Annotated in this window: 62 protein-coding genes and 1 pseudogene (2 of these 63 cut by a window edge); 20 read left to right on the plus strand and 43 right to left on the minus strand. The window is 71.7% G+C overall.

Annotation, left to right across the window (positions count from 1 at the left end; translation table 11 throughout):
• The 6 genes in view from BT341_RS34450 to BT341_RS46200 are tightly spaced (at most 51 nt apart) and all read right to left on the minus strand, a layout consistent with a single transcriptional unit that may run on beyond the window.
• Positions 1-3419 carry the 5' portion of a type I polyketide synthase gene (locus BT341_RS34450; RefSeq protein WP_425426500.1) on the minus strand. Its footprint begins 1105 nt before the window's first position, so 3419 of the gene's 4524 nt are visible here — the first part of the coding sequence; its start codon is at positions 3417-3419; its stop codon lies off the left edge, out of view.
• A 14-nt stretch (positions 3420-3433) separates the two neighbouring features.
• Positions 3434-19267 carry a type I polyketide synthase gene (locus BT341_RS46180; RefSeq protein ID WP_245805218.1) on the minus strand — a complete coding sequence of 5278 codons (15834 nt, stop codon included), beginning with the start codon at positions 19265-19267 and terminating at the stop codon, positions 3434-3436.
• Between the two features lie 51 nt (positions 19268-19318).
• Positions 19319-20956 carry a beta-ketoacyl reductase gene (locus BT341_RS44800; protein ID WP_072480216.1) on the minus strand — a complete coding sequence of 546 codons (1638 nt, stop codon included), beginning with the start codon at positions 20954-20956 and terminating at the stop codon, positions 19319-19321.
• Positions 20953-33204, minus strand: a complete 12252-nt coding sequence (locus tag BT341_RS47015; protein ID WP_425426502.1) for an SDR family NAD(P)-dependent oxidoreductase — start codon at positions 33202-33204, stop codon at positions 20953-20955. Before BT341_RS47015 ends, BT341_RS44800 begins: the two co-directional genes overlap by 4 nt.
• Before the next feature lie 41 nt (positions 33205-33245).
• Positions 33246-39689, minus strand: coding sequence for an SDR family NAD(P)-dependent oxidoreductase (locus tag BT341_RS34520; RefSeq protein WP_425426437.1), 6444 nt, complete (start codon positions 39687-39689; stop codon positions 33246-33248).
• Positions 39584-51535: a type I polyketide synthase gene (locus BT341_RS46200; protein ID WP_218177801.1), complete on the minus strand. Its 11952-nt coding sequence runs from the start codon at positions 51533-51535 to the stop codon at positions 39584-39586. Before BT341_RS46200 ends, BT341_RS34520 begins: the two co-directional genes overlap by 106 nt.
• 480 nt (positions 51536-52015) lie before the next feature.
• Here BT341_RS46200 and BT341_RS34535 point away from each other — a divergent pair, with 480 nt between their 5' ends.
• Both BT341_RS34535 and BT341_RS34540 read left to right on the plus strand, forming a co-directional pair.
• On the plus strand, positions 52016-53995 hold the full coding sequence (locus tag BT341_RS34535; RefSeq protein WP_084743101.1) for a sensor histidine kinase: 1980 nt from the start codon (positions 52016-52018) through the stop codon (positions 53993-53995).
• Positions 53996-54193: 198 nt separating this feature from the next.
• On the plus strand, positions 54194-55396 hold the full coding sequence (locus BT341_RS34540) for a macrolide family glycosyltransferase (RefSeq protein WP_177328966.1): 1203 nt from the start codon (positions 54194-54196) through the stop codon (positions 55394-55396).
• Between the two features lie 156 nt (positions 55397-55552).
• Here BT341_RS34540 and BT341_RS34545 read toward each other — a convergent pair whose 3' ends face one another.
• Positions 55553-56749: a glycosyltransferase gene (locus BT341_RS34545; protein ID WP_084743103.1), complete on the minus strand. Its 1197-nt coding sequence runs from the start codon at positions 56747-56749 to the stop codon at positions 55553-55555.
• A 47-nt stretch (positions 56750-56796) separates the two neighbouring features.
• Positions 56797-58170: a glycosyltransferase gene (locus BT341_RS34550; protein ID WP_072480220.1), complete on the minus strand. Its 1374-nt coding sequence runs from the start codon at positions 58168-58170 to the stop codon at positions 56797-56799.
• 167 nt (positions 58171-58337) lie between these two features.
• Here BT341_RS34550 and BT341_RS34555 point away from each other — a divergent pair, with 167 nt between their 5' ends.
• The gene (locus BT341_RS34555) at positions 58338-58994 is read left to right on the plus strand and encodes a response regulator (RefSeq protein ID WP_072480221.1); all 657 of its coding nucleotides are present in this window, start codon (positions 58338-58340) and stop codon (positions 58992-58994) included.
• Positions 58995-59042: 48 nt separating this feature from the next.
• Here BT341_RS34555 and BT341_RS34560 read toward each other — a convergent pair whose 3' ends face one another.
• On the minus strand, positions 59043-61844 hold the full coding sequence (locus BT341_RS34560; RefSeq protein WP_143168747.1) for a beta-glucosidase family protein: 2802 nt from the start codon (positions 61842-61844) through the stop codon (positions 59043-59045).
• Here BT341_RS34560 and BT341_RS34565 point away from each other — a divergent pair.
• From BT341_RS34565 to BT341_RS34580, 4 genes are all read left to right on the plus strand, one after another.
• On the plus strand, positions 61797-62837 hold the full coding sequence (locus BT341_RS34565; protein WP_143168748.1) for an ABC transporter ATP-binding protein: 1041 nt from the start codon (positions 61797-61799) through the stop codon (positions 62835-62837). The genes BT341_RS34560 and BT341_RS34565 overlap by 48 nt on opposite strands.
• Before the next feature lie 44 nt (positions 62838-62881).
• Complete coding sequence (locus BT341_RS34570; protein WP_177328967.1) at positions 62882-63625, plus strand: ABC transporter permease; 744 nt, start codon at positions 62882-62884, stop codon at positions 63623-63625.
• A gap of 1162 nt (positions 63626-64787) precedes the next feature.
• The gene (locus BT341_RS34575) at positions 64788-65252 is read left to right on the plus strand and encodes a hypothetical protein (RefSeq protein WP_143168749.1); all 465 of its coding nucleotides are present in this window, start codon (positions 64788-64790) and stop codon (positions 65250-65252) included.
• A 229-nt stretch (positions 65253-65481) separates the two neighbouring features.
• Entirely contained in the window at positions 65482-66231 is a 750-nt protein-coding gene (locus BT341_RS34580) for a VC0807 family protein (RefSeq protein WP_072480226.1), read from the plus strand.
• Positions 66232-66687: 456 nt separating this feature from the next.
• Here the strand turns inward: BT341_RS34580 and BT341_RS34585 are convergent, their stop codons facing one another.
• Entirely contained in the window at positions 66688-69411 is a 2724-nt protein-coding gene (locus BT341_RS34585; protein WP_084743104.1) for an AAA family ATPase, read from the minus strand.
• A 488-nt stretch (positions 69412-69899) separates the two neighbouring features.
• Here BT341_RS34585 and BT341_RS34590 point away from each other — a divergent pair, with 488 nt between their 5' ends.
• Positions 69900-70664, plus strand: a complete 765-nt coding sequence (locus BT341_RS34590) for a thioesterase II family protein (protein WP_072480228.1) — start codon at positions 69900-69902, stop codon at positions 70662-70664.
• A gap of 149 nt (positions 70665-70813) precedes the next feature.
• On the plus strand, positions 70814-71023 hold the full coding sequence (locus BT341_RS34595) for a DUF5988 family protein (RefSeq protein ID WP_072480229.1): 210 nt from the start codon (positions 70814-70816) through the stop codon (positions 71021-71023).
• A 68-nt stretch (positions 71024-71091) separates the two neighbouring features.
• Here the strand turns inward: BT341_RS34595 and BT341_RS44865 are convergent, their stop codons facing one another.
• Together BT341_RS44865 and BT341_RS34600 are read right to left on the minus strand one after the other, a co-directional pair.
• Positions 71092-71400 carry a hypothetical protein gene (locus BT341_RS44865; RefSeq protein ID WP_143168750.1) on the minus strand — a complete coding sequence of 103 codons (309 nt, stop codon included), beginning with the start codon at positions 71398-71400 and terminating at the stop codon, positions 71092-71094.
• Between the two features lie 486 nt (positions 71401-71886).
• The gene (locus tag BT341_RS34600; RefSeq protein WP_072480230.1) at positions 71887-72642 is read right to left on the minus strand and encodes a DUF2637 domain-containing protein; all 756 of its coding nucleotides are present in this window, start codon (positions 72640-72642) and stop codon (positions 71887-71889) included.
• Between the two features lie 1037 nt (positions 72643-73679).
• Between BT341_RS34600 and BT341_RS47510 the strand changes: the two genes are divergently transcribed.
• Together BT341_RS47510 and BT341_RS44875 are read left to right on the plus strand one after the other, a co-directional pair.
• Positions 73680-74441 carry a PxKF domain-containing protein gene (locus BT341_RS47510; protein WP_143168751.1) on the plus strand — a complete coding sequence of 254 codons (762 nt, stop codon included), beginning with the start codon at positions 73680-73682 and terminating at the stop codon, positions 74439-74441.
• A gap of 831 nt (positions 74442-75272) precedes the next feature.
• Positions 75273-76826: a putative adhesin gene (locus BT341_RS44875; protein ID WP_143168752.1), complete on the plus strand. Its 1554-nt coding sequence runs from the start codon at positions 75273-75275 to the stop codon at positions 76824-76826.
• Positions 76827-77409: 583 nt separating this feature from the next.
• On the opposite strand, the gene BT341_RS47035 is transcribed toward BT341_RS44875, so the two are convergent.
• The gene (locus BT341_RS47035; protein ID WP_245805219.1) at positions 77410-78030 is read right to left on the minus strand and encodes a type IV secretory system conjugative DNA transfer family protein; all 621 of its coding nucleotides are present in this window, start codon (positions 78028-78030) and stop codon (positions 77410-77412) included.
• A gap of 122 nt (positions 78031-78152) precedes the next feature.
• Positions 78153-78764, minus strand: coding sequence for a type IV secretory system conjugative DNA transfer family protein (locus tag BT341_RS47040; protein WP_245805220.1), 612 nt, complete (start codon positions 78762-78764; stop codon positions 78153-78155).
• A 761-nt stretch (positions 78765-79525) separates the two neighbouring features.
• On the opposite strand from BT341_RS47040, the pseudogene BT341_RS34620 reads away from it, so the two are divergent.
• The 4 genes and pseudogenes from BT341_RS34620 to BT341_RS34635 all read left to right on the plus strand — a co-directional run.
• Positions 79526-79921, plus strand: a pseudogene (locus BT341_RS34620) (histone-like nucleoid-structuring protein Lsr2); the annotation flags it as partial.
• 153 nt (positions 79922-80074) lie between these two features.
• Positions 80075-80362, plus strand: coding sequence for a hypothetical protein (locus tag BT341_RS34625; protein ID WP_072480233.1), 288 nt, complete (start codon positions 80075-80077; stop codon positions 80360-80362).
• A gap of 2 nt (positions 80363-80364) precedes the next feature.
• Positions 80365-81354 carry a hypothetical protein gene (locus BT341_RS45705; RefSeq protein WP_072480234.1) on the plus strand — a complete coding sequence of 330 codons (990 nt, stop codon included), beginning with the start codon at positions 80365-80367 and terminating at the stop codon, positions 81352-81354.
• The gene (locus tag BT341_RS34635) at positions 81347-81916 is read left to right on the plus strand and encodes a DUF3558 family protein (RefSeq protein ID WP_072480235.1); all 570 of its coding nucleotides are present in this window, start codon (positions 81347-81349) and stop codon (positions 81914-81916) included. The genes BT341_RS45705 and BT341_RS34635 overlap by 8 nt, the downstream gene beginning before the upstream one ends.
• A 4-nt stretch (positions 81917-81920) precedes the next feature.
• On the opposite strand, the gene BT341_RS34640 is transcribed toward BT341_RS34635, so the two are convergent.
• From BT341_RS34640 to BT341_RS47045, 5 genes are all read right to left on the minus strand, one after another.
• On the minus strand, positions 81921-82619 hold the full coding sequence (locus BT341_RS34640) for an ESX secretion-associated protein EspG (RefSeq protein WP_072480236.1): 699 nt from the start codon (positions 82617-82619) through the stop codon (positions 81921-81923).
• 64 nt (positions 82620-82683) lie between these two features.
• On the minus strand, positions 82684-83979 hold the full coding sequence (locus BT341_RS34645; RefSeq protein ID WP_072482344.1) for a hypothetical protein: 1296 nt from the start codon (positions 83977-83979) through the stop codon (positions 82684-82686).
• Positions 83979-84620: a DUF3558 domain-containing protein gene (locus BT341_RS34650; RefSeq protein WP_072480237.1), complete on the minus strand. Its 642-nt coding sequence runs from the start codon at positions 84618-84620 to the stop codon at positions 83979-83981. Before BT341_RS34650 ends, BT341_RS34645 begins: the two co-directional genes overlap by 1 nt.
• A complete protein-coding gene (locus BT341_RS34655) occupies positions 84617-85048 on the minus strand; it encodes a hypothetical protein (RefSeq protein ID WP_072480238.1) in 432 nt (143 codons plus the stop codon). The genes BT341_RS34650 and BT341_RS34655 overlap by 4 nt, the downstream gene beginning before the upstream one ends.
• Positions 85049-85456: 408 nt before the next feature.
• Complete coding sequence (locus BT341_RS47045; RefSeq protein ID WP_245805221.1) at positions 85457-85606, minus strand: hypothetical protein; 150 nt, start codon at positions 85604-85606, stop codon at positions 85457-85459.
• Between the two features lie 108 nt (positions 85607-85714).
• Here BT341_RS47045 and BT341_RS47050 point away from each other — a divergent pair, with 108 nt between their 5' ends.
• On the plus strand, positions 85715-85909 hold the full coding sequence (locus BT341_RS47050) for a hypothetical protein (protein ID WP_245805222.1): 195 nt from the start codon (positions 85715-85717) through the stop codon (positions 85907-85909).
• 97 nt (positions 85910-86006) lie between these two features.
• On the opposite strand, the gene BT341_RS34665 is transcribed toward BT341_RS47050, so the two are convergent.
• From BT341_RS34665 to BT341_RS47055, 5 genes are all read right to left on the minus strand, one after another.
• A complete protein-coding gene (locus BT341_RS34665) occupies positions 86007-86453 on the minus strand; it encodes a MarR family winged helix-turn-helix transcriptional regulator (RefSeq protein WP_072480239.1) in 447 nt (148 codons plus the stop codon).
• A gap of 11 nt (positions 86454-86464) precedes the next feature.
• Complete coding sequence (locus BT341_RS34670; RefSeq protein ID WP_218177802.1) at positions 86465-86773, minus strand: putative quinol monooxygenase; 309 nt, start codon at positions 86771-86773, stop codon at positions 86465-86467.
• Between the two features lie 708 nt (positions 86774-87481).
• Positions 87482-88510 (minus strand): hypothetical protein, encoded by a 1029-nt coding sequence (locus tag BT341_RS34675; RefSeq protein WP_245805223.1) that lies wholly within the window; start codon positions 88508-88510, stop codon positions 87482-87484.
• 10 nt (positions 88511-88520) lie between these two features.
• Entirely contained in the window at positions 88521-89075 is a 555-nt protein-coding gene (locus BT341_RS34680) for an RNA polymerase sigma factor (protein ID WP_072480241.1), read from the minus strand.
• A gap of 504 nt (positions 89076-89579) precedes the next feature.
• The gene (locus BT341_RS47055; RefSeq protein ID WP_342750270.1) at positions 89580-89759 is read right to left on the minus strand and encodes an alpha/beta hydrolase fold domain-containing protein; all 180 of its coding nucleotides are present in this window, start codon (positions 89757-89759) and stop codon (positions 89580-89582) included.
• 564 nt (positions 89760-90323) lie between these two features.
• Between BT341_RS47055 and BT341_RS34695 the strand changes: the two genes are divergently transcribed.
• Positions 90324-90869, plus strand: a complete 546-nt coding sequence (locus BT341_RS34695; protein ID WP_072480242.1) for a dihydrofolate reductase family protein — start codon at positions 90324-90326, stop codon at positions 90867-90869.
• A gap of 225 nt (positions 90870-91094) precedes the next feature.
• On the opposite strand, the gene BT341_RS34700 is transcribed toward BT341_RS34695, so the two are convergent.
• The 11 genes from BT341_RS34700 to BT341_RS34755 form a co-directional block, all read right to left on the minus strand.
• Positions 91095-91895, minus strand: a complete 801-nt coding sequence (locus tag BT341_RS34700) for an SDR family oxidoreductase (protein ID WP_072480243.1) — start codon at positions 91893-91895, stop codon at positions 91095-91097.
• Positions 91892-92500: an acetate--CoA ligase family protein gene (locus BT341_RS44880; RefSeq protein WP_143168753.1), complete on the minus strand. Its 609-nt coding sequence runs from the start codon at positions 92498-92500 to the stop codon at positions 91892-91894. The genes BT341_RS34700 and BT341_RS44880 overlap by 4 nt, the downstream gene beginning before the upstream one ends.
• Before the next feature lie 51 nt (positions 92501-92551).
• A complete protein-coding gene (locus BT341_RS34715) occupies positions 92552-93478 on the minus strand; it encodes a LysR family transcriptional regulator (RefSeq protein ID WP_143168754.1) in 927 nt (308 codons plus the stop codon).
• 48 nt (positions 93479-93526) lie between these two features.
• On the minus strand, positions 93527-94852 hold the full coding sequence (locus BT341_RS34720) for a phenylacetate--CoA ligase family protein (protein WP_072480245.1): 1326 nt from the start codon (positions 94850-94852) through the stop codon (positions 93527-93529).
• Positions 94853-94875: 23 nt separating this feature from the next.
• Positions 94876-96024 (minus strand): CaiB/BaiF CoA transferase family protein, encoded by a 1149-nt coding sequence (locus tag BT341_RS34725; protein ID WP_072480246.1) that lies wholly within the window; start codon positions 96022-96024, stop codon positions 94876-94878.
• Complete coding sequence (locus BT341_RS34730; protein ID WP_072480247.1) at positions 96014-97222, minus strand: CaiB/BaiF CoA transferase family protein; 1209 nt, start codon at positions 97220-97222, stop codon at positions 96014-96016. Before BT341_RS34730 ends, BT341_RS34725 begins: the two co-directional genes overlap by 11 nt.
• A 1-nt stretch (position 97223) precedes the next feature.
• Positions 97224-97622: a Zn-ribbon domain-containing OB-fold protein gene (locus BT341_RS34735; RefSeq protein WP_072480248.1), complete on the minus strand. Its 399-nt coding sequence runs from the start codon at positions 97620-97622 to the stop codon at positions 97224-97226.
• Entirely contained in the window at positions 97622-98839 is a 1218-nt protein-coding gene (locus BT341_RS34740; RefSeq protein WP_072480249.1) for a thiolase family protein, read from the minus strand. Before BT341_RS34740 ends, BT341_RS34735 begins: the two co-directional genes overlap by 1 nt.
• Complete coding sequence (locus BT341_RS34745) at positions 98836-99330, minus strand: MaoC family dehydratase (protein ID WP_072480250.1); 495 nt, start codon at positions 99328-99330, stop codon at positions 98836-98838. Before BT341_RS34745 ends, BT341_RS34740 begins: the two co-directional genes overlap by 4 nt.
• 20 nt (positions 99331-99350) lie before the next feature.
• Positions 99351-100502, minus strand: coding sequence for an acyl-CoA dehydrogenase family protein (locus BT341_RS34750; RefSeq protein ID WP_072480251.1), 1152 nt, complete (start codon positions 100500-100502; stop codon positions 99351-99353).
• A 99-nt stretch (positions 100503-100601) separates the two neighbouring features.
• Positions 100602-101765, minus strand: coding sequence for a CaiB/BaiF CoA transferase family protein (locus tag BT341_RS34755; protein WP_072480252.1), 1164 nt, complete (start codon positions 101763-101765; stop codon positions 100602-100604).
• A 153-nt stretch (positions 101766-101918) separates the two neighbouring features.
• Between BT341_RS34755 and BT341_RS34760 the strand changes: the two genes are divergently transcribed.
• Positions 101919-103250 carry an MFS transporter gene (locus BT341_RS34760; RefSeq protein WP_072480253.1) on the plus strand — a complete coding sequence of 444 codons (1332 nt, stop codon included), beginning with the start codon at positions 101919-101921 and terminating at the stop codon, positions 103248-103250.
• A 59-nt stretch (positions 103251-103309) separates the two neighbouring features.
• Here BT341_RS34760 and BT341_RS34765 read toward each other — a convergent pair whose 3' ends face one another.
• Positions 103310-104173, minus strand: a complete 864-nt coding sequence (locus BT341_RS34765; protein ID WP_072480254.1) for a helix-turn-helix domain-containing protein — start codon at positions 104171-104173, stop codon at positions 103310-103312.
• 165 nt (positions 104174-104338) lie between these two features.
• Between BT341_RS34765 and BT341_RS34770 the strand changes: the two genes are divergently transcribed.
• The gene (locus tag BT341_RS34770) at positions 104339-105253 is read left to right on the plus strand and encodes an alpha/beta hydrolase (protein ID WP_072480255.1); all 915 of its coding nucleotides are present in this window, start codon (positions 104339-104341) and stop codon (positions 105251-105253) included.
• A gap of 16 nt (positions 105254-105269) precedes the next feature.
• Entirely contained in the window at positions 105270-106193 is a 924-nt protein-coding gene (locus tag BT341_RS34775) for an alpha/beta hydrolase (RefSeq protein WP_072480256.1), read from the plus strand.
• A gap of 44 nt (positions 106194-106237) precedes the next feature.
• Here the strand turns inward: BT341_RS34775 and BT341_RS34780 are convergent, their stop codons facing one another.
• The 7 genes in view from BT341_RS34780 to BT341_RS34810 are tightly spaced (at most 30 nt apart) and all read right to left on the minus strand, a layout consistent with a single transcriptional unit that may run on beyond the window.
• A complete protein-coding gene (locus tag BT341_RS34780) occupies positions 106238-108166 on the minus strand; it encodes a hydantoinase B/oxoprolinase family protein (protein ID WP_072480257.1) in 1929 nt (642 codons plus the stop codon).
• A complete protein-coding gene (locus BT341_RS34785) occupies positions 108163-110223 on the minus strand; it encodes a hydantoinase/oxoprolinase family protein (RefSeq protein ID WP_245805224.1) in 2061 nt (686 codons plus the stop codon). Before BT341_RS34785 ends, BT341_RS34780 begins: the two co-directional genes overlap by 4 nt.
• Before the next feature lie 10 nt (positions 110224-110233).
• A complete protein-coding gene (locus tag BT341_RS34790) occupies positions 110234-110458 on the minus strand; it encodes a hypothetical protein (RefSeq protein ID WP_084743107.1) in 225 nt (74 codons plus the stop codon).
• Positions 110459-110488: 30 nt separating this feature from the next.
• The gene (locus BT341_RS34795) at positions 110489-112237 is read right to left on the minus strand and encodes a class I adenylate-forming enzyme family protein (protein ID WP_072480258.1); all 1749 of its coding nucleotides are present in this window, start codon (positions 112235-112237) and stop codon (positions 110489-110491) included.
• Entirely contained in the window at positions 112234-113100 is an 867-nt protein-coding gene (locus tag BT341_RS34800; RefSeq protein WP_072480259.1) for an SDR family NAD(P)-dependent oxidoreductase, read from the minus strand. The genes BT341_RS34795 and BT341_RS34800 overlap by 4 nt, the downstream gene beginning before the upstream one ends.
• Before the next feature lie 20 nt (positions 113101-113120).
• On the minus strand, positions 113121-114602 hold the full coding sequence (locus BT341_RS34805; RefSeq protein ID WP_084743108.1) for an aldehyde dehydrogenase family protein: 1482 nt from the start codon (positions 114600-114602) through the stop codon (positions 113121-113123).
• Positions 114599-115343, minus strand: the 3' portion of a protein-coding gene (locus BT341_RS34810; RefSeq protein ID WP_072480260.1) for a CaiB/BaiF CoA transferase family protein. It continues 434 nt past the right edge of the window; only the last 745 of its 1179 coding nucleotides appear in the window; its start codon lies beyond the right edge, outside the window; its stop codon occupies positions 114599-114601. Before BT341_RS34810 ends, BT341_RS34805 begins: the two co-directional genes overlap by 4 nt.

Here is a 115343-nt window from a genome sequence, read left to right on the forward strand (position 1 = left end):
ACGTCGGCCCCGGACAGCTCGGCCCGCAGTTCCTCGGCGCCGGGAGCGTCAGGCCCGCGGCGGCTGAGGAGGAGCAGCCGGGTGGCGCCCCGCGCCACGGCCCACTTCGCCACCTCGGCGCCGAGGGCTCCGGTGCCTCCGGTGATCAGGACGGTCCCGTCCGGGGTCCAGTCGCCGCCCGGTACGCCGCCCAGCCGGGTGAGCCGCCGCCCGCGGACGCCGGATTCGCGCACCACGACCTGGTCTTCGGCGCCGGTGAGCACCCCGGCCAAGCGCGGCCCGGTCCGCTCGTCCAGCTCGGCGGGCACGTCCACCAGCCCGCCCCAGCGGTCGGGCAGCTCGAGGGCGATCGTCCGGCCCAGCCCCCACACCGCCGCCGCGTCCGGGTCGCCGGGCCCGTCGACGGCCATCGCGTCGCGGGTCACCGCCCAGACCCGCGCGGTCACCCCGGCATCGCCGAGCGCCTGCACCGCGGTGGCGGTGTGCACGACGTCGAGGGCCACCAGCACCCCGGCGTAGTCACCCGCCACGGCCTCGGCCAGCTCGGCTCGGTCGGCCCCCGCCGGAACCACGACCTGACGGACGCCGGCACCCGCGTCCGTCAGCGCGGTCGCCAGGTCCGCGGACCCGCCGTCGGAAAGCAGCAGCCACTCCCCGGACAGCTCGGCCGCGCGGTCCGGGACCGGCTGCCACGTCGCCCGGTAGCGCCAGGTGCCCGCCCGAGGGCCGGTGGCCGAGTCCAGCCAGAACCGTTCCCGCTGGAAGGCGTAGGTCGGCAGGTCCACCCGGTTCCGGGCGGTGCCGAGCACTGGTGCCCAGTCCACGGCGACCCCGTGCACGTGCGCCCGCGCCAAGGCCGTGAGCAGCGTGGCGGTGCCGTCACGGTCCGCCAGCTGGGTCGCCGTGACCAGCGCGCCGGCCGCGCCCGGCACGCCGTGGGCCGCCGCGGCCAGCACGCCCTGCGGCCCCACCTCGGCGAACCGGGTCACCCCGTCCGCGGCGGCGACGCCGACCGCGTCGGCGAACCGGACCGTGCCGCGCACCTGGTCCACCCAGTACCCGGCCGAGCACAGTTCGGCGCTCGCGGCCTTCCCGGTGACCGTGGAGACGATCGGCAGCCGCGGTTCGTGGTACTCCACAGTGGACGCGACGGCCGCGAACCCGGCCAGCATCGGGTCCATCCGGTGCGAGTGGAACGCGTGCGACACCTTCAACCGGTTCGTCTTGCGGTCCCCCGCCCACCGGGCGACCGCCTCGACGGCGTCGACGTCCCCGGAGACGACCACGGCTTCGGGGCCGTTGACCGCGGCCACCGACACCCCGGGCAGCTCCGCGACGACCGGGCCGATGTCCTCTTCGGACGCTTGCACGGCGAGCATGGCCCCGCCTTCGGGCAGCGCCTGCATCAACCGGCCCCGCGCGGCCACCAGCACACACGCGTCAGCCAGCGAGAACACCCCGGCCACGTGCGCCGCCGCCAGCTCCCCGATCGAATGTCCGATGAGGACGTCCGGCCGGACACCGAACGACTCCAGCAACCGGAACAACGCCACCTCGACCGCGAACAACCCGGCCTGCGCGAACACCGTCCGGTTCAGCAGCTCGGCATCGGAGCCCCACAGCACGTCCCGCACCGGGGAATCCCACCGGGCACACACCTCGTCGAAGGCCTCGGCGAACACCGGGAACCGCTCGTACAGGTCCCGGCCCATGCCCAGCGCCTGCGAACCCTGTCCGGAGAACAGGAAGGCCGTCTTGCCCGGCCCGGCCGAGCCGGTCAGCACGCTCGCCGCGGAAGCGCCCGAGGCGACCGCCGCCAGGCCGGCCAGCAGCGCGTCCCGGTCGGCACCGACGACGACGGCACGTTCGTCCAGCGCGGCCCGGCCGGTCAGCAGGGAGTGCGCCACGTCGGCCCGGTCGAGCCCCGGCGCGGCCAGCAGCCGCTCGCGCAGCCGGCCGGCCTGCGCCCGCAGCGCGGCCGCCGACCGGGCGGACAGCACCAGCGGCACCGGGCCGGACACGGCGGGCGCGGGCGTCTCGGGCGCCGGGGACGCCGCTTCGAAGACGGCGTGCACGTTGGTGCCGCTGATCCCGAACGAGGACACCGCGGCCCGGCGGGGTTCGCCGGTGTCCGGCCAGTCCGTGGCCTCGGTGAGCAGCCGCACGGTGCCGTCCGGCCAGTCCACCCGGGTGCTCGGCACGTCGGCGTGCAGGGTGCGCGGCAGCACGCCGTGGCGCATCGCCTGCACCACCTTGATCACGCTCGCCACGCCGGCCGCGGCCTGGGTGTGGCCGAGGTTGGACTTGACCGAACCCAGCCACAGCGGGCGCCGCGGGTCGCGGCCCCGGCCGTAGGTGGCGATCAGCGCCTGCGCCTCGATCGGGTCGCCGAGCCGGGTGCCGGTGCCGTGGGCTTCGACCGCGTCGACCTGGTGGGCCGACAGCCGGGCCGCGGCCAGCGCCTGGGTGATCACCCGCTGCTGGGACGGGCCGTTCGGGGCGGTGAGCCCGTTCGACGCGCCGTCGGAGTTCATCGCGGAGCCGCGGAGCACGGCCAGCACCGGGTGTCCGTTGCGCCGCGCGTCGGAGAGCCGTTCGAGCAGCAGAATGCCCGCGCCCTCGGCGAGGCCGAAGCCGTCCGCGCCGTCGCCGAACGCCTTGCACCGGCCGTCCGGCGCGAGCCCGCCCTGCCTGCTGAAGGCGAGGAAGACCGCCGGGGTCGGCATCACGGTGACCCCGCCCGCCAGCGCCAGCGAGCACTCCCGCTGGCGCAGGGCGTGCCGGGCCCAGTGCAGGGCGACCAGCGACGACGAACACGCCGTGTCCACGGTGGCCGTCGGGCCCTCCAGCCCGAAGGTGTAGGCGAGCCGGCCGGACACCACGCTGGTGGCGTTGCCGGTCAGCAGGTGCCCTTCCGCGGTCGCGGCCTCCGTGCGGCGGCCGGTGCCGTACCCGCAGGGCGCGGCCCCGACGAAGACCCCGGTGCGGCTGCCGCGTACCGACATCGGATCGATGCCGGCGTGCTCGAACGCCTCCCACGAGGTTTCGAGCACGAGCCGCTGCTGCGGGTCCATCGTGATCGCCTCGCGCGGGCTGATGCCGAAGAAGCCGGCGTCGAACTCCGCGGCGTCGTGCAGGAAGCCGCCGGCCCGCGAGTAGGTGGTGCCGGGCTTGTCCGGCGCGGCCCCGGGCGCGAGCAGCGCGTCGAGGTCCCAGCCCCGGTCGCCCGGCAGGTCGGTGACGGCGTCACCGCCCGCCGCCACCAGGTCCCACAGGCTGTCCGCCGACGTGATCCCGCCGGGGTACCGGCAGCCGATCCCGATGACGGCGATCGGCTCGGCGTCGCGTTCTTCGAATTCGCGCACCCGCCGGTTGGCTTCGCGCAGTTCGGTGGTGGCCCGCCGGAGGTAGTCGCGCAGGGTGCCGTTGTCCGTCATGAAGACCTGCCCAGTTCGCTGTCGAGCACTTCGAAGAGTTCGTCGTCGCCGGCCAGCTCGAGGTCGTCGCCGGGTGCGCCGTCGCCGGACCGGAGGCCGGTCCAGCCGCGGACGAGTGCGCGCAGCCGCGCGGTGACGCTGTCGGCCGCCAGTTCGTCGGCGGCGACCGCGGCGGCCCCGTCGGCGTCGAGCCCGGCGAGCGTGGCTTCCAGCCGCCCGAGCTCGTCGAGCAGCGCGACCACGGGCCGCGGGGCGCCGCCGTCGCCCAGCAGCTCGTGCAGCCGGGCGGCCACCGCCGCCGAGGTCGGGTAGTCGAAGATCACCGTGGCGGGCAGCCGCAGGCCGGTCGCGGCCGTGAGCCGGTTGCGCAGTTCGACCGCGGTCAGCGAGTCGAAGCCGAGCTCGCTCAGGGCCCGCTCCGGCTCGATCGCGGCGGCGGACTCGTGGGCGAGCACCGTCGCCACGTGGCCGCGCACCAGGTCGAGGAGGAACCGGTCGCGGTCGTCGGCGGGGATCGCCTCGAACCGCTGCGCGAACGACGGCCCGGTCTCCTCGCCCGCGGCCACCACCCGGCGGGGGCCGGCCGGCACCAGTCCGCGCAGCACCGCGGGGACCGCGGCCCGCGACCGCAGGGCGGCGAGGTCGAGGTCGACCGGCACCACGGCCGGTTCGGCGGCGCGCAGCCCGGCGTCGAACAGCGCCAGAGCGTCCTCTGTGGACAGTGGTCGGATGCCGCCGCGCGACAGCCGCGCCCGGTCGGCCCCGGCCAGGTGCCCGGTCATCCCGCTGGCTTCGGCCCACAGTCCCCAGGCCAGCGACGTCGCCGGCAGCCCGTGTGCCCGGCGGTGCCGGGCCAGGGCGTCCAGGAACGCGTTCGCGGCCGCGTAAGCCGGTTGCCCGGCGCTGCCGAAGGTGCCCGCTCCTCCGGAGAATAGGACGAAGGCGGCGACGTCACCACACAGCTCGTGCAGGTTCAGTGCCGCATCGACCTTCGGCCGCAGGACCGCGGTCAGCCGGTCCGGGGTCACCGACTCGAGCACGCCGTCGTCGAGCACCCCGGCCGCGTGGACCACGGCCGAAAGCTCGCGACCGGCGATGACCTGTTCCAGGGCGTCCCGGTCGGCCGCGTCGCAGGCGACGATCTCGGTTCGGGCGCCCAGCAGTTCCAGTTCCTCCCGCAGTTCGTCCGCGCCGGGTGCGTCCGGGCCGCGACGGCTCAGCAGCAGCAGGTCCCGTACCCCGTGCGTGGAGACCAGGTGCCGCGCCAGCAGCGCGCCCAGGGTGCCGATGCCGCCGGTGACCAGGACCGTGCCGTCGGCGAGGCCGGCCGGGATGCGCAGGACGAGCTTGCCGACGTGCTTGGCCTGGCTCATCGTCCGGAAGACGTCCCGCGCCTCGGTGATGTCCCGCACCGAAACCGGCAGCGGCCGCAGCACCCCGCGTTCGAACAGCGCGGTGAGCTCGGAAAGCATCTCGGCCAGCCGGTCGGGGGAGGCCTCGATGAGGTCGAACGCCTCATACCGGACGCCGGGGTACTCCTTGGCGACCAGCTCCGGGTCGCGGACGTCGTTCTTGCCCATCTCGACGAACCGGCCACCCCGCGGCAACAGACGCAGGGACGCATCCACGAACTCACCGGTGAGCGCGTCCAGCACCACATCGACCCCGGCACCACCGGTGGCCGCCAGGAACTCGAACTCGAAGTCCAACGTCCGCGAAGACGCCAGCCGCTCCTCCGCGATCCCCACCGCCGGCCACTTCGCCGGACTCGCCGTCCCGAACACCGTGGCACCCAGGTGCCCGGCGATCTGCACCGCGGCCATGCCCACGCCACCGGCGGCCGCGTGCACCAGCACGGACTCGCCTTCGCGGACGCCGGCCAGGTCGTTCAGCGCGTACCACGCGGTCAGGAACGCCACCGGAACCGAAGCCGCCGTCTCGAACGACCAGCCCGCCGGCAGCACGGCCATCGCCCGCCGGTCCGCCACGGCGACCGGCCCGAGCGCGCCGTTGAACAAGCCGAAGACCCGGTCCCCCGGCGCCAGGTCGGTGACCGCCGCACCGGTCTCCAGGACCACGCCGGCGCCCTCGGCGCCCATCGGCACCGGGTCGGGATACATCCCGAGCCCGATCAGCACGTCCCGGAAGTTCACCCCGACCGCGCGCAGCCCGACCCGGACTTCGTTGTCCCGCAACGGGCGCCCGGCGTCCGGGTGGCCGATTAGGGCCAGGTTCTCCAGCGTCCCCGCCGCGGTGACGTCGAGCCGCCACGGTCCGGCCGGCGGCCGGAGGTCGTCCGGGGCGGTGCGGGCCAGCCGCGGCACGAACACCTCGCCGCCGCGGACGGCCAGCTGGGGTTCGTCGAGCGCGACGACCGACGGCAGCACTTCGGGGAGCACCGCTTCGGCGTCGACGTCCAGCAGCGCCAGCCGGCCGGGGTGCTCGGCCTGCGCCGACCGCAGCAAACCCCAGACGGGCGACTCCGCCACCCCGGCGACCGGGTCGTCCCGGCGGACGCCGACCGCGTCCCGGGTGACGACCAGGAGCCGGGCCCCGGCGGCTTGCTCGGCGGCGAGCCAGTTTTGCACCGTGGTGAGCGTGGCCGTCAGCCCCGCGCGGACCTCGGCCGCCGTCAGGCCGGCTCGCGGTACCTCGGTGACGAGGACGTCGGCCGCGGCTTCGCCGAGCATCGCCCAGGTGCGGCCGCCGGTGCCCGGCTCGACGCGGTGCCACCCGACGGCGAACAGCGAGCCACGGCGCGCCGCGTCGAACCGGGCCGCCGAAACCGGCCGGGAGACCAGGGAATCGATCGTCGCGACCGGGGCGCCCGTGTCGTCGGCGACGGTCAGCGAGATCGCCTCCTCGCCGACCCGCGAGAGCCGCACCCGCAGTGCGGTCGCGCCGATCGCGGTCAACGTGACGCCGCTGAAGGCGAACGGGAGCCGCCCGACGGCCTCGGCCTCGGTGGTTTCCAGCCCGGCCGCGAGCATCGCCTGGAGTGCGGCGTCGAGCAGGGCCGGGTGCAGGCCGAACCCGTCGGTGCGGCCGCCGGCGGGCAGGCGGACGTCGGCGTAGAAGTCGTTGCCGTCCCGCCAGGCCGCGTGGAGGCCGCGGAAGAGCGGCCCGTAGGTGAACCCGAGCCCGGCGAAGCGGCCGTAGACGTCGTCGAGGTCGATCGGGGCCGCGCCGGGCGGGGGCCAGGTTTCCAGCCCGGTGGGTCCGGCGGGGGCGGCGGCCGGGGCGAGCACGCCCGTCGCGTGCCGGGTCCACGGTGCGCCGGGATCCTCGTCCGGCCGGCTGTGGATCGTCAGGCCGCGCCGTCCGGTCTCGTCGTCGGGGTCCACGGTGAGCTGCAGGCGCAGCCCCCCGCTGCCGGGCACCACCAGCGGGGCTTCCAGGGTGAGTTCCTCGACCAGCCCGCAGCCCGCTTCGTCGGCGGCGCGGACAGCCAGCTCGACGAAGCCGGTGCCGGGCAGCAGCACCGAACCGCGGACGGCGTGGTCGGCGAGCCACGGGTGGGTGTCGAGGCCCAGACGGCCGGTGAGCACCAGCTCGCCGGAGCCCGCCACGGTCATCGCGGCGGCCACCAGGGGGTGTTCGGTGGCGGTGAGGCCGAGGCCGTGCGGGTCGCCCGGCTTCGCCGCGGGGGTGTCCGGCCAGAACCGCCGGCGCTGGAAGGGGTAGGTGGGCAGGTCCACCCGCCGGCCCGGGGTCAGCTTCTCCCAGGCCACCGCCACACCGTGGACGAACGCCTGGCCGAACGCGGTGCAGAGCTGCCGCAGGCCGCCGTGGTCGCGGCGGAGCGTCGGCACCACCGCACCGGCGGCTTCGACGTCGTCGAGAGTCTGCTGCACCCCCACGGTCAGCACCGGGTGCGCCGAGCTTTCCACGAACACCGTGTGCCCGGCCGCGATCGCCGCCCGGACCGCGTCCTCGAACCTCACGGTGGCGCGCAGGTTGCGGTACCAGTAGTCCGCGGTCAGTTCAGCCGTGTCGATCTGACCGCCGGTCAGGGTCGAAAAGAAGATCGTGTCCACACTGGACGGACGCACGGGGGCCAGTTCAGCCAGGATCCGGTCGCGAATCGCCTCCACCTGGGGCGAATGGGACGCGTAATCCACCGGGACCCGCCGGGCGCGGACGCCTTCGGCCTCCCAGGCCGCCTGCGCGGCATCCAAAGCCTCGACCTCACCCGACACCACGGTCGCGGACGGTCCGTTCACCGCCGCGACACCCAGCCGCGGATCCAGCCCGGCCTCGACCTCGGCCACCGGCAACGAAACCGACAACATCCCACCGGTCCCCGCCAGCTCGGTGATCGCCTTGGCGCGCAACGCGACCACCCTCGCGCCATCCTCAAGGGACAAGGCACCCGCGACCACCGCGGCGGCGATCTCACCCTGCGAATGACCGATCACCGCAGCAGGCTCCACACCGGCGGCTCGCCACAGCTCCGCCAGGCAGACCATCACCGCCCAGAGCAGCGGCTGCACCACATCGACGCGTTCCAGCACCGCCGGATCGGCCGAACGCGCCACCTCAGTCAGCGACCAGTCCGCAAAGGACGACAGCGCGGTCTCGCACTCGGCCCACCGAGCCGCGAACACCTCCGAAGAATCCAGCAGCTCCACCGCCATCCCGGCCCACTGCGACCCCTGACCCGGGAACACCAGCACCGGGCCGGTGCCGTCGACCACCGCACCCGTCACCACCGCGGGCGACGGCTCGCCGCCGGCCAGTGCCGTCAGGCCGTCGAGGAGTTCGGCCGGTCCGGTGCCGATCACCACGGCGCGCCGGTCCCACGCGGTCCTGGTCGTCGCCAGCGAGAAGGCCACGTCGGCGGCGGGAAGGCCGGCGACGTGCCCGGCCAGCCGCTGGGCCTGCTCCTGCAGCGCGGCCTCCGACTTCGCGGCCACCACCCACGGCGTCACCGGCGCCGCGGCAGGTGCCTCGGCTTCTTCGGCCACCGGGGCTTCTTCGATGATGACGTGGGCGTTCGTGCCGCTCATGCCGAACGACGAGACGCCGGCACGCCGCGGGGTTTCCACCGCGGGCCAAGGCCGTGCCTCGGTCAGCAGCTCGACCGCGCCGGCCGACCAGTCCACTTCGGACGAAGGGGCGCCGACGTGCAGGGTTTTGGGCAGGCGGCCGTTCCGCAGGGCCAGCACCACCTTCATGACGCCGGCCACGCCGGCCGCGCCCTGGGTGTGGCCGATGTTCGACTTCACCGAACCGAGCCACAGCGGCCGATCGCGGTCCTGGCCGTAGGTCGCCAGCAGCGCCTGGGCCTCGATCGGGTCGCCGAGCTTCGTGCCGGTGCCGTGTGCCTCCACGACGTCGACATCCGCACCGGACAGCCGCGCGTTGGCCAGGGCCTGGGTGATCACCCGTTGCTGCGACGGGCCGTTCGGGGCGGTCAGCCCGTTCGACGCACCGTCCTGGTTCACCGCCGAACCCCGCACCACGGCGAGGATGGGGTGCCCGTGGCGCCGCGCCTCGGACAACCGCTCCACCAGCAGCACGCCGACCCCCTCGGCGAGGCCCATGCCGTCCGCCGTGTCGGCGAACGCCTTGCAGCGGCCGTCCTCGGCCAGCCCGCGCTGCCGGGAGAAGGCGATGAACGCGCCCGGACCCGCCATCAGCGCGACCCCGCCGGCCAGCGCCAGCTCGCAGTCGCCGTTGCGCAGGGCCTGCACGGCCAGGTGCAGCGCGACCAGCGATGACGAACACGCCGTGTCGACGGTGACCGCCGGGCCTTCGAGCCCGAGGGTGTAGGAGATCCGGCCGGAGACCACGCTCGACGCGCTGCCGGTCAGCACGTGGCCTTCCGAGCCCGCCGACGACCGGAGCACGGCCTGCCCGTAGTCGCTGATGTTGCTGCCGGTGAACACGCCGATCCGGTCGCCGCGCACCGACGCCGGGTCGATCCCGGCCCGCTCGAGCACCTCCCACGAGACCTCCAGCAGCAGCCGCTGCTGCGGGTCCATGGCCAGCGCCTCGCGCGGCGAGATGCCGAAGAACGCCGGGTCGAACTCGCCCACGCCCTCGACGAAGGCGCCGTGCCGGACGTGGCTCTTGCCCGGCGCGTCCGGGTCCGGGTCGAACAGGCCCGCCAGGTCCCAGCCGCGGTCGGCCGGGAACTCCGTCACGGCGTCCCCTTCGGACTCCAGCAGCCGCCAGAGGTCTTCCGGCGAGGCCACCCCGCCCGGGAACCGGCAGCCCATCGAGACGATGGCGATCGGCTCGTCGTCGGCGGCGATCGTGACGATCTGGGCGGGCGCGTCGGCTTCGGCGCCGAAGACGCGGCCGTGCAGGTAGTTCGCCAGCGCTTCCGGCGTCGGGTAGTCGAACACGGCCGTGGTGGGCAGTTTCAGCCCGGTCGCGGTGGCCAGCCGGTTGCGCAGGTCGACCGCGGTCAGCGAGTCGAACCCGAAGTCGCGGAAGGCCTTGCCCGGCACCACGGCCGCCGCCGAAGCGTGGCCCAGGACGGCCGCGGCCTGCCCCCGCACGGTCTCCAGCACGGATTGCCGCCGTTCGGCCGCGGACAGCCCGGCCAGGGCCCGGCGCAGCTCGGACGGCTCGCCCGCGGCCGGGCCCGGCTCGACCCGGTCGGCGGCGAGGATCTCCGCCGCTTCCGGGACGTCGGCGATCAGCGGCCGCGGCCGGGCCGAGCCGAACGCGGGCACGAACCTGTCCCAGTCGACGTCGGCGAGGGCGATGGACGGCCGGTCGTGGTCGAGTTCGCGGCGCAACGCGCTCATCGCGATCTCGGGGTCGAGGAACGGCAGCCCGCGTTTGCGGACGAGGCTCGGGTCCACGCCCTCGGGGATGGTCGCGCCGGTCCACTCGTTGGCCGCGTGCCAGATGCCCCAGGCGATGGAGCTCGCCGGGAGGCCGCGGGCCCGGCGGTGCTCGGCGAACGCGTCGAGGTAGGCGTTCGCCGCGCCGTACGCGCCGTGGTCGCCGCTGCCCCAGACCCCGGCGATGGAGGAGAACAGCACGAACGCGTCGAGCTCTTCGCCGTCGAGCAGTTCGGCGAGGTGCTGCGCGCCGAGCACCTTGGCCGCCATCACGGCGGAGAACTCGGCGAGCGTCGCGGTTTCGATCGCGCCGATGTCAATCAGGGCGGCCGCGTGGATCACCGCGCGCACCGGGTCGCCCGCCGTGCGCAGCTCGGCCAGGAGCGCGGCCAGCGCGGCCTTGTCCGCGACGTCGCAGCGGACGGCGGTGAGCCGCACGCCGGAGCGGGCCAGTTCGGCGGTGAGTTCGGGGACGCCCGGCGCGTCCGGGCCGCGCCGGCCCGGGAGCACGATGTGGCCGGCGCCCGCGCCGGCGAGCCAGCGCACCACCAGCGGGCCGAGGTCACCGGTGCCGCCGGTGACCAGCACGGTCCCGCGCGGCTGCCAGGTCCGGCCGGGCCGCTCGTCGCCGAGCGGCGCGCGGGTGAGCCGCCGGGTGAACACCCCGGACGGCCGGACGGCCAGCTGGTCTTCGTCGTCCGCCGCGGCCAGCACCGAGGCCAGCCGCTCGGCGGCCCGCTCGTCGATCACTTCGGGAAGGTCGACGAGGCCGCCCCAGCGGGCGGGGTGTTCGAGGGCCACGACCCGGCCGAGCCCCCAGACCTGGGCCTGCAGCGGCCGGGGCAGGTCTTCGCCGTCCGCCACCGCGACCGCGCCGCGGGTGAGGCACCAGAGCCGCGCGGGGACACCGGCGTCGCCGAGCGCCTGGGCCAGCGTGAGCGTGCCGGCGAGCCCGGCCGTCATCGCCGGGTGCTCCGGGTGCGGCGTCTCGTCGGCCGCGAGCAGCGACACGACCCCGGCGACCTCGCGGCCCGGTTCGCCCAGGCGGCGGGCGAGGTCCGCCCGGCCGGTGCCCGGGGCGAGTTCGAGCTCGACGACATCGGCACCGTGGGCGGCGAGCGCCGTGACGACGTCGGCCGGGCGCGCGCCGGCCGGGGTGACGACCAGCCAGGTCCCGGCCAGGCGGTCCGCCGGGCGGGCGAGCGGCTTCCAGGTGATCCGGTAGCGCCAGCGGTCGGCCGTCGCGTGTGCCCGGCGCTGCCGGTGCCAGGCCGAGAGGGCGGGCACGACGGCGCCGAGTTCACCGTCGCCGAGGTGCAGGGCGTCCGCGAGGTCTTCGAGGTCTTCGCGCTCGACGGCGTCCCAGAACCGGGTCTCCACCGAGTCGGCGGCCAGTGCGACCGCGGCCGGCCGGGCCGGCGGCCAGAAGCGTTCGCGCTGGAACGCGTACGTCGGCAGGTCCACCCGGACCGGCCGGGCGTCCGCGAACACCGCCGCCCAGTCGACGGCCACGCCGAGGACGTGCGCTTCGGCGTACGCGGTGAGCACCTGGGTGAGATCGCCGTGCTCGCGGCGCAGCGTGCCCAGTGCGGCGCCGGTGGCCTCCAGCGCGTCCAAGGTCTGCTGGATGCCGACGGTCAGCACGGGGTGGGCCGAAGCCTCGACGAACGTCGTGTGCCCGGCCGCCGCGAGCGCGCGAACGGCCTGCTCGAACCGGACGGTCTCGCGCAGGTTGCGGTACCAGTAGCCGGCGGTCAGCTGCGCGGTGTCGAGCGGCTCGCCGGTCAGCGTCGAGGCGAAGACCGTGCGGACCGGGCGCGGGGTGATCCCCGCGAGGTCGGCGAGGACGCGGTCGCGGATGGCCTCCACCTGGGGCGAGTGCGAGGCGTAGTCCACCGGGATGCGGCGGACGCGGACGCCCTCGGCTTCCCAGCGCGCCTGCGCTTCGTCGAGCGCGGTGACCTCACCCGAGACGACGGTCACCGACGGGCCGTTCACCGCGGCGATGCCCAGCCGCGGGTCCAGCCCGGCTTCGACGTCGGCCACCGGCAACGGCACCGACAGCATCCCGCCCGTACCCGCCAGTTCCGTGATGGCCTTGGCCCGCAACGCGACCACGCGCGCCCCGTCCTCGACGGACAGCGCTCCGGCGACCACCGCGGCGGCGATCTCACCCTGCGAATGCCCGATCACCGCGGCCGGCTCGACACCCGCCGAGCGCCACAACTGGGCCAGGCAGACCATCACCGCCCACAACAGCGGCTGGACGACGTCGACCTGCTCCAGCACGGCCGGATCAGCCGAACGCGCCACCTCCGTCAACGACCAGTCCACAAAAGACTTGAGCGCGGTTTCGCACTCCGCCCACCGAGCCGCGAACACCGCCGAAGAATCCAGCAGCTCCACCGCCATCCCGACCCACTGCGAACCCTGCCCCGGGAAGACCAGCACCGGACCAGCGCCCGGCGAACCGGCCACGCCGGTCACCGCGGCCGGTTCGCCCGCGGCCACGCCGGCCAGCCCGGCGAGGAGGGAGTCGGAGCCGGTGCCGACGACGACCGCCCGGTGCTCCAGGTGCGCCCGGGTGGTGGCCAGCGACCAGGCCACGTCGGCCGGGGCTTCGGTGCGGCCGGCCAGGAACCGGCCGAGCCGGGCGGCCTGGGCGCGCAGGGCTTCCGGCGTCCGGCCCGACACCGTCCACACGACCGGTCCCGGCCGCGGCTCCGGCCGCACGGGGACCACTGCTGCCGGGGCCTGTTCGAGGATCACGTGCGCGTTGGTGCCGCTGATCCCGAACGAGGAGACGCCCGCGCGGCGCGGCCGGCCGGTCTCGGGCCAGTCCCGCGCCTCGGTCAGCACCTCGACCGCACCGGCCGACCAGTCCACGAAGGACGACGGGGTGTCGACGTGCAGCGTCTTCGGCAGCACGCCGTGCCGCATGGCCTGCACCATCTTGATGACGCCGCCGACGCCGGAGGCCGCCTGCGCGTGCCCGATGTTCGACTTGATCGAGCCGAGCAGCAGCGGGTGCGCCCGGTCGCGGCCGTAGGTGGCGAGCAGCGCCTGCGCTTCGATGGGGTCGCCGAGCTTCGTGCCGGTGCCGTGCGCCTCGACCGCGTCGACGTCCTGCGTGCCGAGCCCGGCGTCGGCGAGCGCCGCCCGGATGACCCGTTGCTGGGACAGGCCGTTCGGGGCGGTCAAGCCGTTCGAAGCGCCGTCGGAGTTCACCGCCGAGCCGCGGACGACGGCGAGGATCCGCCGTCCGTTGCGGCGGGCGTCGGACAGCCGCTCGACCAGCAGCAGGCCCACGCCTTCGGAGAACCCGGCGCCGTCGGCCGCGTCCGCGAACGCCTTGCACCGGCCGTCGGGCGCGAGGCCGCCCTGCGCCGCCATCTCGGTGAACAGGCCCGGCGTCGACATCACGGTGACCCCGCCGGCGAGCGCGAGCGAGCATTCCCCCGAACGCAGGGCCTGCGCGGCGAGGTGGAGCGCGACGAGGGACGACGAGCACGCGGTGTCCACGGTGACCGAAGGTCCTTCGAGCCCGAGCACGTAGGAGACGCGGCCGGAGACCACGCTGCCGGAGTTGCCGGTGCCGATGTAGCCCTCGGCGCCCTTGCGCAGCCCGGGCATGAGGGTGGCGTAGTCGTGGTACATGGCGCCCGCGAACACGCCGGTGCGGCTGCCGCGCAACGCCGTCGCGTCGATGCCCGCGTCCTCGACCGCTTCCCACGCCGTCTCGAGCAGGAGCCGTTGCTGCGGGTCCATGGCCAGGGCCTCGCGCGGCGAGATGCCGAAGAACCCGGCGTCGAATTCCGCGGCGTCGTGGAGGAACCCGCTTTCGCGGGCGCCGGACAGCGCCGCCGGGTCCCAGCCGCGGTCGGCGGGGAACGCGGTGACCGCGTCGCCGCCGGATTCGACCAGCTGCCACAGGTCCGCGGCGGAGGCGACCCCGCCGGGGAACCGGCAGCCGATGCCGATGACGGCGATCGGTTCGTCGGCGGCGGCGCCGGCCGGCGGCGCGGTGGTGACGACCCGGTCGCCGAGGCCGAGCAGTTCGCGCCGGACGTGTTCGGCGAGCACGTCCGGGGTCGGGTAGTCGAAGACGAGGGTGGCGGGCAGCTTCAGGCCGGTCGCGGCGCCGAGCCGGTTGCGCAGCTCGACCGCGGTCAGCGAGTCGAAGCCGAGCTCGGTGAACGAGCGGTGCGGGTCCACCGCCGCGGCCGAGGTGTGCCGGAGCACGTCGGCGACCTGCGCGCGGACGATGCCGAGCACGGTGCGCCGCTGCTCGTCGAGCTCGAGCCCGCCGAGGCCGCCGACTCCCGTCTCGGCGCGGACGACCCGGCGGCGAGGACTGCCCACCAGGCCGGTGAGCAGCGCGGGGGCCGCTCCGGGTCGGAGGGCGGCGAGGTCGAGCGCGACCGGGGCGGCCGCGGGGAGGTCCGCGGCCAGTGCGGCGTCGAGCAGCGCGATACCGTCCGATGTGGACAGAGAGCGGACCCAGGACCGGGCCAGCCTGCCGCTGTCGTCGCCGGCGAGGTGTGCGGTCATGTCGCTGGCCTGTTCCCACAATCCCCAGGCCAGGGCGGTCGCGGGGAGTCCGCGGGCGCGCCGGCGCTGGGCCAGCGCGTCCAGCCACGTGTTGGCCGCCGCGTAATTGCCCTGTCCCGGTACGCCGAACACCCCGGCCGCGGAAGAGAACAGGACGAACTTCTCCACGTCCCCCGCCAGTTCGTGCAGGTTCCAGGCCGCATCGACCTTGGGCCGCCACACCGTCCCTAGCCGCTCCGGCGTCAGCGACTCGACGACGCCGTCATCGAGCACACCCGTCGCGTGCACCACCGCCGTCAGGTGCTCGATGCTGCTCAAGACCTCGGCCAATGCCTCGCGATCCGCCGCGTCGCAGGCCACGATCCGGACCGTGGCATCCAGGTTCGCCAGCTCTTCCGCGCCCGGCGCGTCCATGCCACGACGGCTCAGCAGCACCAGGTCACGAACACCGCGCTCGACCAGATGACGAGCCACCAGACCACCGAGCAGGCCGGTGCCACCGGTGATCAACGTCGTGCCTTCCGTCGGCCACGCGACCTCTGCGGTGGTCGCCGCGCGCCGCAGCCTCGGCACGTACAGAGCGCCGTCGCGGACCGCCAGCTGCGGCTCGTCCGGCAGGGTGGCAGGCACGTCCCCGTCCGTGTCCAGCAACACGAACCGGCCGGGGTGCTCCGACTGCGCCGACCGCACCAGACCCCAGATACCCGCCTGCGCCAAGCCGGTGACGGCGTCGCCCGCAGTGACGCCGATGGCGTCCCGTGTGACCACGACGAGGCGCCCTTCGGGCCGGTCGAGCCAGCCCTGGATCGCCGCCAGTGCCTGGACCGGATCAGCGGGCTCGACCAGCTCGGTCCACGCCGCCGCCTCGGCGGGAGCCGGTTCCCAGGCCACCTCGTAGAGGGAGCCGGCCGTGGGCAGCCGGTCGCCGGAGGCCACGCGCAGGGCGAGGCGGTCGGCGGTGACCACGGGCAGCCCGGTTTCGTCGGTGACCAGCACGCCAACCGCGTCGGCGCCCTGGGCGGTCAGCCGGACGCGCACGCGCCGGGCCCCCGCGGCGTGCACGCGGACGCCAGACCACGCGAACGGCAGCCGGGGGCCGCCGTCGGCGGCCAGCAGGCCGCCCGCACCCGCCGCGTGCAGGCAGGCGTCGAGGAGCGCCGGGTGCACGGCGAACCCGTCGGCCTCGCCCGCCGCCTCGGGCAGCGCGACCTCGGCGAACACGACGTCGTCGGCGCGCCAGACCGCGCGCAGGCCCTGGAAGGCCGGGCCGTAGCCGTACCCGGCCTCCGCGGTACCGGCGTAGAAGCCGTCGATGCCGACCGGCTCGGCGTCCGCGGGCGGCCAGGCGGTGAGGGTGCCGGCGGTTCCGGTGCGGACGCGCGTCAAGGTGCCGGAGGCGTGCCGGGTCCACGGGTCGTCGGTGGCGGCGTCGTCCGGGCGGGAGTGGATCGTGACGGCGACGCGGCCGTCGTCCGCCGTGGTCGTCACGACCTGGACCGCGAGGGCGCCGGAGCCGGGCAGCCGGAGCGGGGTTTCGAGGGTCAGTTCCTCGACGGTGTCGCAGCCGGCGAGGTCGCCGGCGCGGACGGCCAGGTCGAGCAGCGCGGTGCCGGGGACCAGGACGGCACCGAGCACGGCGTGGTCGGCGAGCCAGCCGTGCGTCCGGGCGGACAGCCGTCCGGTGAGCACGACCTGTCCGGAACCGGCGACGGACACGACGGCGCCGAGCAGCGGGTGCCCGGCGGTGCCGAGCCCGGCCGCGGCGAGGCCGGCGCCACCCGGCGCGGTCCGCACCCAGTACCGTTCGCGCTGGAAGGCGTAGGTGGGCAGGTCGACCCGCTGCCCCGGGGTCAGCTTCTCCCAGGCGACGGCCACCCCGTGGACGTAGGCGTCCGCGTAGGCGGTGAAGAGCTGCTGCTGGTCGCCGTGGTCCCGGCGCAGGGTCGGCACCACCGCACCGGCGGCGCCCACCTCGTCGAGCGTCTGCTGGACGCCGACGGTGAGCACGGGGTGGGCCGAACTTTCCACGAACACGGTGTGCCCGGCCACGACTGCCGCCCGGACGGCGTCTTCGAACCGCACGGTGGCGCGGAGGTTGCGGTACCAGTAATCCGCGGTCAGCTCGGCCGTGTCGATCGCTTCACCGGTCAACGTCGAGAAGAACACAGTGTCCACACTGGACGGAGACACCGGCGCCAGGTCAGCGAGGATCCGCTCGCGAATCGCCTCCACTTGGGGCGAGTGGGACGCATAGTCCACCGGCACCCGCCGGACGCGAATCCCGGCGGCCTCCCACACCGCCTGAGCGGCATCCAGCGCGGCGACCTCACCGGAAACCACCGTCGCCGACGGCCCATTCACCGCCGCAACACCCAGCCGCGGATCCAGCCCGGCCTCCACCTCGGCCACCGGCAACGGAACAGACAACATCCCACCAGTACCCGCCAGCTCGGTGATCGCCTTCGCCCGCAGAGCAACCACCCGAGCACCGTCCTCAAGGGACAGCGCACCGGCCACCACCGCGGCCGCGATCTCACCCTGCGAATGCCCGATCACCGCGACAGGCGCGACACCGGCATCCCGCCACAGCTCGGCCAGGCAGACCATCACCGCCCACAGCAGCGGCTGCACGACATCGACCCGCTCCAGCACCGAGGGGTCGTTCGAGCGGGCAACGCCGGTCAGCGACCAGTCCACCAAGGACGAAAACGCGGTCTCGCACTCGGCCCACCGAGCCGCGAAGACCGGCGACGAGTCGAGAAGCCCGACCGCCATGCCGACCCACTGCGAACCCTGACCGGGGAACACCAGCACCGGACCGGCGGTGTCGACCGCTCGCCCGGTCACCACCCCGGGTGCGGGCGCCCCGGCGGCCAGTGCCGCCAGGCCGTCGAGGAGTCCGGCGCGATCGGCGCCGGCCACGACCGCGCGCTCCGGCCACACGGCCCTCGACGTCACCAGGGAAAACGCCACGTCGGCGGGAGCGAGGTCCGGACGGTCGCGCAGGTGGCGGGCCAGCCGGTCCGCCTGGGCGCGGACCGCCTCCGGCGTCATCGCCGACACCACGAGCGGCACGAGGCCTTCCCCGTGCGGCTCGGCGGCCGCCGGTTCGGCGGCGGGCGCGGCTTCGAGGATGAGGTGGGCGTTGGTGCCGCTCATGCCGAACGACGAGACGGCGGCCCGGCGCGGCCGGTCCGCCTCCGGCCACGGCCGCGGCTCGGTCAGCAGCTCCACCGCGCCGGCCGACCAGTCCACGTGCGACGTCGGTTCGTCCACGTACAGCGTCGACGGGGCAAGGCCGTGCCGCATCGCCATGACCATCTTGATCACGCCCGCGACGCCGGCGGCCGCCTGGGTGTGGCCCAGGTTCGACTTCACCGAGCCGAGCAGCAGCGGACGATCCGCGGGACGGCCCTGGCCGTACGTCGCGAGCAGCGCCTGCGCCTCGATCGGGTCGCCGAGCGTCGTCCCGGTGCCGTGGGCTTCCACGACGTCGATCTCGTCGGCGGCCAGCCGCGCGTCCAGCAGCGCCTGCAGGATCACCCGCTGCTGCGCCGGCCCGTTCGGCGCGGTCAGGCCGGTGCTGGCACCGTCGGAGTTGACCGCGGAGCCACGCAGCACGGCGAGCACCGGGTGCCCGTGGCGCCGGGCGTCGGACAGGCGCTCGACCAGCAGCACGCCGGCGCCTTCACCCCAAGCGGTGCCGTCGGCGGCCTCGGCGAAGGCCTTGACGCGGCCGTCGGCGGCGAGCCCGTTCTGGCGGGTGAACTCGGCGAACGCGCCGGGGGTGGCCATCACGGTCACCCCGCCGGCCAGCGCGAGCGAGCACTCGCCCTCCCGCAGCGACCGCGCCGCCAGGTGCAGGGCCACCAGCGAAGACGAGCACGCGGTGTCCACGGTCAGCGCCGGTCCCTCGAACCCGAGCGCGTAGGCGATCCGGCCGGAGAACACGCTCGCCGAGCCGCCGGTGGCCACGTAGCCACCGAGGTCCTCGGCGGCCCGGCCCAGCAGCGACACGTAGTCGCGGTTGTTGGAGCCGACGAACACGCCGGTCCGGCTGCCGCGCAGCACGGCGGGGTCGATCCCCGCCCGCTCCAATGCCTCCCACGACGTCTCGAGCAGCAGCCGCTGCTGAGGGTCCATGGCCAGGGCCTCGCGCGGCGAGATCCCGAAGAAGCCGGGATCGAACTCGGCGGCGTCGTGCAGGAAGGCACCTTCGCCGGTGGCGAAGCCGTTCGCGCCGTCCGGGACCTCCCAGCCCCGGTCGGCGGGGAACGCGGAGAAGCCGTCGCGGCCGTCCCGCACCAGCGACCAGAGGTCCTCCGGTGACTCGACACCGCCGGGGAAGCGGCAGGCCATCGCGACGATCGCGATGTCCTCCCGCTCGACGGCCTCCAGCTCGGCCAGCCTGCTCTTCGCCTGCCTGAGCTCGGCCGTCATCCACTTGAGGTGGTCGAGAAGCTTCTGCTCACGCGCCACGGGAACAACCCCCATCTTCTCTTGCCCGACAAGCCGCTCGCGCCCGCTTGCTCAAGACTTTCCGAATTCCTCGTGGATCAGGTCGAACAGCTCGTCGGCCGTGGCCGACTCCAGGTCGTGCGCGTCGTCGCGCCCGGCGTCCGGCCGGCGCCAGCGGGTCAGGAAACCCTGCAGCCGCACGGTGACCCGCGACCGCGTCAGCTCGTCGGCGTCCGGTGCGGCGAACGCGGCTTCGAGCCGGTCGAGCTCGCTCAGCAGCAGGCCGGCCGGGTCACCGCCGCCCTGCAGCTCGGTACGCAGGTGCGCGGCGAGCTTCGCCGGCGTCGGGTGGTCGAAGGTGACGGTCGCCGCCAGGGTGCGGCCGGCCGCGGCCCCCAGCCGGTCGCGCAGCTGCACCGCGCCCAGCGAATCCAGGCCCATTTCCAGGAAACCGCGCCGCACGTCGACCTCCCGCTCGTCCACGTGGCCGAGCACCGCGGCCGTTTCCGCGCGCACGGCGGCCACCAGGATCCGGTCGTGGTCGGCCGCGTCGGCCGCCGCGAGCCGGGCCCGCAGCGGCGCTTCGGCGGGTCGCTCCGGCACCGGGGCCGGCGTGACCAGCTCACCGAGCAGCGCGCTCGGCCTCGCCACGGTGAACAGCGGGGCGAACACCGGCCAGTCGACGTCCGCGACCACCGTCACGGCGGCGTCTTCACCCACCGCGCGGGCCATCGCCCCGACCGCGGCTTCGGGGGCCATCGCGGCGAGTCCCCGCTCCCGCAGCGCCGCCGCGGCGGCGCTGTCGCCCGCCATGCCGGCGTCCGCCCACGGGCCCCAGGCGATCGCGGTCGCGGTCAGGCCGCGGGCGCGGCGCCGCTCGGCGAGCGCGTCGAGGGCGGCATTGGCCGCGGCGTAGGCACTTTGGCCACCGCTGCCCCAGATCCCGGCGACCGAGGAGAACAGCACGAAGGCGTCCAGCGGGCGGTCTCCGAGCAGTTCGTCGAGGTGCCGCGCGCCCTCGGTCTTGGCCGCCAGAATCCGGGCGAACTCCGCGGCGGGGGTGTCGGCCAGCGGCGCGGCCTGCGCCACGCCGGCGGCGTGCACGACCGCCGCCGGGTCCGCCGTCTCCAGGAGCTTCCGCACCGCTTCGCGATCGGTGACGTCACACGCCACGACGGTCACCCGGGTGCCCAGCGCGGTCAGCTCGGCGCACAGCTGGGCCGCGCCCGGCGTGTCCGCGCCGCGGCGGCCGGTGAGCACGAGGTGCTCGGCGCCGTTCTCGGCCGCCCAGCGGGCCACCCGGGCGCCCAGGGCGCCCAGCCCGCCGGTGACCAGGACCGTCCCGCGCGGGCACCACGGCCGTCCGCCGGCCGCGGGGGCACGCACGACGCGCCGGCCCCACACACCCGACGCGCGGACGGCCACCTGGTCCTCGCCGCCGCCGGCGAGCACCCCGGCGACCACGCCGCCGTCGAACTCGGCGGGCAGGTCGAGCAGGCCGCCCCACACCCGGGGCAGCTCGAGCGCCGCCACCCGGCCGAGACCCCAGAGCGCCGCGCGGTCCGGGTCGGCGGGCTCGTCGCCGCCGACCGACACCGCGCCGGTGGTCACGCACCACACGGGCACCTCGCGCCCGAGGCCGGCCAGGGTGCGGAGGAGCTCCGCGGTCAGCGTCACGTCGGTGGCCGTCGACAGCACCCCGCCCGTCACTTCGGGCAGCTCGCGGAGGTCTTCGGCCGATTCGAGGGGAAGGGCACGACTTCGGCACCGCGGGCGGTGAGCGCGGCGCTCAGCTTGGCGGCGAGTTCGCCGGTGTCCGGCGTCGTCACCAGCAGCCAGGTCCCGGGCAGCGGGGCGCTCTCGGGTGAGACCGGAACCCACCGCACGCGGTACCGCCACCCGTCCGCGGCCGACCGGGCACGGCTTTCCCGGTGCCACGGCCCCAGTGCGTCGAGCACCGGCCGCAGCCGAGTGTCGTCTTCGACGTGCAGAGTTTCGGCGAGCGCGGCCAGGTCGCCGGCATCCACGGCCGCCCAGAACCGCTCTTCGGCCGCCGGGACCGCGGTGGCGTCCGCCGGGGCCTCCAGCCAGTACCGGCGCCGCTGGAAGGCGTAGGTCGGCAGCTCCACCCGCCGCGGCCGCAGCGGGGTGAACAGCTCGTCCCAGCCGACCGGCGTGCCCGTCACGTGCAGCTCGGCGAGGGCGCTCACCCAGGTGTGCCCGGGCTCGCGGTCGGCGCGCTGGGTGGGGACGACGACGGCCTCGTCGTCGAAGCCGGCGAGCACCTCTCGGGCCGGCGCGGTGAGCGCCGCGGCCGGGCCGAGCTCGGCGAACGCCCGGACGCCGAGGCCGGCCGCGGCGCCGACCGCGTCGGCGAACCGCACGGTGCCCCGGACCTGCTCGACCCAGTACGACGGCGAACACAGCTCCTGGTCGACGGGCTTCCCGGTGAGGGTGGAGACGATCGGGATGCGCGGCGCCTTGAAGTCCACAGTGGACAAAACGGCGGCGAACTCCGCGAGCATCGGCTCCATCCGGTGGGAGTGGAAGGCGTGCGAAACGCTCAGCCGGGTGGTCTTCCGGCCGAGCGCGGCCACCCGCTCGCCGAGCGCTTCGACGGCGTCGGCGTCGCCGGACACCACGGCGGCCAGCGGGCCGTTGACGGCCGCGAGCGACACCCGACCGCCGAACTCGCCCAGCAGCGGGGTGATCTCCTCCTCCGAAGCCTGCACGGCGAGCATCGCGCCGCCGGCCGGCAGCGCGGCCATCAGCCGGCCGCGGGCCGCGACCAGGGCGGCGGCGGCGTCGAGGGTCAGCACTCCCGCGACGTGCGCGGCGGCGAACTCGCCGACGGAGTGGCCGATCAGCACGCCGGGGGTGACGCCGAAGGATTCGAGCAGCCGGTAGGCCGCGACCTCGAACGCGAACAGGCCCGCCTGGGCGATCGCGGTGTCGTGGACGTCGGTGCCGGGCTGCCAGAGCGCGTCGCGCAGCGTTCGCCCGAGGTGCGCGTCGAGCCGGTCGCAGACCGCGTCGAACGCCTCGGCGAACACCGGAAAACGCGTCCACAGTCCTCGGCCCATGCCCGAATGCTGCGAACCCTGGCCCGCGAACAACACCCCTAGGTTGCCCCTATCGGCCGTCGCCGAGCCACGCACGACACCGGCCGGCGTCTCCCCCGACGCGATCGCCGCTACCCCCCGGACCAGGGCTTCGGAGTCTTCGGAGTCTTCGGCGACCACCGCGGCGCGGTGGTCCAGCGCCGCCCGGCCGGTCGCCAGCGAGTAGCCGACATCACCGGGCCGCAGGTCCGGCCGCTCGGCCAGCCAGGCGCCGAGCCGGGCGGCCTGGGCGCGCAGCGCCGCCGGCGACGCGGCCGAAAGCAGCCACGGAACCGGAAAGCCGTCCTCGGCGGCCCCGGACGGCGGCGGCGCCGGTGCGGCCGGTGCTTCGAGGACCACGTGGGCGTTGGTGCCGCTGATCCCGAAGGAGGACACCCCCGCTCGCCGGGGCCGTCCGGTCTCCGGCCAGGGCCGGGCTTCGGTGAGCAGCTCGGCGGATCCGGCCGACCAGTCCACCACCGACGAGGGCGCGTCCACGTGCAGGGTCTTCGGCAGCAGGTCGTGCCGCATGGCCTGGACCACCTTGATCACGCCCGCGACGCCGGCCGCGGCCTGCGTGTGCCCGATGTTCGACTTGACCGAGCCGAGCAGGAGCGGGTGTTCCCGGTCCTGGCCGTAGGTCGCCAGCAGCGCCTGGGCCTCGATCGGATCACCGAGCTTCGTGCCCGTGCCGTGCGCCTCGACCACGTCGACGTCCCGAGTGGACAGTCCGGCGGCGGCCAGCGCCTGCCGGATCACCCGCTGCTGCGACGGCCCGTTCGGGGCCGTCAGGCCGTTCGAGGCGCCGTCGGAGTTCACCGCCGACCCGCGGACCACGGCGAGCACCTCGTGGCCGTTGCGGCGCGCGTCCGAAAGCCGCTCCAGCACGAGGACGCCGACGCCCTCCCCGAACCCGGTGCCGTCGGCCGCGTCGGCGAACGCCTTGCAGCGCCCGTCGCCCGCCAGGCCGCCCTGCCGGGCGAATTCGGCGAACACCTCGGGCTGCGAGAGCACGGTGACGCCGCCGGCCAGCGCGAGCGAGCACTCCCCCGCCCGCAGGGCCTGCGCGGCCAGGTGCAGGGCCACCAGCGACGACGAACACGCCGTGTCGACCGTCACCGCCGGCCCTTCGAACCCGAAGGTGTAGGCCACCCGGCCGGAGAGCACGCTGCCGGAGGTACCGGTCCCGACGTAGCCGCTCACCTCGTCGGGCACGGCGGGCAGCCGGCTCGCGTAGTCGTGGTACATCAGGCCGGCGAACACGCCGGTGCGGCTGCCGCGCAGGCCCGACGGGTCGATGCCGGCCCGCTCCAGCGCTTCCCACGACGTCTCGAGCAGCAACCGCTGCTGCGGGTCCATCGCGAGGGCCTCGCGCGGCGAGACGCCGAAGAAGGCGGCGTCGAAGTCCGCGGCGTCGTGCACGAACCCGCCCGTACCGCCGGGCCGGGCCGCCGGGTCCCAGCCGCGGTCGGCGGGGAACGGCGAAAGCGCGTCGCCGCCGGCTTCGAGCAGCGCCCACAGCTGGTCGGGGGTGGTGACCCCGCCGGGGAAGCGGCAGGCCATCGCCACGATCGCGACGGGATCGCCGGCCACCGGCCCGGCCGGGGCCTCCGGGACGTCGTCGCTGCCGAGCGTGCCGGTGAGCAGGTGCGCGGCGAGCGCGGCCGGGTTCGGGTAGTCGAAGACCAGGGTCGCCGGGAGCTTCAGCCCGGTCGCGGCACCGAGCCGGTTGCGCAGTTCGACCGCGGTCAGCGAGTCGAAGCCGAGCTCGGTGAACGACCGGCCCGGTGCGACGGCGTCGGCGGTGCCGTGCCCGAGCACGGTCGCGGCGTGGGCCCGGACGAGGTCGAGCAGCACCTTGCGCCGCTCGGCCTCGGCGAGGCCGGCGAGCTCGGCCGCCAGTCCCGGTCGCGGGTCCGCGGGGGCGGCCGCGCGCCGCGCGGGCGCCGGGACCAGCCCGCGCAGCATCGGCTGCACCGCACCGGTTTCCGCGCGGCGGCGCAGCCCGGCGAGGTCGAGCCGCACCGGCACCAGCGCCGGTTCGCCGGCGGCCAGCGCGGCGTCGAACAGCGCGATACCGTCCGTTGTGGACAGTGTCTGGACCGACGCCCGCCCGCGGCGGGCCGCTTCCTCGCCGGCCAGGTGCGCGGTGAGGCCGCTGGCCCGCTCCCACAGGCCCCAGGCCAGCGAAGCCGCCGGCAGGCCGCGGGCGCGCCGGTGCTGCGCGAAGGCGTCCAGCCAGGCGTTGGCGGCCGCGTAGCTGCCCTGCCCCGGGGCACCGAACACGCCCGCGGCGGAGGAGAACAGGACGAACTTCTCGATGTCGCCGGCCAGTTCGTGCAGGTTGCGGGCGGCCAGCACCTTGGTGCGCCACACGGCCGCCATCCGCTGCGGGGTCAGCGACGCGACGACGCCGTCGTCGAGCACCCCGGCCGCGTGCACCACGCCGGCGAGCCGGTCGATGCCGGCCAGCACCGCGGCGAGCGCCGTCCGGTCGGCCGCGTCGCACGCGACGATCCGGACCGCGGCGGGCAGATCGGCGAGCTCGGCCGCGCCCGGCGCGTCCGGCCCGCTGCGGCTGAGCAGGACCAGGTCGCGGACGCCGTGCTCGGTCACCAGGTGCCGGGCGACGAGCCCGCCGAGCAGGCCCGTGCCGCCGGTGATCAGCACCGTCCCCTCGGCGGGCCACGCCGGCTCGGGCGTGGCCGCCACCCGCCGCAGCCGCGGCACGTGCGCGGTGCCGCCGCGCACGGCCAGCTGCGGCTCGTCCGGCGGCACGCCGTCGGGAACGGCCCCGTCGGTGTCCACGAGGACGAACCGGCCGGGGTGCTCGGACTGGGCGGACCGCACCAGCCCCCAGACCCCGGCCTGCCGGAGGCCGTCGACCGCGTCTTCGGGCCGCACGCCGACGGCGTTGCGGGTCAGCACCACCAGGGGGCCGTCCTCGGTCCGGGCCAGCCAGTCCTGGACGGCGGTCAGCGCTTCGACCTCGTCCGCGGGCTCGACCACCGCGGCCGGGGTGACCGTGGGGTTCTCGCGCAACGGTTCCCAGCGGACGGCGTACAGCGAACCGGCGCCGCCGGCCCGCAGGCGGGCCGGGTCGACCTCGCGGACGGCCAGCTCGGCCACGGTGACCACCGGCAGGCCGGTTTCGTCGGTGACCAGCACGGCCAGCACGTCCGGTGCCGTGGTGGTGAGGCGGACGCGGACCCGGCGGGCGCCCACGGCGTGCACGCGCACGCCGGACCAGACGAAGGGCAGCCGGGGCGCCGAGGCTTCGCCCAGCAGCCCGCCGGCGCTCGCCGCGTGCAGGCAGGCGTCCAGGAGCGCGGGGTGGACGCCGAATCCGGTGGCGGCGCCGGCTTCGGCGGGGAGGGCCACTTCGGCGAACACCGCGTCACCGGCGCGCCAGGCCGCGCGCAGGCCCTGGAAGGCGGGGCCGTAGCCGTAGCCGGCCGCGGCGGCCGTGGCGTAGAAATCGCCGACCGGCACGGGGGCCGCGTCGCGCGGGGGCCACGCGGGAAGCTCGGCGGCCGGTTCGGCCGCGTCCGCGGGGGCGAGGGTGCCGGCCGCGTGCCGGACCCAGTCCGCGTCCTCGGCGGCTCGCCGGGCGTGCACGGTGACCGCGCGGCGGCCGTCGTGGCCGGCGGGTTCGACGAGCACCTGCACCTCGACGCCGTCCGCTTCGGGGAGCAGGAGCGGGGCTTCGAGGGCGAGTTCGTCGACGCTCGCGCAGCCGGTCTCCTCGCCCGCCCGACCGGCCAGCTCGACGAGCGCGGCGCCGGGGACGAGCACGGTGCCGAGCACCGCGTGGTCGGCGAGCCAGGGGTGCGACCGAAGCGACAGGCCGCCGGTGAGGACGGTCTGCCCGGAGGCGACGGAGACCGCGGTGAGCGCGTCCGCGTCCGGGGCCGGGTCCACCCAGTAGCGTTCGCGCTGGAAAACGTAGGTGGGCAGCTCGACCCGCTGCCCGGGAACGAGGGTGTCCCAAGCCACCGGGAGGCCGTGGACGAATGCCCGGCCGAAGGCGGTGTACAGCTGCCGGAGGTCGCCGTGGTCCCGGCGCAGGGTGGGCACCACCGCACCGGAAACCTCGAGCTCGTCGAGGGTCTGCTGCACGCCCACGGTCAGCACGGGGTGGGCCGAGCTCTCGACGAACACCGTGTGCCCACCCGCGATCGCCGCGCGCACCGCGTCTTCGAACCGCACGGTGTCGCGCAGGTTGCGGTACCAGTAGTCCGCCGTCAGTTCGGCTGTGTCGATCTCCCCACCGGTCAGGGTCGAAAAGAAGACCGTGTCCACAGTGGACGGCTCGACGGGCGCCAGATCAGCGAGAATCCGCTCCCGGATCGCCTCCACCTGCGCCGAATGCGACGCATAATCCACCGGCACCCGCCGGACACGCACACCTTCGGCCTCCCACGCCGCCTGCGCCGCATCCAACGCGGCGACCTCACCCGAGACAACCGTCGCCGACGGCCCGTTCACCGCCGCAATGCCCAGCCGCGCATCCAGCCCGGCCTCGACCTCGGCCACCGGCAACGGAACAGACAACATCCCACCAGTACCCGCCAGCTCGGTGATCGCCTTCGCCCGCAGAGCAACCACCCGAGCACCGTCCTCAAGGGACAGCGCACCGGCCACCACCGCGGCCGCGATCTCACCCTGCGAATGCCCGATCACCGCAGCAGGCTCCACACCGGCGTCCCGCCACAACTCGGCCAAGCAGACCATCACCGCCCACAACAGCGGCTGCACCACATCGACCCGCTCCAACACCGCCGGATCAGCCGAACGCGCCACCTCCGTCAACGACCAGTCCACAAAAGACTTGAGCGCGGTTTCGCACTCCGCCCACCGAGCCGCGAACACCGCCGAAGAATCCAGCAGCTCCACCGCCATCCCGACCCACTGCGAACCCTGCCCCGGGAACACCAGCACCGGACCAGCACTCTCGATGACCTCACCCGCCACCACAGCGGGTGACTGCTCGCCGTCGGCCAGTGCCGCGAGCCCGTCCATGAGGTCGTCGCCGCCGACGACGACCGCGCGGGCGTCCAGCCGGGCTTTGGCTGTCGCGAGCGAGAACGCGGTGTCGCGCGGCGAGAAGCCGGGCCGCTCCGCCAGGTACGCGCGGAGGCGCCGGGCCTGGGCCCGCACGCCTTCCTCGGTCTTCGCCGAGAGGACCCACGGCACGATCGCCGGTTCGGCGGCCGCGGCCGGGGCCTCGGCGACAGGCGGGGCTTCGAGGATGACATGGGCGTTGGTGCCGCTGATGCCGAACGAAGACACCCCGGCCCGGGCCGGGCGGCCGGTCTCCGGCCACGGTGCCGGCTCGGTGACCAGCTCGACGCCGCCCGCCGACCAGTCCACGTGCGACGTCGGCGCGTCCACGTGCAGGGTGGGTGGCACGAGCCCGTGCCGCAGCGCCAGAGCCATCTTGATCACGCCAGCGACCCCGGCCGCGGCCTGGGTGTGGCCGATGTTGGACTTGACGGAGCCCAGCAGCAGCGGCTCGGCCCGGTCCTGCCCGTAGGTGGCGAACAGGGCCTGCGCTTCGATCGGGTCGCCGAGCCGGGTCCCGGTGCCGTGCGCCTCGACCGCGTCGACGTCCTGGGTGGACAGTCCGGCACTGGCCAGCGCCTGCCGGATCACGCGCTGCTGCGCCGGCCCGTTCGGGGCGGTCAGTCCGTTCGACGCGCCGTCCTGATTGATCGCCGAACCCTTGACCACGGCCAGGATGCGGTGCCCGTGGCGCTGCGCGTCGGACAGCCGCTCCAGCAGGAGGACGCCGGCGCCTTCGCCCCAGCCGGTGCCGTCGGCCGCTTCGGCGAACGCCTTGCAGCGGCCGTCGGCGGCGAGGCCGTTCTGCCGGGAGAAGCCGATGAACGCACCGGGCGTGGCCATCACGGTCACGCCGCCGGCCAGCGCCAGCGTGCATTCGCCCTGGCGGAGCGCCTGCGCGGCCAGGTGCAGCGCGACCAGCGAGGACGAGCACGCCGTGTCGACGGTGACCGCCGGGCCTTCGAACCCGAACGCGTAGGAGACCCGGCCGGACAGCACGCTCGCCGCGCCGCCGGTGCCGCGGAAACCGGCCAGCTCCTCGGGTCCCCCGGCGACCAGGCCGGGGTAGTCCTGGCCGTTGGTGCCCGCGAACACCCCGACCCGGCTCGCCCGCAGGGACAGCGGGTCCAGCCCGGACCGTTCGAGCACCTCCCACGACGTCTCGAGCAGCAGCCGCTGCTGCGGGTCCATCGCCAGCGCCTCGCGCGGCGAGATGCCGAACAGCCCGGCGTCGAACTCGCCGGCGCCGTCGATGAAGCCGCCTTCGGCCACGTAGCTCGTGCCCGGGCGGGTGCGTTCGGGGTCGTACAGCGCGGCGACGTCCCAGCCGCGGTCGGCGGGGAACGGCCCCACGCCGTCACCGCCGGCCACGAGGAGGTCCCACAGCTCTTCGGGTGACGACACGCCACCGGGGAACCGGCAGGACATCCCGACGATGACCACCGGTTCGGCCGAGACGACGGCGGTTTCGGGCCCGGCCACGGCAGGTTCGCCGGCTACGTCGCCGGCGAGCAGGCCGGTGACGTACTCGGCGAGCGCGGCCGCCGACGGGTGGTCGAACACCACGGTCGTGGGCAGGGTCAGGCCGGTGGCCGCCATCAGGAGGTTGCGCAGTTCGACGGCGGCCAGCGAGTCGAAGCCGAGTTCGCGGAAGGCGCGACCGGGCGGGATCGCCTCGGCCGAGGCGTGGCCCAGGACGGCGGCGGCCCGGGACCGCACGAGCCCCAGCACGGCCCGGGGCCGCTCGGATTGCGGCACCGCGGCGAGCTTCTTCGCCGGCGCGGGGCCGGCGGCCGCTTCGGGGATGCCGTCGAGCAGCGGGCTCGGCCGCGCGGCGGTGAAGTCCGGGGCGAACCGGGCCCAGTCGACGTCGGCGACGACGATCCCGCCGGGCGCCTCGGCCACCCGGCCCAGCACGGCCAGCGCGGTCCCGACCGGCATCGGGAGCAGGCCGCCGCGGTCGATCCGGCGTTCCGCTTCGCCGCCCGCGGCCATTCCGGCGCCCGCCCAGGCGCCCCACGCGACGGAGGTGCCGGGCAGTCCTTCACGCACGCGCTGGTCGGCGAGCGCGTCGAGGTAGGCGTTGGCGGCCGCGTAGTTGGCCTGGCCCCGGCCGCCGGCCGTGGCGGCGAACGACGAGAAGAGCACGAACGCCGTCACCGGGTGCTCCCGGGTCAGCTCGTCGAGGTGGCGTGCCGCCGTCACCTTGGGCGCGAAGACGGTTTCGAACCGCTCGGGCGTCATGCTGTCGAAGACGCCGTCGTCGAGCACGCCCGCCGCGTGGAAGACCGCGGAGATCCGCTCACCGGCCAGCGTCGCGGCCAGTGCGCCCCGATCGGCCGCGTCGCACGCGGCGAACCGCACCTCGGCACCCGCGGCCTCGAGGTCCGCCCGCAGCCGCGCCGCACCCGGCGCGGCTTCGCCCCGGCGGCTCAGCAGCACGAGCCGTCCGGCGCCGCGACCGGCTGCCCACTTCGCGACCTCGGCCCCGAGCGCCCCGGTGCCGCCGGTGACCAGGACCGTGCCCGCCGGTGCCCAGTCCGCCCCGGAGTCCGCCCCGGCCCGCACGAGCCGGCGGGCGAAGACGCCGGTTTCGCGGATCGCGACCTGGTCTTCGGTGCCCGCAAGCACGCCCGCGAGGTGCCGGGCCGCGCGGTCACCGACGACCGGCGGCAGCTCGACGAGGCCGCCCCACCGGTCCGGGACCTCCCGGGCGATCGTCCGGCCGAGCCCCCACACCATGGCCGCGGCCGGGTCGGTGCCGCGGGTGACGGCCCACACGGGGGCGGTGACGCCCGCGTCGCCGAGTGCCTGCACCGCCGTGGCGAGGGAGACGACGCCGAGTTCGGCGAGGACGCCGTCGAACGGGCCGGTGAGCTGCGCGGCGAGCCCGGCACGGTCGGTGCCGTCGGGGACGAGGACGGTGGTGACCTCGGCGCCCTGGTCCGTCAGCGCGGTGACGAGGTCCTCGCGGCCGGCGTCGGAGAGGACGAGCCAGGTGCCGGACAGCGAGGTGTTCGTCTCGGCCACCGGCGTCCACGAAAGGCGGTAGCGCAGTTTGTCGTCCGTGGCGACCGGCGGGGCTTCGAGCCAGTAGCGGTCACGTTGGAAGGCGTAAGTCGGCAAGTCGACACGGCGGGCGTCGCCGAACAGCGACGTCCAGTCCACGGTGACGCCCTCGGTGTGCAACCGGCCCAGCGCGGTCAAGAACGCCTGGACTCCCTCACGATCAGCCCGCTGGACCGCCACTCCCTCGACCAGCCCGGCCAGCGCGGCCCCCGGGCCCACCTCGACCCAACGCCCCGCGCCCGCGGCCGCCACGGCATCGGCGAACCGGACGGTCCCCCGGACCTGATCCACCCAATACCGCGCGTCGAACTCGGTGACCGGCTCACCGGTCAGCGTCGACACGATCGGCAGCTCCGGCTCGTGATACTCCACAGTGGACGCGATCTCGGCGAACTCCGCCAACATCGGATCCATCCGATGCGAATGGAACGCATGCGACACCTTCAACCGACGCGTCTTGCGACCCGCCGCCCATCCGGCAACCCGCTCGACCGCGTCCACATCACCGGAGACAACCACCGAATCCGGACCGTTCACCGCCGCCAGCGCCACACCATCACCCAGCACCGGGGCGATCTCCTCCGGCGTGGCCTGCACCGCCAGCATCGCCCCACCCTCCGGCAACGCCTGCATCAACCGGCCCCGCGCGGCCACCAACGCACACGCGTCATCCAGCGACAGCACCCCTGCCACGTGCGCAGCCGCGAACTCACCGATCGAATGCCCGACCAGCACATCCGGCCGCACACCGAACGACTCCAACAACCGGAACAACGCCACCTCGACCGCGAACAACCCGGCCTGGGTGAAGACCGTGCGATTCAGCGACTCGGCATCCGTGCCCCAGAGCACGTCCCGCAACGAGGAATCGAGACGCGCGCACACCGCGTCGAAAGCCTCGGCGAACACCGGGAAACGCTCATACAGATCCCGGCCCATCCCGAGCACCTGCGAACCCTGGCCGGAGAACAGGAACCCGGTGCGGCCCGGCTTCACCGAACCCGACACCACGTGCGCCGCCGGCTCACCGGCAGCCACGGCCGCGAGCCCCGACAGCAGCGCCTCGCGGTCGCCGACGACGACCGCGCGTTCCTCGAAGGCCGTCCGCCCGGTGACCAGGGAGAAGGCGACATCGGTGGCACGCAGTTCCGGCCGGTCGAGAAGGTGGGCCCGCAACCGCGCAGCCTGCCCCCGCAACGCGGCGGCCGTCCGGCCCGACAGGACCACGGGCACGACACCATCCGGCCGCGCGGCTCCCGCAGCGGGCAACTCCGCTCGCCCCGCCGAGTGGCCCGGTGACCCCACCGCCACGACACCGGCCGGCCGGCCGATCTCCTCGTCCGCTTCCCTGGGAGCCTGCTCCACGATGACGTGCGCGTTCGTCCCGCTCACCCCGAACGACGACACCCCGGCCCGCCGCGGCGCCCCGGTCTCCGGCCACGGGCGGCTCTCGGTCAGCAGCTCCACCGCACCCACCGTCCAGTCCACTTCGGACGTCGGGCGGTCCACGTGCAGCGTCTTCGGCAGCACCCCGTGCCGCATCGCCTGGACCATCTTGATCAGGCTGCCCACCCCCGCCGCCGCTTGGGTGTGGCCGACGTTCGACTTCAGCGAGCCCAGCAACAGCGGCCGCTCGCGGTTCCGGCCGTACGTGGCCAGCAGCGCCTGGGCCTCGATCGGGTCGCCCAGCTTGGTTCCGGTGCCGTGGGCGTCGACCGCGTCGACCTCCGGGGCGGTGAGCCGCGCGTTCTCCAGCGCCTGCTCGATGACCCGCTGCTGGGCGGGCCCGTTCGGCGCGGTCAGGCCGTTCGACGCGCCGTCGGAGTTGACCGCCGATCCGCGGACCACGGCCAGCACGGGGTGACCGTTGCGGCGCGCGTCGGACAGCTTCTCCAGCAGGAGCATGCCCGCGCCTTCGGCGAACGCCGTACCGTCGGCGCCTTCGGCGAACGCCTTGGCCCGCCCGTCGGGCGACAGCCCGCGCTGGCGGCTGAACCCGATCAGCGGCCGCGGGCTCGCCATCACCGTCGCGCCGCCGGCCAGCGCCAGCGTGCATTCGCCCTGCCGGAGGGCCTGCGCCGCCAGGTGCACCGCGACCAGCGACGACGAGCAGGCGGTGTCCACCGTCACGGCGGGCCCGTGCAGGCCGAGCGTGTAGGCGACCCGGCCGGACGCGATGCTCGCGGCACTGCCGTTGCCGGTGTACCCCTCGAGTTCGTCCGGCACCGAAGGCAGCCGCGCCGCGTAGTCCTGGTAGACCAGGCCGGCGAACACCCCGGTCCGGCTCCCGTGCGCGCTCGCGGGATCGATGCCGGCGTGCTCGAAGGCCTCCCAGGAGGTCTCCAGCAGCAGCCGGTGCTGCGGGTCGACGGTGAGCGCTTCCCGCGGCGACATGTCGAAGAACCCGGCGTCGAATTCGGCGGCCCGGTACAGGAAGCCGCCGTGCCGGGTGTAGCAGGTACCCGGCCGGTCCGCGTCGGGGTGGTACAGCCGGGCCAGGTCCCAGCCGCGGTCGGCCGGGAACTCGCCGATGGCGTCGGCGCCGCCGGCGACCAGCCGCCACAGCTCGTCGGGCGAGGCGACGCCGCCGGGGAACCGGCAGGACATCCCGATGACGGCGATCGGCTCGTGGCCGGTTTCCTCGAGCGTCCGGATGCGCTGCCGGGCCACGTGCAGGTCGGCCGTCACCCGCTTGAGGTAGTCGCGCAGCTTGTCCTGGTTCACCATCTGGTGCCACTTCCTCGCGGTGCGCGGGCCTGCATGGATCAGGACCCGAGTTCGTTGTCGATGAAGGCGAAGATCTCGTCGTCGGTCGCCACGTCGAGCGAGCCGGCCACGGTGGCGGCTTCGCCATCCCGCCACTTGCCCAGCAGCGCTTCCAGCCGGGAGACCACGCGGCGGCGCGTGTCGTCGCCGTCCGCCAGGCCGGACACCAGCTCGTCGAGCCGGTCGACGGCCGCCAGCGCGGGCGGTTCGCCGTCGCCGCCCACCAGTTCCGCGGCCAGCAGGGCCGCGATCGCGGCCGGCGTCGGGTGGTCGAAGGCCAGGGTGGACGGCAGCCGGAGGGCCGTCGCCGCGGTCAGCCGGTTCCGCAGCTCGACCGCCATCAGCGAGTCGAACCCGAGGTCCTTGAGCGGACGCTCCGGCCGCGGCGTGTCCGCCGCCCCGTGCCCGGCCACCGTCGCGACGTGCCCGAGCACCAGCTCCAGAACGGCCCGCTCACGGTCCTCCGCGGACATCCCGGCCACGCGGTCGCCGAAGGACGCGGTGCTTTCGACGGCCCGCCGGGTGCGGGGCGCGGCCAGTTCGCGGGTGAGCGCGCCGAGCACCTCGGGCACCGAGCCGTCGGCGACGCCGGTCCGCAATGCGCCGACGTCGAGCCGGATCGGGACGGCCAGCGTCTCGTCCAGTCCCGCGTCGAACAGCGCCAGCGCCTCCTCGGTGGTCAAGGCGAGGGAACCGCGGCGCGCCATCCGGAGCCGGCCGGCTTCGCCGATCGTCTCGGTGAGCTCGCTGGTATCGGCCCACTGGCCCCAGGCGAGGGACACCGCGGGCAGGCCGCGGGCCCGGCGGTGGGCCGCCAGTGCGTCGAGGAACGCGTTGGCGGCCGCGTAGTTGGCTTGCCCGGCGCTGCCGAACACGCCGGCGGCGGAGGAGAACAGGACGAAGGCGGCGACGTCACCGCCCAGCTCGTGCAGGTTCAGCGCGGCGTCGACCTTGGGCCGCAGGACCGCCTCGAGCCGCTCCGGCGTCAGCGCGCCGACCAGCCCGTCGTCGAGCGTGCCGGCGGCGTGCACGACACCGGTCAGCTCGAGACCGGCGACGACCTTCGCGAGGGCGTCCCGGTCGGCGGCGTCACACGCCACGACCTCGGCCCGCGCACCCAGCCCGGCCAGCTCGGCGCACAGCTCGTCCGCACCTGGCGCCCCCGGACCACGACGGCTCAGCAGCACCAGGTCCCGCACCCCGTGCCCGGTCACCAGGTGCCGCGCCAGCAGGCCGCCCAGGGTGCCGGTGCCGCCGGTGACCAGGACCGTGCCGTCACCCAGTTTCCGCGGCACCCGCAACACCAGCTTGCCGACGTGCTTGGCCTGGCTCATCGTCCGGAACACCGCCCGCGCCTCGCCGATGTCCCGCACCGAAACCGGCAGCGGCCGCAACTCACCGCGTTCGAACAACGTCACCAGCTCCGCGAGCATCTCGGCCAGCCGATCCAGCCCGGCGTCCCGCAGATCGAACGAGCGGTACTCGACGTCCGGATACTCCTTCGCCACCAGCTCCGGATCACGGACGTCGTTCTTGCCCATCTCCACGAACCGGCCACCCCGCGGCAACAACCGCAAAGACGCATCCACGAACTCACCGGTCAGCGCGTCCAGCACCACATCGACCCCGGCACCACCGGTGACGCCGAGGAACTCGGGCTCGAAGTCCAACGTCCGCGAAGACGCCACCCGCTCGGCGGCCACGCCCAGTTCTCGAACGGCGTCCTGCTTCGGCGGGCTCGCGGTCGCGAACACGGTCGCACCCAGGTGCCGCGCGATCTGCACCGCCGCCATCCCCACGCCACCGGCCGCCGCGTGCACCAGCACCGACTCACCACGCCGCAGCCCGGCCAGATCGTTCAACGCGAACCACGCCGTCAGGAACGCCACCGGAACCGACGCCGCCGTCTCGAACGACCAGGCCGCCGGCATCCGGGCGATCTCCCGCCGATCCACCACCGCCACCGGCCCCAGCGCCCCACTGCACAACCCGAAGACCCGATCCCCCGGAGCCAGGTCCGTGACCGCCGCACCGACCTCGAGCACCACACCGGCGCCTTCGGAACCCATTCGCGAAGCACCCGGGTACATCCCGAGCCCGATCAGCACGTCCCGGAAGTTCACCCCGACCGCGCGCACGCCGACCCGGACTTCGTTGTCCCGCAACCCGCGGACCGCTTCGGGGGCCTCGATCAGCGCGAGGTCGTCGAGGGTCCCGGCCTTCGTCACGTCCAGCCGCCACGGGCCCTCCGGCGGCCGCAACCGGTCGGCCGCCGCCCGGACGAGCCGGGGCGCCAGGACAACGCCGTCGCGCACGGCCAGCTGCGGCTCGTCCAGCCAAAGTGCTTGCTCGAAGCTCGCTTCGGCGTCGAGGTCGAGGAGCCCGAACCGGCCCGGGTTTTCCGACTGCGCCGAGCGCACCAGGCCCCACACCGCCGCCTGCGCGAGCCCGGCCACCGGATCGTCGTCGCCGGCGGCCACCGCGCCGCGGGTGACCACGACCAGCTTCGACCGCGCGAACCGCGCGTCGGCCAGCCAAGCCCGCACGGTTTCCAGGGTTCGCCGGGTGACGTCGTGGACGCCGGTGGTCAGCGTGCCGTCCGCCGGGGCGGGTACCGGGAACACGACGGCGTCGGGAACCGGGTCGAGCGCGGCGAGCCCGGGGTGTTCGGCGGTTCCCAGCACCGCCCACGTCCCGGTGGATCGCGGGCCGGCCGGGACCGCGTGCCAGCCGAGCCGGTGGAGGAAGTCCGGGCGGCTTTGCGCCATGGGGCGCGAAACCACGGACGCGGCCGTCAGCACCGGGGCACCCGAGCCGTCGGTCACGGTGAGCCGGACGCCGTCGGCGCCGGCCGGGCCGACGCGGGCGCGCAGGACCGTGGCGCCGCGGCTGTGCAGGCGGATCCCGGTCCACGCGAACGGCAGCCGGGGCGTGCCGGGCTCGCCCGCCGAACGCAGCTTCCCGGCCTGCAGCACGGCGTCGAGCAGCACCGGGTGCAGGCCGAACCCGCCGGCGTGCTCGCCGTCGGGGAGCACGATCTCGGCGAAGACCTCGTCGCCGAGCCGCCAGGCCCGGCGCAGGCACTGGAACGCGGGGCCGTATTCGTAGCCCGCGTCGGCGAACTGCTGGTAGATGTCGTCGACGGGCACCGGAGTGGCCCTGGCGGGCGGCCAGGCGGCCGGCCGGTCCGGTGGCGCGCCGCCCTCGGGGGTCAGCGTGCCGCTCGCGTGCCGGATCCACTCCCCGCCGTCCCGGCGCGAGTGGATCGTCAAGGCACGGCGGCCGTCGCCGGTTTCCGGCGCGACGCCGAGCTGGAGGTCGATACCGCCCTCGCCGGACAGGGTGAGCGGGGCTTCGAGGGTGAGTTCCTCGACGACGGTGCAGTCCGCTTCGGCGGCCGCCAGCGCGGCGAGTTCGACGAACGCGGCGCCGGGCAGCAGCGCCGTCCCGCGGACCGCGTGCTCGGTCAGCCACGGCTGGGCCGACGGCGAAAGCCGGCCCGTCAAGGTGAGCGCGCCGGAGCCGGCGGCCCGGACGGCGGTGCCGGCGAGGGGATGGCCGGTGGTGGCGAGTCCCCACGCGTGCGGGTCACCGCCGCCGTCGCCGCCGGGGCGGGGCCAGAACCGCCGGTGCTGGAAGGCGTACGTCGGCAGGTCCACCACGCGGCCGGAGATCAGCCGCTCCCAGGCGACCGCGACACCCGCGCTGTGTGCCTCGCCGTAGGCGGTGTAGAGCTGCCGCAGGCCACCGTGGTCGCGGCGCAGGGTCGCCGCCACCGCACCGGAAACCTCGAGCTCGTCGAGGGTCTGCTGCACGCCCACGGTCAGCACGGGGTGGGCCGAGCTCTCGACGAACACCGTGTGCCCACCCGCGATCGCCGCGCGCACCGCGTCTTCGAACCGCACGGTGTCGCGCAGGTTGCGGTACCAGTAGTCCGCCGTCAGTTCGGCTGTGTCGATCTCCCCACCGGTCAGGGTCGAAAAGAAAACCGTGTCCACACTGGACGGGGACACCGGCGCCAGATCAGCGAGAATCCGCTCCCGGATCGCCTCCACCTGCGCCGAATGCGACGCATAATCCACCGGCACCCGCCGGACACGCACACCTTCGGCCTCCCACGCCGCCTGCGCCGCATCCAACGCGGCGACCTCACCCGAGACGACCGTCGCCGACGGCCCGTTCACCGCCGCAATGCCCAGCCGCGCATCCAGCCCGGCCTCGACCTCGGCCACCGGCAACGGAACAGACAACATCCCACCAGTACCCGCCAGCTCGGTGATCGCCTTCGCCCGCAGAGCAACCACCCGAGCACCGTCCACCACGGACAGCGCACCGGCCACCACCGCGGCCGCGATCTCACCCTGCGAATGCCCGATCACCGCAGCAGGCTCCACACCGGCGTCCCGCCACAACTCGGCCAAGCAGACCATCACCGCCCACAACAGCGGCTGCACCACATCGACCCGCTCCAACACCGCCGGATCAGCCGAACGCGCCACCTCCGTCAACGACCAGTCCACAAAAGACTTGAGCGCGGTTTCGCACTCCGCCCACCGAGCCGCGAACACCTCCGAAGAATCCAGCAGCTCCACCGCCATCCCGACCCACTGCGAACCCTGCCCCGGGAACACCAGCACCGGGCGGGAGGCGGTGCCGACGACCCGGCCGGGTGCCTGCTCCCCCGACGCCACCGCGGCCAGCCGGGCCAGCAGCTCGTCGCGGCCGGTGCCCACCACGACCGCGCGGTGCTCCAGCCGCGCCCTCGTCGTGGCCAGCGAATACGCCACGTCGGCCGGTGTGAGCGCCGGGCGCTCGGCCAGGTGCCCGGCCAGCCGCTGCGCCTGGGCCCGCACCGCGGCCGCCGACTTCCCCGACAGCACCCACGGCACGACCGCCGGCGCGGGCTCGGTCTCCGGGTCCGCCGTCACGGCCGGTGCTTCCTCGACGAGCAGGTGGGCGTTCGTGCCGCTCATGCCGAACGACGACACCCCGGCCCGCCGCGGCCGGTCCGAAGCCGGCCACGGCCGCGCTTCGGTCAGCAGCTCCACCGCACCCGCCGACCAGTCGATCCGCGAAGAGGGCGTGTCCGCGTGCAGCGTCTTCGGCAGCAGGCCGTGCTGCAAGGCGAGCACCACCTTGAGGACGCCGGCGACCCCGGCCGCGCCCTGCGTGTGCCCGAGGTTCGACTTGACCGACCCGAGGAGCAGCGGCCGATCGCGCTGTTGCCCGTAGGTGGCGAGCAGCGCCTGCGCCTCGATCGGGTCGCCCAGCCTCGTGCCGGTCCCGTGCGCCTCGACGACGTCGACGTCCGCCGGGGCCAGCCCGGCGTCGGCGAGGGCCTGGCGGATCACCCGCTGCTGCGACGGGCCGTTGGGGGCGGTCAGCCCGTTCGAGGCGCCGTCGGAGTTGACCGCCGAGCCGGTGAGCACGGCCAGCACGGGGTGACCGTGCCGGCGGGCGTCCGAAAGCCGCTCGACCAGCAGCACGCCGACGCCCTCGGCGAAGCCGGCGCCGTCGGCTTCCTCGGCGAACGCTTTGCACCGGCCGTCGGCCGCCACGCCCCGCTGGCGCGAGAAGGCGGTGAAGATCCGCGGGGTGGGCATGATCGCGCTGCCGCCGGCCAGTGCCGCGTCGCACTCGCCGGCGCGCAGCGCGCGGATGGCCAGGTGCAGCGCCACCAGGGACGAGGAGCACGCGGTGTCCACGGTCACCGCCGGGCCTTCGAAGCCGAAGGCGTAGGCGACCCGGCCGGACAGCACGCTCGACGCGTTCCCGGTGAGGACGTGCCCTTCCAGGTCGGCGCCTTCCGCGCCCAGCAGGCCGCGGTAGTCCTGGGTGGACGCGCCGAAGAACACCCCGGTGCGGGTCCCGGCGAGCGTCGTCACGTCGACGCCCGCGCGCTCCACCGCTTCCCAGGACGTCTCCAGCAGCAGCCGCTGCTGCGGGTCCATCGCCAGCGCCTCGCGCGGGCTGATCGAGAACGGCTCGGGGTCGAACGCGGCGACGTCGGCGAGGAAGCCGCCGCGCCGGACGGTGGACTTGCCCGGCGCGTCGGGGTCGTCGTCGAACAGGGCGCCGAGGTCCCAGCCGCGGTCGGTGGGGAACTCACCGATGGCGTCGCCGCCCGAAGCGAGCAGCCGCCACAGCTGTTCCGGCGAGGTGATCCCGCCCGGGAAGCGGCAGCCCAGGCCGACGACGGCGATCGGTTCGCGGCCGGCGTCCTCGCGTTCGCGCAGCTGCCGCCGGGTGGCGCGCAGGTCTTCCGACACGCGCTTGAGGTAGTCCCTGAGCTTGTCTTCGGTGTTCATCGCGGCTTCTCCGTCTCGCTGCGGACCGGTCACGTCAGGCCGAACTCGTCGTCGATGAGCGAAAACAGCTCGTCGTCGGTCGCCGACCGGAACTCCCGTTCGGTGTCGCCGCCGGTCCGGTGCCGGGCGCGCCACCGGGTCAGCAGTGCTTCGAGCCGCGCCCCGACGGCCGGGTCCGGCCCGTCGCCGTCGAACAGCGCCGCCTCCAGCCGGTCCAGTTCGCGTTCGGCGGTCGCCGGCGGGGTGGCCGGCCGCAGCTCGGCACGCAGGTGCGCGGCGAGCGCGGCCGGGGTCGGGTGGTCGAACACGAGCGTCGCGGCCAGCTTCAGCCCGGTCGCGGCGGCAAGCCGGTTGCGCAGCTCCACCGCGGTCAGCGAGTCGAAGCCGAGGTCCTTGAACGGGCGGTCGCCGTCCGGCGCGGTGTGCCCGACGACGGCGCTCACGTGGCCGGTCAGCAGGTTCAGCAGCACGCGGTCGGCTTCGCTTTCGGCGAGGCCGGCGAGCCGGGTGGCGAGGCTGCCCGCAGCGGCTTCGGTGACCGTGCCCGCCTGCCGCCGGGTGACGCGCCGCACGAGCCCGCGCAGCACCGGGGCCACGGCCGGCTGGGCACGCAAGGCGGCGAGGTCGAGCCGGATGGGGGCGAGCAGCGGCTCGCCCGCGGTCAGGGCCTCGTCGAACAGCGCCAATCCGTCCTCTGTGGACAGTGCGACGGTGCTGCGGCGGGCCAGCCGCCGGGTGTCCGCTTCGGACAGGGTGCCGGTCATGCCGCTGGCTTCCGCCCACAGTCCCCAGGCCAGCGAGGTCGCCGGCCGTCCGTGTGCCCGGCGGTGCTGGGCCAGGGCGTCCAGGAACGTGTTCGCGGCGGCGTAGGCGGCCTGTCCCGGCCGGCCGAACAGGCCCGCGGACGAGGAGAACAGGACGAACGCGGCGAGGTCACCACACAGCTCGTGCAGGTTCAGCGCGGCGTCGACCTTCGGGCGCAGAACCGCCTCGAGCCGCTCCGGGGTCACCGACTCGAGCACGCCGTCGTCGAGCACCCCGGCCGCGTGGATCACCCCGGCCAGGTCGAGGCCGGTGACGACCTTCGCGAGGGCGCCGCGGTCGGCGGCGTCACACGCCACGACCTCGGCCCGCGCCCCCAGCCCGGCCAGCTCGGCGCACAGCTCGCCCGCGCCGGGGGCGTCCGGGCCGCGACGGCTCAGCAGCACCAGGTCCCGCACCCCGTGTGCAGTGACCAGGTGCCGGGCGAGCAACGTGCCCAGGGTGCCGGTGCCGCCGGTGATCAGAACCGTGCCGTCGCGCAGGCTCCGCGGCACCCGCAGCACCAGCTTGCCGACGTGCTTGGCCTGGCTCATCGTCCGGAAGACGTCCCGCGCCTCGGTGATGTCCCGCACGGAAACCGGCAGCGGCCGCAACTCGCCACTCTCGAAGAGCGCGGTGAGTTCGGAAAGCATCTCGGCCAGCCGATCGAGCCCGGCGTCCCGCAGATCGAACGAGCGGTACTCGACGTCCGGATACTCCTTCGCCACCAGCTCCGGGTCGCGGATGTCGTTCTTTCCCATCTCGACGAACCGGCCACCCCGCGGCAACAGACGCAGGGACGCATCCACGAACTCGCCGGTCAGCGCGTCCAGCACCACATCGACCCCGGCACCACCGGTGGCCGCCAGGAACTCGAACTCGAAGTCCAACGTCCGCGAAGACGCCAGCCGCTCCTCCGCGATCCCCACCGCCGGCCACTTCGCCGGACTCGCCGTCCCGAACACCGTGGCACCCAGGTGCCCGGCGATCTGCACCGCGGCCATGCCCACGCCACCGGCGGCCGCGTGCACCAGCACCGACTCACCCCGCCGCAGCCCGGCCAGGTCGTTGAGCGCGAACCACGCGGTCAGGAACGCCACCGGGACGGAAGCGGCCGTCTCGAACGACCAGGCCGCCGGCATCCGGGCGATCTCCCGCCGGTCCACCACCGCCACCGGGCCCAGCGCCCCGCTGCACAAGCCGAAGACCCGGTCCCCGGGCGCCAGGTCCGTGACCGCCGCACCGACCTCCAGGACCACGCCGGCGCCTTCCGCCCCCATGGGCACCGCGTCGGGGTACATCCCGAGCCCGATCAGCACGTCCCGGAAGTTGAGCCCGACCGCGCGCACGCCGAGCCGGACTTCGTTGTCCCGCAACGCCCGCACCGCTTCGGGGGCCTCGATCAGCGCGAGGTCGTCGAGGGTCCCGGCCTTCGTCACGTCGAGCCGCCACGGACCGTCCGGCGGCCGCAGCCGGTCGTCCCCGGCGCGGGCGAGGCGAGGCGCGAGCAACGCGTCGCCGCGCACGGCCAGCTGCGGCTCGTCCTGCTCCAGCGCCGTGGCGAGCGCCCGGTCGAACCGCGCGCCTTCGTCGAGGTCGAGCAGGACGAACCGGCCCGGGTGCTCCGACTGCGCCGAGCGCAGCAGCCCCCACAGCCCGGCGCCGGTGACCCCGGTGACCCGGTCGCCGGGGCTCGCCGCCACCGCGTCGCGGGTGAGCACCGCCAGCCGCGCGTTCGCGAGCCGTTCGTCGGCCAGGAAGGAGCGGACCAGGTCCAGTCCGGTTCGGACGGTCTCGACGGCCGGGCCGGAAGCCACCTCGGCGACGAGCACCGGGGGCACGGCCGCTCCTTCGCCGAAGTCCCCGGCGAACGGCGCCCACCGGGGCGCCGGGGCGTCCGACGGCCGGACCGGGGTCCATTCCACGGTGTACAGCGGGTTTTCCCGCGCGGTGAGCCGGCCGGGTGCCACCGGCCGCGACACGAGCGTGTCCACGGCGGCGACCACCGCCCCGGTCACGTCGGTGAGCAGCAGCGACACGCCGTCTTCGCCTGCCGGGGTGATCCGCACGCGGACGGTCGAGGCGCCCGTCGCGTGCAGGCTCACGCCGGTCCACGAGAACGGGAGCCGGATCCGGCCGGCCTCGGGCTGCGGCACGAACGAGGCCAGGCGCAGCCCGTGCAGCGCGGCGTCGAGCAACGCCGGGTGGATGCCGTAGCGCCCGGCGGCCTGCCGCTGGTCCTCCGGCAGCGTCACCTCGGCGAACACCGCGTCGGCGGTCTCCCACACGGCGGTCAGGCCGCGGAAGGCCGGGCCGTACCGGTAGCCGGCCCCGGCGAGCCGGTCGTAGAAGCCGGCCAGCTCGAGCGGCCGGGCGCCGGCGGGCGGCCACTGCGGTGCTTCGGGCGGTGCCACGACGGCGGTCCCGGTGAGCACCCCGGTCGCGTGCCGGGTCCAGGTCTCGTCGCCGTCGGGGCAGGAGTGGATCGCCAGCGGCCGGCCGCCGTCCTCACCGGGCGCCCCGACCGAAACCTGCACCCGCACCGCGGCCGGGCCGGGCAGGACGAGCGGCTGCTCCAGCACCAGTTCCCCGACGGCGGCGCAGCCGGTCCGGTCCGCGGCGCACAGCGCGAGTTCGAGCAGCGCGGTCCCCGGCACCAGAACGACGTCGCCGGCCGCGTGGTCGGCGAGCCACGGGTGGGTCCGCGTCGAGAGGAGGCCGGTGAGCAGCACCCCGCCGGAGTCCGCGACGGCCACGGCGGCGCCCAGCAGCGGGTGCCCCGCTTCGGTCAGCCCCAGCCCGTTCGCGTCGCCCGCGCGCCGCAGGCCGGCGTCCGGCCAGTACCGGTCCCGCCGGAAGGCGTAGGTCGGCAGGTCGACGGCCTGCCGATGGCCGAAGTCCCACGACACCGGCAGGCCGTGGACGCGGGCGGTGGCCAGTGCGGTGCAGAGCTGCCGGGGCCCGCCGTGGTCGCGCCGCAACGTCGGCATGACGACGCCGCGCACGTCCGCGGCCTCGAGGGTCTGCTCGACGCCGAGCGTGAGCACGGGGTGCGGGGAAACCTCGATGAAGGTGGTGTGCCCGGCCGCGACCGCGGCCAGCACGGCGGCCGAGAAGTGCACCGTGCCGCGCAGGTTCCGGTACCAGTAGCCCGCGTCGAGCCCGGCGCCGTCGACGGCCGCGCTCTCCAGCGCCGAGAAGAACACCGTGTCCACGGAGGACGGCCGGATCGGCGCCAGGTCGGCGAGGATCCGCTCGCGGATCGCCTCCACCTGTGGTGAGTGCGAGGCGTAATCCACCGGGACCCGACGTACGCGCACGCCTTCGGCTTCCCACCGCGCCTGCGCTTCGCCGAGGGTGGCGGCTTCGCCCGAGATGACCGTTGCCGACGGGCCGTTCACCGCGGCGATCCCGAGCCGCGGGTCCAGCCCGGCCTCGACGTCGGCCGACGGCAGCGGCACCGACAGCATCCCGCCCGTACCCGCCAGCTCGATGATCGCCTCGGCACGTAGGGCGACCACCCGCGCACCATCCTCGAGAGACAGGGCGCCGGCGACCACCGCGGCGGCGATCTCCCCCTGCGAATGCCCGATCACCGCGGCCGGCTCGACCCCCGCCGACCGCCAGACTTCGGCGAGGCTCACCATCATCGCCCACAGCAGCGGCTGCACGACGTCGACCCGCTCCAGCACCGCCGGGTCGGCCGAGCGCGCGACCGCGGTCGGCGACCAGTCCACCCAGGGCGCCAGCGCCCGCTCGCACTCGGCCCACCGCCGGGCGAACACCTCGTGGGAATCCAGCAGTTCGACGGCCATGCCGAGCCACTGGGCGCCCTGGCCGGGGAAGACCAGGACGGGTCCGGCGCCGGGCTCCGCCGCCACGCCGGTGACGACCTCGGCACCCGGCTCGCCCGCGGCCAGCGCGGCCAGCCCCGCCAGCAGTTCTTCCCGGTCCGCGCCGATCACCGCCGCCCGGTGCGCCAGCCCCGACCGCGTGCCGGCCAGCGTCGCGGCGACGTCCACGACGGACAGTCCGGGGCGTGCGGTCACGTGGTCGTGCAGCTGTTCGGCCTGGGTCCGCACCGCTTCGGCGGACGTCGCGCTCAGCAGCCACGGCACCAGCCGGTCCGGCTCCGGTTCGCGCGGCTCGGCCGGCGGTGGTTCTTCCAGGATCAGGTGGGCGTTGGTCCCGCTGATGCCGAAGGACGAAACGCCCGCCCGGCGCGCTCGCGGCCCGCGCGGCCACGGCTGTTCGCCGGTCAGCAGCCGGACCTGCCCGGCCGTCCAGTCCACGTGGGACGACGGCTCGGCCGCGTGCAGGGTCGCGGGCAGCACCCCGGCCCGCATGGCCAGCACCACCTTCATCATCCCGGCGACCCCGGCCGCGGCCTGCGTGTGCCCGATGTTCGACTTCACCGAGCCCAGCCACAGCGGCCGGTCCCGGTCCCGGCCGTAGGTCGCCAGCAGCGCCTGGGCCTCGATCGGATCACCGAGCTTCGTGCCCGTGCCGTGCGCCTCGACCACGTCGACGTCCCGAGTGGACAGTCCGGCGGCGGCCAGCGCCTGCCGGATCACCCGCTGCTGCGACGGCCCGTTCGGGGCCGTCAGGCCGTTCGAGGCGCCGTCGGAGTTGATCGCGGACCCCTTCAGCAGCGCGAGCACCGGGTGGCCGTGGCGCCGCGCGTCGGACAGCCGCTCCAGCACCAGCACGCCGACACCTTCGGCGAACCCGGCGCCGCCGGCGTCCTCGGAGAACGCGCGGCACCGCCCGTCCCCGGACAGCGCGCCCTGCCGGGACAGCTCGACGAACCGCCGGGGCGTGGCCATGATCGTCACACCGCCGGCCAGCGCCAGCGTGCACTCACCGCGGCGCAGCGCCTGATCGGCGAGGTGGGTGGCGACCAGCGACGACGAACACGCCGTGTCCACCGAAACGGCCGCGCCTTCCAGGCCCAGCACGTACGCCACCCGGCCGGACAGCACGCTCGACGCCGTCCCGGTGCCGCGGAACCCTTCCAGGCCGGCGTCGTCGAGGAGCTCGGCGTAGTCGTGGGTGTTGACGCCGGTGTAGACGCCGGTGCGGCTGCCGCGCAGGCTCGACGGGTCGATCCCCGCCCGCTCCAGCGCCTCCCACGACGTCTCCAGCAGCAGCCGCTGCTGCGGGTCCATGGCGAGCGCCTCGCGCGGCGAGACGCTGAAGAACGCCGGGTCGAATTCGTCGGCATCGTAGAGGAACCCGCCCTCGCGGGTGACCGACTTGCCCGCCGCGTCCGGGTCCGGGTCGTGGAGCCCGTCGGCGTCCCAGCCGCGCCCGGCCGGGAACGGGCCGATCGCGTCGCCGCCCGCGGCGACGAACGCCCAGTACTCGTCCGGGGTGCGGATACCACCGGGGAACCGGCAGGCCATGCCGACGATCGCGACCGGGTCGTCGTCGGCGGCCGCGGCGACCGGTTCCCCGGCCTCGCCGTCCGGTCCCGCCGCGAGGAACCCGGCCAGCGCGGCCGGGGTCGGGTAGTCGAAGACGGCGGTGGCGGGCAGGCTCAGCCCGGTGGCCGCCGCCAGCGCGTTGCGCAGCTCGACGGCGGTCAGCGAGTCGCAGCCGAGGTCCTTGAACGACCGGCCGGCGGGCACGTCGGCCGGTCCGGCGTGCCCGAGCACCGACGCGGTGTGCGCGCGCACCAGCGTGACCAGCTCGGGCAGGCTCCGCGCGACCGGCCGGGCGGGCCGGTCCGCCGACGGCGGGCGGGCCTCCGGCAGTTCGGCGAGCAGCGGGCTCGGGCGGGCGCCGGCGAACGACACCGCGAAGCGGTCCCAGCGGATGTCGGCGACGGTCAGCGCGGTCTCCCCGTCGGCGATCGCCGCCGTGAGCGCGGTGAGGGCGAGCGCGGGTGCCATGGCACCGAGCCCGCGCAGCCGCAGCCGGTCGGCGGCCGCGCCGTGCGCCGCCATGCCGCCCTCCGCCCACGGGCCCCAGGCGATCGACGTCGCCGGCAGGCCGCGGGCACGGCGGTACGACGCGAGCGCGTCCAGGTAGGCGTTGGCGGCGGCGTAGTTGCCCTGGCCGGCGCTGCCGAGCGTGCCGGTGTCGGAGGAGAACAGGACGAAGGCGTCGAGGCCAGCGTCTCCGGTGAGTTCGTGCAGCACCCACGCGGAGTCCGCTTTGGACTTGAGCACCGGCTCGAACCGCTCAGGCGTGAGGGATTCGAGGACGCCGTCGGCCAGCACCCCGGCCGCGTGCACGACGGCACGCAACGGCTGGTCCGCCGGCAGGGCGGCGAGCACGGCCGCGACGGCGTCCCGGTCCGCCGCGTCCACGGCGGCGATGGTGACCGCCGCGCCCGCGGCGGTGAGTTCGGCTTCGAGCGCGGCGGCGCCGGGTGCGTCCCGGCCGCGGCGGCTGAGCAGCAGCAGCCGTTCGGCACCGTCGGCGGCGAGCTTGCGTGCGACCTCGGCCCCGAGCGCGCCGGTGCCGCCGGTGATCAGGACCGTGCCGCGGGGCTGCCACGCGGTACTGGTGACCAGGCGGGATGCGCGGACGAGCCGGCGGGCGAGCACCCCGGCCGCCCGGACGGCGACCTGGTCCTCCCCGGTCCGGCCGGAAAGCACCGCGCACAGCCGGTCGGCGGCGGTGTCGTCGAAGAGCTCGGGCAGGTCGACGAGCCCGCCCCAGAGCCGGGGGTGCTCCAGTGCGGCCACCGCGCCGAGGCCCCAGGCCATGGCTTGGCGGGGTGCCGTGACCGGGTCCTGGTCCGAAGTGGACACGGCGCCGGCGGTCAGGCACCACACGGGTGCTTCGCCGCCGCGGCCGGCGAGCGCCCGCAGCAGCCCGGCGAGCGCGGCCGGGCCGTCGGCGGCGAGCGTGGTCACCACGGCGTCCGCCGGTTCGGCGGGCAGGTCGTCGAGGGTCGTCGCCACGACGTGGGCCCCGCGGGCGGTGAGCGCCGCGGCGACCGGGCCGGCGAGCGGGCAGGTCGCCGGGTGGACGAGCAGCCAGGTGCCGGACAGCGGCGAGGCGGGCGCGGGCACCGGGCGCCAGGCCACGCGGTACCGCCAGTCGTCGACCGGGTCGCCGGTGGGGGCGGCGTCGAGCCAGAACCGCTGGTGCTCGAACGGGTACGTCGGCAGATCCACCCGGCGCGCATCCCCGAGCAGCGGCGACCAGTCCACGGGCACCCCGCCGACGTGCAACCGGCCGAGCGCGGTCAAGAACGCCTCGACCCCGTCACGGTCGGCCCGCTGCACCGCCACCCCGTCGACCAGCCCGGCCAGCACCGCACCCGGGCCCACCTCGACCCAACGCCCCGCGCCCGCGGCCGCCACCGCATCGGCGAACCGGACCGTGCCCCGCACCTGATCCACCCAATACCGCGCGTCGAACGCCGTCACCGGCTCACCGGTCAACGTCGACACAATCGGCGTTCGCGGATCACGGTACTCCACACCAGACGCCACAGCAGCAAATTCCGCCAGCATCGGATCCATCCGATGCGAATGAAACGCATGCGACACCATCAACCGACGCGTCTTCCGACCCACCGCCCACTCCGCAACCCGCTCAACAGCCCCCACATCACCGGAAACCACCACCGAATCCGGGCCATTCACCGCCGCCAGCGACACCCCATCACCCAAAACCGGCGCGATCTCATCCGGGCTGGCCTGCACCGCCAGCATCGCCCCACCCTCCGGCAACGCCTGCATCAACCGCCCCCGCGCCGCCACCAACACACACGCATCATCCAGCGACAGCACACCAGCCACATGCGCCGCCGCGAACTCACCAATCGAATGCCCCACCAGCACATCCGGGCGGACACCAAACGACTCCAACAACCGGAACAACGCCACCTCAACCGCGAACAACCCAGCCTGCGTGAACACCGTCCGATTCAACAACTCGGCATCCGTGCCCCACAGCACATCCCGCAACGACGAATCAAAACGCGCGCACACCGCATCGAAAGCCTCGGCAAACACCGGGAAACGCTCGTGCAAGTCCCGGCCCATCCCCAGCACCTGCGAACCCTGCCCCGAAAACAGAAACCCGACCCGGCCCGAACCCACCGAACCCGACACCACATTCCCCGCCGGCTCACCCGCAGCCACCGCCGCCAACCCCGCCAGCAACGCCTCCCGGTCCCCGACCACCACTGCGCGGTGCTCGAACCCGGCGCGGCCGGTGGCCAGGGAGAAGGCCACGTCGGCGATCCGCAGGCCCGGATCGGCCGTGACCCGCGCGCGCAACCGGTCGGCCTGCGCACGCAGTGCCGTCTCAGTGCGGGCGGAAAGCGGCCACCCCACCGGACCCACCTCGCCGTCCACGTCGGATTCCGCGAACACCGCGGGGGCTTCCTCGACGATGACGTGGGCGTTGGTGCCGCTCACGCCGAACGACGACACCCCCGCCCGCCGCGGCGCCCCCGTCTCCGGCCACGGCAGAGCCTCGGTCAGCAGCTCCACCCCACCCGCCGACCAGTCCACTTCGGACGTCGGCCGGTCGACGTGCAAGGTCTTCGGCAACACCCCGTGCCGCATCGCCTGCACCATCTTGATGATGCCCGCCACCCCGGCCGCAGCCTGGGTGTGCCCGATGTTCGACTTCAGCGAACCCAGCCACAACGGCCGCTCACGATTCCGGCCGTAGGTGGCCAGCAGCGCCTGCGCCTCGATCGGATCGCCGAGTTTCGTGCCCGTGCCGTGGGCCTCCACCACGTCGACGTCCGCTGTGGACAGACCGGCCGACGCCAGCGCCCGCCGGATCACCCGCTGCTGCGCCGGGCCGTTCGGTGCGGTCAGGCCGTTCGACGCGCCATCGGAGTTGACCGCCGATCCGCGGACCACGGCCAGCACGGGGTGACCGTGGCGGCGCGCGTCGGACAGCTTCTCCAGCAGCAGCACACCGGCGCCCTCGGCCCAGCCGGTGCCGTCGGCGGCATCGGCGAACGACTTGCAGCGCCCGTCCGCCGCCAGCCCCCCCTGCCGGGAGAACTGCGCGAACTTCGCGGGCGTCGCCAGCACCGTCACGCCGGCGACCACGGCCAGCGAGCAGTCACCGGCCCGCAGCGACCGCACCGCCAGGTGCAGCGCCGTCAGCGAAGCCGAGCACGCCGTGTCGACGGTCACGGCGGGACCTTCGAGGCCGAACGTGTAGGCGACGCGGCCGGAAAGCACGCTCGCCGCGCTGCCGGTGCCTCGGTAACCCTCGAGCTCGCCGGGCGAGCCGAGCAGGAGGGTGCCGTAGTCTTGGCCGTTCGTGCCGGCGAACACCCCGGTCGGGCTGCCCCGCAGCGAACCGGGGTCGATACCCGCCCGCTCGAACGCCTCCCAGCAGGTTTCCAGCAGCACCCGCTGCTGCGGGTCCATCGCCAGCGCTTCCCGCGGTGAGATCCCGAAGAAGCCGGCATCGAACCCGGCCGCGTCGGCGAGGAAGCCGCCCTCCCGGGTGTCCGAAGTCCCGGCTTCGCCCGGCGCGCGGCCGAACAGCGCGCCGAAGTCCCAGCCGCGGTCGGCGGGGAACGCGGTGACCGCGTCATCCCCGCGCTCGAGCAGCGCCCACAGCTCTTCCGGGGACCCGATCCCGCCGGGCAGGCGGCAGCTCATCGCGACGATCGCGATCGGCTCGTCGGCCGCAAGCGGGCTCGGGGCGTCCTCTCCGACGTCGCCGTCCCCGGCGAGGGCCCGCACGAGCGCGCGGGGCGTCGGGTGGTCGAACAGCAGGGTGCCCGGCAGCCGGGCGCCCGTCGCGGCGGCGAGCGCGTCCCGGATTTCCACCGCGGCCAGTGAATCCATGCCCAGGTCGGCGAACGGCCGGTCGTCGAGCACCGCGTCCGGCGCAGCGCCGAGCACCCGCGCCGCTTCGGTCCGCACCAGGACGGCGAGGTCGTCCCCGGCCGGCGCCCGCTCGGCGCGCGGGATCTCCCGGCACGCCGTGAGCGCGGCGGCCAGCGAAGCGGACTCGTCACGGCCACGGCGGAGCGAGGCCGCGACCGCGGCCTCGCCGCCGAGGCAGTCACGCACCAGCGAGCTCAGCACGGCGCCGGGCCCCAGCTCCAGGTAACCGAGCGCGCCGGCCGCGGCGAGCGTGCGGACGCCGTCGGCGAACCGCACCGGGCGCCGGACGTGCCGGACCCAGTACTCGGGCGTCGCGATGTCGACGGCGAACTCCCCGGTCTCGTTCGACACGACCGGGATCGACGGCGCCCGGAAGTCCAGGCCGGCGGCGATTTCCCGGAACCGGTCGAGCATCCCGTCCATGTGCGCCGAGTGGAACGCGTGACTGACCCGCAGCCGGGTGGTCTTGCGGCCCCGCGCCGTCCATTCGGCGGCGACCGCGAGCACCGCGTCTTCGTCGCCCGACACGACGACCGACGCCGGACCGTTGACCGCCGCGATCTCGGCGTCCGGGTGCGCGGCCAGCGTCCCGGCGAGTTCGGCGGGGGCAGCCTGGACGGCCACCATGGCACCGCCCGCCGGCAGCGCCTGCATGAGCCGGCCCCGCGCGGCGACCAGCACGCACGCGTCCGGGAGCGAGAGCACGCCGGCCACGTGCGCGGCGGCCAGCTCGCCGATGGAGTGCCCGGCCAGGAAGGCCGGCCGGACACCACGGGCCACCACCGCGCGGAACAGGGCGACCTCGAGCGCGAAGAGCGCGGCCTGGGTGTATTCGGTCCGGTCGAGCAGCCCGGTGAGGTCGCCGAAGACGACCGACGCGAGCGGGACGTCGAGTTCGGTGTCGAGGTGGCGGCAGACCTCGTCGAAGGCGGCGCGGAAGACCGGGTCGTCGCGGTGCAGGCCCTGGCCCATGCCGGGCCGCTGGCTGCCCTGGCCGGCGAAGAGGAAGGCGAGCGGTGCGCCGGCCGGGCCGAGCACCACGGTGCCGTCGCCGGCGGCGAGGCTCACTTCCGGCAGGCCGGGACGGGAGAACGCGCGCACCAGCCCGGGCAGTTCGCCCGCCGCCGCGTCCCGTGCGGTGCCGGCCGCCGGCTCCGACCGGACGAGGCACCGGGCCCGGTCACCCGGCTCGGCGGGCTTGAGCAGGAACACCGCGCCGTCCGCGCCCACCACCGCGAACCCGGTGTCGCCGAGCCGGTCGCAGGCCGCGCGCAGGGCGGCCGGCGCCCCGCCGTCGACCACGGTTCCCGGCGCACCGAAGAAGGGGCGGATCCGCGCGAGCAGTTCCACCGAATCGGCACAGACGAATACTTCGGTACCGTTTCCGATCTCGGCCGCGAGTTCCGCGACGGACGCACCGGCGCCGCCCTCGAACCGGCTGGACAATCCGACGATCGCAATGTCTTTTCCCCGCACGCGCGCCTCTCAGACCTTCCGGCAGGTTCCCCCGTGTCCCCGATCCGGGCGCGCCGGAACCGGCGGCTGAATTCGTCGGCGTCGGCGCGAACGAAAAAACGAAACCGCGGCGCGGAATCGGGAGAGTCACTCGTTCGATGGTGAGGCTACGTTTGCCGCGGAGCGCCCAACCACCCCTCAAGAACCCCTAGACGAGTAATGCGTATGTCCGGGCGGTGATCACCGAACGCGCAGCCCGGCCGACCCGGCCGTCCTCCCGCAACCGCCGGTGCCGCCCCGGCGAACCGCTGCTCAAATCCCTGTTTCTGCCAGACTGGGTGCCGATCACGACCGAGCGGAGGGGAGGTACCACCGGTGCGCACGGATCCGGCTACGCCAGAGGGACGCTGGGCACGGCTGTTGCTCGCGCCCGCGCGTGGCCTCGCGCTGTCCGCGCTCGGCGTCGCGGAGCTGGGCGCGCTCGCGCTCACGGTGGTCGCCGCCCACGCGAGCTTCCTGCTCCACCTGCGCTTCACTCGCCTGGCGTCGATGCGCTGGACCCGCGTGGTGACCGGGCTGCAGCGCCGACTCGCGCGTGCCTGGGCCGGCGTCGAAATCCCCGAGCCGTACTCCCCTGCCCCGGCCCCGCCCCGGCCGGATGCGGACGGACTCTACCGCGACGGGACGAAGCTGCACCGCAGTGCACGCATCCCCCGCTACCGGCAGACCGTGCGCTGGATGGTCGACGACGACGCCACCTGGCGTGACCTCGCCTGGCTGCTGCTCGACTCACTGCTCGGCACGCCGCTGATGGCCGTGCCCGCGACGCTCCTCTGCGCCGGCATCGCGCTTCCGGCCGGTGTCGTACCGACACCGGCGGGTGCCTGGGCCGTCGTGTCCGGCGTGGCGCTGGTCGCCGCCGGATTGGTGCTCGGCCCGGTAACGCTCCGCCAGCACGCTCTGGCGGCGAAGCGGTTACTCGCGCCCACCGGACGGTCACGGATCGGGGGCGCCGCCCGCGCCGGGCTTCGCGCCGGCCGGGCCCTCGGCCGGCTCGGCGCCGTCGCCGCGATGGCCGTCGTCGAACTCGCCGTCGCCGCACTGTTGATCGTCAGCGTCGTCCCGCTGCACGTACTCGGCATCGGCTGGCTGTGGTGGGAGATCGTGGTGACCCCGGTCCGCGAGCTGGCGCAGCTGCGCCGCCGGCTGGTCACGGAATGGACGGGGGTCGCCATCCCCGAGGCCTACCTCCCACCGCCGGCGGGCCCGGTGGCCCGTCCCGACGGCCTGTACCGCGAGGGCAACCGGCTCTACCGCAGCCGGCGGCGGCCGGTGCAGATCCGGCGCCAGCGCTGGATCATGTCGGACGTCGCCTCCCGGCGTGAGCTGCTGTGGCTGGTCACCGACCCGGTCCTGGTGCTCGGGCTCGCGCTGCCGCTGATGGTTCCGGCGCTGCTCGCCCTGTTCGCGTTGATCTGGCCGTGGCTGTGGTGGCCGATCGCCGGGCTGTTCCTCAGGTACGACCCGGCAGGCCCGTGGCACCGGCTGCTGGCGGAGCTGCCCCCGCTGCCGGGCTGGTGCCACCACCCGCTCACCGGGATCGCCACCGGGCTGGCCCTGTTTGCCGTCGGCATCTCGTGGGCACCCGCTTTGCTCCGGGCGCACAACCGGTGGGCCAGGCTCATGCTTTCGCCCGCCAAGGGCACCGTGCTGGCCCAGCGGGTGGCGCACCTGGACCGGACGCGCACGGTGGCCACGGCGGCGCAGGCGGCCGAGCTCCGCCGAATCGAACGCGACCTGCACGACGGGTCGCAGGCGCGCCTGCTCGCCATCGGGCTGAAGCTCGACCTGATCCCCGACCTCGTCGACACCGACCCGGAAGCGGCCAAGGCCGTCGCCGAGCAGGCCCGCGAAGCCGCCGGCCAGGCCATGCAGGAGTTGCGGGACCTCGTGCGCGGTATCCACCCGCCGGTGCTCGCCGAGCGCGGGCTCGCCGACGCGATCCGCGCCCTCGCCATCGACAGCCCGCTCGACGTCGGTGTCCGGGTCGACCTGCCGGGGCGGCTGGAGCATCCGCTCGAAACGGCCGTCTACTTCGCGGTGTCCGAGCTGCTCACCAACGCGACCAAGCACGCACGGGCCAACCGCGTGGACATAGCCCTCTCATGGCGGGCAGGGACTCTTACCGTCACTGTCACCGACGACGGGCGGGGCGGCGCCGACCCGGCCGGGGGCAGCGGGCTCGACGGCATCGCCCACCGGCTCGCCCCGTTCGACGGCACCTTCACCATCACCAGCCCGCCGGGCGGCCCGACCGTCGCCACGGCGACGTTGCCCGTAACCGGGTGGAGTTAACCACCGTCGGTTCCGGTTCCCAGCCGGGTTCCGCCGGCCGTGGCCGATCCGTACTGTCGGTCACGTCGAACCGGCAGCCCGCCGGGACCGCGCGCCGGGGAGGGGAACACGAGGATGGAGCGCCGACAGCCGGGCCCCCGCAGTGCGCCGACATCGGCCGACCGCGTGGCTGACCAGCGCCCGATCAGGAGAAGACCCGTGTCATCGGACCACATCGCCGTGTTCAGCTTCGCGGCCACCGGGCATGTCACGCCCTTGCTCGGCATCGTGGAAGAGCTCGTCCGCCGCGGCCACCGGGTCAGCTGGGTGAGCACCGCCGAGTTCGCGGAGCGGATCGAAGCTACCGGCGCCGCGGTCGTGCGCTACGAAGGCGGCCGCAGCGTGTCGGATGTCGGCCTCGACGACATCACCGGGGACAACGCCGTCGCGCTGTCCGAGGGGCAGTTCGCGGAAAGCGTGGCCGCCGCGGAAGCGGCGGAGGCCTGCTTCGCGGCCGACCCGCCCGATCTGGTGCTCTACGACACGACCGTGCTGGCCCCGGCCCGGCTGCTGTCGGTCAAGCTGGGCGTCCCCGCGGTGCAGCTGTTCCCGTCGTTCGCGGTCAACAAGCGGTTCTCACTCCTGGAACGGATGCCCGAAGTCGCGAAGATGTGGGCAGAGAGCGGGATCGCCGAGACGCTCGGCGCGCGGCTGGCGGGCTTCCTCACCGACCACGGCGTCGACATGCCGGTCGGCGAGTTCTACTCACGGGCCGAGCCGCTGAACCTCGCCGTGCTGCCGAAGGTGTTCCAGTACGCCAGCGACCGGTTCGAGGACGGCGAAGTCGTGTTCGTCGGGCCGTGCCTGGGCAGCCGTGCGGAGGCGGACGGCTGGACGCCGCCGGCGTCCGGCCTGCCCGTCGTGCTGATCTCCCTGGGCTCCCTGCGCTACCACCAGGGCGGCAGCTTCCTCCGTGACTGCGTGGACGCGTTCGCGGGCCTGCCGTGGCATGTGGTGCTCTCGACCGGCCACCAGGTCCGGCCGGAGGAGCTCGGCGAGCTCCCGGCGAACATCGAAGCTCACCCCTGGCTGCCGCAGACGGCGGTGCTGCGCCACGCCGCCGTGTTCGTCACGCACACGGGCATGGGCAGCACCATGGAGGCGCTGTACTTCGGCGTCCCGCTGGTGGCGGTGCCGCGCATGCCGGAGCAGAACGCAGTGGCCGACCGGATTGTCGAAGTCGGTGCCGGCGTCAAGATCGCGCACGACGAGATCAGTGCGACGCGGCTGGCCGAGGCCGTGACCCGGCTGGGAACCGACCAGGACACCCGGTCCCGGCTCGCCGTGCTGAGCAAGCTCACCCGGGACGCGGGCGGCGCGGCGCGCGCCGCCGACGAGATCGAACGCGTCCTGACCGCCTGACCAGGCAGGCTCCTCCGCGGAACGGCAGTCCCCCAGTGTCCGTGCTCGCGGAGTGCGCGGGCGGTGCGGCAGGACCCTCGTACCAGCCGCAGCGCCCCAAGACCCGGCACACAGGCGAGGCGATGGCCTCGTCTGTGTGCCGGGCCGATCCGCGGGTCACGCGACACCCGCGCCGTTCACGATCCGCTCGAGCCGCTCCGGCGCCGTCTCCACACCCGGCAGAGCGAGGATCCGCCGCCGCGCCGCGCTCGCGGTCGCGCGGAACGACCCGTCGGTCAGCACTGTCTCGCATGCCTCGGCGAGCGTCGCCGGGTCGTCACCGGTCACGCCGACCCCGACGCCCAGCTCGGTGACCCGCTGGGCGTTGCGCGGCTGGTCGCTGCCCTGCGGGCGCACCACCATGGGGACCCCGGCGCGCAGCGACTCGCGGATGCCGTTGTACCCGCCGTGGTTGAGGAACAGGTCGGCAGCCTCCAGCACCAGCGGCTGGGGCACGTGGTCGACGACGTGGACGTGCTCGGCCTTCGGGAGGTCCGCACCGATGCCCCCGGTCGCGACCACTGCCACACAGTCGACTTCGGACAGTGTGGCGAGGATCAGCCCGACCTCGTGCTCGGGCCTGATCGACGACGGCAGCGGGACGCCTTCGCGGTTCAGCTTGGCCTGCATCGGCAGCGAGGTGCCGACTGCGGCGTAGACCAGTGGCTTGCCGGCGGGCAGGTCCGCGATCCACGACGGCAGCGCCTCACCGGGCCGGGTCAGCACCGGTTGCCGGAACCTCAGCTCCACTGGCCAGGCGTGCGCGGTGAACGACAATTCGGGTGGCAGGTAGTCGACCCGGCCGTAGCCGTAGAGGCCGCGGCCCGAGCCCGCGATGCCGAGCGCTTCGCGGTGCGCGTCGAGCGGGTCGGCCAGCCGGGCGGGGTCCAGCAGGATGGTGGAGCCGCCGGACATCGCGACGTGCGGAATCTCCAGCTGCTCGGCCACCAGGTAGCCGATGACGTCGAAGTCGTCCCGCAGCACCAGGTCCGGCTTGAACTCGCGGGCGGTGTCGAGCACCGGCGGCAGGATCTCCCGCCAAACGCCCAGCCCGAAGACCAGGTTGATGCCCGCGGTCTGGTCCTGTTCGCCACCCGCGGCGGCGTGGCCGGCGGCCTCCGCCGCCGCCATGCCCTTGAGAAGCGCCGCGAGGCCATCGTATGCGTTGGGCAGAAGCGGCGACGCGGTCACCGGTTCGCGCGCCAGTTCGGCAAGCATCGGCTCGGAGGTCACGAAGTGGATCTCGTGCCCCGCTTCGGCCAGTGCCCTGGTCAAGGGGATGAACTTGCGGACGTGGGACGGTGAGGCGTTCACCGTGGCCAGTACACGCACAGCGTTGCTCCAGTCTTCCGGCGCGGGTGTCAGCCCCGCGCGGCCGGCGTGGCCTGCGTGGCCACGTGGTGCTCGATGATTTCGACCGCCGCCTTGACGCCGCCCGCGGCGCGCTGGCGGTCGCGCCAGTACCCGGCGCGGCTCGCGAACCGTTCGTCCGTGAGGAGGTTCGTGAGCCGCTCGGCGATCTCGGTGGGGTCCAGCTCGGGCGCGTACCGGATGGCCAGGCCGGCCCCGCAGTCCACGACCCGCGCGGCCCAGTCGTGACAGTCCATCCAAAACGGCATGACCAGCATCGGCTTGCCGAAGTAGCTGGCCTCGCTGACCGCGTTCCCGCCACCGTGGGTGAAGAACACCTTGACGTGCGGATGTGCCAGCACCTCGGTCTGCGACGGCAGCCACGACTCGATCCGCAGGTTCGCCGGCAAGTCCGGCGGCAACAGGTGCTGGTGCGACGCGGGCAGCCGCCACAGCACGTGATGCTCGCCCGGGAGCCTCCGCACCGCCTGGACGATCCCGTCGACCTGCCCTTCGGTGGGCCGCATGATGGTGCCGAATCCGATGTAGACGATTGAGTCGTGGTCGTCGAGCCAGCCGGTCAGCGCGGTCCGCTCACCGGACGGCTCGGGCACGACCGCGCCGATCATGTGCACGTTGGCCGGCACATCCGGAAATTCGTACTCCACGCCGAAGACGGAGAATCCCAGCACCGACACGGCCTCGTCCGCGTAGGCGGAGGAAACGCAGGCGGGATTCCGGAAGCCGCCGGCCAGCCGCGCCTTGAAGAACTCACCGAGCTTGCCCGACGCGGTGAGCGCCTCGCCCAGCTCACGCTCGAACCGCGCGTTCTCCTCCAGTTGGGCGGGCGTCATCTTCCTCGGCAGCCCGGAGAACGCCTTCGGGAAGTCGGCGGGCACGCGCTCGGCGTAGACCACGCTCACCGGGATGGGCACGCTCATCACATACGGGATGCCCCTGGCCAGGGCCGCATCCATGACGTACGGCGCGTCCTGGTCGACGACGATCAGCGCGGGGTCGACCTCGTCGAGCACCTTCAGCGCGCGATCGTACATGCCTTGCAGGTATTCGGCGTCGATCACCCGGCCGAGGTAGTCGGCGGCGGCCCGGCCCCGCGACGGACCGGTCATCGCGGTGAAGATCGCTTCGTCCCAGTTACGCGGCAGGTGCCGGGCGTCCGGCTCACCGAGGGAGGCGAACCGGATGGCCTTCGGCAACGCCGGCGACAGCGCCTCGATGTCGGCGCGGCGGTCGTCGGTCGACGCGAAGACCAGCGGGGCGCCGTCCCCGCGGGCCAGTTCGGCAGCGATCGTCAGCAACGGATTGATCCGGCCCGCCTCCGAACCACTGGCGAACAACAACGGACGGACGTGCGGAACGGGCATGGAGATCCCCCTGGTCGCCTGTGGTTTCCTGTCCGGGCCGATGGCCAGGACACCCAGGCTCCACCCAACGCGGCCGGGATGGCACCGCCAACCCCTACGGAACCCCAGCACGGCACCTGCCCAGTAGACTCACCCGTGGTGACCGCCCGACCACGTTGGAGCCAACGATGCAAGTCGTCCTCGCCGAAGACCTCTTCCTGCTCCGCGACGGGATCAGCACGTTGCTCAAGGCCAAGGGCTGCGAGATCATCGCCGCAGTGGAGAGCGGGCCAGAGCTCGAGCGCGCGCTGCAGGAGCACACCCCGGACATCGCGATCGTCGACGTGCGGCTACCGCCGACGCACACCGACGAAGGTCTCCGGATCGTCCTGGAGGCCAGGCGGCGCACGCCCGGCCTGCCCGTGCTGGTGCTGTCCCAGCACGTCGAGCAGCTCTACGCCCGGGAACTGCTCACCGACGAGGCCGGCGCGGTCGGCTACCTGCTCAAGGACAGGGTGCTGGACGGCACCCAGTTCATCAACGCCGTGCGCCAGGTCGCCGCGGGAGGGACGGTGATGGACCCGGAGGTGATCAGCAAGCTGCTGGCCAGCAACAAACGCACCACCTCGCTGGCCGATCTCACCTCGCGCGAGTTCGAAGTGCTGGAACTCATGGCGGAAGGCCGGTCCAATGCGGCGATCGCGTCCCGCCTCCACATCACCGAAGGCTCGGTCAGCAAGCACTCCGCCAACATCTTCGGCAAGCTCGGGCTGGCGGTGTCCGACGACGACAACCGCCGGGTCCTCGCCGTGCTCGCGTACCTCAACCGCCCGCGCGGCGGGTGAACCCGTTCGTGCGGGCCGCGTTGACGTGGCCCGCACGAACGGAGCTTCTCAGCGGCTGCCCGTGCCGATTCCGCCCACCGAGACGTTCTGGCGCAGCACGAGGTCGGCCGACGAGGGTCCGGCGTACACCGTCCTGCTGCCGGTGCCGAGCTGGAACGACCGCGTCTCCGAGTTCCACGAACTCAGCTGCGCGGGGTCGACGGTGATCTTCACCCGGGTCGACGCCCCGGGGGCCAGCGTGATCTTCGTGTAGCCGGCCAGTGAGAAAGCCGCTTGCGGCATCCGGAGTGCCGGGCTTGGGCCGACGTACACCTGGGGCACGTCGGATCCCGTGCGATCGCCGATGTTCTGCACCGTGAGCGAGGCCACCAGGGTCTGGCCATTCCAGACGGTGCTCAGGTCACTGTAGGCGAACTTCGTGTAGCCCAGCCCGAACCCGAACGGGAACAACGGCTTGACCTGCTGCGCGGCGAACCAGCGATAACCGGTGTAGATGCCCTCCGAGTACTGCACCTGCCTGTCCACGCCAGGGAACCGGCGCTTGTCGCCGCCGATCGCGGTGGCATCCGTCGCGGTCGGGAACGTCTGGCTGAGCCGGCCTGCCGGTTCCGAGTCGCCGAACAGCAACGCCGCCGCAGCAGCCGCCCCCTCCTGACCGGGGTACCACATCTGCAGCACCGACCGGACCTTCGGCAGCCACGGCATGGTCACCGCCGATCCGGTTTCCAGCACCACAACGGTGTTCGGGTTCGCCGAAGCGATCGCGTCGATCAGTTCGTCTTGGTAGTCGGGCAGGGTCAACGTGGTCCGATCCGTGCCTTCGGCGTCGTCGTCGGACGCGAACACGATGGCGGTCTTCGCCTTCTTCGCCGCCTCAACCGCCGGCTGGAAGAACTCCTGCACCTGGTTGGGGGTCACCCAGCGCGGAACCACTTGGAGGTCGCCGGAACCGACGCCGGGCAGCCGGGTGATGCCGATCGTATGGGACCCGGCGTTCAGGTGCAGCCGCATGATGCCCGGCACCGACGAGGTGAAGAACTGGGTCGTACCGTCGAGCGTGAGCAGGGCCAGCCCGCTGCCGGACACTCCCATGGTGAAGCGGTAGTCGCCGGTGACCGAAACGGTGAGGCTGCCGCGGTAGTCGGTCGAGCCGTCGGCGGCCAGCCGGACCGTGCCGTCCGCCGCGAACGGCGGCGCCGGAGTGAACGACGCGGCCGGGATCGGCGTGCCGACCAGGTCGATGCCCGGCGTGTAGGACACCGTGCCGGTGCCCGCGCGGGTGCTGATCGTCTGCCGCGGCGCGACCGCGGTGTCCGGCACGACCTGGGAACTGCCACCGCCACCGATCTTCGGAGTGTTCGCCGCCGGACCGATCAACGCGATGCTGCTCGCGTTCGCCCCGGTGAGCGGGAGCATGCCGTCGACGTTCCGCAGCAGCACGGACCCCCGTTCGGCGACCGACTTGGCCACCTTCGCCGCATCGGCCGCGTCCCGCACCGGCCGGGCCGGGGCCGGATCGTCGAGCAGATGGAACCGCGCCATCTGGGTGAGGATCCTGGTGACCGCGGTGTCCAAAGTGGACAACGGGACGGTACCGGCGGTGATGGCATTCTTCAGTGCCCCGCCATAGAACTTCTCGGTGGGCATCTCCTGGTCCAGGCCTTTGGTGATTGCGTCGGTGGACGCGGTGGCCTGCCAGTCGGACAGAACCCAGCCCTGGAACGCCCACTGGCGGCGGAGGATCTCGTTCATCAGCTCCGGACTGCCGCACGACGGCGTGCCGTTCACCTTGTTGTAGGCGCACATTACCGAAGCCACTCCCGCGTCGACCGCGGCCTTGAACGGCGGGAGCTCGATCTCGTGCAGCGTCTGGTCGTCGATGACGGCGTCGAGCGTCAGGCGATCGGTTTCCTGGTTGTTGACCGCGAGGTGCTTCATCGTGGCCATCGCGCCCTGACTCTGCACGCCGGTGATTTCACCGCTCGCCGTGCGCGAGCTGACCAGCGGGTCTTCGCTGAACGTCTCGAAGTTGCGCCCTGCCTGCGGCACCCGAATCGAGTTCGCCATCGGGGCGAGCACGACGTCCTGGCCCAGCGCACGCGCCTCCTTGCCCAGCACGGCACCGTATTGGGTGGCGAGGTTCTGGTCGAAGGAGGACGCCAGCGCGACCGGAGCGGGCATCGCGGTCGCGTGCTTGGCCAGCCGGACCCCCGCCGAACCGTCGGCGAACCTCAGCGGCGGGATCTTCAGTCTCGGCACTCCGGGGATGTACCCGGATTCACCGAGCGAGTTCGGATCGGTAGCACCAGTGACGAAGGACAGTTTTTCGTCCAGGGTCATCTGCGCGACCAGCTCCTGTGCCCTCGCCCGGGTCGAGGCCAGACCGTCACCCTGCTGCGCCGAGGCCGGCGCGGCCATGACAACGGTCATAAGCAGCCCCACGCCACTCGCGGTCAGTGCGGTCCGCCGAGACGGTCTGCCGAAAAGTGTGTTCGATCGTTCCATGATTCGCTCGCAAACAAAATCGAATTCCCCAATGCGCCAAGCCCGACAGCCCCGGCACGGCCCGGCGCGGTCTTTGCCCGAAGACCACCGCGGCGACGTCCCGGACAGCGGCGAAATCAGTGCCCCCAGCACAGCCGGGTCATTCGGACCCGGCGGGCGCATGTTACCTCGTGGCATCGCCGCCCGCCCCACGTTCGCGCTGATTCTCAGGGGCCCCGCAACGCCCGCGGCGCCGAAAATAGGGGTACCGCCAACCGCAGCCCCTATCCTCGCCGGACCGCCTTCCACGGCCTTCCGGTGCCCGCTACCGTCGAAACGACTCGTTTCGGCCCGGTCTTTCCGCACCGGCTGGATTTCCGCCCGAGGGGGCCCGATGAACGCCCGGCCGACGAAGTGTTGAGCGACGCGATCACGGTCACCGCGGTGGTCAAGCGGTTCCCGCAGGCGATGTCCCCTTCGCTCGACAGGGTGAGTTTCCGGGTGGCGCCTGGCGAAGTGTTCGGGGTGCTCGGATTCGCCGGAGCGGGCAAGAGCACTGTTCTCGGCGTGCTGGCCACCCGGCTGCGGCCGACCGGCGGCCGGGTGCTGGTCGGCGGGACCGACGTGGCCGCCCACCCGGTCCTGGCCCGGCGGTCGCTCGCACTGCTGCCCGGCCACACCACGCTCGACCCTGCCGCGACGACCCGGCAGAACCTGCTCGCTCACGCGACCTATCACCTCATCTCCCGGCCGGTCCGGGAGCGCCGCGCGGACCAGCTGCTCGAATCACTCGAACTCCGGCCCGTGGCCGATGCGCGAGCGGGCTCGCTCACACCGGGCGAGGCGCTGCGGGTGATGCTGGCCCGTGCGCTGATGCACGATCCACGCGTCCTGCTCGTTGACGAGCCCCGCGCGACGAACGCGGCAGCGCGGGGTTTCCTGCGCGACCGGATCGTCGAGCTCAAACGAGAGGGTGTGACGGTGGTGCTGGCTTCTCGGGAACTGAACGAGATCGAGGGCATCTGCGACCGAGTCGCCGTGCTCGACCGGGGCAAGCTGGTGGCGACGGGCAAACCCGCCACCCTGATCGATCGGCCGCGGACGCTGGTGCTCACCGTGCAGCTCCGAGGTGTCTGCGCCGAGGAGGTGGCCTCGATGCTGGGCAGGATGCGGTCGGTCCGCGCCGTCGAGCGGTCCCCGGCGGAAGACACGACGCTGCGGTTCCGACTGCGCTGCGACGAAGATCCGGCGAGGCTGCTGGCGGAGGCCGTCGAGGTACTCGGCTACGTCGGTGTCACGACCATCAGCGCGCTGTGCGGCCAGGTGACGCTGGCCGATGTGATGGAGGATCTTAAATGACCGCCCGCGTACGCTTGTCTGCCGGCGCTCTGTCCTTTCTGGCCATGCTGAGGAACGACATCGAAGCCGGTGTCCGGCACTGGCGGCAATTCCTGGCCCGGACGCTCCTGCTGCCACCGAGTGTGCTCTTCGTGTTCGGCAGGCTGCTCCCCGATCTCGGCTACGTCAGCGGCGGTTACGCGAACGTCCTCTTCCCGGGCCTCGTCGCGGCGAGTGCGTTCATCGGCGCGCTGCACGGGACGGCGTTACCGCTCGCCGTGGACTTCAGCTGGACCAGGGAGATCGAGAACCGCCTGCTGGCACCGCTGGACACCCGCCTGATCGCGCTGGAGAAGGTCCTGCTCGGCGCGCTCCGCGGGCTGCTGAGTGCGGCGCTGGTAGTGCCGGCCGGGTTCGTCGCGCTGGGCGGAGTGCAGTGGCCGCTCGCCTCGGCGCCCGCCGCGTCCGGCATCCTGTTGCTCGGCGCGCTCACCGGCGCGGCGACCGGGCTGGCGCTCGGCAGCCTGGTGACTCCCTGCCGGGTGATGACAGTGTTCGGTGCCGCGTTGCCGCCGCTCGCGTTCACCGGCTGCATCCATTTCCCGCTGGACCGGCTGGCGGGCATACCGTGGTTCCGGGCGGTCTGCGCGGTCAACCCGCTGACCTACGTGGCAGAAGGACTTCGTGCCGCACTGCTGCCCGACGAAGCAGCGATCACCGTGCTGCCGGCCATCGCGGTCCTGACCGGTGTCCTCGCGGTCGCCGGGCTGGCCGGCGTGCTGGGATTCCACCGACGCGCGCACGCGTGAAACCTCCGCACGCCGACCAGGTCCGGCTTGGACGCCGGCTACGGCGAAGAGCAAGCTCGCGCGCAGCTTCTCCCCGGGTGATGCGATCGAGTACTCCCGCACCACGCCGCACCGGCGAGCAGGCCGTCGGTGCGCTCCGGATCGAGCCCAGGCAGCGTCCTGGAATCCACCGACTGGAGCAGCCCCGGCGATCAGCATTTCTTTCGTCATTCCGAGTTTGCGTATGGCAGAGCTGGTTTTCGCCACCCAGCCTCCGAACGCGTCGATGTTCGGTCAGTAGTCCGGAACTGGTGTCGCTGGGCCCGTCGGCCCGGTCGAGCTCGAGAACTCCCACCACTTCGACGATCCGGTCCCTGGAGGTGACCGTGATTCGGCACATGTCAGCCGGCCCGCGGCGCGAACGCGGGCCAGGATTTCCGGCGACGATGCGCTCGACTTCCCGCCAGCCGCTTGCCAGTCCGGCAGGCCGAGGACGGCCCGGCGAGCGCTCTCCCGTAGGCGTGCGCCAGTGCCCGCCTCGGCGACGGCAGCCAGGCCGGCAGCGGTTCGGCGACGCGCCGGGCATTGCGCGGCTTCCCCTCCCCACGAGCACACCACCATCTGCGGCCGCTGCGCCGGACTCCGCCGGCATCGGATCCCAGGTGGCGAACCTACCTCTGTCCGGTTCATGTCAACGTGTCGGCCAACGGCACGAACTTCTCCGAGCGCGAGGGCGAAGCGTTGCCACTGGCCAGGACCCACACTGAACCCCGTTTCGACGCCGCTGGCCCGTGCCGGCGGCCGAGGCATCCGTTCGTGGGTGGAACCCTCGCAGAGCGAGCGGCGACCGCTCAGCGCGCCAAGCCCTTCCCTGGATAGCGATGCTTGTCCTGAGTTCACCCAGGCCCCCCAAAAAACCTATTCTTCCCGTTACAGTCGGCGCTCACCTGGCGCGGTGTCCGCGGCCCACACGGCACATCGCGGCGCCGGCCAGCCGGAGGCCGGTGCGCTGAGGGGTGGGGCAAAACTCCACCCCGGAACTCCCGTCAGCTCCACTACCGCGACGTCCGGCCGGCGATTAGATTGGTGCTGCTCCGAGCCGTTGACGCGCATACCGGCCGAGCACCGCCAGCCGTTCGATGTGCAAGCAATCCGCGCGTCCGTGTACCCAAAGGATGAAACTGTGACCATTCCCAGCGGCTCTCAGGGAGCATTACGGCGTGTGGTCTTTCTCATGTACCTCAATCTCGCGATCAGTTTGGCCGTCGGTGTCTTTACGTACCTCCACTTCCAGGAGGTCGTCGACTACCAGCTGGCGCACCTGCCGGCTCCGCCGAAAGACGTCGAGAAAACCCGTGACACTCTGACCAAGCTCACCTGGATCCGCTTGGGCGTGGTCGTCGCGCTGGCCGTCGTCTACATGAGGATCGCCCGAAGCCTGCCTCTGAGGCGCCGCCGCACCTACGTCCGGCTCTTCGTACTCACCCTCGGCGGGTGCATCGCGATGGCGTACCTGGTGATCGCCGGCGGCTCTCCGGACTGGACCCGTGCTGCCCAGACGTTGCAGGGCGTGGTTCTGCTGGCACTGTTCTTCACATTGCTGGGATCGGACTGCCGGGCACACTTCTTCGCGAAAGCAGCCAGATAACCAGCCGTCCGGGCGGGTTCGCGGAAGTCGCAGTTCAGCGGCAGGAGCCGGCCGCGGGGAGCGCCGGAGTCACCGCCGCCGTCGGCGCGGATGGGGCCGGCCAGGGTGGAGCTAACCCCACCCGTATCAGAGAGATAGGCGCATTGCCGCCGCGCGCACCACCCCTTAGCCTTCAATGGCCGGGCCGGGGCACGTCCCACCGGAACTCAGAGGATCGGAGCTGGAGAAAGTGACCGACGGAAACAACCACCCCAACCCGCGTAAGGCGACGACCGACGGTCAGCAGGCTCCGGAGTTTCCGGCCGATGCCACCGAAGAAGAAAAGTTGCACGCCGCCGCGGCGCGCCGCAAGTTCCTCATCTCGGTCATCACCGGCCTAGGCGCTCCGCTCGCTTTGTACTACGGCCTGCGCGCGCTCGAGTTCTCTCCGCTCGTGGCGCTGGTGATCAGTGTCGTGCCCGCGATCATTTCCGTTCTGTACAAGCTCATGAAGGAAGGGAAGCCCGACGCGATCGCCATGTTCACGATCGCGATGCTCGTCATCGGCACCGTGCTCACGCTGGTCACCGGAGATCCCCGCTTCATCTTCGCCAAGAGCGGGGTCGTCACCGGCGTGATTGGGTTGTTCGTGCTGGCGACGACCCCCCGGCGGCCTGCCATCTTCCAGGGCATCATGAACCTGCAGCCGTCCGCCGCCGGCGTGGCCAAATGGGAAGCGAACTGGGCGAACTCGCCGGAAATCCGGCAGACCATGCGCGGCGTGAACGTCATCTGGGGTCTGGGCCTGCTGCTGGACGGGATCGTCCGCATCACCTTCGCCTACATGCTCCCGATCGACTCCGTCCCCGGATTGACCTTGATCCAGTTCATCGTGGCGATCGTGCTGATCCAGATCGTGAGCAGGCGCTACGGTCGCTGGAACCTGGCCCGCAAGGGGCTTCGCCTGAATCGCAACGACCTGGTCCCGCTGCACCAATGACCAGCCACCAGCCAGCAGCGACCCCCGGGCGAAGACCCGGCCGGGCGCTACCGCACAGGCGCTTCCGACCTGATTCGCCGCCCTTCGCCGCACGGCAAGGGCGGCGAATCTCGTTGCCGTTCAGCGCGGGTAGTTCACAAGAACGGGTGGGCGGACCGGGGAGTGAACCACGACGCGAAATCGGCGTTCGTAACAGGCACACGCCGCGGTGTCCGGGGCGCGGAACCCCAATAACCCGTGGGCACTCCCGGCCGGTGCGGCGGGCGCGGCTCCGTTCCGCTTCCCGGGACGGACCGGTATTCCGGAAGCACGCACGGCGATGCCACGACCGGAAAGCCGGTCGTGGCATCGCTGCTGCACGGCAAGGTTGCTCGGTCAGCCGGGAGGGAACCTGCAGAACCTCTTGCTCCGGCCGAAGCCGGCCCGGACACAGCAGCCCGGGCCGCCCCGCACGCTTCAGTGGCAAGAGGCGAGCGCGATGTCGGCGGTGTCGGTCTTCAGCACCCGCCGGAGTTCGGACCGGCGCCTCACGTTCAGTTTTCGGAAGATACGGGTGAGGTGCTGCTCGACGGTGCTCACCGTGATGTGCAGCTTCCGCGAAATCTCCCGGTTGGTGCTGCCCAGCGCAGCCAGGTTCGCCACCCGTCGTTCGGCGTCCGACAGTCTGAGAAGCGCTTCGGCGGCTTCGGGAATGTGCTCGTCGGGGGCCTGCCCGACATCGACCCGGTCGAGCAGCCGTTCGGACAGCGGCCGGAGACCGTGTTCCTCGGCGACCGACTTGGCTCGGCTGACCAGGGCGCTCGCCTTGTCCAGCTCCCCGACCTCACACAGCCGCTCGCCCAGCGCGATCAGCCCGGAAACCAGCTCCACCCAGTCACGGACAGCTTCGGCCAGCTCGATGCTCTCACGCAGCAGGGTCAGGGATTGCCGGCCCTCGGTCGCCGCCGCCATCAGCCGCAAGCCGGTGGCACGCATCCGGCCTCCGCCGCCGCGTGCTTCGAAGTGCTCGCGGACGAGCTGGCTCACCCGGCCGGCTTCCCCCAACTCCAGGTAGGCCTGCGCAGCATCCGTGCGCCACGGCACGATGCCCGGCAGGTCCAGCTTCCAGCTGATCGCGAGTTCGCCGCACTGGAGGAATGACCGCAACGCGGCACGCGGCCGCCCCACGGCCAGCTGGAGCACCCCCCTGGCCCGCAGGTACATCAGACCGAAGGTCGTCTCGTAGAGGTAGTCGGGCACCTCGTGGGCCAGCCACTCCGCCGCCGCGTCGACCTCGCCCAGGAGGCTGTGCGCGCACACCAACACCGCGAGTGGCGCGCCGATACCCGCGCCCCAGCCCTCTGGCGAAATCCGCCGCAGCGCGTCCCGGGCATAGCCGATCGCGTCCGGCAGATCTCCCACCCTGAGCGCGATCTCGGCCCGCACGTTGAGGAGGACCGCCGCACGCGTGGCCGCGCTGCCGACCTTCGCGATCAGCCTCTCCGCCCAGTCGGCCGCCAGGTCGGCGCGGCCCGCGTAAACCATGGTGAGCAGGGCGTTCTGGAGGGCGGGAAGGGACACCGCGCCGAAGGTGGTGCTGCCGAGGACGTCTTCCGCGCGGCGCAGGGCGGTCCCCAGGTCACCGAGCGGGTCGAGCGGCTCGGCGGTGGGTGGGCGCGCGGTCAGCGGCCGGCCGGTCGTCGCCGTGCGCTGCCGCCGGAGCTGTTCGGCACCGAACCGATCGAGCAGCGCCGGACACCACATCCGCAGCCAGAGGCGGATGGACCGCACCTCGGCCAACTCCTGGTCGTCGAACCAGTCAAGGGCAGCGCCGAGCCTCCCGAGCACCTCGGTCGCTTCGTCCATCCGGCCGTACCACACCAGGCTTCGCACCAGGAAGCCGAGATCCGCCGGGCCAAGGTGCCCGGCGACAGCCACGACGCCGCTCAGCAGCCGCCTCGCCGACTTGGGGTTGATGTCCCACTGAACCTTCAGCTGGTCGGCGAGCAGAACGGCCCGCTCACGGTCTCCCTCGACGGCGTTCAGCGCGCACTGGACACAGCGCAGGGCGAACTCGTAGTCCCCGACCACCCGCGCGCCAGCAGCGGCACGCACCAGGACAGACACCATCCACGGAGTGCGCTCGAGGTTGCTCGGCACAACGTGGCTCGCGACTGACCGCGCGTCGTGTCCCTCATCGTGCAGCGTTTGGGCGGCACGGGCGTGCAGCGAAGCCCGGTGCGCCAGATCGACGTTCTGCAGAATCGCGCAGCACAGCGCGGGGTGCCGGAGCCTGCCGTCGACGACCAGCCCAGCCTCGGTGAGCAGCCGCACAACGCGGGCTACGGTTTCGATCGGGAGATCGACCAGGCCGGCCACGGTGACCGGCGACGCCGCCGTGCCGAGCACGGCGAGTGCCCTTGCCACCTCGGCCGTCTCATGACCACCGGCGGAAACACAGGTGAGCACCGCGTGCTCGAATGCCTCCCCCGGCCTGATGACCTGTCCCCCGGCTGCGGAATCCTCGATCAGCGCGCTCACCAGCAGCGGGTTGCCACCCGTCATTGCCTTGAGCATGGCTGCATCGGCCGCGGCGCTCGAGCCGATCTCCGCGTTCAGCAGTGACGCCACCCCGTCGGACGAAATGGGAGCGAGCCGCATGCGGGCGACCCATGGCTGGCGAAGCAGCTCGACGCGGAACCGGGTCGGCAGCGCGAAGGCGCCGACAGACTCGTTGAGCATCAGCAGCACCGGCAGCGACCCTAGTCGCCGGACAAGGTAAAGCAGGCCCTCCAGCGAAGGAAGATCGGCGTGCTGAGCGTCGTCGACGGTGACCACCACAGGTCTCCCCGCGGCTTCGTCGGAGAGCAGGTCGAAGACCGGCTGCCAATCGTGCCTCTGCTGACCCGGCGGGGCCGCCCAGTCCCCGGTGAACAAGCCCGGGAACAGCTGGCGAAGCACGCCGAACGGGCGGTCCTGTTCGGCCGCCGACGCGGTCGCCGCGTGCAGGATCATGCCGCTCTCGATGATTTCCTTGCTGATCGTTCGCATCAGTATCGTCTTGCCCGTTGCGGGCGGGCCGGTGACGACCACGACTTGGCCCCGCCCGGCCATCCGGCCGGCCAAGCATTCTCGTAGTCTCGCCAAATTTTCTTCGCGTTCGACAAGCATCATTGGCTCCCCCCATGACCCCGAACACATCGTTTAATTCAACTTATGCTGAAGTTTCAGATGACGCCTCGAATCACCCGACGGAACTCCAGCGCCCAGTACATCGAGAGCTCCACCTGTAGCGGGATCGCGGCCTCGTTACCGCGTCAGAGGCGCACCGGCCTGTGGAACACCGAGACCGAGCCTGCCCATGCCCGGAACCCCCACGACCATCTTGGTGCAACAGCGTCGTCAGCTCTTTCATCCACCCTTACCCGACAGTGGACAGTTTACCCAGAACCGGTAAGCCGTGGTCAAGAGGCGACAAGTCAACCGGGCGGCGCCACGCCGCCAATACACGGAAGCGATTAAAGAAAGGTAAAAGCGGAGCCACGCGAGCAAGCCGCTGATGCCGCGGAGGTGGACAAGGGGGACCCCTACCCGCTTCAGGGGTTGACCGCCCGCACGGGCGCGTCCAGGGTCGAACCCAAGAAAGTGGGTCCCGCCATACCGGACATAAGCAGAGGAAGGACATTGCCGTGAGGGAAACACCCCGCGACGACGGGCTGTGGATACGCCGGTTCCATCCCGCGGACAACGCCTCGAACCGAGTGCTCTGCTTCCCTCATGCGGGTGGCTCAGCGAGCTACTTCTTCCCGGTGGCACGGGCGCTCTCCCCGAAGACCGAGGTGCTCGCCGTACAGTATCCCGGACGGCAAGACCGGCGACACGAACCGGGTTTGGACAGCATCGACGCGCTCGCCGACGCGGTGCGAGCAGAGCTGAGCCCCTGGCTCGACCGCCCGATCGCCCTCTTCGGCCACAGCATGGGTGCGACGCTCGCGTTCGAAGTCGCGCGACGCCTGGAGCAGGACGGAACCGTTCCGCTGGCGCTGGTCGTTTCCGGCAGGCGGGCACCATCACGCCACCGCCGGGAAACCGTGCACCTGCGTGACGACGAGGGGCTGATCGCCGAGCTGAAAGCTCTCAGCGGCACCGACGCGCAAGTGTTCGGCGACGACGAACTGCTGCGCATGGTGCTGCCCGCCATCAGGGTCGACTACAAGGCGGCCGAAACCTACCGGTTCCGCGAGGGCCCTGCGCTGGCAGCGCCGATTCATGCGCTCACCGGCGCCGAAGATCCGAAGGCACCCCTCGAGGACGTCCGCGCGTGGAGGAGCCACACGAACAGCGTATTCACGCTGCGAACCTTCCCCGGCGGCCACTTCTACCTCAAAGCCCACGCTCCCTCCGTAATCAAACTGCTCGGCTCCGTAGCCGCAGGAACGGCGTTCGCGGACTGACCGCCGAAGACCCCCTGCAGCACCCCTTACCCTTTCGACGGTCTTGCCCGACGTCATACCAGCGAAGACCATGAGACGGACCAAGTTTTTCCTTTCACCAGAACTGCCGGCTCCTCCCGGCGCAGACACGATCCGAAAAGGAGAACCTGATGTCGGCCGTGAAAGTTTCCCTTATCGGCGGCCCCGAGCACCTTCCCCAGGAATCACGCACAAGGCTCGTGGCGGATCTGAGCGAACCGGTGAAGATCGTCTTCAACGGCGGCTACGAGCACTTTGTACACCACGGCGAGTACGTTGATGACGGCTTCGAAAAAGTCGCCGTGTACCACTGGAGCGATCGGACACGGATGGCCGAATGACCAGGAAGCCTGACACCCCTCGGTGGCGCGCGTAATGAAGCGCGCGCCACCGCCTACCCGGACGCCAGCTAGTCCCGGACGACTTCAAGATTCGCCTCACCTCCATTGACCTGCCCCAGGCGAAGGTGATATCCTAAGAAGTCGACGTTCATGCCCTGAACCAGGGATATGCTGACCCCGTTCGACAGCAACGTCACAGAGTTGTGCCCCACCTTTTGCACCTGCAGTTCATGCCCACCGATTTCCACTTTACCTCCGCTGGACACGTCGAAATGACATGATTTCTTCTCGCAGCCAACATCGGCGAAACGGTCACATGCGACCGCCGAGAGAGCAGTACAGGCGGCAAGCAGGCCCGAAACGATCTGACGACGCATTGCTGTTCCCCCTAAGTCCCGTTATCGAGTGCTACCTGTCGTCGACAGGACGCAGGTGCTGACGAGGGGTAACCTCCTGCAGCCGATCGGCGACCGCACACCACCGCCGTACAACTCACGCCGTAACAGCCCAGGAGAACGGTCAGAAGTGGGGCCAGTTCCTCGACCCCGCGCCAAACGAGCCAGCGGCGCCGGCAGATCGCATCCTTCGCCAGAAAGCGCGCCCAGCCCGCTCATCTCCAACCCCAGTCCTAGGCGGAAGCCCGATCACCCCGTCCCACTCCCCACCCAGTCTGGCGTGCCGTCACTGCGATGACAATCCGCTCAAGTCCACCTCGTGAAGGTAGAGCTAGCCATACCTTGGCGACCAGCGCGGGCTTCCCACCGGCGACCAGCAGCTCGCAGCATGTGCCCCCGTGGAGCCACTGCACGGACGCCGACGCAGAACGCGGCGACCAGGCCGGACGCCTAGCTAGACCACAACTCTTAACCGGCGGGTTGCAGCACTTCCCCTCGCTCGTCCTCCGCGGCCTTCTCTGTCAGACCTGACCGGCGCTGTCCGGCCGTAGGCCGCGACGCTGCGCGTCCGTCGGGGCCATGACCACTGGCGCGCCATCGCCGCAGAACCCGCCGCCCATAGTTGTTCGTGCCAGCGATTCGATCAAGATCGGCGCCGGTCGGGGTTCGACCAGCCGCTTGCTCCTCGAGGTAGTACGCCCACATCAGCTCCTCAGCAGACTTCTCGCACCGCGAGGCTAGCTCCGGATGCAAATCGGCAGAGTGAGCTGCCAGCCGTGGGCGGTCGGCGAGCTCACGCCCCTGCGAGCCTTCCTCCAGCAGTCGGCCGCTACCTCGATGACGCTTCAGTGCCCGGTTCAACAACTCGACTGCCAAGAGCAGAGCAAGCGGTGGGCATGCCGCCACCACGATTGAGAACACAGACAGCCGCGGAGCCGAGCCGACGTTCGCACACAACGAGAGTAAGATACCGAAGCCGAACGCTGCCCACGCAGCCCACCGCCGTCCACCGCTCGGCTTCCACAGCTCGACCGTCGCCGTCGTCAGCAACCCGTCAACGATCAACGGCCAGATCGCCGCGGTCGCCGCATCAGCGCCGAAGCGCAGAGCAAAGTCCCGACCGTGCCGGTACGAGGCATACGCTGCCCCCAGGGCCACCAGGGTCGTAGACACGCACTGCACCCAAAGTGACAGCCTTTCACTCTCCGGCTTCAAAGACGTCATGATGAGCTGCCCCGTCGATGCCGTTCGATCTCCACGACACCAGAAAACTGCAGCTCACAGTCCTTGTCACGCCGTGGGGTTCTGGACGGAACCGCGCCGGGGGCACCCTCAGCGACCAGCAAGAAACGAACTCTGACCAGGTGAAACCTGAATAGGAGTCGATCTTGCGTCGTCCGGCAACAACCGGCGGCGCGCGGCTAAAGTCGGCCGAGCGCGGTCTATTCGCGGTCCACGACAAGCTATGACGTCGGTCCCGCGACCCGGCCAACAAGTGCGGCGGTGGCCGTGATCGAGCGCACAGTCCGGTGGCGGGCTGCCTGAGTTGCGTCGCCGAGGCGGATGCTTGGCTGGGTGGCCTCGCAGGCGAGCAGAGCTCCGATCCCGGGGTTCAGATCGGCCATCACAACGTCACTCAGCAGCACGGCGAAGGTCAGCTCATCACGGCGTACTACCCGCCGTGCTGAACTGCGCCCAATTCGTAAACCTGATGTCCACGTCAACAGCTCGGTGACTGCCCGGCCAAGCAGCCATGGCTGGGCCGGAGACTGACGTCTTCCTCGCTGTGTCTGCGCGGCTGACTGCGGTTTGCCTGTCCGGGCAGTACGGCAGGGCAGTTTGTTTGAGCGGCGCCCGCGGTTGAATCTCAGAGTGCGTTGCAAGTGAGGCCCCCGGGCCGATCGGGTCAGCTCCGGGGCTTCGTCACCCTCAGCGTCCCCCTCGGCCGTGAAAGGCTCCCTCATGTCACCTACCTCATCCCGAACCAGAACCCACTGTGCCGGCAGACCCGGCGCGCTGCTCGCCGCAGGCGGATTGACGACCGCGTTGGCGGTGGCCCCGTTCACCCCGGCCCTCGCCGCAGCCTCCCCAGCAACGATGACGACCATCTACAGTGCGGACGGCACGTTCCATGTGCCAACCGGGGTGAGCAGCCTGACGATCGTCGCGGACGGCGGCCATGGAGGCCATGGACGGGCAGGAACGGCGCACGCGTGATTGTGGCTGGAGGCGGCGGAGGCGGCGGCGAAAATGGACTCTGTTTGCCGTCGTCCGCGGTTGTGGGGGGTAACGGTGGTGACGCGGGCGCCAACGGCAACGCGGGCGGAAACTGTCCCAGCGTTACCGGAGGCGGCGGTGGCGGCGGTGCCACCACGACCAGTCCGGGAACGGGCGGCACCGCGGCCAATGGACCATGCGCCGGCCAGATCGGGACCACTGCGTGGGACGACCACGGCGCCAATTCACCAGCGCCCAGCCATACCGGCGGCGCGGGGGGCGGTGGTTACCTCGGCGGCGGCAGCGGTGGAGAGTGGGGAGCGGACTGTGCCAAATCACATTCTGGTGCGGGTGGCGGAGGCGGCGGTTCCAGCTACGCGGACACCACGGCGGGCAGCGTCAGCATCGGCACCAGCGGCCGCCACGAAGGGGACAACGGCCAGGTGACGATCACCTACCAACTGCCCTACACCTTCACCGGCTTCCAGTCGCCCGTTCAGAACCTCCCGGCGACCAATGTCGCCAAAGCCGGCCAGGCTATTCCGATCAAGTTCAGCTTGGGCGGCGACCAAGGCCTCGACATCCTCGCCGCCGGCTCGCCCACCTTCAGCTACGATTCCTGCACGACCCAGCTCAACGACGTCACGGCTGACACCGCGAGCAACTCCGGGCTCAGCTACGACGCCACCACCGACACCTACACCTACGTGTGGAAGACCAACAAAGCCTGGGCCGGCGATTGCGGCACCTTCCACCTGCAACTGAACGACGGCACTGACCACACCGCCGTCTTCCAATTCAGGTAACCCCACACACCATCCCCACCCGCGAGTGCGGGACCCGGCCAACACACACCCGGGTCCGGCACCGCCCTTGTGTGAACTACCGGAGCATCGACTCCTCCCTGACCGGTTTCAGCCTCGGATGCCGAAGTATGCGGACAATCTGCACGCCGCCGGAGCGTCGTCGAGGACCGAATAGTGCGATCCTGCATGGTCCGCGTGCGTTCCGGCAGCCCGACCGCTGTCTCGATACACCCCCAAACGCGACAAAGCGTCCCTGGTGCAGCTTCGCCCCTCCAGATCAGCAGCCCGGGTGCTTGCGGGATTGCCCTTACGGGCACGCGAAGTGCTCGGTCGGACCGGCTGGATGATCTGCCGGTACGACGTTGGCGGAACTATCTTTCCGACAGAGCCTCAGCGCGAGGGAAGTGTCCCAGTGACGGATCCGCGAGTCTTCCTCGACCACACCGAACGCTCCGCGTGGGCCGAAAACTGCTTCGGACTGTCCAAGCATGACCTCGTCAAGGACTACGGTATGACGGTTTATGCCGCCTTTGACGTGTTCCGGACGCTCGGCGCCCTCCGAACCCGCTGGTCACCCCTGTTCAAGCATTCGCTGACCGCGCGCGGTCCCGGGAAGGTGCGCATGTTCTCTAACTCGCTATTCTCCGGCAAACCCGAGGTAACGCACGCCCGTTGCGCCCGAATGAGTCGTCGCGCGGTATCCACCATCTATCGCGGGTTACGCTTTTCGGGTGATTCCTCGCATGTTGCTCGATCGAGCAGTGTGGAGACGCCGGGTTCTTCCTTCGATTGTACTCGCCATCGACGACGCCTAGCCTCGTGGAGGTTTGCATGAGCCACTGGACTGACTATATTTCCGAATATGACGCGTACTTACCGTCCACGTACGAGTCAATTAACGACTACTCGGTCATAGGTCCAGCTTTTGCCTGGTGGATTTCTGAACAAACCGGACAAGAGTTTGACATCGATTACAACCTTTTCGCTTCAGTGACACCTCACGACTTTGTCGAGTTTTTCTCGCCCCTTATCGGCGGAACTGAGATATTCTCGAAAGAGGACGCGCTGCGCGAAATTCTGGAATACTACAAACACTTTAGCATGGACTGGAATCTGCATCGCGAATCGCGCCAAATGGCCGTGCATAAACTACCGGAAACAGGATTACCGGAAGATGACTCGACCATCGACGGCGTGGCCGCTATTTTCGGACATGGAACTCTGGACAGTAATCACACTTTTGTCCCAAAAGGCAGACGACTGGTCATGTTCACGCCAAACGGAAAGATACTGCGGACCGACGAAATGTACCGCCTGCTACTCTACAGAGACTTCTCGACAGCAGAGCAGCTGTCCGCCGGAGATACCTTCACGAACATAAAGCTCACGCCGCTCAGCGATGACGAGATCAAGGAAGACGAGCATTACATGATTCTAGCTGCCGGCACTCCTTACACCGCCGGCCGAAGCATTCCGGTATCGGCAATTTGCTCAGATCCGAATAAATGCTGGAAATACGTCGAGAGGCAAGGTGCGTGGCTACACAGTCCTGACTGCACGGGGATCTTCAATGTCGTCACAGAAGAGTACATCCTGTTTTACGGGTGCCGAGCTGATACAAAAGCCCAAAAACTTGGTACCAACCCACCGAGAAACGTCGAACAAGAACGAATCCATGATTACATAGTGGCCGCATATGAGCAATTCATAGAGGAGGTGAGGGTCAATCCGCTCTCCGCGTACATCAAGTTGTGCGCCATGAACCAGGCCACCGCAAGTGCCATCCTTTCTCAGGATAAGAACTTGCTGTATTCAGTGCGGGAATCACCCAGGATCAGCCCAACGGCCGACCAGCTTTCCGCCGCACTGCGTCTCCTGCATGCAAGCAAAGACGAAGTGCGGGCCCGGGTGATGCGAAGCTCGACTTGGCGCTTTCTGGTCACGTGGCACGAAAGCACTGACTATCGCCGCAAGCTCGTGGAACTGCTGCACAATCTCCGGTCGAAAGTCGGCACGGTTTCAGACTGGACACCCCAGAAGTCTGACAGTTCAGAGTACGAATACGATTCCTCTGATATTGTCACCAGCTGGAATGAAAGCGACGTCGAGGATGAGGGCGACGAGAGTGCTTCACTCAATGAAAGTGATGACATTTACGAAAGCGCAGATAAGGAGACGGGTTCGTCGGCAACGTTTCTCAAGTTGATCTTGGACGCCAAGATAGAAAGCCTTTGCGACGACTTGAACCCTCCCTACGAGGGCATGACGAGAGTAGATCTCGGTAACACCATAAATGTGCGAGCCAAGGATGCCCAGCAGCTGATCAAGGAAATCCAGGCCCAACTCGATTTGATCGACGAGTGGATTTTGTCCATCAGGAAGTGAGTTCTCATGCGCATTGGGACCAGGACGAGGGGCGGCAGCGCTCGGCGCGAGATGCGGAACTGGCGAGCACCACGAGCAAAGGCATAGCAACCCGTTCGCCCGGTCGAGCCGGCCGCCGGTCAGCACTGCGCGAACGGTCGAGGCAGCCCGCCGCGGAGTGATCGGGTGACTTCGGTGGCGCGGCTGTGGGTGCAGAAAGCGAGTCTCCCGCGCACGGTCCGTTAGCCGGCACGGCTACGTGCGCGGCGACCTCGACGTTAGAGGTGTCTTCCTCTTGCTCCTCGATCCAGTGATCAAGATCGGAGCATCGGATCCGGAGGCCCGGCGTTCGGAGTCTTGTCACTGTCGACCGCGAGACTCTGCCCACCTTCGAGCGACGAACCCGCCGGCCGCCGCCCTGGACGCAGCGCCGCCCTCACGACTACCTCCGGCGCGGGATCACCACCTTGTTCGCCGCGCGGCCCGCCGGGTTGACGAGACCTTCCCACCTGGCGGATGTGCCGCGACCAGCTCAGGACCGGACTCCTGCCGATCGGCTTCGCACCGGTGCTATCGATGCAGCGGGATTTGGCCTCCTCGGTGGTCAGGATGCGCAGAGGCACGTTCTCGCCGTAGTCCACGGCGCACGGATGTCGTCACCGGCCGACACGAGCCGTCGTCCGGCGTTGACCGTGAGGACGACGCGTTCGCCATCGAGGTTGATGGCGTCCGCCGGGACGCCGTCGATCGCCGCGGCCGAGGTCATCAACAGCGACTGGTTCTGCAGCAGCGCCCGGCGGGTCTCGGCCGAGAGCCGGTCGGGCATCTGGTTCGTCGCGCGCAGCGCGACCCGGTACTTGCGCAGCTGCTCGAGGATCGCGGCCAGGTAGCCGCGGGAGGCGCCGTCGACCGCGGCGAGCTCGTCGACGAACGCGTCGCACCTGCGCCGCCGCTCCACCGGCGTATCCGCGCGGGAGCGGCCGGCCCGGAACAGGTCGTGGATCATGAACGAGGTGATCAGCTTGTTCGTCTCGCCGCTGCCGGTGGTGCAGACGAACACGATCCGCCCGGTGTCCATCCCCCGCCGGACGTCGTAGGTCGTCACCGACGAGCCCAGGAACGCCGACAGCGTCGGGCTGGTCCGCAACCGGTTGATGATGTTGGTGACCACAGTGGTCGCGTCCGGGGCCAGCTTGGGGAACGAGTCCGTCCAGTACCTGCGCACGGAGGGCTTCAGTACGGGGAGGATCGACTCCCGCCAGGTCTCGTCGTCCAGCAGCGTCGGGATCTGGAAGATCGTCGGCGGGCAGCCGCATCGCGAGGTAGCAGAGGCCTCGCACGCCTTGGTCAGGATCGACTTCGCCGCGGCGCCGCGTCACCCCAGCCGAGCGCCGCGTCGAACGAGGTCACGACCGCGTCGACACGGTCTTCGATGTCGGACTCGGTGAAGCCCTGCATACTCAGCGGGTTCCAGCCAGGCAAACGTTTGCCCCGGCCGCGGACGTCGAGGTTGACCTCCCACAGCCGCGCCCGCAACGCCGGGTCCGACAAGTACGGCTTGGCGCGTTTCCAGCCGTCAGCGTGCGGGTCGGGAAACCAGACCCCGCCGCCGAGCCGGGCGATCTCGATGGCCTGCACCAGGGCTTCCTCGGTCTTCCCGAACCCGGCCTTGCCGAACCGAGCGGAGAACAGCATCTCGCGCAGGGGCACACCAACGAAGCAATCGTCGCCGTTGACATCGGTGACATACCCGAGCCGCACCAGGCCCGTCCCCGGCCGGTACGTCGGGACCTCCCGGGGCGCGGGGAGAACCCAGCCGCGGCTGCGGGCGATCGCCGGCGACCGGCAGCGTCCGGACGGCGGCTTCAGCAGGCCGGCGATCTCGCTGGTCGTCACCAGCGATCCTGGCCGCGCCTTCGCCAGCCCGGTCCGGAAGCGCCGGTCGAACAGCCGACGCACCAACGGGGTGTCCGCACCGAAGTGCCAGCCGAGGACCCGCGGACTCGCCAGTAGTTCTCACCGCGGAAGATGTCCAACGCACCGATGACGCTGCGCAGGTGCGACTGGGCCCGCCCGGGGATCTCCGAGACGCAGCGGATCAGGACCTGAATGGCGAATACCGGCTCGTCGTCACAAACTTGTTCGTCACTCGTCGAGGGGATGGTGTCGCATTTCGTCGACGGCCACCGGCCTGCGTACGCGCGATCGGCAAGAACTCCCCAAGCAGTTCCGCGGCGACGTCCGCAACTACGCCGAACGACCTCAAGTCGTTTCCGCCAGAATGCGTCTCTGCGCAGCGGGCAAGGTGCCGGATACGTGCCGGCGTCAGCGGGATGAGGTCGAGACAGATCTGCACCGATTCACCGAGGTCGACCCGGACGTCACCCAAGGCTTCGCGAGTGTCTGGAGTGCATCACCCGGACGGATAGGCAAAGCACGCGAGGGGAAGTTCGCAGGGCGCGCCAGTACCAGCTCGGCTCGCGCGACATGCGGGTCCGATGAGGACGGTTGTCGATGCACGGCGGCTTCTCCTCCCATGAGCGGCACGGCGAACGGTCGCACCATCAGACACGGGAAGCTGTGAGCGTTTGATACACCTGGACGGGGGTGATTTTTCCTTTCCGGCCTAGAGCTGGATACACTCTCCTCAAGAACACTGCACATTGTGCGGACCGCCCCCGGCTCACGTTCTTGTCCGAACCCCACCTGAGGAGCACGCAATGGCCCGGAAAGTCCTCGTCGAGATCCTCGACGACATCGACGGCAGCACCGCCGCCCAGACCGTTCAGTCCGGCCTCGACGGCGTCACCTACGAGATCGACCTCTCGGACCAGAACGCCACCGCCCTGCGCAACGAACTTGCCCGCTACGTCGCCGCCGGCCGACGCATCGGCGGCCGCAAGGTCCGCGTCGCGAGCGGCCAGTCGACGACGACCACGACCTCGGACCGGCGGCGCAACCAGCGAATCCGCGCATGGGCCAACGCCAACGGCCACGAGGTCTCCGAGCGGGGACGTCTCTCCGCCGAGGTGATCACCGCCCACGAGCAGGCTCAGATTGCCGAGACGGAAGCACCGGCACCGTGGAAGCGCGCTTCCCGCAAGAAGGCCGCGGCCTGCCGAGATCACCCCCTCGTCGTTCCGTCGGTGGCCAGGAGACCCACCCACGTCACCGACGCAGAAGGAGGGACCGTGACGCGAGTTACTTGCGCTCCGTAATCGATCAGCTATGGTGAGTTGACATGACCTGTACGAGGGTGGGGAGGCCCCGTGGGGAATGGCTTCAAGGTCGCAGTCGACGAGCTGCAACGCGTGGGCGACGACGCGCTTCCTGCGTTGCGGGACATCATGGGATCTCAACTCCCGGTTTTGACCGCACACGAAGGTCTGGCCGGTCCTGGCTCACTCGACGCGGTCAACGACTTCCAGCTGGCCTACGCCCGGTTCACAGATGAAATCGCGGCCAGGCAGAAACACGGCATCGAAGTGGTCGACGCCACAGCCGAAGCCGCCAAAGCCATCGCCGCGCTGTACCGCCGCGCCGACGGGCAGGCATAGCAATGGGCGGCGAATGGAAGACCGACGACGAGGTGCGCTCCGCCGCCGACCGGGCCGCGCGTCGGCTCATCGACCTCTTCGATGACGAGCAGCCCGACGGCAAGTGGCTCGGCTCACCGGAGGCCTACCCCAACGGCGGCGGCGCAGTGCTCTTGCGCGGGCTGCTCGACGACGCCGACAAAGTCATCAGCCTGGATCCACAGAAGATCATCGACGAGTTCGAACGGATGAAGAAGGTCGGTCGCGCCCTTGACCAGCGCACCTCGACCGACATCATCGATGCCTTCCGCAAGATCGACTACTCGGTGCAGGACTGGGAAGGCGACGGAGCGGACGCCTTCCGGCACCAGATCTCGATGATCCAGGCGTTTCTCGGCCAGCAAGCCGGCTACCTCATCAAGACCGTCGAGTCGCTCGCGATCCTGCTGGCAGCCTCCGTGCAAGCGCGCCGGGACTACGTCGCGGTCGCCGACGCGACCAGCGCAGCCGTCGCCAAGGCGCTGCAGCAGCACGCCGACGCTGACACGAAGATCGCAATCTCCGTTGGCGCGAGCGTCGTCTCGGCAGTACTCGGCGTCGCCACCGGTGGGGCCTGGTTCACTGCCAGCGCCGGTGTTGTCATCGGCGCGTCATCCGCGGGCCTGCAGCTGGCTGTGGATGGCGACAAGTTCGCCGACGTCGCGTCCGGCTACAAGACCGCCAAAGACCAGGTCCTGACCAGCTACCAGGACATCGTCCGCAGCGCCCTCGTAAAGGTGCAGGAAGCCGAACGCGACCTGTTGGGTGAGAAGAACGAGCTCTTCGCCCCGATGCCGCCGAGCATCACCGTCACGTCGCCGACCTTCCACTATGAGGGCTTCTCCTCGGTGGACCGACCGGTCGCCGAGTTCGAACCCAAGGTCGACGAAGAACACCGAAAGCTGGTCGAGCAGCACGGTCCCGCAGGTCTCGGCGCGGCGGACACTCCGATCCAGAGGCGGCTCGATGGCTGACACGATCCGCCGCACCGCCCTGGCCCTCATGGTCGCCGTAGGTGCCGTGGCCTGCACCGGACCGGCTTCACCGCCAACGACGACGTCGGCGACGGCGCCGTCGACGTCGGCCGTTCCCCTGGACGTGGCCCGCTACCTGGCGTCGCCGTGTTCGGGCGTGCCCGGAGACCTCACCACGCAGCTCGGTCTGCCCCAGCGCGAAGACGCCCACGACACCGTCCTTGTCGGCGCAGGCGACCAGTCCGAATGCCGGCTTTCGAGCGCACCACCGCTGTCAGCGGCGGCGGAAGTCCGCTTCTATCCGAAGGCACGGCCGCTGCCCCTCGTCACTGGCCCTGGTAGCCAGGTCAAAGCCACCACCGCGGCCGGCTACCCGGCCGGTGAGTGGGTACTCAGCAAGGGAAACGACGGCAGCTTCACTTCATGCCAGATAATCGTCGACGTCGCACCAACTCAAGGTGTGGCGACGTTGTACAACGGTCCGGCGGGTGAGCCGACCCGCACTTCTTGTGCGAAGGCGAAGCAACTCGTCGAGGGAGTTCTCGCCTCCCTGCGACGCTGAAGTTTCAGAGTTCCGCATAGGTCTTGTTCAACGTCGAGACAAATTCGCGTGCGCCGGCCGGCAACAGGACGAGGTTGTCCTCATTGTCGACATAGGCCAGTACACGGCCGTCCGGCTCCAGGTCGATCGCGGTGATCGGCGTGCTCCGCCGTCTCTCGCCACCACCGTCGCGGCGGGCGACGTAGATCTGGTGTACCGCGCGGCGGGGTCGTTGCATCACCTGCTCCAGCGACGGAAAATCGTGTTCCTGCGATCGATTGAAGACCGCACGGGGGATGTCGGCGGCCGGCGTCTCGGGCAGCGTGTCGAGGAGCGCTGTGGCCAACCACTTGTCCGCCACGGGCTCGAGGGCCACGACGTTGTCGTCAACGATCGCCCGGACAGCGTCGCCGTCCCGCGCCGCCAGGAGTACCGAGCAGGAAAGCCCATCGGCGAAGTTGCTGAAGGCGTAGTATTCGCGGCTGGCACCGGCGAGCACAGCCGCAGTCGACCGCCACAACGCGTTCAGCCGGCCATTTCGTGCCAGCCCCAGGTCGGTCAACGCCGCCATGGCTTTGACCTCCAGCTCGCGACGGCCGTCCGCAGTGATCCAGTGGTACAAGCCGGTACCGAACGCGGGCGGCAACTCTCCTGCTCCGATCATGCTCCAGGCAGTCAGGAAGGCGAGTTTGGGCAGAATGATGGGTCTGTCGATGACAGCCACGACGCACGCTCCGTGATGCAGGACAACAGGCGGGGAAGGCCGATGCCGGGACACACGAAGGGCGTCAGGTTCCGAGGGTGGGCGGGACCGGGGCAAGGCCGGTGCGCGGATCGACGAGCCCTTCCTCGACGTCTGCGAAGACGCTGTCGTCGTCACGAACGTACTTGCGTTCATGTTCTTCGTCTTCAGCCGACGGGTGGCCGCCTCCCGCAGGACCGACCCCGGCAAGTTCCGGCCCCGGCCTTCCAGAGGCTCTGCCGCTGCCGGAGAAGCGAGGGCCAACCCCCGCCCTTCGAGGCTCATTGCCCACTTCGTCGACCACCCCACGCCGCAAAGCGGCATTCGGTGCCGATGAGAGCGGTGAGCACGGGAAACCGATGAGCGGCGATCGCGCTCCGCTCGAGTCGGAGACCGAACTACCGGCAGCTCGTTCGAGCTGCGAAAGCGGAGGGAGACCACTGAATGCTCGCGCATCCTGCACGCCGGACGGCGGGGTCAGCCCCGTGGTTCGGGTGTAACCCGGTTGAGCCACGACACCAGTGGTCGCGGCAGGTGCGTAGGGGTCATGTTCCCGAGGTTCGGTAACCCTTCCCGGATCAACGCGAACCATCGATTGCCGATCGACCACCGGCGTATCGTCGGTGTCACCGGGAGGCTCGATCGACCTTTCCCTGCGAGCATCGGCAATGCTGCGTGAGTCGACCGCTTTCACGGTCACTGGATCAGCCGAAGTTCCGAGAGTGACCTGGCCGTAGTCTCCGGACAGGCGCTGGCCCTGGCTGTCCAGATGTTCCACGTAGGCACTGTAGATTTCCAGGTTCTTCTGCGCCTTCGCGTTGTAGACCGATATGGCATCCTCTGTGTCAGTGTCCCACGGAGTCGCGGCGTCGAAGAACGATCTTTCCGGCCGAGGTCCCATCGGCTCCATCGAACGCTTCGCCAGCTCGAAACCGTATGCGGCGTCGGCGACATTGGTGCCGTTCGAACCGAGCGTCTTGGCCGCGCGCTCGACCAGATCACTGAACGCCTTGGTCCGTTGCTTCGCCTGTTCCGCCCCCCTGCCTGTCCACGTTGGCTCGAGGCTGTTCAGCATCGCCGTCAACTCCCCGGCGATCGCGTAGTGCTCGGCGGCAACCTTCCCGGCCTCGACGCCATTCGCGGTCCAGCTGGAGCTGTTCCCCGCCAACACCCGCTCAACGACGGTCGGGACGGTCATCGCCTGAACGGCCGCCTTGCCGGAGAAGAGATCGCCGGCCCACTCCACGGCGTCCTGCGCGGTCCGCACCAGCGCCGAACCTGCCTCGTGGGCTCCACGAACCACCCCGTGCGCAGCCACTCCCAGTTGGTCAAAAGGAAACATCACGAGCCCGCCTTCGCCTTCAGCGTCGCAACCGTCATCTCAGCAATCTGAGGAACCAGGCTGCATGCGTCCTCGATGCTTCGCTTGCTTTCCCCCAGAGTAAGACTCACATCGATCGAGATGCTGTCGGCCAGGCCGATGCTCGCCTGGCAGAACCCCACTGGGATTTCCTCCCCTTTGGTTCCGGCGTGCACGACCGCCGGGAAGCCTTGGACGTCCGGAATCTGGCGCCAGACCGCCGATTTGGGTCGCGTGTTGGCGTAGACACCGCTGAGTCCGACATGGGTGTTCACCGTGTACGAGATTCCGACCGAGCCTCCGGTGTCCTGATTGGACCAGGAGCAAGCAGGCCCGATCTCCGCGAGATCTTCCCGGTGACCTGCCACGCTGATGCCGACGGCGGCGACAACTTGGTCCGGGGTAAGAGCATCTGTACAGGGATCACCGGAAAGCACAGACGCCGGTAGGGGGTCGTTGACTTTCGGGGCACCGGCGTAGGGCAGACCCGGTACCGACGCGTTGTGACCGTCTGGTGCGGGCATCGCCTTCCCGGATGTACCGGCGGAGCCGCCCTGCAGCGAACAACCGCTCACCAGGGCGGCAACACCGAGTGTCACCACGACGGCTTGCCAACGGTTCATCCCGCCACACCCCCGGACGACGCGCCCCGGGCGCCAAGTTCGCGAGCGGCCTCTCTGTCGCTTTGACCAGTCAGGCGCAGGGCCAACCGGATCTTGCGGATCAGCTCCTCCAGGTAGGCCGCCTCAGCGTTGATGTGCTTGTCGGCCGCGTCGAAGACCCCATGCCCGCTCGCCAGACGATCGTTGTAGGCGATGCTCGCAGGGTCGTCGGCCGCCGGACTTACCTGCTTCAGGATTTCTGCCTTCCGCTGCAATTCCTGCAGCTTGTCGAAGGCGCTCGTTGCCTTGGCCAGGATCGCGTTCGCTTCACCCGGGGACAAGCTGAACCCCGTCCCCGCCGCAGTTGCGCCGCCAGTGCCGACGCCGTCCCGAACCTCGACGTCGACACCCGCCAGCCACGGATCGACGCCAGTGTGTGGTTGTGTCACGGCCGCGTGAACCCCTCCCGCTCAGCGCTGCGTGCCCTCGGTCCCCCAGTTCCCGACAACCGGGCGATCGGCCGGACCGATCCGTCGAGCGGTCGAGCAATGACCGGCGCAACGGGTCAGCCGCACCGATCACCGTAACCCATCGACTACCAGCTGTGTACGCGAATCAGCCGATTTTGCTGCTTGCAACTTGCACCCGAGGCCGCACTTCGAGGCATGGACAACGCACTTCACTTGAGATATGCCCAGGTCGACCGCCGATTTGACACTTGTTGACCACCTGCTCACAACGACTGGACAATTCAATGACAATTCGCCTGAACAGCCGCTGCCGTGACACCGCGGTGCGCGATGCATAGGAATTTGCACGTGCGTCCGGCGACTGTGGTATGCGATCTCGAAGCCGGGCTACCGCTGTTCCTTCGGTGCCGAGGAGACATCACCTTCGCCACCGACGGAGGACACTTCGCCCTGGGATGCCGCCCGCCGAATCTCGACGTCCGGGTACACGAGCTTGTTGAGCACCCCGGTCACCGACTCGCGCCCCTCCACGCTCATCAACAGCTTCCCGAACTCCGGCTCCGACCCGCACGCCGCCGGCCGACTTGGCCACCCACCCGCGAGCACGGCTTGCGCCGACGGATCGAACCGGACACGGGAGCGGAGATGGTGGGAACGAAGGTGTCGGTGGAGGACGAAGGCCGCGATCAGGATCGCGACCGCGGCGGTGGTCGCCCCGCAGAACGCGCCGCTCTCGGCGAGGTCACCCGGGCGGAGCGCGCCGTTCCCAGCATGGCCTGGCGGCCATGCGTGCCGGGGAACATGCCTGCCTTCGAACCCAGTCCCGAAATCCGCTCGTGAGCCGCGGAACTCCACGTCGGGTCGAGCAGCGCGAACGCTCGTCCATCGTCGTCACCAGCGATCGTTCCGGCCAAGCGCGGGCGGGCCACGCGCTCAGTCAGGACGGCGCCGACTGCGGCAGATCCGCGGCGATTTTCGCGAGCAGGGCCCGCAGGGTGGCCCGCTCCGCCTGGTCCAGCGGCGCCAGGATCGTCTCCTCGACGCCGGTCATCGCGGTGTCGAACCCGGCGATGAGTTCGCTTCCCGCCGGTGTCGCGTAGACGCGTTTGCTGCGCTCGTTGCCGGGGTCCGTGCGCCGCTCGACCAGACCACGCCGCTCGAGCCCCTGCAGGAGGCTGGACACGCTTGCCTCGCTCGTGCGGCTCATCTGGGCGATGTCACGCTGGATCGCACCGGGATTCCGGACCAGGTAGACGAGCGCGGCACTCTGCCCATGACTGAGCCCGCGCTCCCGGATCCATTCCTCACCGGTTTTCCGCTGTGCCCAGACGATCCAGCGCATCAGGTCGAGGCTGCTGGTCGGCGCCGGCTCTCGCGCATCCATCCTGCGAACCCTCAACTGCACGAGACGATGTGCACCGGCGTCCGGACCCCCCATTCCTCAGCGCCGTCGGCGACGAGGTCGGCGATCCGCCGGTGCCCTTCATCGAGCCGCCCTTCCTGCAGCGCCGGGCTCGAGTAGTGGCGGTCGAACGACGCGTCGTCGCGATAGAACTCGAAGGCCCACATGAGGTCCGGGTCTTCGTCCGAGCGAGCAAGGACCCAGTCGACGGGGCCGTCGGGGTCACCGTTGAAGTGCAGCTCGTGGCAAGCCTTGAACAGTTCGTCCCCCATCCCGGGCTTCGCCTTGACCTTCAGCACCATTCCTGGCTGCTTCGCATGCATCTCGTACTCCTTCCGATCAGGACACTTAAGACTCTAAGTGTTAGAACTCTAAGTGTCAAACCTTGCTGGTCGGTCACCGCCTATTCCCAAGTCTTGCCCGACGGGCTCCACCCCAGCGTTATCCACCGGTGGAGTCGGTCGGCGGAGAGACCAGACGCAGACAGCATGATCGGCTCATGCGTGTTTGCCTCGCGGCGAGGGCTTGCCGCGCCGTGACGCCGAGGCGGACAGGTGCGACGTTTCAGCCCGCCGACGACCCCGGCGGAAGCACCGCGACTGTCACTCGGCTTCTCGATCTGCAGCCATGTCTTCACTGGCTTCCCGACCGGCTCGAGCCGAAGGCTGACACCTAACGGCAGCTGACCGATCAGGGGTATGCGGCCGGCTGGTTCTGCCTCGCGGCATCACCAGCGACCGCCCCAGACCGGCTGCTCGTGTCGCCGGGGTGACCTGCTCCTGGACGTCACGGGCGAAGCCTGACGCCGATGTCCGGTCATGCCGACGTGCGCGACTCCTCCGCCGACGACACGCATTTCAGGCGCGACGGTGCAAAGGTCGCGCCCCACGACTCGCGCTACTCCGGCAGACGAGCAGCTACCGGACGCAGAACGGCGGCGGCGCACAGACAGAACTGTCTTGGGAGGGCCGAGATGATCTCGGTCCCTCCCAAGACAGTCGGTACGCGGATCAGATCTTGCCCGCGGCCACGTCGGCGAGGGTCACGCGGGAGGACTTGTAGTTCACCACGTAGCGCTTGGACGATTCCGCCGAGGTGATCTCCTCACGGATCGGCAGGCCGTTGTCGGCGTTGATGGTGAGGACGTCCGTACTGCCGCCCAGGATGGCGGGGGGCGCGGTGAGGGTGAGCGCGGCCTGCCCGTCGACGCTGGTCTTCCCGACAATCATGTCCGGGATGGTCGCGTACAGCTTCAGCACGCCCGCGCGGACCTCCGCGTCGGCGGCGTTGGCGAACAGCGCGTGTTCGGCGTTGCTCCACAAGTGGTTGTTGATGAGGTTTTCCAGGTCCTTGCCCGTGGGACGCGGCTTGGGGGCCGGAACCGGCTTGCCGTGTTTGCGGAGCATCTCAGCGTTCTCCGCTTGGGCGTCCGCCCAGGCCTTGTCGGCCTCGGCGGGGCTCAGGCCGACGCCCAGAGCATTGTTGGCCGCGGTGATCATCGCGATCCTGGCCTTGTCCACGTCGCCGTTCGCGGCGAGACGGGCCGCCGCCATCACCTTCCCGTCGTACGGCGTAGCAGGCTCGGCCTGGCCCTTGGCCACTGCGTCCGCCAGGGACTTCGCCGAGTCGCCCGTGAACTGCTGGCCCTTGTCGGTGTAGAGGGTGTAGTACTGGTCCGGTTTGTTGTCCAGCCCGAACTTCGTGTTGATGATCAGCGACGCGTCTCCTGGCTGCGTGCCGGCCGCCTGGACCGCTGAGGCCAGCTTCACCAGCGGTGCCTCGACCGCCTGCGGGGCCGCGTCGGACGGCCCGGCCGGGACGCTGCCGCCTGACGTAGCCATCACCACAGCCGCCGCGACGGCTGCCGCACCCACGGCGGCGACACCGACCTTGGGCCAGGAGAACCAGCGCTTCGGGCGCACGACCGTGGCCACGGGTTCGTCCATCGCCGTCCGCAGTGCCGTGCGGGCACGGTCATAGGCCTCGGGACCGGGGGACGGCACGTCACGCAAGTTCTTCATGAGATCCATTTCGTCCATGAGTTGTCTTTCACGTTGTCGGGACTTGCAGCAGCGCGACCACTTCGGGGGCCTCACGCAACGCCTTACGCGCCTGGTGCAACAGGCGGCGGGCCGTGCCGGCCGGAATGTCGAGCACCCGCCCGGCCTCGGCGACGGTCAGGTCCTCCCAGGCGACCAGGCCCAGCACTTCCCGCTCTTCCGGTTTGAGCCGAGCCAGTGCCTTGCTCAGCAGTGCCTGCGTGTCCACGCGGGCATCCACCGCCGGCCAGGGATCCCAGTCACTCGCCACGCCGGTCAGGTCCGACGCGGGCTCCTCGGCCGGCGCGGACCGCCAGTGCCGGCGCAGCCTGTTCAGCGCGACGCCGTACAACCAAGGCCTGGCTTCGGGATACGAACGGTCGTAGTTCGCACGGGACTCGTAAGCCGCCACCCACACATCGCCGAGCACGTCCTCGGCGGCCTGCCGCCCCACTCTGCGCGCCAGATAGTTCCCGATCGCGGTCTCGTGCCGGCTGATCACTTCCACGAAGGCATCGCTGTCTCCGCGCAGCGACCTACCGATCAGTTCCGCGTCTGACGACATGAAGCTCCTCGGGTTTGCTTCGCCCTGACACCCCGTCTTTGCCAACGCCCGCCCAAAGCGTTCAGGTCAGGTCACCCCATGACGAACCTCGCTGGTCAGGCGACATCGCCGTCGTCGTTCGGACCTGCCGGGCAGCGGGCTGAGGCTCGGGCAAGCGACCACCGCCTGTGCGCGGTGATCGGCACACCTGAGCCAGCCAACCACGTCGGCCCGGTGTGCCGCAGGCCGTGGCGGCGAAGGTGCTCGTTCCCCAGCTTGGTGACCACCTCGTCCCAGTGGCTGGCGGCACGGAGGATCGCCGTTTTCACGCATCCGCCGCGCGGGCCGTGAACAACCGGGCACCGGCCGTGTCCAAGCGGCTACCACCGGACGGATCTCCTCGATCAGCGGAACTGGCGCGCCCGCAGCCCTTCGTGGCCTCCACCAGTGGGGAACGCATCGCGGACCACGCCGCGCTATGTCCGCTCATGCCGATGGGCGGACGTTTTCGCTGCCGGGGGGGTATCACAACGGTGACCGACGGGCACAGCAGCACCGCCCGCCCCGGCTGCGGCAGCCCCTCGCGGGCGAGCTTAACCATGAGCGACACAGCCCGCCGCCGGCCGAGTCGCCGCTGATGAGCAGTTCGCTCGGGTCGGCGCCCTGATCGAGCAGCCACCGGTAGGCGAGGAAGGCGTCGTCCAGTGCGGCCGGGAACGGGTGCTCCGGTGCGAGCCGTTAGTCCGGCAGCACCGCGGTGGCGCCGGTCGCAGCGGCCGGGCGCCGGGCGGCGGCCGGTAACCGAACGCGGAGCCGGAGATGAATCCGCCGCCATGCAGGTGCAGCGAGCCTGGCGAGCCGCCCACGCCCGCCGGCACGACCGGCGCGGACACACCGCCGGCCCGCACCGGCCGGTGCCCTCCGGCACCGGAACTGGGCGTTGAGGACCTCGTAGGCCTCCCGCACCTGCGGCAGGCCGGGTTTGCCGTGAGCAGCGCCTCACCGGCCGTCGTCAGCTCGACGCGGTGGGCCGAACGCAGCGGAAGCGGACAGCCGATCAGCCGCTCCAGCGCGTGGCTCTGCCGGGTGAGCACCGGTCGCGACACTTACAGGCGGGCCGAAATCGAGCTCGGTGGCGACGGCGACGAGCGCGCGGGTGCTCGCCGACGTCGGTCGCCCGGTACGCCCGGAAGCAGGAGTGGCCGCCCGTGATCGCGGTAGGGTCACCGCGCACTGACAAATGGAGCTATTGCGGCAAAGGACGATCACATGCGCAAACTGGTGTCGAACTTGTTCATCTCGCTCGACGGCGTCGTCGAAGCTCCCGACAAGTGGTCCCTTCCCTACTGGAGTGACGAGATCGCCGCGTCCGTCGACGCCGGCATGGCCGCCGCCGACACCATGCTCCTCGGCCGCGTCACCTACGAGGCTTTCGCGGCCGCTTGGCCCGAGCGCACCGTCGAGGACGACGAAGGTGCCGACTTCATGAACAGCGCCCGCAAGTACGTCCTCTCGACGACGCTGTCCGAGGTCACGTGGAGCAACTCGACGTTGCTGCCCGACGACCCGGCATCAGCCATCCGCGACCTCAAGGCGGAATCCGGCGGCGACATCATGACCAGCGGCAGCGGGACGACCGTCCGATGGTTGCTGTCCGAAGGTCTTGTCGACGAGCTGAAGCTGTTGCTCTACCCGGTCGTGGTGGGCACCGGCAAGCGCCTGTTCCCCGCCGAAGGCCCGAACTTCCCGCTCACCTTGAAGACCACCACGGCCTTCGGCAACGGTGTCGTCCAGCTGACCTACGGACTGGTCTGAACGGGCCGAGCCTCCGCTCATGCCGCCGAGCACGGGCGAGCGTCACTACGATCCAGCCACGATGGGCTCGTTTGTCATATACCGCCATGCGGTGTGGGGCGGCGGCGACCCGGACCTCGAGGTCCGGCATGCTCACCGGCCGGCGCGCCCATGGAGTCTCTGGGATGACGATGTCCTCGCAGCGAGTGGTCTTGTAGGTCGTCTGGTAGCAGCACACGTCCCTCCTCAGTGGATGGTCAGGCCGCTGGTCGGGCTCGCGGACAGGCCGGTGAGGTAGCGGGATTCGTCGGAGGCGAGGAACGCGACCACGTCGCCGATATCCTGCGGTGCGGCGACGCCGAGGGGGCTGCGCTCGATGATGTTCTCGTACTGGCGGCGGTGCCGGTCGCTCACCGCATCCTTTCGCTCGAACGCCGCCGTCCAGGACGGCGAGTCGCGGACCACCGTCACGCACACGCAGTTGACCCGGATCCGGTCGTCGGCCAGTTCCTTGGCGAGGACCTTGCTCCCCGTGATGAGCCCGCCGGAGAAGGTGGCGATGGCCGTCTGGCCGGGAGTCGGCGCCCGGCCGCCCTCCGACGTCACGAAGACGACGCTGCCGCCGCCGCGGGCACGCAGGTGCGGAACCGCGGCCTGGACGACCTTCAGCTTCGCCCCGACGGCGGTGCCGACGAACGCGGTCACCCGGTCGAGGTCGAGGCCCGCGAACGGGCCGCGCACCGCCGTGGTGCGGGCCTCGTCGTCGTTGCCCCCGGCGCTCGGCACGACGATGTCCACGCCGCCGAACCGCGCGGCAGCTTCCGCCGAGACCGCCGCCATGTCCGCGGAGGATCGCACGTCGCCCGCCACGAAATGCCCGGTCCCCCCGAGCTCGGCGATCTCCGCCAGCACCGCGTCCGCCTTCCGTTCGTCCCGGCCGTTGAGCACGACGGCCGCTCCGCCCGCGGCGAGCCTCAATGCGACGCCCCGGCCGATGCCGCCCGTGCCGCCGGTGACGATCGCGACCTTCCCGTCGAGCCTGCTCACCGCCGTGCCCCCGTCCCGTTGACGAAGCTGACCGCCTTCAGCGCCCGTGCCGGGTCGCCGGACAGCGGGATGCCCGCCGGTCTCGGCGCGGCGAGGCCGCGACGGGCCAGTTCCGGCAGCCCCGCAGCTCGACCGGCGTTCCACCGGCGCCCACCACGATGACCGGTCCGAAGACCGGATCGCGTTTGAGCCCGGCGAAGACCTCGGCCGCGGCGGGCCGCACCATCTCCTGGACGAGGATCTGCCACGCCCCGTCGACCCAGAGCGAGGTTCCCGGCAAGCTCGGCCAGCCGCCCCGCGGCGTCGTGCCCGCGCACGTCGAGCTCCACGGCACCCACGTCGGCCTTGTGCGCCAGAGCCGGGCTCACCACTTTGACGACCAGCGGGATCCCGAGCTCCCCGGCCGTGGCCACCGCGCCGGCGACCGAGCGTTCCAGCACCGCCGGCACTCCGGCTGCCGCCAGGGCCTTCGCCACGTCGTCGTAGCTGAGCAGCATGCTGTCTCCTTGCGCTCCGGGCACCGCACCGGCCGGGAACGGCAATTCTTTCGGAAACGTTGTTCCCGCGGATTTCATCACCGTAATTCGGGTCCGTTCGGCATTCAAGCGCGAATTCCCGAACCGGTGATTCGGCAGCTGGAAACCGCCGGGCGGAGATCAGCTCGGATCGTCGGCCGGGCGGTCCAGCAGCTGTTCCATCAGGGCGCGGCAGGCCGGGCCCGGCCGCCGTCCCGCCGCCGTGGCGAGGTGGACCTTGCGCTCCGCCCAGGGCTCGGCCAGCTCGACGACCGCGATCCCGTCCAGGAATTCGCGGCCCACCAGGCTTTCCGGTTGCGCGGTGACGCCGAGGCCGGCCCGGACGAGGCTGAGCGCGACACCGCCGGTGCGCACGCTCTGGCCGGGCTCGAACTCGCGGCCCAGCCGCCGCGCGGCCGCGCGGAACGCATTGACCATCGGGCCCACGGCGATGACGTTCTCCGGGAGCAGTTCTTCGAACGTCACGCTCAGCCGGTCGGCGAGCCGGTGGTCACGCGGCAGGGCGACCACGATCCGGTCGCGGCGGTACGGCGTGACGTCGACGCCGGTGAGGTCGAGTTCGTGGGCGGCGGCGAACAGCCCGAGATCCGCTTCCCCGCGCGCGACCTCCTGCACGATCTCCCGGTTTTCGATCTCGTGGACGATCAACCGCACTTTCGGGTACTGACGGCCGAATTCACCGAGTTCCCGCGCGAGGAACGGCGCGATGATCGACTGCGCCGACGCGACGGTCAGATCACCCTGCATTCCTTCGGTGAACGCGGCGATCTCGGAGCGGATGTCTTCGAGGCTGCCGAAGATCTTGCGGACGTGCCGGGCCAGCACCGTGCCGGCGGGTGTCGGCACGACCCCCCGCGGGGTGCGTTCCAGCAGCTCGAGCCCCGCGATGTGCTCCAGGTCGTGGATGCGCTTGGTGGCGGTCGACGCGGACACGTTCTCCCGGATCGCGGCCAGGCCGATCTGCTTCTCCTCGACCGCGGAGAGGAACAACCGCAGCGTGAGCAGGTCGACCTGCCGGATCAGGTGCATCCTGTTGAACGTGCCCACCGACCACCTCCTTCCCGGATTCAACCTCTTCGACCGGCGGCCGACAACTCAGGCGGGCGCGACCCGCTCGACCAGGTTCACCTTCACGTGGTCGGGCCGCTTGAGCGTGCCCTCCGGGACGAGGGTGACGGTCGTCTTGACGTTGAGCGCGGACCGGATCCGCTCTTCGAGGACGGCGGGCAGCCGCGTGTCGGCGGGGTCGGGGTGTTCGACCACGACCGGTAGCGACTGCTGGGTGGAGTGCCCGTCGAAATCGGGGCGGATGCGCAGTTCGCCCGAGGTCAGTTCGGCGACCAGCTGCTTGATGGCGGACGGGAAGACGTTGATGCCGCGGACGATGAGCATGTCGTCGGTGCGGCCGACGCAGCGGATCTTGTAGCCGGTCCGGCCGCAGGAGCAGCCGGTGCCGGTGACGACGACGTGGTCGCGGGTCCGGAACCGCAGCAGCGGTGACGCCTGCCGCCGCAGTGCGGTGTAGACGAGCTCTCCCCGCGCCCCCGCCACCGGGGCGACCTGCTCGCCCGTGTCCGGGTCGATCAGCTCGGCCACCATCAGGTCCGGGGACAGGAAGTGCATGCCGTCGGCGGCCTCGCATTCACCCCAGTAGGTGCAGGCGATGTCGGTGCCGCCGAGCATTTCGCGCGATGTCGCGCCCCACAGGGTCTCCAGCTTCTCGCGGACCGCGGGCAGGCCGCCGCCGGGTTCGCCGCCGACGCTGATCACCCGGACGCCGAGGTCCCGCGCGGCCCGCCCGACGATCCGGGGCGCCTGCTCGGCCAGGTAGGCCAGGAAGTACGGGGTGCCGATCAGGGCGTTCGGCCGCTGGTCGGCTTGGACGCGCAGCAGCCGTTCCGCGCCGGCCTCGGCGCCGATCGGGATGTCCACGATGCCCATGTACTGCAGGATCTGCACGATGGGCAGGCCGCCGACGAAGCCCTTGCTCATCCCGAACGCGTGCAGCAGCCGGTCGCCCGGCCGGAACCCGTTGGCGTACAGGGCCCGGGCGCCGAGCTCGCACCAGGTCGTCACATCGCTCGCGGTCAGGCCCACGTAGGACGGGCTGCCGGTGGTGCCCGAGGAAGCCTGGATCTGGACGATGTCCTCCGCGGCGACGTGCGTACCCAGCGGCGGCGACGCCGCCAGGCTGTCGCGCAGCTCCTGCTTCTCCGTGAACGGAAACTCCGCCAGGTCCTCGACCGTGCGGACCTTCGCCGGGTCCACGCCGGCTTCGGCGAACTTCCGCCGGTAGAACGCGCTCCGCTCGGCGAGGTACGCGACCTGCTCCCGGAGACGCTCGTCCTGCACGGCCCTCGCCTGCTCGGGTGGCGCGGATTCGATCGCGCTCCAGTGGTTCGCTGAATACGGGGCTGCCATGACGTTCTTCCTCCTGCGGGGAGTCAGGCCCGGGTCGGCAGGACCGAGCCGAGCAGTTCGTTGTCCGCGCCGACTTCGCGCACGGCGTGCAGCGGCGGCGGCCGCATGCCGTCGAAGGACAGCGGGAGCCCGACGACGCCGATCTCGCCGGCTTCCGGGCTGCCGATGATGCCGAGTTCCCGGGTCTGTTCGTGTGCGACGAGTTCGGCCGTTGTCTGGACGGGGGCGCAGGGGATCCCCGCGGCCTCCAGGCGGTGCCGCCAGTGCGCCCTGGTGCCCGTGGCGAGGCGTTCCCCGATCAACCGGTCGATCTCGGTCCGGTTCGCCAGCCGCGCGGCGTTGGTGGCGAAGCGCGGATCGGCCGCCCATTCCGGGTGATCGAGCGCGGCGGCCAGCCGGGCGAACAGCGGGTCGTTGGCGCAGCTGACGATCAACGCGCCGTCCTCGGTGGCGAACGCCCGGTGGGGGACGATGAACGCCACCCCGGACCCGTGCCGCCCGCCGGGGTTGCCGTCGGCCTCGTACCCGGCGATGCCGACGGACATCCACGCGATCGCCGTCTCCAGCAGGGAGGCGTCCACGGTGGCGCCGGTGTGCTTCACGTGCCGGCGGTGCAGCGCGGCCAGCACGCCGATCACCGCCCACATCCCGGTCCCGAAGTCCACGATCGACACCCCGGCGCGCACGGGTGCGCCGTCCGCCTCGCCGGTGATGTCCATGATCCCGGCGAACGCCTGCATCAGCGGGTCGTAGCCGGGCAGTTCGCGCAGTGGCCCGGCCTTGCCGAACGCCCCGATTTCGCAATGGACCAGCTCCGGCTTGGTCACCCGCAGGCTCTCCGCGTCCAGCCCGTACCGGGCCGCGGTGCCGGGCCGCAGGTTGTGCAGGAAGACGTCGGCGCGCTCGGCGATCAGCCGGTGCAGCGTCGCGAGCTGCTCGCGGTCCTTGATGTCGAGGCTCAGGTAGCGGCGGCCCCGGTTGAGCGCGTGGAACGCGGCTCCGTCGCCCTTCCACTGGCTCGGCCCCCACCCCCGCGCGGAGTCGCCGGCCGGGCGCTCCACCTTCCACACTTCGGCGCCGAGCTCCGCCAGGATCTTGCCGGCGAACGGAGCGGACGCGCTGTCGCTCAGCTCCACCACCACGATGCCCGTCAGGGGCAGTTCACGCGTCATGACGCACTCCGATCCGGGCCGCGCCCGAGGCGACCAGCTCGCCGATCTCGTCGTCGCCGAAACCGGATTCCCGCAGCAGGTCTTCGGTGTGCTCGCCGAGCCGCGGCGCCGGGTACCGCAGTTCGGGGGTGCTTTCGCTCCACTGCTGCGGAATGCCGATGGTGCGCAGCCTGCCTTCCGAGGGGTGGTCCTCCTCGGTGAAGAACCCGGCCTCGGTCAGGTGCGGGTCGGTGAGCACCGTCTCCGGCGTGTGCATCCGGATGGCCGGGATGTCGGCCTCGGTCAGCAGCTCCAGCCACTCGCCGGTGGACCGCGTGGCGAACACCTCGGCGAGGAACGCGTACAGCTCGCCGATGTGCTCGGTGCGGCCGTGGATGCCGGCGAACCGGGGATCCGCGGCCAGGTCCGCCCGGCCGACCGCGGTGAAGAACCGCTGCCAGTGCCGGTCGGTGTAGATGTTGACCCCGAGGTAGCCGTCGAGCGTCCGGTAAGGCCGGCGATCGGCGTTCATCATCCGGGCGTACCCCCAGTTCCCGATCGGCGGCACGAAGGTGTGTCCGTAGAGGTGGTCGCCGAGGACGAAGTGCGCGAACGTCTCGAACATCGGCACCTGGACCTCCTGGCCGCGCCCGGTCCGTTCCCGGTGGTACAACGCCATCGCGACCGCCGACGAGGCGGCCATCCCGACTACGCGGTCCGCGATCGCGGTCGCCACGTACGCGGGCTCCCCCTGTCCGCGGCTCTGCAGCACCGGCATGCCGACGGCGGCCTGGATCAGATCGTCGTAGGCGGGCTTCGCCGCGTACGGGCCGTTCTGGCCGAATCCGAAGCACCCGCAGTACACCAGCCGCGGGTTGATCTCCCGGACTTCGGCGTAGGACAGGCCCAGGCGCTGCATGGCCGCCGGCCGCAGGCTGTGCAGCAGGACGTCCGCGGACCGCAGCAGGCGCAGCAGCGCGGCCCGTCCGCCGGGGTGCTTCAGGTCCAGGACCAGGCTGCGCTTGTTCCGGTTGAGGTGCAGGAAGATCGCGGCCATCCCGGGATGGCGGTGCGGGCCGACGCCGCGCGTGGTGTCCCCCTCGGGGGATTCCACTTTGGCGACGTCGGCGCCCATGTCCGCCAGCAGGAGCGACGCGTACGGCCCCATGAAGTTCGACGTCAGATCCAGGATCCGCACGCCGTCGAGCGGTCCGGTCATGTCATCCCTCCGGCACCGGCGCGAACACCGGGAGCGTCTGGGCCCCGCGCCGGACGAACCGCGCCTCGACGGGCATGCCGATCTCGACGGTGTCCGGCTCCGCCTCGATCTGGCTGAAGAGGCGGTAGCCCTCGGCCAGTTCGACGAACCCGACGGTGTAGGGCACGATCGCGGCCCACACCGGCGTCGGGCCACGCATGACCGTGCTGAACGACCACACCGTGCCGCGTCCGCTCGACTCTTCCCACGTCAACGATCGCGCGGAGCAATGCGGGCAGTACGAGTGGGCCGGCCACACCACTTCGGTGCAGTCTCCGCACCGCTGGAACGTGAGCCGCTGCTCTTCGAGCGCCGCCCAGTAGGGCTCGGCGTCGAGCAGCCGGTAGGGCTGTGGCCACATCACGGCCTCCCCGAGTCGTCGCCGGACAGCAGCACCACGCCCGCGGCGGCCAGCATGCCGCCCGCGCCCTGGACCAGGACCGTCCGCGGCCGCCGCGCGGGTGCGCGGCCGAGCGCGGTCCCGCGCAGCTGGCGGACGGCCTCGACGAGGCTGTCCATGTTGCACGAGATCCCGGGCTGGCCGAACGACAGCCAGCCACCGTTGGTGTCGGTCGGCAGGTCGCCGTCGGCACCGGTCCGGCCCTCGCGGTAGACGTCGATCCCGTGGCCCTTCTTCGCGAATCCCAGGTCTTCCATGATGATCGGGCCCATGTGCGCGAAGTTCACCGACATCTGCACCATGTCCACATCGGACGGTGTCAGCCCGGAGCGGGCGTACGCCTGCCGGGCCGCCTCGACGGTCGCGGTGTGCGTCAGGTTCGGGAACTCGCCGAGCCCGGCGAACCGGCCGTCGCGCATGTTCACCCGGTCGGTGAGGTACTCGTGCGTGGTCGCCGAGCCGTAACCCAGTACCCACACCGGATCACGGGCTTCTTTCGCGCGTTCCGGTGACGTCACGACGAGCGCGCCGCCGGTGCCGCCGCCCCAGGTCGAGCACATCCACCGCCGCAACGGCGTCGCGACGTACGGCGACGACAGCACCGTTTCCCGGTCGATCTCGCCGTGCTTGCGCTTGGCGGCGTGCGGGTGGTGCGCACCCCAGCTCTGGTCGGCGACGACGACGTCGGCCAGATCCTCTTCGGTCAGCCCGAATTCGCGGAAGTACCGGTGTGCGGCCTGGGCGTAGAGCGACGGGATCGTCGGCCCGTATGGCACCTCGAACTGCGGGTCGGAGTCGGCCTCCGAACCCATCGCGACGGCGTCCACGAACAGTTCGGTCGCGTCGCTCTGCACGCACAGCACGTACTCGGCGGCGCCGGCGGCGATCATCTGCGCGGCGACCGCGATCGTCGAGGTCAGGCCGGCGCCGTGGAGGGTGATCTCGCTGTTCAGCGTGACCGGCATCTGCAGGTGCGAGATGAAGATGTTGCTCCACTGCGACCGCTTGTCCGCCCACGGCGAGCGTCCGGTGAACACCGCGTCCACCTGGTGCTTGCCGATCCCGGCGTCGGCCAGCGCGGCGACGGTCGCCTCGGTGGCCAGCTGCAGCGGATCCTTCCGGTCGGCCTTCGACGCGTAGGCGTCGCCCATCCCGACGATCGCCGCGACCGGGCTCATGGCCGCTCCGCGGGCAGCGATGCCGCCAGCAGCGCTTCGAGATCCTCGCGGCGGCGCAGCATCAGCAGGCTCCACTCGCTGCGCTGGACCACGTACCCGTCCTGGTTGAGCGCCTTCATCAGGAAGGTCGTGACGCCGTACTTGTCGTCCTTCTCCTTCTTCGCGACGACCTCGGCCACCACGTAGAGGGTGTCGTCGATCGCCACCGGCTTGAGGTAGCGGAGGTTGTCGATGCCGTAGTTGGCCTGGATGGACGGGCCGAACTGGATCAGGCCGGTCATGATCGAGTACGTCAGCGAGCCCTGCACGAGGCGCTTGCCGAAGCGGGTCTGCTCGGCGTAGTGCCTGTTCGAGTGGATCTCGATCCAGTTGCCGGTCAGCGCGCAGTAGTTGACGACGTCGGCCTCGGTCACCGTGCGGCCGCCGGAGCGGAAGGTCTGCCCGACCTCCAGCTCGTCGTAGGGCAGGTCGATGCGGTTGTTGATCTCCATTGATCCGTCCTTTCCGGATGTCAGGCGGGCAGGCGCATCGACTTCGCGATGATCGTGCGCTGGATCTGCGAGGTGCCGCCGCCGATCGTCGACTGGACGCTTTCGCGCAGGTAGCGCTCCATGTCGCCCTCGGGCAGGTTCGCGTAGCCGCCCAGGATCTGCATCCCGTCCAGCGCGCACGCCTTCAGCGTTTCCGAGCCGTACAGCTTGGCCATCGACGTCTCGCGGGCGGCGGGCAGGTTGTCCGCCTTCATCTTCGCGGCGCGGTAGCAGAGCAGCCGGGCCGCGTCGACGCGCGTCTGGTTCTCGGCCAGCATGTGCTTGAGCACCTGGAACTCGCGGATCGGCTTGCCGAACTGGGTCCGCTGGTGGGCGTAGCGGTTCGCGTTGTCGACGGCCTCCTGCGCGTTGCCGACGTAGGCCGCGGCCACCGCGCAGCGCTCCAGCTCCAGGTGCTCGGTGATGATCTTCCAGCCCTGGCCGACCTCGCCGAGCAGCGCGTCGGCCGGCACGCGGACCTCGTCGAGGAAGATCTCGGTGGTGCCGGTCGCGTGCCGCGACAGCGTCGGGAGCTTCCGGATGTCCAGACCGGGGGTGTCGTTGGGGATCAGCAGGACGGACAGGCCGCCGTGCTTGTCGTCCTTGCCGGTCCGGACCAGCATGGCGATGACCGTGTCCTTCGCCGCCGCGCCACTGCACCACAGCTTCGAGCCGCTGACGATCCAGTCGCCGTTTCCGTCCTGACGGGCGTGGGTCTTGGTGTTCGCCGCGTCCGAACCGGCGTCCGGCTCGGAGATCGACACCGAGAACCGGATCTGCCCGTCGATGAACGGCTTGACGTAACGTGCCTTCTGCTCGGCGGTGCCGTACTTGACGATGTTCATCGCGGTGAAGGTCGGCACGAGCACCGAGCAGGCGAAGTCGAAGCCGAACTTGCCGAGGCCTTCGGCCATCAGCGAGTAGTCGAAGATGTCCCCGCCGGAGCCGCCCTCGGACTCCGGGATGAGGATGCCGAGCCAGCCCTGCGCGGCGATCTTGTCGTAGGCCTCGTACGGATACCGGCGCTCGAAGTCGCAGTTGCGCACATACTCGACGGTGATCTCGTTGTCCATGAAGTCGTTCACGGTTTCGAGCCACGCCGCCTGCGACTCGTTCAGGAAATTCGCGGACATATTCGTGCTCCCATCGCGGTTTCGCCAAGGCTAATCCGGCCGGACCGGCAAGCCAATTGATGATTCCCGAATCGCCGGTTCGCCGGAACCGAACCGGTTTCAGCCGAGCGCGCCGGCGGCCCGCAGGGCCGTCACCTCGTCCGCCGAGAAGCCCCAGTCGGCGAGCACCTCGTGGCCGGGCGCCTCCGGAGGGCACCGGATCGCGCCCGGGGTGCGGCTGAACCGCGGGGCGGGCGCGGGCTGGACGACGCCGTCGACCTCGACGAACGTCCCCCGGGCACGCAGGTGCGGGTGCGCCGGCGCCTCCGCCATGGACAGCACCGGCGTCAGGCACACCTCGCGGCCCTCGGCCAGGGCGCACCACTCGTCGCGGGTCCGGGTGCGGAAGACCGCGGCGAAGCGGTCCCTGACCTCCGGCCAGCGGTCGCGGTCGTGCTGGTCCGGCAGTTCGTCCTCGGTGAAGCCGAGCAGGTCGAGGGTGGCCCGCCAGAACCGGGTCTCGTTGGCGGCGATGCTGATCCAGCCGCGGTCCTTCGTTTCGTAGACCTGGTACCAGGGCGCGCCGGAATCGAGCCGGTTCGTGCCCCGCTCGTCGCTCCAGTACCCGGCCGCGCGGAAACCGTACAACGCCGTCATGAGGGACGCCGACCCGTCGACCATCGCCGCGTCCACGACCTGCCCCTGCCCCGACCGGCGGCTCTCCAGCAGGGCCGACACCACCCCGAGGGCAAGGTAGAGCGCGCCACCGCCGAAGTCGCCGACCAGGTTCAGCGGGATGACCGGCGGGCCGCCGGCCTCGCCGATCGAGTGCACGACACCGGTCAGCGAAATGTAGTTGACGTCGTGGCCGGGCGCGCGGGCCAGCGGCCCGTCCTGCCCCCAGCCGGTCATCCGGGCGTAGACGAGCGCGGGGTTGGCCGCCCGGCACTCGTCCGGGCCGAGCCCGAGCTTCTCGGCCACGCCCGGCCGGAAGCCCTCGACCAGCGCGTCGGCCCGCTCGACCAGGCGGAGGACGGCGCCGGCCGCGGCCGGGTGCTTGAGGTCCATGGTCGTGCTGCGCCGGCCGCGGTTCATCAGGTCGTGGCGGGGGTCGATGGGAGCGCCGCCGTCGTAGCCGGGCGGGCGTTCGACGCGCACGACGTCGGCGCCGAGGTCGGCCAGCAGCATGCAGCCGAACCGGGTCGGTCCCACACCCCCCAGCTCGACGATCCGCACCCCGGCCAGCGGCCCACCGGAATTCGATGTTTCCGTGCACTCTCCCATCAGCCGGATGTTACGCGGACCGCCACGGCAATCCTATTGCGCAAATCCGAAGCGGCGGTTCGGGAACTCCGAATTGATCGCCCCTGTGGTCCTGCTTACGCTGCACCGCAATTCGCTTTTCCCGCCGCACCCCCACCCGGAGAGGGGCGTTCGATGACGACGCCGGAATCCCCGCCCGCACCCCGATCCTCCGGCCGCCGGGCCGTGGTCGCGAGCATGGTCGGCACCACCGTCGAGTACTACGACTTCCTCGTCTACGGAGTCGCCGCCTCACTGGTGTTCGGCAAGCTGTTCTTCCCCCAGGTCGAACCGGCCGCGGGAGTCCTGCTCTCGCTGTCCACTTTCGCGATCGCCTTCCTGATGCGCCCGATCGGCGCCGCGGTGTTCGGCAACCTCGGCGACCGCATCGGCCGCAAGCGGGTCCTGTTCGTGACGATGATGCTCATGGGCGTGGGCACCGTCGCGATCGGGCTGCTGCCGACCTACCACCGGATCGGTGTCCTGGCCCCGGTGCTGCTCGTGCTGTGCCGGCTGCTCCAGGGCCTCGCGCTCGGCGGCGAACAGGCCGGTGGCTTCCTGATGAGCATCGAAAGCTCGTCGCAGAAGCGCCGCGGGCTGGCCGGCGCGTTCGTCAACTCCGGCGCCGGCTGGGGTCTGCTGCTGGCCAATCTGCTGTTCCTGCTGCTCGGCCGGCTCCCCGGTGACGCCTTCCTCAGCTGGGGCTGGCGGTTGCCGTTCCTGCTCAGCGCGGTACTGGTCATCGTCGGCCTCTACATCCGGTTCCGGCTCGAGGAGAGCCCGGAGTTCGTCCGGGTGGAAAACGCGCGGGCGGTGAAGCGTGTGCCCTTGTTCGACGCGGTCAAGCGGGGCTGGAAGCCGATGATCCTGGTGATGCTCTGCTGCCTGGGCACCCACGTCAACTTCTACGTCGTCACCGTCTATTCACTGACGTACGGAACCGGCGTGCTGCACCAGCCGAAGACGACCCTGCTGTCGATCCTGCTGATCCTGACCGCGGTCTACATCTTCAGCACCCCGTTCTTCGGCGTGCTCGCCGACCGGTTCGGTGCCCGGCGGACGTTCGTGGTGTCGGCGATCGCCCTGGTCCTCACGCCGTTCGCGTTCTACCCGCTGCTGGGCACCGGCAGCTACCTGCCGATGGTCGCGGGCGGCTTGCTGCTGTTCCTCGCGGTCAGCGCCAACTCGGCCGCCGAGCCCACGTTCTTCGCCCACGCGTTCCCCGCGTCCATCCGCTACAGCGCGATGGCCGTCGCCTACGGCGTGGGAGCGGTGATCGGCGGCTCGTTCGCCCCGCTCATCTCCGCGGCCCTGTTCACGGCCTCCGGCAGCTGGACGACCATCGCCCTCTACAACGGCGGCGCCGCGCTCGTCTCGGTCGTCGCGGGTCTTCTGCTGCGTGAACACCGCAAGTCCGGCCAGAGCGCGGCGTCCGTGACCGGCGAACCCGCCACGCAGGGGGTCTGACGACACCGGGCGGCCGGACCCGCGCGGGAACGGCATCCGTGACTGCGACGGTGCAGGCGTCACCGATCCGCTGAGGACCGATCGCCGCTCGCCGCCCACGACGACAGGAACCGCAGGCCGTCGTGGGACGGCGTGCCCGGCTCGGCGGTCCAGACGACCAGCTGCTGCTCCGGATCACCGGCGCAGGTGAGCGCGTCCCAGTCGAGGGTCAGCTCACCGGCGACCGGGTGCCGCAGGAGCTTGCTGCCCCGCTCGCGGGCGGTGACGTGGTGGTCGCCCCACCACCGGCGGAAGTCCTCGTGCCGGACGGACAGCTCACCGACCAGCGCGGCCATCCGCTGGTCGTGCGGGTTCCGGCCGGCTTCCATGCGGAGCATCGCCACGGCGGTGCGGGCCATCGGCGCCCAGTCCGCGTGCAGCGCCTTGAACGCGGGCTCGGAGAACAGCAGCCACACGTAGTTCCGCCGCTTCTCCGGAATCTGCGCGAAATCGATCAGAAGCGCGGCGGCCATGCGGTTCCAGGCCAGGATGTCCATGCGCCGGCCGAGGACGAACGCGGGGCTCGTGGTCAGCTCGTCGAGCAGCCGCCGCAACTGCGGCTGGACCGTCTGGGCCGTCCGGCGACGCGGCCGCTGAGCGTCCTTTCCGGCCAGTTCGAACAGGTACTCGCGTTCGGCGTCGTCGAGGCGCAGGACGCGGGCCAGGACGTCGAGCACCGGCGCGGAAGCCGGCCGCCGGCCCTGTTCGATGCGGGTGTAGTAGTCGGTGCTGATCGCGGCCAGCATCGCGACTTCTTCGCGGCGCAGGCCTTTCACCCGCCGCTTGGTGCCGGTCTCGGGCAGCCCGGCCATCCGCGGGCTGACCTCGGACCGGCGGGCCTTGAGGAACTCCCCCAGTTCTCCCGCGTGGTCGTCGGTGGTCATGAACCCAGTGTCGCAGAGCCGGACCGTGGTTGCCGGGGCCAATCGTGTCCCAGGCTGGATCCGGCCCATTGTGGGCGTCCGCCGCCCGTGTGAGCCTCGATGGCGAGGCCGGGCGACACGAACTCCGGCCGACGAATTCGCCGTCGCGAAAGAAGAGCTGAAGCAATGAAGACGAACGTCACCTTTCCCAGTGCCGGGCTGGCCCTGGCCGGTCTGCTGTTCACCCCCGACGACCACACCGGCGACCCGCTGCCCGCCGTCGTCGTGTCCCACCCCGGCGGCGGGGTGAAGGAGCAGACCGCGAGCATCTACGCCGAGCGCCTGGCTCGCGAAGGCTTCGCGACGCTGGTGTTCGACGCCGCGTACCAGGGTGAAAGCGAAGGCCAGCCGCGCGGGCTGGAGAACCCGTTCCAACGCGCCGAGGACGTCCGGGCCGCGGTCACCTACCTGACCACCCGCGACGACATCGACCCCACCCGGATCGGCGCCCTGGGCATCTGCGCGTCCGGCGGGTACGTCCCGTTCGCCGCGCAGACCGATCACCGGATCAAGGCGGTCGCCACGGTCAGCGCCGTCGACATCCGCAGCCTGCTGGTCGAAGGCCTCGGCCGCACCCAGGGCCCCGAGGTCCTGCAAGCCATGCTCGACCAGGCCGGTGCCCTGCGCACCGCCGAAGCCCGCGGCGAAGCCCCGGCCGTGCAGAACTGGGCGCCGGAGAGCCCCGAAGGCCTCGAGGAAGCCCCGACCCTGTACCGCGAGGCCCAGGACTACTACCGCACCCCGCGGGGCGGGCACGCCAACTCCACGAACGAGTGGCCGCTGCGCAGCATCGACCAGATCGCCCAGTACGACTCCTACGCGATGATCAAGCTGATCGCCCCGCGCCCGCTGCTGATGATCATCGGCTCGGACGCCGACACCGGCTACTTCAGCCGCGAAGCCATCGAGAAGGCCGACGAACCCAAGGAACTGTTCGTCATCGACGGCGCCACCCACGTCGCCCTCTACGACCAGGACCAGTACGTCACCCCGGCGGTCGCCAAGCTCACCGGCTTCTTCGGCGAGCACCTGACCGCGTGACCCGGAAGGAGACACCGTGGAATCAGTGACCTTCAAGAACCGCACCTGGGACGTCGCCGCGGACATCCGCGTCCCGGAGGGCTTCGACCCGGCGAAGAAGTACCCGGCGATCATCTGCGCCCACCCGATCAGCAGCTGCAAGGAGCAGACGTCCGGCGCGATCTACGCCGAGCGGCTGACCGCGCTGGGCTACGTGACGCTCGCCTTCGACGCCTCCCACCAGGGCGCGAGCGGGGGTGAACCGCGCTACCTGGAAGACCCCGCCACCCGCGTCGAGGACTTCCGCTGCGCGGTCGACTACCTCGTGACCCTGGACTACGTCGACGAGGACCGCATCGGCGTCGTGGGCATCTGCGGCGGCGGTGGCTACGCGGCGAACGCGACCATGACCGATCACCGGATCAAGGCGCTGGGCACGGTGGTCGCGGCGAACTACGGGCGGCTCATGCGCGAAGGCGACCTGAGCCCGGACGCCGCCGTGGCCACGCTCGAAGCGATCGGCAGGCAGCGGACGGCGGAAGCGCGCGGTGCCGAGCCGCACATCACGACCTACATCCCGTCCTCGCCGGAAGAGCGGGAGAAGGCCGGGGTCACCGACGTCGACATCGTCAACGCCGTCGAGTACTACCGGACGCCCCGCGGCCAGCAGCCCGGCTCGCCCAACAAGCTGCGCTTCTCCGGCCTGGAGGCGGCAGTCGGCTTCGACGCCTTCCACCTGGCCGAAGTGCTGCTGACGCAGCCCTTGCAGGTCATCGTCGGCGACGTGCCGGGCGCGTTCGGGTCCTACCGGGACGGCTTCGAGCTGTTCGACCGGGCCCGCTCGGCCAAGAAGGACATCTTCGTGGTCCAGGGCGCGAGCCACTACGACCTCTACGACCAGCCGAAGTACGTCGACCAGGCCGTGGCGAAGCTCGAGAGCTTCTTCGCCGAGAACCTCTAGCGAGCCCCGGTCTCCGGCACCCGCGGGTGCCGGAGACCGGGAACTCATCGCCGCGCGGCCCGTACCTTCTCCGTGGCGGCCTCGTCGAGCACGAGACCCTCCGGATCGGCGTGCGGGTCGCCGGTGATCACGACCCCGAACTCCCGCTCGGCGGCCGCGAGCGTCACGTACTCGTCGCGGACGTCGCGCAGGACCGACTGCGGGTCGCGGTCGAGCGGGTCGCCCCAGCCGCCGCCCCCGTTGGTCACGTACCGCCAGGTCGCACCGGCCTGGGTGGCCCAGCCCGGATCCCGGCCGTAGTAGAAGAACTCGCCGCCCACCTGCGGGGCCCGCGTCACGGGATCCAGGGTGCCCGCGACGGCGACCGCCGCGGCGTAGGCGGATTCGTCCGTGGGCAGCAGGGTCTCCGGGCCGCTCGTCGGGGCGCCGTCCCGGCCGAAGACCCAGACGCCGCCGAGCGCACCGTCACCCCCGCCGCGCACGCCGACGCCGCTCGCGTGGCGGAACCGCAGCGGGATGGTCTGGTGCTGGCCCGGCTGCGTGTAGAGGACGTCCTTCGCGACCGCGGCGCCGCCGCGGTTCGCGCCCGGCCCGGCGGTGTCGGGGAGGAACTCCCGCCGCATGATCCGCAGCGGGAAGTCCGCCTCCAGGGACTCGCTCGACGGCGACATCAGGTTGAAGATGTAGCTGCACGAGAAGCCGTCGCCGTCACCCGCGCTGGACCCGCCTCGCGGTCCGTGCTCGCCGCCGGCCATGGCCGAGCACATCCACGGCGTGCCGTCGGGACCGACACCGTACGCGTTGTGCACGTAGGCCGCGCCGAAGTCGCCGCCGAGCGCGGCTTCGCCGAGGACCGAGCCCAGCGCCCGGCACAGGACCGTGTTGATGAGGGCGGAAACCTCGTAGTAGCAGAAGACCGCGCCGTCCGGGGGCAGCGCGCTGACCATCGACCCGGCCGGGATCACGAGATCGACGTCGCGGAACGTGCCGGACGTGAACTCGCTTTCGGGCGACAGCAACATCTTCAGGCCGACACCGACGGCGGTCTTGGCGTCGAGCGCGCCCGCGTTGATGCAGGTGCGGGCCTGCCGGGACGAGCCGCTGAAGTCGGCTTCCAGCCGCTCCCCGCGCTTGCGCAGCGTGAGGGCGACCGTGTATTCCTCGCTGTCGTCGACGCCGTCGGCGTCGAGGGAACCGCTCGCGGAGTAGTCACCGTCGGGCATCGAGGCGAACGCCTGCCGCATGCTCTCGGCGGAGGCGTCGCAGGCGTAACGCAGGCTGCCCAGGTACGCCTCGATGCCGTAGCGCCCGATGATCTCCTGGATCAGCCCCTCGCCGAGCGCGCAGCAGCTCTGCATCGTGTGGAAGTCCGGCAGCATCAGCTCGGCCATCCGCACGTTGTCGAAGATCAGCGAGAACGTCTCCCGCACCGGTTTCCCGGCGTGGTAGAGCAACCGCGGGCTGATCGAGAGGCCGTCCTCGTAGATGTTGTGCTTGGCGGCGGAGAACCCGCCCGGGGCGATGCCGCCGACGTCGAGCTGGTGCGCCCGCAACGCGATGAAACTGGCGATCTTCCCGTCGTGGAACACCGGCCGGATGAAGCAGACGTCGTTGTAGTGGTTACCCATCCGATAGACGTCGTTGCAGATCAGCAGATCGCCGGGCACCAGGTTTTCGGGCCCGAACTCCTCGACGGCGATCCGCACGCCGGCGGACATGGTGCCGAGGAAGATGGACAACCCGTTGGTCACCGCGCTCATCGCGTAGTCCTGCTCGGGCGGCGCGCAGACGCAGGCCGCGAAGTCGTAGCAGAGCGCGATGATCGGTGAGAAGGCGCGGTGCAGCAGACCGGTGGTGACGTGCTGCGCCGAGTACCGGAGCCGGTTGGCCAGCACCGACGCGGTGAACCGGTCGCAGTCGTAGCGGTCGAGGAACTCCTCGTCGGTCAGGTCCCGCAGCAATGTCGTGCTCATTTCCCTGCTCCTTCGACGCGGGTGATGACGAGCTCGCCGATCCGGCCGACGGTCGCGGTCAGGCCCGGCGGCACGAACGTGGTCGACATCGGTTCCCGGATCACCGCCGGGCCCTCGATGACGTCGCCGCGCATCAGGCTGTCGCGCTCGTACTCGCCGGCGCTCAGGTCGGTCTCTTCCAGGTACCGGATGGTGATCGTGCCGACCGGCTCGGCGGATTCCCCCGCGGGCCGGGCCGGCGGTTCCGGGTACTCGACCTTCGGCGTGGGCACGACCGCGGTGAGGCGGTAGGTGACGCCCTGCACCGGCATGCCCTCGAAGCGGTTGCCGGAGCGCTGTTCGTAGCCGTCGTGGAAGTTGGCGATCATCGTCTCGACGGCTTCCGGGGTGATCTTCCCGTTCGGCACCTCGACGAACGGGGTCTCCCAGACCTGCCCCATGAGCTGGCCGTCGAAGGAGCGGGTGAACGTGACGCGCTCGGCGTCCTCGCCCAGAGCGCGCGTCATCGCCTCCTCCATGCCCGCGTAGACGGCGTCGATCTCGTCCGCCGCGTCGGGCGTGAGGACCGCATACGCGGTGCGGCTGTCGGCGTACACCTGGTCGGCGCTGACCAGGCCCAGCGCCGAGAACAGCCCGGGGTGCGGCGGCACGATCACGCTCTTGACGTGCATCTGCTCCAGCAGTCCGGGCAGCATCATCGGCCCGGCCGCGCCGTAGGCGACCATCGCGTGGTCTCGCGGGTCCACGCCGTTCTTGACCAGGACGTCGACGATGCCTTCGGCGACGTTGTTCAGCGCCATCCGGTAGGCGAACCGGACGCGTTCGGCCAGGGTCGCCTGGGTGTCGAGCTTCTCGAAGGCGGCCCGGGCGAGGCCGGGGTCCAGCCGTGACCGTCCGGCGGCGAACCGGTCGGGATCGAGGATGCCCAGCATCAGGAACGTGTCGGTGGTGGTGGGCTGCTCGCCGCCGCGGCCGTAACAGGCCGGCCCGGGATCGGCGCCCGCGCTCTCGGGGCCGACCTTCACCTCGCCGGTCGGGGTGATGCTGACGATGCTGCCGCCGCCGGCGCCCACGCTCACGATCTCGTTCGAGAGTGTGTTCACGATCAGGTCGTGCTCCAGCTCGAACGTCGTGTTGACGAACGGCTTTCCGCCGGTGACGACGCTGATGTCGCTGGAGGTGCCGCCGATGTCGGTGCAGATCAGGTTCGGCTCGCCGATCAGCTCGCCCAGGTGCGCGCACGCGACCGTCCCCGCGGCGGGGCCGGAGAAGACGATCCGGGACGGCCGCTGCATCGCGACGTCCACCGGGGCGAGCATGGCGGCGCAGTCGGCGAAGTTCAGGTCCCCGGTGAACCCGAGGCCGGTCAGCCCGGCGGCCAGTTCCCGGGTGTAGGGGCCGTAGATGCGCTTCATCAGGACGTCGACGACGGTCGTCGAGGCCCGCGGGTACTCGCGGGCCAGCGGCGAGACCTCGCTCGAGATCGAGCACGCGACGTCCCCGATCTCCTCGGCGACCAGCTCCCGCAGGCGCCGTTCGTGGCTTCCATCCACATAGGAGTTGAGGAGGCAGATCGCGACGCCCTCGACCCCGCAGCGGGCCAGGATCCGCAGTTCCTCACGGGCCTGCTCCTCGTCGAGCGGGATCACCACCGACCCGTCGGCGCCGAGGCGCTCGCGGATGCCGCGGCGCAGGTAGCGCGGCACCACCGGGGCGGTCACGTCGCCGAAGCTGCGGTGCCAGCGGGGATCGGTGTTGGCCTCGGCCGGCCGCCACGCCCGCGCCATGTCCAGCATGTCGCGGTGGCCTTCGGTGGTCAGGAACGCGATCTTGGGCAGCCGCCGGGTGATGATCGCGTTGAGGCCGTGCGTGCTGGCGTGGTTGAACGCGGCCGCGGCGGCGACGTCCACTTCGGACGCTCCCTCCAGCACGGCCTTGTAGCTTTCGGTGACGTTGGTGGCCACCTTGACGGTCTCGATCCGGCCGCCGGTGATCGAGACGATGTCGGTGAACGTGCCGCCGACGTCGACGCCGATCATTCCCTTGCGCTCAGCCATGTCCGCCACCTCAGATCCGGTCCGACAGCAGTTCGATCGGACCCAGCTTCGGCCCGGGGGTGCGCCGCACGTCGGTCAGGCACTCCGCGCACTTGACGACGTCGAACCAGCCTGCCTCCGACAGCACCGGGTAGGCCTGCAGCTTCCGCGCGCCGCAGCCGGGGCACGTTCCCTCGACGCTCTCCCGCTTCACCGACAACGTCGGCTCGGCCGGGCGTGGGTTGGTGATCGCCATTGATCTCTCCTCACTGGATCCGTTTCGGTACTAGGCCGGCTCGGCCGGGCTCAGCGCCCGCACGGCCGCCGCGTCCGCACCGAGCAGCCGTTGCGCCATCGGCACGAGCTTGAACTTCTGGACCTTCCCCGTCGGGGTCTGCGGCACGGCGTCGGTGTCGAGCACGAAGACGTGCCGGGGCACCTTGAACCGGGCCAGCGCCGACCGGCAGGCTTCGAGCAGCTGCCCGGGATCGGGCGTCGCGCCCGGCTCCGCGACGACGAACGCGCACCCGGCCTCGCCCCAGCGGTCGTCCGGCACGCCGACGACGAAGGCCTGGCTGACGCCGGGCCGGGTGGTCAGGAAATCCTCGACTTCCTTGGGCATCACGAGTTCGCCGCCGCTCTTGAACACGTCCTTCGACCGGCCGGTGATGACGAGGGAGCCGTCGCCGAGGACGCGGCCGAGGTCGCCGGAATACAGCCAGCCGTCCCGGAGCGTGGCTTCGGTCGCGTCGGGACGGTTCCAGTACCCCAGCATGGTCGTCGGCCCGCGTGACACGAGCTCGCCGGTTTCCCCGGGCCGGACGGGCTCGTGGGTGACGGGATCCAGGATCCGGTACTCGGCGACCGTCCCGGCGGACCCGGCGGCGGCCCCGCCGGGCTTGGGCCGGCCGACGGTGGACGCGGTCACTTCGAGGGGGTCGTCCGGTTGCGTCATCACCGTCGCCCCGGCGACCTCGGTCATCCCGTACGCGGTGGTGAGCTCGCGGACCCCGAGGTCGTCGCGGATCCGCTCCCACAGCCACGTCGGCGCGACCGCCGCGGCGGAGAGCATCCTCGTCAGCGACGAGAGGTCGACGTTCGCGCGGTCGGGGTGTTCGACGAGCGCGACGCTCATCGTCGGGACCGCGAGCACGTCGTTGACCCGGTGCCGCTCGATCGCGCGCAGGTACTCCCCCGCGTCGAAGCGCGGCTGCGGCAGCATCGCCCCGCCGACGAACGTCGTCGCCTGGACGCCGTGCTCGTAGCCGAACATGTGGTAGCAGGGCAGGGCGAACACGACGCGGTTGCCGTCCGGCAGGGCGCGGCAGAACGCCGAGCCGTACTCCTGGCGCAGCAGCGCGTCGTGGCTCAGCTGGACGCCCTTGGGTTCGCCGGTCGTCCCGGAGGTGTACATGATGTCCGACATCTGGTCGGGGTGGCGCCGGCCACCCGGTGCCGCCCCCGGGTTCTGCGCGCCGATCCGCGCCAGCTCCGGGACGTCGGCCACGCCGTCCCGGCCCTCGCCTCGCCCTTCGGCGTCGAAGGTGATGACGCGCTCGAGGTCGCCGAACCCGATGGACCCGGCCCGGGTCCAGCCGGGCGCGAGCTCGTCGAGCATCGCCAGGTAGTCCAGGTCGCGGTACGACGTCATGGTGATCAGCACGCGGGCGCAGGACTGGCGGAGCACGAACCCGAGTTCGTGGGTGCGGTACAGGTAGTTCAGCGGCACCGCGACCGCGCCCGCCCGGGAGATCGCCAGTTTCAGCGGCGCGTACTCGGGGTAGTTCGCCATCAGCACGGCCACGTGGTCGCCGGGCCGCACGCCCAGCGTGGCCAGCCCGTCGGCGAACCGGTGGGCTTGGTGCAGCACGTCGTCGTAGGTGAGCACGCGGTCGCCGGCGATGACGTACGGGCGTGGCCCGAAGCGGGCGGCGGCGTGCTCGAAGTGCTCGTCGAGCGTCCGCGGGCGCCAGGGCGCGAACTCCCGTTCCAGATCCGCCCGCCGCTCGGCGATCGACGGCCCGGCCGCGGTCACCGGGTGCCGCCCGCGACGTCCACCGTGCGGTGCACGCTCGACTTCTCGCCGGTGCTGCCCCGGTTGACCCCGACCAGGCCGCGCAGCGCGGGGTTGTTGTTGACGAGGTTCCCCAGCTGCGGCCCGGCGGCGATCATGCCGCCGTCGACCGTGACGATCTCGCCGGTGATGAACCGCGCGTCGTCGCTGGCGAGGAACGAGACGACCCCGGCGACGTAGTCGGGCTCCCCGGCGTAGGGCAGGGGCTGCACCGTGCCCAGCACCGGCTTGAGGTCCTCGGCGGTCAGGCCGATCAGCGGGGTGGTGATGATGCCGGGGGCGACCGCGTTGACCCGGATCCGGTCCGGGGCGTATTCGAGCGCGGCGATCCGGGTGAGGTGCTGGACCCCGGCCTTCGCCACCGAGTAGGCCTGGACCCCGGCTCCGGCCGCGAAGGCGCCCACCGAGCCGAAGTTGACGATCGCGCCGCCGGTGCCCTGGGCGCGCATGACCCGACCGGCGTGCTTGGTCCCGAGGAACACGCTGCGCAGCACGACGTCGAACGTGTAGTCCCAGTCGTCCGCCTCGATCTCGGTCAGCGGGCCGAACGCCCCGCCGACCCCGGCGGCGTTGACCAGCACGTCGAGCCGCCCGTACGTCTCGACCGTCTCGCCGATCGCGGCTTCGAACCGCGCCTCGTCGCTGACGTCGGTGTGCACGAACCGGACCCGGTCGCCCGCGTCCAGCTCCGCGAGTGTCCGCTCGGCGACCTCGCGGTTGAGGTCGGCGATGACCACGCTGAACCCGCGCCCGAGGAACCGGGCCACCGTCGCCCGGCCCATGCCGCTCGCCCCGCCGGTCACCAGTGCCACTTCGTTGCCCATGTCTCGTCCTTCCGGTGCCGTCAGCCGAACAGCACTTGCTTGGTGTCGGTGAACTCGCGCAGGCCCTCGGGGCCGCATTCGCGTCCCCAGCCGGAGCGCTTCACGCCGCCGAACGGCGCGGCCATCGTGGGCCCGAAGGTGTTGAGCGCGACCGACCCGGCGCGGATCCGGCGGGCAACCGCCAGCGCGCGCTCCCGGTCCGCCGAGAACACGCTCGCGGCCAGACCGTACTCGGTGTCGTTCGCGATCCGGACGGCGTCGTCGACGTCGTCATAGGTCAGGACGGCGGTGACCGGGCCGAAGACTTCGTGCCGGGCGACGTCGTGGTCCTCGGCGACGCCGGTCAGCAGCGTGGGTTCGTGGAACCAGCCGGTGGCGAACCCCTCGGGACGGCCCCCGCCGGCCACGACCGTCGCGCCCTGCTCGCGGGCGCGGGCCACGGCGCGGCGGGTCCGGTCGAGCGCGGCGCGGGTGGCGAGCGGGCCGTGGTCGGTGTCCTTCGAGCGCGGATCGCCGATCCGCAGCGCCCGGTAGGCCGTGGCGAGCGCGTCGACGATCTCGTCGTGCCGCGCGGCGGGGACGAGCACCCGCGACAGCGCCGCGCACACCTGGCCGGCGCCGCTCATCGCCCCGGCCACCAGTGGCCGCAGCGCCCGGTCGAGGTCGACGTCGTCGAGCAGCACCGCCGGGGACTTGCCGCCGAGCTCGAACACCGTGCGCGGCAGCAGATCCGCGCTCTGCCGGAGGATTTCCGACGCGGTCCGGGGTCCGCCGGTGAACGAGATCATCTCGAACCGCGCATCCGCGACCAGGCGTCGCGACACCTCGACGTCGGCCGACAGGATGCTCAGCACCCCCGGCGGAAACCCCGCCGCGGCCGCGCATTCGGCCACGATCCGCATCATCAGCGCCGACTCCGGCGCGGACTTGACCACCACCGGGGCGCCCGCCAGCAGCGCGGGGATGACCTTGCTGCCCACGGTGGTCAGCGGGCCGTTGTAGGGCATCACCGCCAGCACCGGCCCGACCGGGTCCCGCTCGATCCGCACCTCGCCGACCGGGGTCGTCCGGGTCTCGGGCGCGAGCGCCTCCTCGGCCACCTCCAGCGCGGTCCGCCAAGCCGCTTTCGCGGCGAAGCGGTGCAGCGTGCGGCTCCAGCGCACCGGAATCCCGGCCTCCACCGCCCACACGAGACCGATCTCGTCCGCGCGCTCTTCCAGGAGGTCGCAGAACCGCCCGCAGACTTCGATCCGGCGGCTGACCGGCCACCGCGGCCACGGCCCGGCGAACGCTTCGGCCGCGGCTGTCACCGCGGCATCCGCGTCTTCGGCCGACGGCGCCACGACCTCGGCGACGACCTCTTCGGTCGTCGGCGAGACGACTGTCGTGCGCTCGTGCCCGGCCGAGGGCCGCCACTCGCCGCCGATCAGGAGCGCGTCCGGCCGCGGCACGCGCAGGTCGCCGCCGACCACGAGCTGCTCGCGGTTGTCCACCACACTCATCGGACCGCACTCTCCTTCCGGACCTCGGCCTGGACGACGGTGTCCGCCGCGGCGAGCCCCGCGATCTCGGCGGGACTGAATCCCCAGTCCCGCAAGGCTTCTTCGGTGTGTTCGCCCGGCACGGCGGCCGGGCCCGCCACCGCTCCTGGGGTGCGCCCGAACCGCGGCGCCGGCGCGGGCTGCAGCACCCCGTCGACCGGGACGAACGCCGAGCGCGCCACGCCGTGCTCGTGGGTGCGTGCCTCGTCGAGGGTCAGCACCGGGGAGAAACAGGTGTCCCGGTCCCGGAACGTCTCGACCCACTCGGCACGGGTGCGGGTCCGGAAGGTCTCCGCGAACCGGGCTCGCAGCTGCGGCCAGCGGCGTTCGTCGAACTGGTCCGGCAGGTCCTCTTCGGCCAGGTCGAGCGCGTCGAGCAGCTCCGCGTAGAACCGCGGTTCGTTCGCCGCGATCGCGACCCAGCGCCCGTCGGCGGTTTCGTAGGTGCCGTAGAACGGGGCGCCGCCGTCGAGCCGGTTCGACTCCCGCCGGTCCCGCCACTCGCCGACCTGCCGCAGCCCGTGGATCAGGGTGCCGAGCAGGCAGGCCCCGTCCAGCATGGCCGCGTCGACGACCTGGCCGCGGCCGGAGCGGGCGGCCTCGATCAGCCCGGCCGCGATCCCGAACGCCAGCAGCAGGCCACCGCCGCCGTAGTCGCCGACGAGGTTCAGCGGCGGCACCGGACGGTCCGCCGGTCCGATC

It is taken from the genome of Amycolatopsis australiensis, from assembly GCF_900119165.1.
Classification (GTDB): domain Bacteria; phylum Actinomycetota; class Actinomycetes; order Mycobacteriales; family Pseudonocardiaceae; genus Amycolatopsis; species Amycolatopsis australiensis.

Coding starts and splice junctions, on each gene's coding strand:
- BT341_RS34550 (WP_072480220.1), bottom strand. CDS start 58,170: ATGCCCGTTCCGCACGTCCGTCCGTTGTTGTTCGCCAGTGGTTCGGAG.
- BT341_RS34555 (WP_072480221.1), top strand. CDS start 58,338: ATGCAAGTCGTCCTCGCCGAAGACCTCTTCCTGCTCCGCGACGGGATC.
- BT341_RS34570 (WP_177328967.1), top strand. CDS start 62,882: ATGCTGAGGAACGACATCGAAGCCGGTGTCCGGCACTGGCGGCAATTC.
- BT341_RS34585 (WP_084743104.1), bottom strand. CDS start 69,411: ATGTGTTCGGGGTCATGGGGGGAGCCAATGATGCTTGTCGAACGCGAA.
- BT341_RS34595 (WP_072480229.1), top strand. CDS start 70,814: ATGTCGGCCGTGAAAGTTTCCCTTATCGGCGGCCCCGAGCACCTTCCC.
- BT341_RS44865 (WP_143168750.1), bottom strand. CDS start 71,400: ATGCGTCGTCAGATCGTTTCGGGCCTGCTTGCCGCCTGTACTGCTCTC.
- BT341_RS34600 (WP_072480230.1), bottom strand. CDS start 72,642: ATGACGTCTTTGAAGCCGGAGAGTGAAAGGCTGTCACTTTGGGTGCAG.
- BT341_RS44875 (WP_143168752.1), top strand. CDS start 75,273: ATGAGCCACTGGACTGACTATATTTCCGAATATGACGCGTACTTACCG.
- BT341_RS45705 (WP_072480234.1), top strand. CDS start 80,365: ATGGGCGGCGAATGGAAGACCGACGACGAGGTGCGCTCCGCCGCCGAC.
- BT341_RS34635 (WP_072480235.1), top strand. CDS start 81,347: ATGGCTGACACGATCCGCCGCACCGCCCTGGCCCTCATGGTCGCCGTA.
- BT341_RS34645 (WP_072482344.1), bottom strand. CDS start 83,979: ATGTTTCCTTTTGACCAACTGGGAGTGGCTGCGCACGGGGTGGTTCGT.
- BT341_RS34650 (WP_072480237.1), bottom strand. CDS start 84,620: ATGAACCGTTGGCAAGCCGTCGTGGTGACACTCGGTGTTGCCGCCCTG.
- BT341_RS47045 (WP_245805221.1), bottom strand. CDS start 85,606: ATGAGCGTGGAGGGGCGCGAGTCGGTGACCGGGGTGCTCAACAAGCTC.
- BT341_RS47050 (WP_245805222.1), top strand. CDS start 85,715: ATGGTGGGAACGAAGGTGTCGGTGGAGGACGAAGGCCGCGATCAGGAT.
- BT341_RS34665 (WP_072480239.1), bottom strand. CDS start 86,453: ATGGATGCGCGAGAGCCGGCGCCGACCAGCAGCCTCGACCTGATGCGC.
- BT341_RS34670 (WP_218177802.1), bottom strand. CDS start 86,773: ATGGTGCTGAAGGTCAAGGCGAAGCCCGGGATGGGGGACGAACTGTTC.
- BT341_RS34675 (WP_245805223.1), bottom strand. CDS start 88,510: ATGGACGAAATGGATCTCATGAAGAACTTGCGTGACGTGCCGTCCCCC.
- BT341_RS34680 (WP_072480241.1), bottom strand. CDS start 89,075: ATGTCGTCAGACGCGGAACTGATCGGTAGGTCGCTGCGCGGAGACAGC.
- BT341_RS34695 (WP_072480242.1), top strand. CDS start 90,324: ATGCGCAAACTGGTGTCGAACTTGTTCATCTCGCTCGACGGCGTCGTC.
- BT341_RS34720 (WP_072480245.1), bottom strand. CDS start 94,852: ATGGCAGCCCCGTATTCAGCGAACCACTGGAGCGCGATCGAATCCGCG.
- BT341_RS34725 (WP_072480246.1), bottom strand. CDS start 96,024: ATGACGCGTGAACTGCCCCTGACGGGCATCGTGGTGGTGGAGCTGAGC.
- BT341_RS34730 (WP_072480247.1), bottom strand. CDS start 97,222: ATGACCGGACCGCTCGACGGCGTGCGGATCCTGGATCTGACGTCGAAC.
- BT341_RS34735 (WP_072480248.1), bottom strand. CDS start 97,622: ATGTGGCCACAGCCCTACCGGCTGCTCGACGCCGAGCCCTACTGGGCG.
- BT341_RS34740 (WP_072480249.1), bottom strand. CDS start 98,839: ATGAGCCCGGTCGCGGCGATCGTCGGGATGGGCGACGCCTACGCGTCG.
- BT341_RS34745 (WP_072480250.1), bottom strand. CDS start 99,330: ATGGAGATCAACAACCGCATCGACCTGCCCTACGACGAGCTGGAGGTC.
- BT341_RS34750 (WP_072480251.1), bottom strand. CDS start 100,502: ATGTCCGCGAATTTCCTGAACGAGTCGCAGGCGGCGTGGCTCGAAACC.
- BT341_RS34755 (WP_072480252.1), bottom strand. CDS start 101,765: ATGGGAGAGTGCACGGAAACATCGAATTCCGGTGGGCCGCTGGCCGGG.
- BT341_RS34760 (WP_072480253.1), top strand. CDS start 101,919: ATGACGACGCCGGAATCCCCGCCCGCACCCCGATCCTCCGGCCGCCGG.
- BT341_RS34765 (WP_072480254.1), bottom strand. CDS start 104,173: ATGACCACCGACGACCACGCGGGAGAACTGGGGGAGTTCCTCAAGGCC.
- BT341_RS34770 (WP_072480255.1), top strand. CDS start 104,339: ATGAAGACGAACGTCACCTTTCCCAGTGCCGGGCTGGCCCTGGCCGGT.
- BT341_RS34780 (WP_072480257.1), bottom strand. CDS start 108,166: ATGAGCACGACATTGCTGCGGGACCTGACCGACGAGGAGTTCCTCGAC.
- BT341_RS34785 (WP_245805224.1), bottom strand. CDS start 110,223: ATGGCTGAGCGCAAGGGAATGATCGGCGTCGACGTCGGCGGCACGTTC.
- BT341_RS34790 (WP_084743107.1), bottom strand. CDS start 110,458: ATGGCGATCACCAACCCACGCCCGGCCGAGCCGACGTTGTCGGTGAAG.
- BT341_RS34800 (WP_072480259.1), bottom strand. CDS start 113,100: ATGGGCAACGAAGTGGCACTGGTGACCGGCGGGGCGAGCGGCATGGGC.
- BT341_RS34805 (WP_084743108.1), bottom strand. CDS start 114,602: ATGAGTGTGGTGGACAACCGCGAGCAGCTCGTGGTCGGCGGCGACCTG.